This is a genomic window from Exiguobacterium sp. EA-TM-5 (assembly GCF_053878415.1).
Genome location: NZ_CM132670.1, coordinates 1,192,884 through 1,308,226 on the forward strand (window position 1 = coordinate 1,192,884; position 115,343 = coordinate 1,308,226).

Sequence of the window (115,343 nt, forward strand, 5' to 3'; positions counted from 1 at the left end):
AAGCGAACCGGTTGTTCGTCTTCAATATCCGTTACGCGATGATCAACATCGCAGCAGCGATCGGTCCGGGAATCGCCTTACTGCTGAGTGCGGGGAACACGTCAGCGACGTTTTACATCACAGCGTTCGTCTATATCGCGTACGGGGTGATGATCGGTATCTTGTTCAAACGCCATCCAATCACTGAGACGCACGGTGGCAAGAAGGTGTCGTTTGGAGCGACGATTCGTCTGTTGCGGACCGACATTGCCTTTACGCTCGCACTTGCGGGTATCATCTTCGGTGTCTTCGGTTACAGCCAGTTCAACTCGACCTTGCCACAGTTTTTGACGGAGACGTCACTGCTTGAAGGCGGGAAGACGCTCTATGCGATCTTGATTACGATCAATGCGATTACCGTTTTGATCGTGCAATATCCGATCATGAAGTTTGGTGTTAAGACGTCACCACTCGTCTCGATTACGACCGGGATTGCGACCGTTGCTGTCGGTTTGTTCATCATCGGTAATGCGAGTTCGATTTGGTTGATGGTCGTCGCGATGATCATCTTCACGTGCGGCGAAGTCATGATGTTTACGATGACTGACATCTTGACCGATCGCTTTGCGAAGCCAGAATTACGAGGCAGTTATTTCGGAGCGATGGGGTTAACATCGATTGGTCAATCGATCGGTCCAATTGCCGGTGGTCATTTATTAAGTTTATATGGAGCGGACCGTCCATTACCGATTTTCGGGATTTTAGCGGGCTTGACATTGTTCGGAATACCACTGCTCTTACTGTCACAACGGATTCATCGGGGTTCGACGATCAAGGAACTAGAGGAACCGGTCACACTTTCGAATGATTCTCAACAAAACGCATGATTTTGAGAAAAAACAACGAGCGATGACGCTTGAATAATACGCCATGTTTCTTTAAGATTAGAATGATACTAAATTAGTAACGCTCGTGTTCTGAATCGTCAGTCACGAAATGAATAGATGGAGGGATTCTAACATGAAGGCTTCACACTTGAAGATTGAAGATCTACACGTCGCGATCGACGGCAAGGAAATCTTGAAAGGCGTCAACTTGGAAATCAAAGGCGGGGAAATCCACGCGGTCATGGGACCAAACGGGACAGGTAAATCAACACTCGCATCAGCATTGATGGGTCACCCATCGTACGAAGTAACATCTGGTTCAGTCACACTCGACGGCGAAGACGTCCTCGACATGGAAGTCGATGAGCGCGCACAAGCAGGTATGTTCCTCGCAATGCAGTACCCAAGCGAAATCAGTGGTGTTACGAACTCAGACTTCCTTCGTTCAGCGATCAACTCGCGTCGTGAAGAAGGCGATGAAATCTCACTCATGAAGTTCATCCGTGAGCTTGATTCACAAATGGGTCTTCTCGAGATGCCTTCAGAAATGGCACACCGTTACCTCAACGAAGGTTTCTCTGGTGGAGAAAAGAAACGTAACGAAATTCTTCAAATGATGATGCTCAAACCAGCGATCGCAATTCTTGATGAAATCGATTCAGGTCTTGATATCGATGCATTGAAAGTCGTTGCAAAAGGTGTCAACGAAATGCGTTCACCTGAATTCGGCTGCTTGATCATCACGCACTACCAACGTCTCTTGAACTATATCGAGCCAGACTTCATCCACATCATGATGGGCGGAAAAATCGTCATGTCTGGTGGTAAAGAACTCGCACACCGTCTCGAAGCAGAAGGTTATGACTGGGTTAAAAAAGAACTCGGCATCGAAGACGTCGAAATCGAAACAAAAGCGTAAGACGAGGGAGGAAGCATGATGACTGTAGAACTGAATCTTGCAGTAAATCGCGAGGCAGTGGCAGAACGTGCGACTCGCTTAGGGGAACCATCTTGGATGGTCGCAAAGCGTCAAGACGCGCTTGATCTTGCCCCAACGCTCGCATTGCCAAAAGTAGAAAAAATCAAGATCGAAGGCTGGAACTTCACAGAAGGTACGACGGAACTTGAAACCGTCACTGGTCTTTCTTCAGATATCGAAGCATTGATCGGCGAAAACCGTGATCACATGCTCGTCACGCGTAACGGACAACTCGTCCACGCGCAAAACAGTGAAGCGGCGAACGGCGTCATCTTCATGACGCTCGAAGACGCATTAAAACAACACCCGGAACTCGTCGAGAAGTACTTCATGACGGAAGGCGTTCAAGTTAACGAAGATCGTCTTGCGGCATTAAACGCAGCACTTCGTAACGGCGGTACGTTCCTTTATGTACCAAAAGGCGTCAAGCTTTCTGTACCGATGCAAGCAATCTACACGCTTGAGCAATCAGGCGCTGCACTTTACCACCACGCAATCATCGTTGCAGACGCTGATAGCGAATTGACGTATATCGAAAACTTCGTCTCTTACGGTGACGAAGCGCACAACGTCAACGTCGTCACAGAAGTATTCGTCGAAGACAACGCAAAAGTTCTCTTCGGTGGTGTAGATACACTATCTAAGGGTGCCATCACGTATATGAACCGTCGTGGTGTCGTCAAACAAGGCGCGAAGCTCGAATGGGCACTCGGTCACATGAATGACGGTCACACGGTCACAGAAACAAAAACACACCTCGTCGGAAACGATTCGTTCTCAGATACGAAAGCCGTTACGGTCGGTCGTGGAGAGCAAAAACAAAACTTCAACGTCCGTACGGACCATTTCGGTAAAGGATCAGAAGGTTTCATCTTGATCCACGGTGTCCAAAAAGACGCAGCAACATCGATCTTCAACGGAACGTCGATGATCCATCACGGCGCTTCAAAATCAAACGGCGTTCAAACGGAACGTGTCCTCATGTTGTCTGAAAAGGCACGTGGTGATGCAAACCCAATCCTCTTGATCGATGAGGATGATGTTATGGCAGGACACGCGGCATCTGTCGGTCGTGTCGATGAATTACAACTCTACTACTTGATGAGCCGTGGCCTTTCACGGAAGGAAGCAGAACGCCTCGTCGTTCACGGTTTCCTCCAGCCAGTCGTCTCGGAACTTGCGATTGACTCGGTGAAAGAACGTCTCGTTCAAGTCATCGAAGGGAAAGTAAACTAATATGGGAATCGATGCATCCATCCGCAATCAGTTTCCGATCCTCGACCAACAGGTCAACGACCGGAAACTCGTCTATCTCGATAGTGCGGCCTCGTCGCAGAAGCCGCTCGTCGTCATCAATGCGATTGACGACTACTATAAGACGATTCATTCGAATGTGCACCGTGGCGTCCATACGCTCGGAACACGAGCGACGGATGCGTACGAAGGTGCGCGTGAGAACGTTCGTCGTTTCATCCAGGCGCAACACCATGAAGAAATTATCTTTACCCGCGGCACGACGACAGCGATTAATATCGTCGCGTCAAGCTACGGGATGGAGCATGTCGAAGAAGGCGACGAAATCGTCGTCACGTACCTCGAACACCATGCAAATCTCATTCCGTGGCAACAAGTCGCTAAACGCAAAAAAGCGAAGTTGAAATACGTTGATTTGACAACGGATGGTCGCGTGACGGTCGAAGCGGTCGAAGCACAACTGTCCGACCGGACGAAGATCGTCGCGATGGCACATGTTTCGAACGTCCTCGGTACGATCAATCCGATCAAAGAAGTCGCGCGTCTTGCGCATGCTCGAGGTGCCGTCATGGTCGTCGATGCCGCGCAAAGTGCACCGCATCAACGAATTAATGTCACGGATCTCGATTGTGATTTCCTCGCCTTCTCTGCACACAAGATGTGTGGTCCAACAGGCGTTGGTGTCCTTTACGGGAAAAAGGCATTACTCAATGCGATGGAACCGGTTGAGTTCGGTGGCGAGATGATTGATTACGTCGGTCTTGAAGAATCGACGTTCAAACCATCGCCATACCGTTTCGAAGCGGGTACACCAATCATCGCGGGTGCTGTTGGTTTATCAGCAGCAATCGATTTCTTAGAAGAGATTGGTCTTGAAAACGTCGAAGCACACGAACGTGAACTCGCGCAGTACGCGATGGCACAAATGCGTGACATCGACGGACTAACGATTTACGGTCCGGAAGAACGCGTTGGGCTCGTCACGTTCAATCTCGGTGATGTCCATGCACATGACGTCGCAACCGTCCTTGATATGCAAGGAATCGCGGTTCGTGCCGGTCACCATTGTGCACAGCCATTGATGCGTTGGCTCGGGGCGAGCTCGACGGCTCGCGCTAGCTTCTATCTGTATAACACGAAAGAAGAGGTTGACGCACTCGTGACAGGACTTCGCCAAACGAAGGAGTATTTCAGTCATGGATTTTAACAATCTCGATCACTTGTATCGTCAAGTGATCATGGATCACTATAAAACTCCCCGAAATCGCGGTGCGATCGAGGGGGGCGTCACGATCGACATGAACAATCCGACGTGCGGCGATACGATTCGTCTCCAGCTCGCGATTGAAGACGATGTCGTCCGTGATGCAAAATTTGACGGGGAGGGCTGTTCTATCAGCATGGCGTCTGCTTCAATGATGACGCAACTCGTCAAAGGGAAAACTATCGAAGAAGCCTTACGACTCGCGGATATCTTTTCGGACATGGTACAAGGAAAAGACTATGACGACGAATCGTTCGACCTCGGGGACGTCGAGGCACTCTCGGGTGTCACGAAATTCCCGGCACGGATCAAATGTGCGACACTTGCCTGGAAGGCGCTCGAACGCGGCGTAGAAGAAGGGAAGTAAACTTCGGTCACAAGCAAGTAAGAGGAGGAAATGAACATGGCAAAGAACATGCCGGAAATTGGCGATTATAAATATGGTTTCCACGATCGCGACATCTCGATCTTCCGTTCTGGACGCGGCTTGACGACTGAAGTCGTCGAAACGATTTCGAAAATGAAGGAAGAACCACAATGGATGCTTGATTTCCGTTTGAAATCACTCAAGATCTTCAACGAACAAGCGATGCCGGCGTGGGGTGGCGATCTCTCAGAATTGAACTTCGACGACATCACGTACTATGTCAAGCCGTCTGAACGTGCAGAGAAATCGTGGGATGAAGTACCAGAAGAAATCAAACGTACGTTTGATAAGCTCGGTATCCCTGAAGCAGAGCAAAAATACTTGGCAGGTGTCTCGGCTCAGTACGAGTCAGAGGTCGTCTACCACAACATGAAGGAAGACCTCGAAGATATCGGTGTCGTCTTCAAAGATACAGATACAGCGTTAAAAGAAAACGAAGATATTTTCCGTGAATATTTCGGAAAATTGATTCCGCCAACAGACAACAAGTTCGCAGCATTGAACACAGCGGTCTGGTCAGGTGGATCGTTCATCTACGTACCAAAAGGTGTTAAAGTCGACACGCCGCTTCAAGCCTACTTCCGAATCAACTCGGAAAACATGGGTCAATTCGAGCGGACATTGATCATCGTTGACGAAGAAGCATCTGTTCACTACGTCGAAGGATGTACAGCACCGGTCTACACGACGAACTCGCTTCACTCAGCGGTCGTTGAGATCTTCATCAACAAAAATGCCTACTGCCGTTACACGACGATCCAAAACTGGGCGAACAACGTCTACAACCTCGTTACGAAGCGTGCGATCTGTGAAGCTGGCGCAACGATGGAATGGGTCGATGGTAACATCGGTTCGAAACTGACGATGAAATACCCAGCCGTCATCCTCAAAGGTGAAGGTTCACGTGGTATGACATTGTCGATTGCAATCGCTGGTAAAGGTCAACACCAAGATGCAGGTGCGAAAATGATTCACTTAGCACCGAACACGTCGTCGACGATCGTCTCGAAGTCGATCTCAAAACACGGTGGTAAAGTCACGTACCGTGGTATCGTTCACTTTGGACGTAAAGCGACAGGTGCACGTTCGAACATCGAATGTGACACGCTCATCATGGATAACCAATCGACGTCGGATACGATTCCGTACAACGAAATCCTCAACGATAACATTTCGCTCGAGCACGAAGCGAAAGTCTCGAAGGTCTCGGAAGAGCAATTGTTCTACCTCATGAGCCGCGGGATTTCACAAGAGGAAGCAACGGAAATGATCGTCATGGGCTTCATCGAGCCATTCACAAAAGAACTTCCAATGGAATATGCGGTCGAAATGAACCGTCTCATCAAGTTCGAGATGGAAGGTTCAATCGGATAATTCGTCTTACTCTCTCATCTGCGGATGAGAGAGTTTTTTTCATGACTTGAGGAAAACGGGTAAAGGAGGGAAAGAGGAGGGATTATTATGCGTGACATCGTCTATTCCTTTCAAGTCTCACTTGACGGTTATATCGAGGACGCCTCAGGCAGTATCGCTTTTGCCTCGCCGGATGAAGCGTTACACCAGTATTTCAACGATTATGAGAAAACGTTCGATACCCATGTCTATGGACGGCGTTTGTATGAAATGATGCAGTACTGGGAGACGGCGGATCAAGAAGACGAGCCGATCATTGTTGAGTATGCAAAAACGTGGCAAAAACTCGATAAGATTGTCTTCTCGCGTACGCTTGAATCCGTTTCAGGAAATGCGCGTCTTGCGACTCAGTCGCTTGTAGAGGAACTCCAAGCTCTAAAAGCCTTACCTGGTAAACAGATTGCGATTGGAGGAGCGACACTTGCTGCTGAAGCAGTTAAGTTAGGACTCGTCGATCGCTATCATGTCGTGATTTATCCCGTGCTCCTCGGTAACGGTCGAAAAATGTTTCCTGTTTTTGATCAGCCTCAACAATTAAGAATAATCAAAACAGAGCGCTTCGAATCAGGATGTATCATACTTGAATATGAACGTTTAAATTGAAGCATTGAAGAAGAAATCGCAGATTCTGCTATGCTATGATGAATAGGTAGAAAAGTACACGTGAGGGGGGAAGAGAGCATGATATATATCGGTGTCACAGGCTGGGGAGATCATGATAGTCTCTACTTGACCCCGCAGGACCGAAAGGAAAAATTAGCGGCCTATGCCGGGCATTTTCCAGCAGTCGAGGTCGACTCGACGTTCTATGCGATTCAACCAGAACGAAACTACGAGAAATGGGTATCTGAGACACCGGACGGGTTCCGCTTCATCGTCAAGGTTCACCGGGCGATGAGTGGGCACGACCGAGAAAACAAAGATCCGCTCGGACCGATTTTTGAACAATATATCGCGTCAATCGAACCGATGAGAAAGAGTGGAAAAATTGCGGCAATCCTTGTCCAACTTCCACCATGGTTCGATGTCAGTAAATTGCACTTGGAATACTTGCAAACGATCCGAAAATCACTTGCCGGACTGCCGGTCGCGATCGAATTCCGAAATCCATCGTGGTACTCGGAAATATACCGTGAGCGGACGCTCCGTTTTCTGAAGGAACATCAGTTCATTCATACGATTTGTGACGAACCGCAGACCGAAGATGGTTCCGTCCCATTCGTACCAGTCGTGACGCAAGAGACGGCATTCATACGATTACATGGACGAAACAAGGCCGGTTGGTTAAAGAAACCGAGTCAAAGTAGTGACGATTGGCGAAAAGTCCGCTGTCTCTATCGTTACTCAGAAGAAGAGCTACAAGAACTTGCAAGTCACGTCCGCGACGTTGCAGCGCAAGCAAAGGATGTCTATGTCTTTTTCAATAACAACTCAGCAGGAGATGCTGCCCCGAATGCGAAACGACTAATCGAGATACTTGATCTCGACTATGAACTCGCACCGCGACAAATCTCTTTGTTTTAAATCATCAAGGGGGGCTTCTGCATGAAGTTACACATCATTCACTATAATGATTTGCACTCACACTTCGACATGTGGCCTCGCTACATGTCCTTCGTCAAGGAACACCGGACGTATGATTCGCTCGTTTTTGATCTCGGCGATCATGCGGACCGTGTGGATCCAGCGACGGAAGCGACAAAAGGAAAAATTAATACGCATCTGTTGAATGCGTTGATGCCAACTGCAGTGACGATTGGGAACAATGAAGGCATTACGTTTCCACATGATTGGTTAGCAGATCTCTATACGGAAGCAGACTTTCCGGTCCTCGTCTCGAATTTAGAGGCATCGTTTGCGAAGCAAGGTGTTATTCACGAATTACCGACCGGAAAAGTTGGTGTCTTTGGTCTGACGGCGCCTTATATCGAGCTATATGGTTTGCTTGGTTGGACGATCGAAGAACCGTTTGAGGTTGCAGCACGCGAAATCGAGCGGTTGCGTCAAGAGGTCGACGTCTTGATTTGCTTAAGTCACCTTGGTTTCTATCAAGACGAAGAACTCGCGATGCGTTTTCCAGAGCTTGATTTAATCATCGGAGCGCATACACATCATGTCCTCGATGACGGTGTCGTCAAGAACGGTGTCTTAATCACGCAAGCCGGAAAACACGGTCAATATGCGGGTGAGATTTATATGAACACAGATACGGGTGAGAAAGAAGCAGTGCTTCATTCCCTACACGATTACGTCGAGGATGAGGCAACAGCGAAATTACTCGATCGAGAACAATATCTGGCAGAACAACAGATGAAGGAACCGATTGGCGAGACAGCGGGTCTAGCCAATGATTGGTTCAGTGAGTCGCCGTTTTCGCAGTTGCTCGTCGAGACGATGCGCGACTGGTGTGAGGCAGATATCGCTTGTGTACCAGCCGGTATTCTTCTCGGGTCGCTTCCACCAGGTCCCGTCTCTGCCTTTGATTTACATCGACTCTGTCCACACCCGATCAATCCTTGTAAAGTGACGATGACGGGAGTGGAAGTACAAACATTCCTCGATGAAGTCAACACAGATCAGTTCGAGCACTTAAAGGTTCGTGGTCTTGGTTTCCGAGGAAAGTTGATGGGGCGGATGCACTATGCTGGTTTGGCAGATCATCAACCGCTTGAACCAACTCGCGATTATTCTGTCGTCTTGCCGGATATGTTTACGTTCGGTCCATTATTCCCAGCAATCAAAGAGATGCCAAAAGAATATTTCATGCCTGAATTGTTGCGTGATTTGTTATTTGAACGCTTATCGGAGAAGTCGGAATATAATGAATTGCATGTTCGCAAACCCTGATTGTTTGTTATACTAAAGCAGACATGAATTGACTTTTTGGGGATGAAGGGGGAAGCGAAACCATGGGACGCGGAGAAATCCAACGTAAACCGGAATGGTTAAAAATCAAGCTGAATACGAATGAGACCTACACAGAATTAAAGAGTATGATGCGCGAGAAAAAGCTACATACTGTCTGTGAGGAAGCAAAGTGTCCGAATATCCACGAGTGTTGGGCAGTACGCCGGACGGCGACGTTCATGATTCTTGGAAGTATCTGTACACGTGCGTGCCGTTTTTGCGCCGTGACGACAGGACGTCCGAACGAACTCGATCTCGAAGAACCAAAACGGGTTGCAGAATCCGTTCGTTTGATGAATTTGAAGCATGCGGTCATCACAGCGGTTGCTCGCGATGATCTAAATGATTTCGGAGCAGGCGTTTATGCTGAGACGGTTCGTGAAGTTCGTCGGATGAACCCGGAGACTTCAATCGAAGTCTTACCTTCAGACATGGGTGGGAACTTCGAAGCTCTGAAAACCTTGATTGACGCACAACCAGACATCATGAACCATAACATCGAGACGGTCCGCCGTCTGACACCGACCGTCCGTGCAAAAGCCACATACGACCGGACACTTGAATTCCTTCGTCGTTCGAAGGAGCTCGCACCTGAAATTCCAACGAAGTCGAGCTTGATGCTTGGTCTTGGTGAGACATGGGAAGAGATTCTCGAAACGATGGATGATCTTCGCGCAAACAACGTCGATATCATGACGATCGGTCAGTATCTCCAACCGACGAAAAAGCACCTCGACGTCATCAAGTACTATACGCCACAAGAGTTCGCTGAATTGAAACAGATCGCGCTTGGTAAAGGTTTCTCACACTGTGAAGCTGGTCCACTCGTTCGTTCATCGTATCATGCAGATGAGCAAGTCAACGCAGCGAAAAAGAATAAAACAGCACTTCCGATCGACTAACGATCAACAACCGTTTGAGCAGCTGACTCGGACGGTTTTCGTCTGTCAGGAGAAATGGAATATGCTATGATAAGAACAGCAGGAGGTGGGAATAATGATACAAGTCAATCGGGAACGTTATGAGGTCGTCGAAGAGAAACGGGAAGGCTTTAATGAGGAAGCCTTCATCGGTCGTTTCAGCGATGTCCTTGAAAAATATGATTATATCGTGGGCGACTGGGGGCACGGTCAATTACGACTACGTGGCTTCTATGAGGATCAACACGAGAAAGCGACATTCGATACGAAGATTTCGCATGTGGCCGATTATCTCTACGAATACTGTAACTTCGGATGTGCCTATTTCATCGTCAAGAAGGTCGGATTGGTAGAAGGAGAAGAAGCACCACCTCGCTTCGACGGTTCTTCATCCAATACGTTGAAGTTGAAACGGAAGTTCGCACCTGCACCAGACAAGGTGGAAGGCGAGTAATCAAACTGTCATACAGAAAAGCGTTTCTAGTGGAGAGAATTCGGCTATTACTATAAGTATCACGTACCTATAGGGGGAACTATCCATGCGAATCGTTGGAATTTACTCATCCGTACCAGAAGTCGTCAGTGCCGTGCACGATCTCCGTGTTGCCGGGGTCGTATCGACTGATTTAAAAGTATTAGCGCACGACAAATACGATCTCGAACAAATCGAGGAATTAGCGGATCTAAACAACCAACAGACATCAACGCGTCTGTCGCAGGAAGATCATCGTAATTTGTGGCAGGAAATTAAGAGCATCTTCAAAAAGGATGATGCGACCTCTCATGGAGACGTCATTCGAGGAAGTGGCTTAACGAAAGAAGACGTCGATCGCGCGAACCATGCGGTCGAAAGTGGTCAGTTCGTATTGCTCGTCGGTGATGAAGCGGATCAGCATTCAGAACGCCGTGCCCATGACGAGTCAGACAATACGAATGTCTTTAGTGGACCAAACACACTAAATGAACGGAACGATCGTCTCTTATAAGAAAAAGCCTTCGTCCCGCGACGAAGGCTTTTTTCATAGACCGATATAAGCGCGAAGATACATCTCGAGTTCCGTTGCCGCATCGTCTTCGACGTCAAACGCCGTTGCGATATAGCCGGGTTCATCGAAATCATCAGCGCCGATGATTGCATATCGATTCGATAAGAGATTCAAAACAAGAATCTTGCCATAAAAATGTTCCGAGTGCGTGATGGCGAGATCAAAACGACTTGCTTCCCCAATCCAACTGACGAAGCGTGTCTTCGTTTGTTCGACATCATCATATAAAAAATCACGTTCTTCCATCATCCAGCTTCCCTCATTTCCCTAACGTCTGTTTCAGATTAAAGGGTTTGGGGGACTTTTTGCAAGTACGGTTTGCGTGACAAGCTATGCTCGGCGATCACTTTTCGGATTGTCCGTGTTTTCGAACGCATGACGAGGGATGTCGTTTCAACGATATCATCCGTCAAGAACTTCACGCCATCGAGCATTTCGCCTGTCGTGACGCCTGTTGCTGCGAAGATGCAGTCGTCGCTTTTGATCAGGTCGTCGAGCGTTAAGAGCTGAAGTGGATCCGCTAGACCCATTCGGATGACGCGAGCTGTTTCTTCTTCGTTCATCGGGTGTAAGCGTGCTTGCATGTCGCCACCCATCGCTTTGACAGCGGCAGCCGTGATGACACCTTCAGGAGCACCGCCTGTGCCGATAAAGATATCAATTCCTGTCGCGGGAGAGAGTGGCGCGATTCCAGCTGAGACATCACCATCTTCAAACAGACGAACGCGAGCGCCCATCCGCATCGCGGCTTCGCGGAAGTGATCATGACGTGGGCGGTCTTGCATGATGACCGTGACGTCCTCAATCCGTTTATTGTTATATTGTGCTGCTTTTTCAATAATGACTTCAAGTGGATCATCGAGCGAAACATGTCCCTTCAAGTTCGGACCGACCGTCAATTTATCCATATACATATCCGGTGCGTGGAGCAGGGCGCCTTGATCGGCGACGGCGATGACGACCATCGCATTGCCAAGTCCTTTAGCGACGATATTCGTTCCTTCGAGCGGATCGACCGCGATATCAACGATTGGACCGTTCGCTGTTCCGACACGTTCGCCGATGAAGAGCATCGGTGCTTCGTCGAGCTCGCCTTCACCGATGACGACTGTTCCGTTCATGTTGACCGTGTTCAAGACTTCACGCATCGCAGTCGTTGCTGCATCATCCGCTTCATTTTTCTTACCGCGACCAATCCATTGAGCAGAAGCTAGTGCTGCTGCTTCCGTAGCGCGTACAATTTCCAGTGCGAGTTCCCGTTCCATGTATATAACCTCCACGTCACCAATGTGACATACTATTTTCAATAAAAATCTAAATTGAGGATAACACATTGGGGAATGTGATGCAAATGACCTTTCTGCTTTTCAGGATTGCCGGATAGCGATAAAATGGAGGATGTGAGGGGGAATGAAGATGTATTTCGTCAATCGTCAAAAAATCGAAGAGACGGTCGTCTGTTATGAGACGGCACTTCGACAAAGTAAAGAAGTTACGGGGGATCCGGTGACGACGGCACTGGCTATGGAACGGATTGGTTTTTTAGTCATCGAGAGTGTCATCGACATCGGAAACAGTATGATTGATGGATTCATCATGCGGGATCCGGGAAGTTATGAAGATATCATCCTCATCTTAGAAGATGAGAAGGTCATCGATGGACCGCTTGCGACGAGTCTCAAGAAGCTCGTTGCGTTACGTACGTTGATCGTCCGGTCATTCACAGAGTCAAGTATGGCGGAGATTCGGGCGGTACTAGAGACAGAGGAAGCAGAACTACGTCGTTTCCCGGAAGCGATTCGTCGGTATATCGAGACAGAACTCGGACCGGTGTCTGCATTTTTACCAAACGAGGAGTGAGTCAGAATGAAGGCAAAAGGCTATTTATTTGATTTAGATGGAACGATGTATAATGGAACGGAACCGGTGAAAGAAGCGGTCGATTTCGTCAATCGTCTGCAAGCAGAAGGGATTCCGTATTTGTTCGTGACGAACAATGCGTCAATGACGGCAGAAGCCGTGGCGGAGAAGTTACGCGGGATGGGTGTTCATTCTGATACGAAGCACGTCTTGACGAGCGCGATGGCGACAGGTCGCTATATCGCTGATTTGTCACCGAAAGCGCGCGTCTATGCGATCGGAGAAACAGGACTAATCGATGCGCTTGAACGAGAAGGGTTAGATGTCGTCGCAACCGAAGCAGCAGATTACGTCGTTATTGGACTCGATCGTCAAATCACGTATGAAAAACTCGCTGTTGGTGCTCTGGCGATTCGTGCCGGTGCGCGATTCATCTCGACGAATGGTGATATCGCGATTCCGACAGAGCGTGGTTTCTTACCAGGGAACGGTGCCTTGACAGCGGTCCTACGCGTGACGACGGAGAAGGAACCGTTCTTCATCGGTAAACCGGAACCGGTCATGGTTGATATCGCAACGGAGATGATTGGTCTGTCAAAAGAAGACGTCATCATGGTCGGCGATAACTACCATACGGACATTCTCTTCGGAATCAATGGAGGCATCCGGACGATGCACGTTAATTCTGGCGTCCATACACCAGTCTTCATTCAAGGGCAGGATCGTCAACCGACATATATGGTCGATACGTTAGCTGAATGGATTCTGTGAATCAAAAAATCCCGAACGAGAATTCGTTCGGGATTTCATGTATTAGAAGACTTGTTCGACTTCAACGACGCCAGCGACTTCTTCAAGAAGGGCACGTTCGATACCGGCCTTCAATGTGATTGTTGAACTTGGGCAGCTACCACAAGCTCCCATCAAACGGAGTTTTACGATTCCGTCTTCTACATCTACGAGTTCAACGTCTCCTCCATCACGAAGAAGGAACGGACGCAATTTTTCAAGAACTTCATTCACTTGATCAAACATTTCCATGCGTAAACACATCCTTTCGTATAGTTTCATTGTAACAGGGTTGAAAAATGTTCTCAATCTGGAAAACTTGTATACTAAAGAGGAGTGAATTGAAAAGGGGGACTTCAAGATGGAAATCACGGTTTACGGAACAGCAGTCACTTGTCCGAGTTGTGTCGGGGCACCCAGCTCGGAAGAGACGTTCAGCTGGTTACAAGCCGTACTCGGGCGGAAATATGAGCAAGCGATGACGTTACGTTATATCGATTTCGAGACAGCAGCAGCGGATCAATGGACGGAAGCGCTGAAAGAAGATGTCTATTTTTACCCGTTGATTGTTCTAGATGACGAGATGATTGACGAGGGGTACGTTAAATTAAAGACGATCACGGCGGCGATCGATGCGAAGTTAAGTCAGGCGGGGTGAACGAAAAAAGAGGTATCCCGAGTCGGATACCTCTTTTACTCATTTAATCTTTTTATGTTTCCATAAGACACCGGACTTCAAGAGACGTGGGACTTTTCCTGTCAGCGCCTGTTTACCCATGACGATTCCGAACCCGTCTGATTTTCCGAGTGATCCGAGCATTCCGCGCAGTTTGATTTCTGGCAACTTCGGTAATTTTTTACCTTGCCACTTGGCTTGCAAGACATCAACGACTTGTTCTGCCTGATGTTCTGCGAGTTGACCACTTGGTGCATACGGTAGACTTGCGCAATCACCGATGACGAATAGATTATCGTATTCCGGTACATGATGGTGGTCTGTTAATTTGATTCGACCACCACTGTCCGCAGCAAAACCGAGATCGCGAACGACTTTGACCGGTTGTGTACCCGCCGTCCAAATCGTTAAGTCGGATGGGTACGTATCGTCGCCGTTACGCACGTCGTCTGCCGTGACGAGCGTGACGTTCGAATTGTTGATGACTTCAACGTCATGCTCCTCGAACCATTCTTGAACGTAAGAAGAGACTTTGTCCGATAAGAACGACAAGACGGATGGTCCGCGGTCGAACAATCGGATCGTTAAATCTTTCCGGCTCTCGTGCAGTTCACTGGCAAGTTCGACACCGGATAGACCAGCGCCGACGATTGAGACGACAGACCCTGGTGAGAGTCCGCAAATGGCTTGCTGTGTCTTTCGTGATTCTTCAAGTGTCTGGATGCTATATGTAAATTCTTGAGCACCCGGAATGTTATGGTATTTATCCTCGCAACCGAGAGCGATGATCAAGTCATCATAAAATAATTCTGATCCGTCCTGCAGATGGACCGTGTTCGTCTCGGGTGAGATTTTGATGACATGTCCATATTTATAGGTAAGATGTTTCCCCTCCGGAAATTCAATCCGGACATCCCGATCTGATAATGTACCTGCTGCGAGTGCATAATATTCCGTTTTGAGTGCGTGGTACGGTAGACGGTCAACGAGCGTGACGGCAACTTCCTCGTCCTTGAATCGCTCACAAATCCGCATTCCACCATATCCTCCGCCAAGTACGACCAATTGCTTCATAACGTAAAATCCCCCTTAGTTCCCCTAAATCAGTCTGACCTTGTATAATACGACATGAGGCAGGTCGTTTCCTGCTTGAAGGAGGAAAAAAAGTGAATCCGATTATTGAATTTTGTATTAGTAACTTAGCGGCTGGTACACAGGTCGTCATGGAACAACTCGAACGTGACCCGAATGTTGACGTCGTCGAATACGGTTGTCTCGGCTATTGTGGTATTTGTTCGCTCGATCATTTTTGTCTCGTTGATGGTGAGACCGTCGTAGGCGAAACACCGGAAGAGTTGCTCGAGAAGATTTACCTGAAAATCGAAGAGAATGAGCTGTGAGCATAGCTAAAAAATCCCCTCGTTCGTTTGAACGAGGGGATTCGTGTCCGTCAGCGGGCGCAGCTTTTCGGATTAAGCAGATTGTTGACGGCGCATCATCCATGGTCGTAGTTTCAAGAACAATGGAATGAAGAGTGCCGAGATAAACAGTGCCTTGATGACGTTAAACGGTAAGATACCGGCTGTGATCGCTGTCCATTTGACAGCTGGATCCGCCATATAGTCCATACCTAGGAACCATGCATACGCTGGAAGGATCAAGATATAGTTGAGGATCGCAAGACCAAGTGCCATCGTGATCGTACCAGCGACGAGACCTGTTGCGAGACCTTGTGTTGATTTCTTTTTGTGGTAGAACCAGCTGACAGGTAGTACGAATGCAACGCCTGCAGCGAAGTTAGCGAATTCTCCGACCGGAACACCACTTCCGCGGAAGATATAGTACAACACGTTCTTCAATGCTTCGACGATGACACCTGCGACCGGTGAGAACATGATCGCTGCGACGAGAGCAGGAACATCACTGAAGTCGATCTTCAGATAGTTCGGTAAGAACGGTAGTGGAAAATTGATAAGCATAAGAACAAACGAGATTGAACCTAACATTGACAGAGTGACCATTTTTTGTGTGCGTTTCATACGAGTATTGTCTCCTTTTGCTCGTTCCTCTCGATGAAGTATTGGCATGACTGCGACCATAAAGAAACCCCCATTGATGAAATCAACAGGGGAGAAGTCCGCATTAAATAAACCTAATCGATTATTGCAAAATCGATCAAATTCAAACTCATGCCGCCATCTTCTCCCATCCAGACTATACTGTCGGCTCCTGAATTACACAGAATCAGCAAATAGCGCCCTATTCGCTCGCGGGCTTCAACTCATATGAGTTGTTTACCGCCGGTCGGGAATTTCACCCTGCCCTGAAGATGGAACGATTATTTTATTGTACATACCATTTATACAACGAATTCAAGATGGTTTCAAGCAACTAGGTTTCGATTCGCTCAAAAGTTGCGTATACTAAAGAAAAGGAAGGTGATGACATGATCCATTTAACGGAGGCAGCAGCGTTACAAGTCCAGGACATGATGGCGCAGGCACCAGCAGATGAACGAAATCTTCGGATGCTCGTCCAAGGTGGTGGATGTAGTGGTCTGTCGTACGGAATGGGATTCGATCAACAAAAAGAAACGGATCTCGTTTTCGAACAGCACGGCGTGACCGTCATCGTGGACGAAAAAGATTATCCGGTCGTCAAAGGACTGGAAGTCGATTATAAACAGTCAATGCTTGGCGGTGGATTCACGATCACGAATCCGAATGCCATCGCAACATGTGGTTGCGGAACTTCATTCCGTACGGCAACGAATGCCGGTACACCGGGTGGTTGTTGATTGATACAATCGTGGACATCGTCCACGATTTTTTTATTGTCTACATACAGGAGACCTGTTCCGTTGACTCGAAATATTACAGAGAGTGAATGCTACTACGAATAGGGAGGGCTTCAGGATGAGAAAAGTATTGATCTTCGGGGGAACACGTTATTTCGGACGGCGCTTAGCGATTCGCTTAGCCGATTCGGGAGATGATGTGACGATCGTCACACGCGGCGAGCATACTCCACCAGTCGCGAAGGGCTTGACATTCTTTAAAGGAGACCGGACATCAAGCAGTACGATGAAGGACTTGAGTCAACAGCACTGGGATGTCATTTATGACAACATCTGCTTCACGCCGTATCAAGCCAAGCTCGCAATCGACGCATTTGAAGGAAAAGTCGGACGGTATGTATTGACGTCAACGATGTCTGTTTATGAAGACGGTGGAGCGAATATTACGGAACGCGCCTACAATCCGTTTCCCGGAAAATATGATCTTGAGAAGGAACATGGTTATGGGGAAGGAAAGCGCCAAGCGGAGAGTTATTTCTTTCAACGGGCGACGTTCCCTGTGGTTGCCGTTCGTTTTCCTGTTGTCCTCGGACCAGATGATTATACGGAACGGCTTGTCTTCCATATCAAAAGGGCGCTTGACGGTCGTCCGATCGTTGCTGAAAACACGTATGCAAAAATGGGCTATATTTCGAGTTATGAAGCAGCAGCTTTTCTTGAGTGGTGTGGTCGTTCCGAGATGACAGGTCCGATCAATGCTGCAAGCGACGGTGTCCTATCGATTGAAGATCTGATGGATAAGATTGACCGTGTCGCAGGAACAACGAGTCAACTCGTTAGCAAAGGGGAGGATGAGTCGCCCCTAGCGCCAGAACGTGATTTCTATATGGACACGACAGCTGCGAAACAAGCAGGGTATCAGTTCCAGCATATCGATGACTGGCTCGATCGTTTGATTGAAGAGGAGGTGCGTAATCACCAATGATGCAGTTGATGAAGCCAACCCTCGCATGGGAAACAGAGTACCGCGCTTTTTTAGAAGACTGGCGAGAATCGGGCGAAACGATCGTACCGGAAGCGGTCGGGGATACGTATGAGCCGCTCTCAACCTATTTCGCGGAGGTTAAAGAAATGGAAACGACAGTCAGACCGGGTCTTGTCACGCATTCGACGTATTGGATGGTCGATGGACAACGAATCGTCGGAGCATTGAATTTTCGGCATGATTTGACGGAAAACTTGAAATTGTATGGCGGGCATATCGGATATGGTATTCGACCATCCGAGCGTAAGAAAGGCTATGCGACGACAGGTCTTCAGCTTGCGCTTGAAGAAGCGCGTAAACGGGGACTTGATCAAGTGCTATTGACCTGTGGTGTTGATAATCTCGCATCGCGTCGTGTCATCTTAGCGAACGGCGGACAGGAAATCGAACCGACTGTTCGCAACGGGCGCGAAACACGTCGCTTCATCATTGCGTTATGAAGATTCGTGAAGCACGTCTTGAAGAGGCGTCGGCCATTGCTCGCGTTCATATCAACGCTTGGCGGGAGACGTATCAAGGAATCATCCCTGATTCTTATTTAGCACAGTTATCTTACGAGAAACGGACGAAACAATGGGAGCAGACGTTAGTCGACCAACGTGTCTATATCGCTATGTCAGAAGAGGAAGTCGTTGGCTTTGCGCAAGGTGGACCGAGTCGAAGTGATGCGCGTGAAGGGGAGTTGTACGCGATTTATGTATTACGGAGATCTCAAGGACTGGGACTTGGAAAAGCGTTGTTTCAACGTATTGCTTCTGACTTAGTAGAGTATGGAACGATGCAGGTCGCTGTTTTGCAGGATAATCCAGCATGTCGATTTTACGAGCGATTCGGTGGTCAGGTCATTGAGGAATCGATGATTGAGCGCGGTGGAGTGGAGCTCGTGCAACGGGTTTACCGGATTCCAGTTCAAATGGATTGAAAGATCATACGTATGAATCGTGCTTTTTCTTCCTGTAGGAGTCGAAGATATGGGGGCACGCCCTAGCGTAATTCTATGAAAATAAGAGGTCGGGCTCCGGTATGTATTCCGGAATCCGACCTCTTATCACTTATAGTCAATTACATGTATCTTAAGAATGATTCGTTACTTTTTCGAACAAGCTAGTTGAGTGTTGCGGGTGACGAGCAGATGGGTCGACAAGAAGTTTCGCCTGATTGACAGCAATCGGAGCTTCACCGAAGCCAGTTGCAATCAGTTTGACGCGTCCTTCGTAAGTCGCGATATCACCACAAGCGAAGACGCCGGGAATCGCTGTCTCCATCTTCGAGTTGACGCGAATCGAGTTCCGTTCGAATTCGACTTCCCATTCTTTCAATGGTCCGAGTGACGAGACGAAACCGAAGTTACAGACGACATCATCAGCAGCGACGACGACGACTTCTCCACTTTCAGCATGCTTGAACGTCATCGTTTCGATGTGCGTCTCACCTGTGACCGATTCGAGCGTATATGGCGTCATGACGTTGACGGACGAATCGTGTAACAGTTCGACCGAATGTTCATGGGCACGGAACTTATCGCGACGGTGGACGAGCGTGACGGATTTTGCAATCGGTTCAAGCATCAAGGACCAGTCGACTGCGGAATCGCCGCCACCAAGTAAAACGACTTGGCGATCCTTAAAACGTTCCATGTCGTTGACGAAGTAGTGCAAGTTCGTTTCTTCGAAGCGCTCCGCGTCAGCGACGCCGAGTGGACGCGCAGCAAACGAACCGTTTCCTGCCGTCAAAATGACGGTCTTCGTATAATGCTCGCCTTTGTTCGTGACGAGGCGGATGATTCCATCATCCATACGTTCGTAAGCGATGACCGTTTCTCCGAGCACGTATGTCGGATCAAATTCATTCGCTTGTTCAAGTAGACGATCGACCAGTTCCTGCGCTTTTACTTTCGGAAAACCGGCGATATCGTATATATATTTTTCAGGATAAAGCGTAGCGAGTTGACCACCTAATTGAGGTAGACTCTCGATGACCTTCGTCTTCATCTGGCGCATTCCTGAATAAAACGCGGTGAACAGTCCGACTGGACCGCCGCCGATGATCGTGACATCATATGGTTGGTGCATCTGATTCCCTCCTAGCGTTGGATAGGTCTATTATATAGGAAATAGGGGGTTCAGGTGCAAGTGCGGGACATCTCACATTTTTTTAAGGGAATTTACATTTTTCTTTTGCAATCATTCCTAAAAAGTGTTTCAATAGGCTTATAGACATGTGAACATTATTTGAACAAAATTTTTGAGCATTCGTCTGTAATTGAATGTGAAGAAAATCACAACAAAACTACGATTCGTAAGGAGTATCAGAACATGAACACACCTAACATTGTTATTCTTGGAGCAGGCTACGGTGGATTGATCACAGCAGTCAACCTTCAAAAGAAACTCGGCGTCGATCAAGCGAACATCACGTTGATTAACAAACACGACTATCATTACCAAACAACTTGGTTGCACGAACCAGCTGCAGGTACGATGTCTGCGGAGCAAGCGCGCATCTACATTAATGATGTCATCAACCCGTCTCGCGTCAAGCTTGTCAAAGGGATCGTCGAGAAAGTCGACACGGCTGCAAAAACAGTTCTTTTACAAGATGGCGGAACAGTTCCTTACGATTACGTCGTCGTTGCTCTCGGTGGTGTTCCTGAAACATTCGGTATCAAAGGATTGAAGGAACACGCGCTGACGATCAGCTCGTTGAACAGCGTCCGTAAAATCAAGGAACATATCGATTACTCATTCGCACAGTACAAAACAACAGGATCACAAGATCGTTCACTCTTGACGATCGTCGTTGGTGGTGCTGGATTTACAGGAATCGAGTTCATGGGTGAACTCGTCAACCGTATTCCAGAACTGTGCAAACAATATGATATCCCACGCGAACTCGTTCGCGTCGTCAACATCGAGGCAGCACCAACAGTCCTTCCAGGATTCGACGCTGATCTCGTCAACTACGCACACAAATGGCTTGAGCGCCAAGGCGTCGAGTTCAAACTCGGTAACGGCATCAAGGAATGTGGACCAGGAAGTGTCACATTCGGTCCGCTTCAAGGCGACACTACTGAAACGATCGAAGCAAGCACGATCATCTGGACGGGTGGCGTCAGTGGTAACCCAGTCGTTGCAGCATCTGGATTTGAAGCGATGCGTAACCGTGTCGTCGTCGAAGAAGATCTTCGTGTTCCAGGACACGACAATGTCTTCATGATCGGTGACTGTTCAGCAGTCATGGATCCAAGTTCGAACCGTCCGTACCCTCCAACTGCACAAATCGCGACACAACAAGCACACAAAGTCGCTGAGAACATTGCAGCACTCATCACAGGACGTCAAACATCGTCGTTCACGTATGAGAACAAAGGAACAGTCGCTTCACTTGGTCACAAAGACGGCATCGGCATGGTCTTCGGTAAGAAGATCTACGGTCGCAACGCATCGTTCATGAAAAAAGTCATCGATAACAAACACTTCTTCGAACTGAAAAAGCTTGGTCTTGCGATCAAAAAAGGGAAGTTCTAAGTTCACGTTTTAGGCAAATGTACACTCGTGCATTTGCCTTTTTTGTCGGTTATACTAGAAGAGATTCAAAGGGGGAACAGTATGCATATCATTCAAGCCGTGATCGGGAGTGTTCTTTATCTCGTCATGTTCTTTAGTATCGGATTCATTTTAAACATGTTGTTGCGGAGTACATGGGTGATGCTCGTACTCTATCCGATCATCATCATCATGATGATCGACAACCAATCAACGCTCGAATACTTCACGAATGCACGTGAAGCGATTCCGAATCTCGGAGACCGGATTGCTGGTCTACAGGCAGCGGATATCACGATGTTCGCAGCTGGTTTTGCTGGAATCATCATCGCCGGTCTATCTATTCGTTTCTTGCGTAAGAGCGGTTACCAAATGTTTTAAAGTCTACTTGAGTAAGTAGGCTTTTTTCGTGTCTGAAAAACCGTTATAATAAAAACAATGTCTTTAAATAAATGTGTAAGAGCAGATTGGGTTGAGAGCGAATGGATAAACAAATGTACCACGTTATCAAGGTATTGAATAATAATGTCGTCATTTGTTCGACTGGTGCGAATCAGGAAGTCATTATCCTCGCGAAAGGGATTGGCTTCGGTCGGAAGCCAGGCGATCAACTGACAGATCTCGACAAGTTGGAAAAAGTCTACACGTTGAAGGATAAAGAAGAACAGGATCAATATAAGGCGCTCGTCGGTCATCTGGATGAGAACTTCATTGCACTGATGAACGAGATCGTTTCGATGATTGAGACCCGTTTTGGTAAACGAGTCGATGAGCATATCCATATTGGATTGACGGATCACTTGACGTTTACGTTCAAGCGACTAGAACAGGGAATGGAAGTCACGAATCCATTTCTTGCCGAAACGGAAGCTTTGTATCCGGAAGAGTATGCACTTGCTGAAGAAATCGTCGAATTCATAAGTGCTGAGATGAATTTTTACTTGCCTCCAGCCGAGACAGGGTTCATTGCACTTCATATTCATTCAGCGACGAACTTCAAAGACGTACTCGAAGTCAACCGCCATCATCAGCTCGTCGGTTTAATTGCTAGTCATATCGAACAGCGACTGGAGATTAAAATCGACCGAAAATCGCTTGATTACAAGCGTCTGATTCGGCATCTTCGTTCAGCGATTGAAAGGGTTTCCAATGGGGAGTATCTAGAGGCTCCAGAAAAAGTAGAAAAGCTATTGCGTGAAGAATATCCGCTATGCTATGATACTGCTTGGGAGCTGATGTCCATCATGGAACGTCAGTTGAAGAAAGCGGTACCGCGCGGTGAGGCGACGTATCTTACGATGCATCTGCAACGCTTAGTGCAGTACGATTCAGGTAAATGACCGCACGGACTACGTGTTACTGATACGATCAGGCATGAGTGGGATGTCGGGCAAGAAGCTTTATTTCCGTTATTCAACGGGATAAGTCTATTGTCTACAATCCGCTCGTGCCTGATTTTTTTCTGTAAAAAAACGGTCAGATGTCTGACTTTTTTCGTCTCAATCATTGGCATTATTCATCATTCTTCGCTCTTAACAGGAAAAGGAGGAAACACACATGTTCAAACAGATTTTTGCTGTTCTTCAACGTGTCGGTAAAGCGTTGATGCTTCCTGTAGCGATTTTGCCAGCTGCCGGTATCCTACTCGGATTCGGTAACGCGATGCAAAATCCGAACTTGACATCAAAACTCGAGTTCTTAAAAAATGATGCAATCATCAAGGTTGCAAAATTGATGGAAGCAGCTGGGGATATCATCTTCGGTAACTTAGCACTCTTATTCGCGGTCGGTGTCGCAATTGGTCTTGCAGGGGACGGCGCAGCCGGACTTGCAGCGATCGTCGGATTCTTGATCATGAACAAAACGATGAGCGTATGGCTCGGCGTTACACCTGAAATGGTCGCTAACGGTCAAGGATATGCAAACGTACTCGGTATCCCAACACTTCAAACTGGGGTATTCGGTGGTATCATCATCGGTCTGATCGCAGCTTGGGCGTACGGGAAGTATCATAATCTCGAATTGCCACAGTTCCTTGGATTCTTTGCTGGTAAACGTTTCGTTCCAATCGTCACAGCAGTTGTTTCATTGGTTGCAGGTCTTGTTCTCGTATTCGTCTGGCCGTTCGCGCAAGATGGCTTGAACTCGTTCTCGCACTTCATGATGGAGAAAAACCCAACACTCGCAGCATTCGTCTTTGGTCTCATCGAACGTTCGTTGATTCCATTCGGTCTTCACCATATCTTCTATGCACCATTCTGGTTCGAATTCGGTTCGTACAAGAATGCAGCAGGAACAGTCGTTCATGGTGACCAAGCGATCTTCTTCGCACAATTGAAAGACAACGCAACATTAACAGCTGGTACGTTCATGACTGGTAAATTCCCGTTCATGATGTTCGGTCTTCCAGCAGCAGCACTTGCGATGTACCACGAAGCTCGCCCTGAGCGTCGTGCGGTCGTTGGTGGTCTTCTTGGATCAGCAGCACTTACAGCTTTCTTGACAGGTATCACAGAGCCAATCGAATTCGCATTCTTGTTCGTAGCTCCAATCTTGTTCGCAGTTCACGCAGTCTTCGCAGGTCTTTCGTTCATGACAATGCAATTGTTGAACGTTAAGATCGGTATGACATTCTCTGGTGGTTTGATCGACTTCCTTCTCTTCGGTGTTCTTCCAGGACGCACGCAGTGGTGGCTCGTTATCGTCGTCGGTCTTGCACTTTCTGTCATCTACTACTTCGGATTCCGTTTCGCAATCCGTCAGTTCAACTTGAAAACACCAGGTCGTGAAGATGAAGTTCAAGAAACATCATCTGTTCAAGGTTCTGAACTTGCTGAAGGTATCCTTGATGCACTCGGTTCTGAATCGAACATCAAACACTTAGATGCTTGTATCACACGTCTTCGTGTCGAAGTTCTCGACAAATCAAAAGTTAACAAAGATGAGTTGAAAAAATTAGGTGCTGCTGGTGTCCTTGAAGTTGGTAACAACGTTCAAGCAATCTACGGACCGAAATCAGACAACATCAAGTCTGAGATCCAAGCCGTCATTGCATCACGCAAACAAGAAAAAACAGTCTAATGTTTTTAGGAATGAGTCCTTCTGTGGAAGGGCTCATTTTTTTTGGAAAAATCTTTTAGAATCGTTTTGCGCTAGAATATTTTAGGGTATGAACTAAGTAGTTTGTTTAAATAAAGGAGGGAATATACGCATGTGGAAAAACGTGTTTGGTGTCTTACAGCGGATTGGTAAGGCCCTGATGTTACCGGTAGCGATCTTACCGGCAGCGGGGTTATTGCTTGCGTTCGGGACAGCGTTTCAAAACCCGAACTTAACGCAATACTTGCCATTCCTCGAAAATGATTCGCTAGTCGTCATCTGGCGAGTCATGCAGGATGCAGGTGATATCATCTTTGCGAACCTCGGATTACTGTTTGCCGTCGGGGTCGCGATTGGTCTTGCGAACGGAGAAGGGGTCGCCGGCTTAGCAGCCATCGTCGGTTTCTTGATCATGAACAAGGTCATCAGTTCATTCTTACAGATTACACCCGAAAAAATCACGGAAGCACAAAAGGCGAGTGACTTGTCGTATGCGACGGTCCTTGGGATACCGACCTTGCAGATGGGGGTATTCGGAGGGATCATTGCCGGTTTGATAGCAGCGTACAGTTATAATAAATTCTTTAAAATCAAACTGCCTGATTTCCTCGGATTCTTTGCAGGAAAACGTTTTGTTCCAATTGCCACTGCTTTATTCAGTCTTGTCGCAGGTTTTGCGCTCTCGTATATTTGGCCACCAATCGGGACAGGCATCAATACGTTCTCAAAAACAATCATTGAAGCAAATGAACCGCTGTCTGCCTTCATCTTTGGACTCGTCGAACGTTCGTTGATTCCGTTTGGACTTCACCATATTTGGTATTCAAGTTTTTGGTTCCAGTTTGGTGAATATACGGATAAAGCCGGAACGATTATCAACGGGGATCAGCGGATCTTCTTCGCACAATTAAAGGATGGTGTACCATTCACGGCAGGAACATATATGACCGGGAAATATCCATTCATGATGTTTGGTCTGCCGGCAGCCTGTCTTGCGATGTACCATACTGTTGCGAAGGATCGTCGTAAAGCCGTCGAAGGTTTGTATTTCTCGGCTGCCTTGACTTCTTTCCTAACTGGTATCACTGAGCCAGTTGAGTTTTCATTCGTATTCGTTGCACCACTCTTGTTTGCTGTTCACGCAGTCTTTGCTGGACTTTCATTCATGATCATGGATTTATTGAACGTCAAGATAGGGATGACGTTCTCGGGTGGATTGATTGACTATACGTTATTCGGAATTTTACCGAACCGAACCTCGTGGTGGCTCGTCATTCCAGTCGGTTTAGTATTCGCCGTCATCTATTACTTCGGATTCCGCTTCGTCATCACGAAGTTTGATCTGAAGATTCCAGGACGCGAAGCAATTAAGGAGGGTGCCGCTACATCAACGGCAAAAGCAGGCGATCTTCCGTATGAGATTCTACAAGCATTCGGTGGTCCGTCGAATATCAAACACCTCGATGCCTGTATCACGCGTCTTCGGATTACGGTCAATGATAAATCAGGTGTTAACAAGGATCGCTTGAAAGAGCTTGGTGCTGCTGGTGTACTTGAAGTCGGGGATAACGTCCAAGCCATCTTTGGACCAAAATCTGACGGCATCAAGACCGAGATGGCAGATATCATGAAGGATCCAAACTATCGTCCGAAAGAGACACCGGAAGCAGATCCGATTCCGCAAGTTCCAACAGGAGATGAAGCGCGAACTTCTGAATCGGGTACAGCCGATACGGGTCCTCTCGCAGGAGATCGTGGTGGTGCTTACGTGCCACAAGATGGTTATGTCGCACCGTTGAGCGGTATCATCCGTTCGCTTGATGATGTACCGGATCAAGTCTTCTCCGGACGCATGATGGGCGACGGATATGCGATCGAACCGACAGAAGGATATGTTGTTTCTCCAGTCTCAGGTGAGATCACGACCTTCTTCCCGACGAAACATGCAATCGGAATTCTTGCGGATAATGGAGACGAAATCCTGATTCATATCGGTATCGATACCGTATCGCTCGAAGGGAAAGGATTTGAGGCGTTGGCGAAAGCTGGCGATCGTGTCGAACCGGGTACGCCACTGCTCAATGTCGACCTTGAGCAAGTGCGACCACTCGTCCCATCGTTACTGACACCAATCATCGTCACAAATAGCGGCGATCGAAAAGTCGACGTTGATGTTGGACGGACGGTCGAAGCAGGAGAAGCGATTTCGTATCGTGTAGAGTAAGAAATCAAAGTGACGGATCGTCATGAGCGATCCGTCTTTTTTTGTGTGAAAATATAGTAGAGCACATTTGATAATGAGATTTTGCACATATGATGGTACAATGAGTTAGCTATTATAAGAGTTAGCTAATTTTTTTAGAAATGAGGTGCGTCGATGTCTTCGACTACAACAAAAACGAATACGACACCTGTCGTCATTGGATTATTGATTGGGATTTTAGTTGCAGCAATGGATAATACGATTGTTGCGACGGCAATGCCGACAATCGTCAGCGAACTAAACGGGTTTGATCAGTATGCGTGGGTAACATCTGCCTACATGATCGCAACCGTCGCGGGGATGCCGATCTTCGGTAAACTGAGTGATATGTATGGAAGAAAACGATTCTTCCTCTTTGGCATGTTACTCTTCATGGTTGGTAGTATCTTATGCGGGATGGCAGACTCGATCATTGAGCTGTCTGCTTATCGCGCATTACAAGGACTCGGTGGAGGAGCGTTGATGCCAATCGCCTTTACGATTATCTTTGATATCTTCCCACCTGAAAAACGCGGTAAGGTCAGTGGTCTGTTTGGAGCAGTCTTTGGAATTTCGAGTATCTTTGGTCCATTACTTGGCGCCGTATTGACAGACTCCCTTGACTGGCGCTGGGTGTTTTACATCAATATCCCGCTTGGTTTGATTGCCCTCGGACTCGTAACGGTCTTTTATCAAGAATCACCAGTTCACCGGACACAAAAAATCGACTATGTCGGTGCGGTTACACTGGTGGCAGGATTGATTGTATTCTTGCTCGCGCTAGAAATGGGCGGGAAGGAATATGCTTGGTCTTCACCACAAATTCTCGGCTTATTTGGAGCAGCCCTCGTTTCGTTCATTGCCTTTGCGTTCGCTGAACGACGCGCAGCGGATCCAGTCATTACGTTCAGTCTGTTCCGGCGTCGTCTCTTTGCTGCAACACAAGGCGTGGCTTTCTTTTACGGGTTCGTCTTCATCTCGGCGAGTGTGTTCATTCCGATCTTCGTGCAAGGTGTCTTCGGTGGAAGCGCAACGAATTCCGGTCTGATCTTGATGCCGATGTTGATTGCCTCGGTCATCTCGGCACAACTCGGTGGACAATTGCCGAATAAGTTTGGATTCCGGAACGTCATGATCGTCTCAGCTGTCTTTTTCTTACTCGGTGTCTATCTCCTCAGTACGATGACGCTGGATACATCCCGAACTGCAGTAACAATCTATATGATTATCCTCGGATTTGGGGTTGGATTCAGCTTCTCCTTGTTGAATCTAGCGAGTATCAATGGAATCGAGATGCAACGTCGTGGCGCAGCGACCTCGATGGGATCAACATTCCGGACAATCGGGATGACGCTTGGTGTCACGGTCCTTGGTATCATTCAATCGCGAACGTTCACGTCCGCTGTCTCCGATCGTTTGCCACAAGGTGGAGCGCCGTCGGGTGGACAGTTCCCAACGGCTGATGCGTTTGCGAAGATGCCACCAGAAGTTGCGACAGCGATTAAGACGTCGCTTGCGGAATCCATCTCAACCGTCTATTTCTGGGCGTTGATTCCAGCAGTGCTTGGTGTCATCTTTATCTTCTTGATGGGGAATGAGCGTCCGATTTTATCGGAACAAACGGCTCCAGCAAAGAAAAAACAAGCTCAATAATCACGTTTAGATAACGTCTTCTTTCTTATTAGAAAGGGGCGTTGTTTTTTTGTTTAATAAGACAAAAAAAGACGAACCTGGATTTCTCCAGATTCGTCTACAGGAATTATTTTTTGATATCGAATGTCGTGCTGAGGAAGTCGACGACTTCTTCTGCTGTATCCATATCGAGAACTTGCTCAACGATTGCTTCACATTCTGACTTGTTGAGGCGTGTCATCAAGCTACGTGCGCGAAGGACAGATGATGCTGACATCGAGAACTCATCAAGACCAAGACCAAGAAGGATTGGGAGTGCCAATTCTTCTCCTGCCATCTCACCACACATGCCGACCCATTTGCCTGCTTTGTGTGCTTCTGTGATGACGTTGTTCAAGAGGTTCAAGATCGCTGGGTTGAACGGCTGGTAAAGGTATGATACTTTTTCGTTCATCCGGTCTGCTGCCATCGTATATTGAATCAAATCGTTCGTTCCGACTGAGAAGAAGTCGACTTCTTTTGCGAATTGACGAGCCATGACCGCAGTTGCTGGGATCTCGACCATCATACCGACTTCGATGTCTTCTGATACTGTAACGCCTTCAGCTTGGAGATTTGCTTTCTCTTCAAGGAGAAGAGCTTTTGCAGCACGGAACTCTTCGATTGTTGCGATCATCGGGAACATGACAGCGAGTTTACCGTATGCACTTGCACGAAGAAGTGCGCGCAATTGTGTACGGAACAAGTCTGTTTGGTCAAGGCAAAGACGGATCGCACGGTAACCGAGGAATGGGTTCATCTCGTGTGGAAGATCAAGGTACGACAATTCTTTGTCGCCACCGATATCAAGTGTCCGGATGACGACTTTTTTATCGCCCATTGACTCGAGGACTGTTTTGTATGCTGTGAACTGCTCGTCTTCCGTTGGGAACGTCTCTGCATCCATGTAGAGGAATTCCGTACGATAGAGACCGACTGCTTCCGCACCGTTCTCAAGTACACCTTTGACATCGTTTGGTGTACCGATGTTTGCAGCGAGCTCAACGTGATGACCGTCAGCTGTCATTGTTTTTTCGTTTTTGAGTTTTTTCCACTCTTCTTTTTGTGCGATGTATGCTGCACGTTTTGCTTCGTACTCAGCCACTTGCTCTTCACTTGGATTGACGATGACGTCACCTTCCGCACCATCAAGGATGAGAAGATCACCGTGTTTCACATCCGTCAAGACGACTTTTGTTCCGACGACTGCTGGGATTTCGAGTGAACGTGACATGATGGCAGAGTGCGATGTCCGGCCACCAATGTTCGTTGCGAAACCTTTTGCATATTTACGGTTCAATTGAGCTGTATCTGAAGGCGTCAAGTCTTCCGCGATGATGATGACTTCTTCGTTGATTTGAGCTGGAGTAACGAACGTGATACCAAGAAGGTGAGCCATCGTCCGTTTTGTAACGTCACGGACGTCTGCTGCGCGTTCGCGCATGTATTCGTTATCCATTGATTCGAAAATCATGACCATCATGTTCGCGACTTCATCGAGTGCTTTCGCAGCATTTGCTTGTTCGTCCTCGATTTTTGCGTTCACCTGACTAACGATTTCCGGATCTTCTAAAATAAGAAGGTGAGCTGAGAAAATCTCTGCTTTATCTGGACCTAATTCTTGTAAGGTATTTTCACGAATGACTTCGAGTTCCGTCTTCGATTTTGCAATCGCTGCTTGGAAACGTTCTTTTTCCGCAGCTGCATCCTCGATTTTGTGCGATGGAATTTCAAAGACCGGTGTTTCCATCACGAATGCCTTTGCAATCGCGATCCCTGCAGAAGCGCCAATTCCCTTGATATGTTGTGCCATGTGCATTACCCTCTTTTCAGTAAGTTTTTTTAACGCGACGACTTCGTTTCTTAGCTATCTATAGATACCCATAAACGCCTCTCTCTTAACGAGCCTTCTGCGTACTCTTCCTTGAATGAAAACGTAGACATTTCCCGGAACAGCAAACGCATCGTTTCTTGAAGTGTCTCAACATTTCACCCGTTTAATCCTATCATATTGTGAAACGAGCAACAATTGTTTGAAACCAAGCATTTCGACAAATTGTCGAACAGAAGTAGTGAAAGCGTTTACGATGAGTCGAGAGGCTATCAGTTGGAAAATGTCTGAAAACACTTCATACTAATAGATACTAGTCAAAGGGGGAGTTTTATATGCAAACGAATCAATCCGTAGACGTACTCGTTGTCGGGATTTCAGGAAATCAACCACTCGATGAACGGTTACAAGCATTATATGGTGACAAATTAGAGGAGTGGGTCCGTCAAGGCGACATCTCAACGAAACGAGGAGAACTGCGCTTGTTGCCAACATTAACGGGAGACGTCGCGCGAGTCTTGTTCGTTGGACTCGGGAAAGTCGATCAACTCGCGCAAGATGATTTACGGCGCTTACTCGGAAAAGCAGCACAACATGTCAAAACACGTCGCTTAGAACATGTTACGGTCGACGCAACGACATTCCCAGGACAACCTGTCGAACTGATTGCCGAGACATTTACCCTCGCTACATATGAGGTCAAGCATTATAAGACGTCTCCTTCCAAAGCATATACGTTACATCTGACGGTCTTACCTTCAGAGGAAGAAGCAACACGCCGTGGAACGGTCTTGGCTGAAGCGACGAACTTAGCGCGTCGTCTCGTAACGATGCCAGGGAATCTCTTAACAGCTCCGGCGCTTGCGGACGAAGCGCGTTTCATCGCGGAACGTCATGGACATGACCTCCGGATCATTGATAAGGAAGAGATGGAAGCACTTGGCATGGGCGCCTTGCTTGCCGTCAACCAGGGATCCGTCATTCCACCGAAATTGATCGTTCTTGAATATAAAGGGTCAGCAGAAGCACCGATCGCGGTCGTCGGGAAAGGTGTCACCTTCGACACAGGTGGTTATTCAATCAAACCGAAAGACGGCATCGTTGGAATGAAAGGCGACATGGGTGGAGCGGCAGCCGTTCTCGGTCTATTTGAAGCACTCGGTCAGCTCAAGCCAGATGTTCACGTCATTGGTGTCATTCCAGCGACGGACAATATGATTTCAGGAGATGCCTTCAAACCGGATGATGTCATTACATCGATGGCGGGTAAAACGATCGAAGTCTTGAACACGGACGCAGAAGGACGGCTTGTCCTCGCTGACGCAGTCACGTACGTTAAAGAGTATCAGCCAAAAGCAATCATTGATCTCGCGACTTTGACAGGTGGTGTACTTGTTGCTCTTGGTACAGAAATCACAGGTGCTTTGACGAATGATGCGTCGCTCTACGAACGTTTTGAACAGGTGACGAAAGAGACGAATGAGATGGTTTGGCAAATGCCGTATGTCGATGCGTTCATCAAACAAGTCCGTCGTTCGGATGTAGCAGACTTGAACAACTCACCAGGACGAATGGGGCATATGATCTTCGGTGGTGCGTTCGTCGGCGAATTCGTTGGGGACACACCTTGGCTACACCTCGATATCGCTGGAACATCAGAACAAAATCAAGCGTCCGAGATTGGTCCAAAAGGCGCAACTGGTGTCATGGTCCGTAGCCTGTACCGGTTCGTCGAGCAAGAAAAATGAGACGCTGGAATCTACTCGGCGTTTTGTTGACGATTCTTACCATCATCTGGTACATGGATGCGCGCGACCAGCTATCGCTTGGTCTCGCGACGTTCATCGGTATCTTCACGGTGTTGTCGCTACTACGTTCTTTCCGGGAGAAGACGAATGAACGTCATCGGGATTGACGCTGCGAAGGCGGGGTGGGTCGTCGTCATGTACAAAAATGGTCGTTATACGGGATCCGTCGAACCGACGCTTGCACAGATTCCGATCGCTGACCGGATTTGGATCGACATGCCGATTGGCTTGACCGAGGGACGACGGGAAACGGACCAACTGTTGCGACAGGAATTACGCCCCGGGCGAACGAGTAGTGTCTTTAATGCACCGTTCCTCAGTGCGTTGACTGCTTCAACTTATATGGAAGCAAATGATTTGGCAAAACAACATGCTGGCATCGGGCTTTCAAAACAAGCATGGTATCTCTTACCGAAAATTCGGGAAGTCCGTCATGCATATCGGAGCGAAATGATTGAAGCGCATCCGGAAGTTTGCTTCGCGCGACTCGCTGGTCATCCGGCACGTTTCTCAAAAAAGATGACAGAAGGCATCGCAGAACGAATCGAATTGCTCGAGCGCTTTGATTGTCCGCCGCTATGGGAACAGCGTCACTCACATGTTGCAATCGATGATTGGCTGGATGCGTGTCTACTTGCGACCGGTGCCCGTTATCCGTGCGATTTTCTACCGGCAAGTCAGCCGGTGGATCCGGAAGGATATCCTTTATATGCAGCAGCACCAAAAAATCACCCTCACCGAAATGGTGTGGGTGATCCTTTAACAAAGTCCCAGATGTAATGGAAAATCTGTGCGTTGTAGAGTGCTTTTAAGATGACAGCAATCAATGGTCCGAGAATTAGTCCGAACACACCGAAGAATTGAATACCGACAAACAGTGCAATCAGTGCAGTGATTGGTTGAATGCCAATACTGTCACCAACGATCTTCGGTTCCATGATGTTGCGTTGAAGAATGACGAGGGCGTACAAAATACCAAGGCCAATCGCAAGCGTCGTATCTCCGGTAATCAAGGAGTAGGCGATCCAAGGCAAGAAGACGGAACCGGTACCAAGGTACGGCAAGATATCGAAAAAGGCAGCGATAAAGGCGACTGCAAATGGGTGCTCTACACCAATGATGAACAAACCAATCAAGACGATGAAAAACGTGATCGTGATCAAGGTGAGCTGTGCCTTCAGATAGCCGAACAAGGCAGAGCGTAAGCTTAGGAAGACGGACTCGAAACGAGCGAACCAAGGGAGCATCTCATAGCGTTTCAATCGCATCTCGTACTGATGCCAATCTTTTGCGATGAAGAACCAAGCGAGTAAGACGATGACGAAAATCAAGGCAATCGATGGCAACGTCGCAAGGACCGTCTGTAACATCATGGCGATACTTTTTGAACCTTCGCCAATCGCACTCGCAAGTGAACTACCGAGCGATTGGATACTGTTTTGGACCGTGTTTTGTTGCGATGGTTCCAGTGAACGCAAGGCTTCAGAAGCATCGTTCCAGATGGGTGCCAGCTTTTCATTGTAGAGCTTTTGAAAATACAGGCTCAACTCTTGAATTTGCGCTGGTAATTGATTGGCGACAAATACAAGACCGCGAATCAATTGCATGATGATCAAGGCGAGGGAACCAACTAATAGACCACTGATTAAAATAATCGATAACAACGCACCCCATCCACGATTGATTCGGAACCGCTTTTGGAAGAAATCGACAAGCGGTCGGCTGAATAGGGCAAGCAGAAACGCAAAGACAAACGGATACAAGATGGACGAGAGGCGGAGGAGTAACCATCCACCAACTAAGAAGGCGAAGATCACCGTCAAGAACCGGGCCATTTGCCAAAGACGTTCAGTCGACACAAGCAACACCTCTTACTAGATTATGTAGAATTAATTGATATCATCATATCATGTTTAGGTAGGTTACGAGTCATTCAAAAGGAGGAGATCTCGATGCGTAAAAGAGAAATCGGACTATTTGCTGCGTTGATTGCTGCGTCATCCATTGGAATCCGAGAATGGAAGAAAAATCAGGCGTTTGCAAAGCGCGTCAAACAGGAGACAGAAGCGCAAGTACGCCAGGCTATGGTGGAGGGTCAGACAGATGGAACAGATGAAGACACTGCAACAAAAGGTTGATGCGACGATTCGATCACTCGGTGGTTATTTTCGACCACTATCTGGTCTTGCACGACTGACGGAGGAAATCGGTGAGGTCGGGGAAGCATTTGAACAAAATGATTTAGAAGCCCTTCGCTTTGAACTTGTCGATGTCTTGATGATCTCGACTTGTCTTGCCAATCAATACGTGACGAATCTCGCAGAACAGCATGAGACACTCGGTACGGCAAACGATGAACAGGACGGTTCGTTTTATCGACTTGTTCATGAAGCAGGTCAAATTGCACGTGTCATGAACGGGTATGAAGGCGATAAACCGCCGAAATCGAAAGATGCGATCGTGCCGATCGGTCATTCCTTAGCACGTCTACAACGTGAACTGTTTCGTTTGGCGCGACCGCTTCAACTCGATTTACTGACAGAAATCGACCGGACGAATGAAAAGAATTTGAAGCGGGATAAAACACGCTTTGCGTTGACGCGTGATCCCATTACGGAAGAGACAATCGATCATTTCCGGAGTGCGACAGGAAGTGAGGCACGCCTCTGGGGAGCACCTATTTATGAGGATGATCGAACATTAGCGGATAATATGGAGGCGGCACTTCCGTCGCTTCGACGATTCCTCCGCTGTGCGCCGATCGAGGGAATCGAGGCGTTTGTCTTTGAGGCACCGATGGAACGTTCGCGTAGTTTGGTCGAAGTGAAAGAATTAGCGGACGAGATGGGGCGCTTGATTAAAGAGCGGACACCACTTGATTTCAAGGACTCACCGTATCGATTAGAAGTCTTTGCGCCACAACTAGGTCCAGTCTCACCGTATCATGCGGAAGACGATCATCGGATGTTCCTTGTTTTGTATATCGATTGAGATGAAATAAGCCGCCTGCTCTCGTGAGCAAGCGGCTTATTTGTCGTTGACTTATCGTGAACGAGATGATGCTGCCTCATCTTGGTCTTGCCATTGTTTCATGAAGCGTTGGATGCGAGCGATCGCTTCTTGTAGCTGTTCGATCGAACTCGCGTAACTTGCCCGAACATATCCTTCACCACTTGCGCCGAAGACGGATCCTGGGACAACAGCGACACGTTCAGCAAGTAACAATTGCTCCGCGAACTCTTCACTCGTTAGTCCAGTATGACCGATGTACGGGAAGGCATAGAAGGCACCACCTGGTAAGTGTGTCGGGAGACCCACATCGTTTAACGCCTTGACAAAGTAGTTCCGGCGTTGACGATAACTCGTCACCATATCAGGAACCGTCTTATGACGAGAACGGAGTGCTTCAATTCCTGCAAACTGAACGAGCGTTGGTGCACACATCATCCCGTATTGATGCACCTTCAGCATCGATTGCGTGATCGCGGGTGGTGCGCAAGTGAAGCCAAGGCGCCAGCCTGTCATCGCGAAGGCTTTCGAGAAACCATTGATGATGATCGTGCGCTCCCGCATACCGGGGAGGGTTGCGAAACAGATCGCTTCCGTTTCGTAAGACAGTTCCGCATAGATCTCGTCACTGATGACATATAGATCATGTTTTTGAACGAGCAGTGCAAGATCGGCGAGTTGATCGCGTGTCATCGTGGAACCCGTCGGATTCGATGGGAAACAGAAAATGATCGCTTTCGTTTTGTCCGTCAGCAGTTGCTCAATCGTTTCCGGTTGAATCGCAAAACCATCTTCGGCGTGACAGGCAGCTGCGATAGGGATTCCTCCAGCGAGTTCGATCAAAGGAGCATACGAGACGAATGCCGGTTCGACGACGATGACTTCATCACCGGGGTTGATTAAACTACGGAAGGCAAGATCGAGTCCTTCCGAGGCACCCGTCGTAACGATGATCTCTTCCGTCGTTGAATAGGAGATCGCGAATTTTTCTTGCATGTAAGTGGCGATTTCTTGTCGGAGTTCGAGTAAACCGGCGTTAGCACTATATGCAGTATAGCCTTGTTCGAGCGCAGCAAAGCTTGCTTCCCGTACATTCCATGGCGTGACGAAATCGGGTTCACCGACACCGAGGGAGATGACGTCTTCCATCGATCCTGCTAAATCAAAGAAACGGCGAATGCCGGACGGAGCTAACTGTTCGACGCGTTCAGATAGAGACTTCATGGAGACACCTTCAATCGTTTATCATCATCATCCTGACTGAATAGGACGCCATCGTGCTTGTAAGTCTTCAAGCGGAAATGCGTCGTCGTCGAGATGACAGAATCGAGCGTCGATAATTTTTCAGAGACGAATTGGGAGACTTCTTGTAACGACTTGCCATCTAGGACGACTTGCAAGTCGTATGCGCCTGACATCAAATAGAGAGACGTCACTTCCGGGAAACGATGGATCCGTTCAGCGACTTCGTCAAAGCCACGACCACGTTTCGGGGTGACCTTTACATCAATGAAAGCTGTCACACCATGATGGGCATGAATCTTTTGCCAGTCGATGACAGCGGTGTAGCCGAGTAGAACACCGTCACGTTTGAATGTCTCGATCGAAGCTGCCACTTCTGACGCTTCCCAGTCGAGCATCTGAGCGAGTAAGTTTACATCCATCGGACCATTTTGTGTTAATAATGCTAATAATTCGAGTTGTTTTTCGGTGTACATGGAATCACTCACTTTCTGTCAATTGACCATTAAAGGTACGGCGTGTCTGGCGCAAGCGCGCGCGACGTTCCGCCTGGACGATATGGAAGTTCTTCATTTCACGAGTTGGTAGCTGATGCTTGTCGACAAGTCGGTCAAAATAGACACGTCGCGCTGCGTCTTGTCGTGCCGATTCATGATTGCCGGACGGGTTGAAGGCGTACAAAACGGTTGCACGTGCCGGGTGTAGTACTAAATGATCCTTGCCGACTCGTAGGATCCAGTCCCAGTCCCAATAATTGAAGACTTCTTCATCAAACGGACCGAGTTGATCGTGAAGTGATTTACGGTAGAGTGACCCGGACGGAATGTACGTCGAATCTTCTCGTATCGTTTCCGAATCATACGGATACGCGAACGGCTCGGAATCAAGTGCGATTCGGTGATCACCTTCCCAGCGATACGTAAAGAGTTCTGCATCTGTATACGTCAAATCCGCACCTGCTTCGATGTCGCCGACTGCTTCTTCGAGGTGGCTTGGCAATAGGAGATCATCGTCATCATGAAGTAAGATATATCGACCGGAAGAGAGCATGACACCATGGTTTCGAGCGCGAACATGATGGTTTTCAGGTAGATCGACATATGTCAGTTGCAGACGATCCTGATAGGCAGCGGTCACTGCTGAGACATCGTCGCCATTATTGTTTAGGATGATGACTTCGAAGTCTTGATAGTGTTGACGCGTCAACGCTTCTAGCGCTTCGGCTAGTTCACGAGGACGATTGTATGTTGGAATGATGATGGATACAGTTGGCATCAGTGATCGCTCCTTGAACAAAGACACCTGTCCAGGAACAGGTGTCTTCTTGTTTTTTTACATGTACTCTTCGATACGTGGAAGCAATTCATTCCATTCCGCTTCTGGTTCTTTCGTGACAGTTACGAAGTCACCGTAAGCGAACAGATTGTCGATGCCATCGATGGCGATCAACGATGCAAGCAACGCATCTTCAGGCGTATCTTCTTTTTTGACACTCGTACTTTTTGCACCGAAGCGCTGTTCTTCGAGCGTAATTTTGACGGAATTCGGATTTGGTGTGTAATCGACTTGCATGAGATAAGCTCCTTTCAACGTACATACGTATATGCCGTCTTTCGTGATAGATGGATTGAGTCCTTCTTCCTTATAGACGGAAGATCGATACGTTCAGTATATCAGAAAATTCAAAGAGAATATTTTTCTTCTGATAGGAGAATTGAACCATCTTTATTTTAAATGGTCATTTGACCTTATAATACATTTTGCTCGCTATCTCAATATATCTCAAAAGGCGTCATGATGCCTTTTTCAAATTGTTTGACCTGAATTTCAAAGCAAGGGGTTATTTTTTTGAATTTCAGTGATAACCTATATCTTGTACATTAACAGGTTTAAAAACGTCTAAAACGTCTATATATAGAGTGACACTTGTAGAGTTTCTTCTATATGTAGGACGTCTTTTTTTAGTTTAGCGTATTTCATTGTGTAATGCGAACCTGTTTAACGATAGAGAATGGGAGTGGTTCATAGTGGCATCTCCACTGAATACAGCACGCATCTTTAAAGGTGCAATGACAATAGAAGACGTATATGTCGTGATTCGACAGGCAACGGAAACGTATCCGGAGCTCGATATCGACCGCTATACAGAACGTGCCATCCGAGCGCTTGAAGGGAAGTCCTTACAAGCAGATCAAGTCTATGAACTGTTAACGATGCACGCACTCGATATGTTGAAGGCAGAAGAGCCGAACTGGACATTCGTAGCGACAGCGACTTACTTAAATCGGTTATACCTTGAAGCAGGTGAAAATCGCGGATATGCAGCAGAAGAACGGTATGGCTCGCTGTATACGCTGATTGAAAAACTGACAGAAATCGGCATCTTCACGAAACATTTACTAGATGCGTATTCGAAGGAAGACATCAACGAACTGTCGGCAACGATCGATCCATCCCGCGACCACTTGTTCACATACATTGGTCTTCGAACACTCGCAGACCGGTACCTCGCACGTGATCACGTCAAAAACTTGTACGAACTTCCGCAAGAACGATTCATGGTCATCGCGATGACACTGATGCAGAATGAACCGAAGGAACGCCGTTTAGAACTCGTCAAAGAAGCTTACTGGGCGTTGTCGAACCTTTACATGACAGTTGCGACACCGACGCTTTCGAACGCTGGTAAGTCTTACGGTCAGCTCTCGTCGTGTTTCATTGACACAGTAGATGATTCACTACGCGGCATCTATGATTCAAATACGGACGTGGCGACGCTTTCTAAAGGCGGCGGCGGTATCGGCGTCTACATGGGGAAAATTCGCTCACGTGGTTCAGACATCAAAGGTTTTAAAGGTGTTTCAAGCGGCGTTATCCCGTGGATGAAGCAATTGAACAACACGGCAGTCAGCGTCGATCAGCTCGGTATGCGTCAAGGTTCGATTGCTGTTTACCTCGACATCTGGCACAAGGATATCCTAGAGTTCTTGGATGCGAAGCTCAACAACGGTGATGAACGACTTCGGACACATGACTTGTTCACAGGCGTCAACTTACCGGACCGTTTCATGCGTGCTGTTGAAGCACGAGAAGACTGGCACTTATTTGACCCGCATGAAATCCGGACAGTCATGGGCTTCAGTCTTGAAGATTACTTCGATGAGACGGAACAAGGTGGTAGTTTCACAGAACGATACGAAGCGTGTGTCAACGAACCACGCCTCAGCAAAAAAACAGTTCCAGCGATCGATCTTGTCAAACGCTACATGCGTTCGCAACTCGAGACAGGGACGCCATACATGTTCTTCCGTGACGCGGTTAACCGTGCAAACCCGAATAAACATGCAGGGATGATCTACTCGTCAAACCTCTGTTCGGAAATCATGCAAAACATGAGCCCGACGACCGTCACGGAAGAATATACGGAAGACGGTAAAATCATCGTCACGAAGACACCAGGTGACTTCGTCGTCTGTAACTTATCATCGATTGCGCTTGCACGAGCAGTTCGTTCTGACGTCTTAGAGCGCTTGATTCCGATTCAAATGCGGATGCTTGATAACGTCATCGATTTGAATACGATTGATGTCCCGCAAGCGCAATTGACGAACCAAAAATACCGTGCCGTTGGTCTTGGTACGTTCGGTTGGCATCATCTGCTTGCTCTTGAAGGTATTCGTTGGGAATCGGTTGAAGCGGTGCAATACGCTGACCGCCTCTATGAAAAAATCGCTTACTTGACGATCGATGCGTCGATGCAACTTGCGAAAGAAAAAGGAGCGTACCGTCTCTTCGAAGGATCGGAATGGCAAACAGGTGAGTACATCAAACGTCGCCATTACAAAACGACGGAGGAACTCGATTGGGATCGTCTCCAAGCGGACATCACGGCGTACGGAATGCGTAACGCCTACTTGATGGCAGTCGCACCGAACTCATCGACAGCAATCATTGCTGGTAGTACGGCATCGATTGATCCAATCTACAAAAAAGTCTACTCGGAAGAGAAGAAAAACTACAAGATCCCAGTTACAGTTCCGGATTTAACACCGGAAACGAACTGGTTCTATAAATCAGCGTTTGAGATTGACCAGTTGTGGAGCATTCGTCAAAATGCTTCGCGTCAGCGTCACATCGACCAAGCAATCAGTTTCAATCTGTACGTGAAAAATAACGTCAAAGCAAAAGAGTTACTCGAGATGCACATGGAAGCATGGCAACTCGGGATGAAGACGATCTACTACACGCGTTCGACGACGGTTGAGATCGACGAATGTGAGTCGTGTTCATCATAAGATAAGGAGGACGATATCATGAAGGCAGCAATCGTATACGCGTCATTGAGTGGAAACACGGAGGAGGTGGCAGAACTCGTCGCAAAGACGTGTTCTGAAATGGGAATCGAGCCGACGATGTTGTTTGCGGACGAAGTGACGACGTATCAGTTAATGCCTTATGATATCGTCTATTTTGGTTCGTATACGTGGGGAGATGGACAGTTACCCGACGATATGCGCGATTGTCTTAGAACGGTTTTAAAAGAGAGCACGCATGCGATTCCGCAGGCAGCTGTTTTTGGAACGGGAGATAAGATGTTCGTCAAATATTGTCGCGCCGTTGATGAGATGGCGTATCATCTCTCGAAATTCGGTGTACCGCTTGCCGGAGAATTGTTGAAAATCGAACAGTCACCGCGTAATCGTCCACATCTCGTCAAGGAATGGACAAAACGAACCATTCTTCAATTACAGCAAGAGGGAGTCGAAGCACATGGAACAGCTACAAAAAATCAAACTGCTTGATGCACGTCATCCAAATCGCGCGACAGCGATCATCGGTGGCGAAACAAGTGCCATCGTCAACTGGAACGACATTGCGTATCCACAGTTTTATTCAATCTATAAACAACTATTATCAAACTTCTGGATTCCAGATGAGATTTCGATGTCAAAAGACATGCAACAATGGAATCAATTAAGCGAACGGGAACAAGACGCCTTTAAACGAATCATTGGTCTACTCTCGATCCTCGACTCGGTTCAGACACGCTACATCCTCGAATCAGCGATGTTCACATCGGATTCGTCCGTTCATGCGATTCTTGCTATCATCGCGCAACAGGAAGTCGTTCATAATCAATCGTACAGCTACGTCTTATCCAGCTTGGTTCCATTAGCTGAACAAAACCGGATTTTTGATATCGCAAAAGACGATGATATGGTCATGAAGCGTAACGCATTCATTCTTGATTTATACGAAGACTTCCAAAATGACCGAACTCCAGAAAACTTTGCGAAATCACTTGTTGCGTCAATCGTTCTTGAAGGCATCAACTTCTATTCAGGCTTTGCCTTCTTCTATAACTTAGCCCGTCACCAAAAGATGGTCGGGACGTCGACGATGATCAGCTATATTCAACGTGATGAACTCCAACACTCGTACTTCATCAGTCAATTGTTACGTGCTGTTTTGTCAGAGCATCCAGAAATCGATGCTGATGGATCGTTCACACAATTCGTCTATGACACGTTCAAACGTGCCGTTGATCTTGAAATTGAGTGGAGCGAGTATGTATTGCGTGATTTAGACGGTCTTGACGTCAGTGAAATGCGTGATTACGTCAAGTATCTCGCGAATAAACGTCTTCGCGTCATTGGCTTGTCGGATCTCTATGAAGGGCACGACGAAGACGTCATGCCGTGGATTCGTGCGTATTCGGATGATTCGATGAACGCGACGAAATCGGACTTCTTCGAACAAAAATCACGTTCGTATGCGAAAGTAACGGATGCAAATGGATTCGATGATCTGTAAGTAATAAATAGATCAATTGGTGATTGCTTCTACTCTATATTTCCTTTACGCTAGGACAGGTGAGGTCTTGCTCGACTCCTTCGGAAAAAAGTCATCATGACCTTGGAAGATACAAAGTATCTGAAGCGGCATGAGCGCTTGTCCGCGGAAAGCGAGTAGACCGAGACTGTCCGTTTTTTTGAGAGTCTTATCTGTCTTTTGTCTTTATCGTTTCAAGCATCACTTTTCTTTATCATTTAGGTCAATTCAGCAATAGAACAAAAAAAGGGCCGAACTCGGAAAGTTCGGCAGAATCAGGGGGAATACTTGAAGTCTTGCTACTAAAATGTTCCCTTGTGAAATAAAAAATAAACAAATTCCAAAAATATTTTTTACGATACAAGAAAAGTGTGTTATTATAAGTTGATGAATTTAGTTAGGGAGTGTATACATTATGGCAAACTTTGAAAAAGACCAAGTCGTTACTGGTAAAGTAACTGGTATTCAAAACTTCGGTGCTTTCGTAGCACTTGACGAGCAAACACAAGGTCTCGTCCACATCTCAGAAATCTCACACGATTACGTAAAAGATATCAACGATTACGTAAAAGTTGGCGATGAAGTAACTGTTAAAGTTCTCGACATCGACGAAGCTAACAAAAAAATGAAGCTTTCGATCAAAGCAACTCAGGAAGCTCCAAAACGTGAAGCACGCGCGAAAGGTCCACGCAAAAACGCTGGACGTCGCGATGCAGGTCCTGCTTTCAAACAAGAAGAAGCACCTGGATTCAACGTTCTTAAAGGTAAATTGGAAGAATGGATTGAAAAATCAAACTTCCAAAAATAAGCCACATGAGAGAATCGACATCGGTCGGTTCTCTTTTTTTATGCAATTTTTACATAGAATAAGCATTAAATTAGATGCGAAAGGGGAATGTGTGGATAATGTAAGGTGTTCATTACTTATTGAGGAGGCAACACAGATGGAAAACTTTGAATATCGCAATCCAACGAAACTTATTTTTGGTGACGGTCAAGTCAGCCAACTGAAACCACAACTCGAAGCACTTGGTGCAAAGAAAGTCATGCTCGTCTTTGGTGGAGGTAGTATCAAACGGAATGGCGTTTATGATGATGTTACACGTGAACTCAACGCGGCAGGAATCGAGTACGTCGAATGCGACGGTGTCGAACCGAACCCACGTATCGAAACAGCAGAGCGCGGTATCAAAATCGCACGTGAAGCAGGCGTAGACGCATTGCTTGCACTCGGTGGCGGTTCTGTAATCGACTGCACGAAATTGATTGCTGCTGGTATCCCGTATGAAGGCGAAGCATGGGATCTCGTCATCGGTAAAGCAACACCAGAAACAGTCATTCCATTTGGAACAGTCTTGACGCTTGCAGCGACAGGTTCTGAGATGAACTCAGGATCCGTTATCACGAACTGGAAGACACAAGAGAAATACGGATGGGGTAGCCCGCTTACGTTCCCAACATTCTCAATCCTTGATCCGAAATACACAGTCAGTGTACCAAAAGATCAAACGATTTACGGTATCGTCGATATGATGAGTCACTGCCTTGAGCAATACTTCCACCCTGCGCATGCACCTGTCCAAGAACGTATGACAGAAGGTGTTATGAAAGCAGTCGTTGAAGCAGCACCAAAACTCGTCAACGATCTCGAGAATGTTGAACTTCGTGGTACGATTCTCTTTGCTGGTACGATGGCACTCAACGGTGTTCTTCAAATGGGAGCACGCGGAGACTGGGCATCACACAACATCGAGCACGCTGTTTCAGCTGTTCACGATATCCCGCACGCAGGTGGACTCGCAATCCTCTTCCCGAACTGGATGCGCCACGTGCTTGACGAATCAAATGCACATCGCTTCGTGACACTCGGTGAAAACGTCTTTAACGTTGATACGGAAGGTAAATCAGAGATAGAAGCAGCACACGCGACAATTGACGCAATCAGCGCTTTCTGGACATCACTTGGTGCACCAAACCGTCTTGCTGATTACGACATCAAAGAAGATACAGTTGATTCAATCGTCAAGTCAGCGATGACACGCGGCGACTTCGGAAACTTCAAATCACTTGGAAACGAAGATGTTCGTCAAATCGTGACAGCTGCCCTATAACAATCTGTAACATTTGCTAATCATTTCACAAAAGACTTGAACGACCTTCCTTCTTGCGTTTTAATGAAAAGGAAGGTCGCATTTCGTTGCGAATGAATAAGGAGGACGATGGCATGTCAACAGTACGTTTTGATTATTCGAAAGCCCTACAATTCGTAGGTCAACATGAAGTAGATCATATGGCGGAGACGGTAAAGACGCTTCACCATGCGATTCATGCAGGAACAGGCGCAGGAAGTGATTTCTTAGGATGGGTTGATCTTCCGACGAATTACGATCAAGCGGAATTTGCACGCATCCAAGCGTCTGCAGAAAAAATCAAGTCGGATTCTGATGTGTTGTTAGTCGTCGGGATCGGCGGTTCGTATCTCGGTGCGCGTGCAGCAATCGAAATGCTCGGACACTCATTCCATAACTTGTTATCAAAAGAAGACCGGAAAGCACCACAAATCATCTATGCAGGTCACAATATCTCATCGACGTATCTGCACGATTTGTTCGAAGTCCTCGAAGGAAAAGATGTATCGGTCAACATCATCTCGAAATCGGGTACAACGACAGAACCAGCAATTTCGTTCCGTCTCTTGAAATCGTTCATGGAAGAAAAATACGGTAAAGCAGAAGCAAAACACCGGATTTATGCAACTACGGACAAAGCACGTGGTGCATTAAAAACACTCGCAGACTCTGAAGGATACGAAACATTTGTCATTCCGGATGATGTCGGTGGTCGTTTCTCTGTTTTGACACCGGTTGGTCTCTTACCAATCGCAGCAGCTGGTATTTCAATCGAAGAGTTGATGCAAGGTGCACGTGACGCGCAAGAGCGCTACGCGAGCGAAAACCTAGCTGACAACGAAGCGTATCAATACGCAGTCGTCCGAAATGCGCTCTATGCGAAAGGCAAGACAATCGAGCTTCTCATTAACTACGAACCAGCACTTCATTATGTATCGGAGTGGTGGAAACAATTGTACGGCGAGTCAGAAGGAAAAGACTTCAAAGGGATCTTCCCAGCAGCAGTGGACTTCTCGACAGACCTCCACTCGATGGGACAATACGTCCAAGAAGGTCGTCGTGACCTATTTGAGACAGTCATCAAAGTCGGTCAAGCGCGTCATGCATTGACAGTTGAAGAAGATGCTCAGGATCTCGATGGATTGAACTTCCTTGCAGGTAAGTCGATTCAGTTCGTCAACGATAAAGCAGCAGAAGGTACGTTGCTTGCACACACGGACGGACAAGTACCGAACTTGACAGTCGAACTTCCAGAGATGACACCGTATCATCTCGGATTCCTGTTCTACTTCTTCGAAAAAGCATGTGCCATGAGTGGTTACCTCCTCGGAGTGAACCCATTCGATCAGCCAGGCGTCGAAGCGTATAAGAAAAACATGTTCGCTCTTCTTGGGAAACCAGGATTCGAAGCAGAAAAAGCAGAACTCGAAGCACGTTTGAAGTAATACAAAACGACAGTCGATCGTTCCTTAGTGGAACATCGACTGTTTTTTTTGTGTTCATTTGATGATCGTAGGCTATCATTTTCCAGATTTACAGGCTTTCCTGGCGTTTTCACTTTTAGAATACTCGTGAAACAGGTAAAGTGAAGTTAGAAGAAGAAATGAGGTGCACGTACGTGATTACATTCTTGGATTATTATCAAAATCAAGTGGAGTTAAGTTTTGATGACCATCCGTTCTCGGATCGTCCCTTGCACGTATGGGTCATTGCCGTGTACGAAGGAAAATGGTTGCTGACCCATCATAAGCAGCGTGGTTATGAATTTCCTGGTGGGAAGGTTGAACCGGGTGAGACGGCGGAAGAAGCCGCACGTCGTGAAGTAATGGAAGAGACCGGTGGGAAAATTGATTCCCTATCATATGTCGGACAATATCGTGTTGCCGGAAAAGGCGATACGATCATCAAAAACATTTATTTCGCGCAAATTGGATCGCTTTCGTCTCATCTTGCCGTGGATGAAACCGATGGTGCTTTTCTGTTCGAGGAACTTCCTGACCGTCTCGATACGAATCGACAATACAGCTTCATGATGAAGGACCGTGTCCTTCCGGAGACACTCCGTGTACTTAGCGAACGCCGATTGGTTTGAACTTCCGCGTCAAGGTCCGTTTCGGACGTTTCGGATGTTCTATACGACGGCAGACGGGGAACGAGTCGGTGCCTATATCGTACTTCCACAAGTCGCAAACGGACAGGGGATTCTCTACTTGCGTGGTGGCACGCGTTCGATTGGAATGGTCCGACCGACACGATTACTCGCGTTCGCACAGGCCGGCTTTTTTGTCATGGCACCTTTCTATCGAGGGAACTTAGGAGGGACGGGCAAAGAAGACTTCGGATACCATGATGTTGAGGACGCATGTAGCGCCTTTGATTGGTTGCAGCAACGTGTCTCGCATGTGCACGCATTCGGTTTTTCTCGTGGTGGACAGATGGCATTGCTACTGGCGCATCACCGTCCGGTTGCCCGTACGGTATCGTGGGCAGGAGTAACCGAGTTGACATGGACCTATGAAGAGCAGAAGACGATGCAAAAGATGTTGCGCCGCTATACGGGAGGTACACCAGACACCGTTCCTGAGGCATACGAGGTGCGTTCACCGCTCCGTGTCCCTCCGCAAGGTGAGGTACTGTTGATTCACGGTGCATATGACGAGAACGTTCGTTTACGACACGCAACGGCTTATGCTGCGCGTCATCCCATGCAGACAACACTTCAGACCTACGCTTATGCGCATCAATTCCCGATTCATGAAAAATTACGTGTGACGCAGAATGTGTTGAGGTGGTTTGAGAGTGGTATATGGAATCCCAATAAAAGCTGATATTTCAAGCAGTACGACGGACGTCGTGCTGTTTTTTTTGTACTACGGAAAATAGAAAGGAATTAAAAAAAGAACATTGATATGTTGTAAAAAACAATAATCTCCTAAAAAGTAAACTTTGATATAATAGATACCATCTGAGAATAATAGAGGGGGCAGGAGAACGATGGATATCTTATTAGCACGTCAACCCATCGTTAATCGAGTAGGTTCGATTGATGCATTTGAACTATTATATCGATCGATTGAACAAATAAGCGTGTTCGATGGTGATCTAGCGACGATGGATGTGTTGACGAATACACTCGTTCATATGGGGGTTGATCATGTAGCAGAAGGTAAGAAGCTATTTGTCAATTTCACGGCAGACCTGTTGAAAAGTGATTTGATTCATTACCTAGATCCGGAACGATTCGTAATTGAAATTTTGGAAACTGTTGAGATCGATACGGAAATTTTATCTGTTCTCCACGATTGGAAGGAAGCAGGCTTTACGTTAGCACTCGATGATTTTGTGACGGATTTACTTCGACAACATGGAGCGGAATTGTTTGCGTTGATCGATTTAATCAAAATCGACATCGAGGCAATTTCCCCTCGCGAGCAAAGCGCTATTCTGCATATCGTCCGCCGTAATTATCCTCACATCCGAATGCTTGCCGAGCGTGTCGAAACACACGAAGATCATACACGTTGCCTCGACATGGGATATGACTGGTTTCAGGGCTATTTTTATGCGAAACCGATGCTGATGAAGGGAAAAGCCGTCCCACCACAACTACCGGTTTTGTTAAAAATGTTGAAATGGCTTGATACGGATGAAAAGTACGATGAGGTTGTTGATGAGATTGAAGCTAATCCATATATTAGTATTCAAGTGCTTCAACTAATTAACTCTCCAGGAATGGGCTTACGTAATACTGTCAGTTCCGTTCGTCAAGCTATCTCACTACTCGGCTTCTCGCAACTCAAAAGTTGGATTTCGTTGATTGTTTTACGGGAGATGAAGCTTGCCAGTCCCTATGAATGGTCAAATGAGTTATTACGATCCTCTTTACACTGTGCGAAGCTCTGTGAACTATTTGCAAGGGAAACACGAACGCTAAAGCCAGAGAGTGCTTACATGATTGGTTTGTTGTCACACATCGATGCGTTATTGTCTGTTGATATCGACGACATCATCGATCAATTGCCAATTGAAGATTCTCTGAAAATCGTTTTACAAGGGAAAGACCATCCATTTCGAGATTGTTTAGTGCTCGCGATTAGTGCGGATCGTGGTGATTTTGATCAATTCGAACTGCTTAGTCAGCGTTTACATGTATCGCTTCCACGAGCCTATGCGCTATTGACGGAAAGTCAGGAGTGGCTCATGCAAAGAGAAAAACATATTCAAGAAGAATCGGATTCAATCATATAACTAAAAAAAGAACCTGAAGGCTCTTTTCTAAACATAATACAACGTGTGATCATTCTCTTGATTGAGTAGGATTACACGTTTTTGTTCGTCTCGTAGCGTCTGATAGGAAGAATTTCTGAGGATCAAGAAATGACTAAAAAATCTGAGCCCGATATTTTCGGACTCAGATTTACTAACAAAATGATTCAGGATCTAACTTTTTGGTATAACTCAGAAATCTCGATTTTATAGACGTGGACCAGCTGACTTAATCGCATCCGTCGCACTTTCGAAACGAAGGAAGTTATGTTGGAATTTTTCAGCAAGCGAACGTGCTTGTGTGTTGTACTCGTCGGAGTTTGACCAGACGCGTACAGGGTTGAGTAATTCACTTGGAACACCTGGAACTTCAAGAGGCATATGAAGTCCGAAGATTGGGTGTTCTTCAGTCGGAATCGTTGCAAGCGTGCCATTGACAGCAGCATTGACCATCGTGCGTGTATACGATAGTTTCATTCGACTGCCTGTTCCATAAGCACCACCTGTCCAGCCAGTGTTGACGAGATAGACGGTAACACCGTGACGATCAATCAATTCCCCAAGCATCGTTGCATATTTTTCAGGCATGAGTGGAAGGAACGGTGAACCGAAGCACGTCGAGAATGTTGCTTCTGGCTCCGTGACACCACGTTCTGTCCCAGCGAGTTTTGATGTATAACCTGAGAGGAAGTGATACATCGCTTGTTCTTTCGTCAATTTACTGATCGGAGGCAAGACACCGTACGCATCAGCCGTCAAGAAGACGATTGTCTTTGGATGACCAGCGCGTGATGGAACAGCGATGTTATCGATCGCCGTGATCGGATAAGCGGCACGTGTATTTTCCGTCAACGATGTGTCATCGTAATCAGGATGACGGGCTTCATCGAGCACGACGTTTTCAAGGACTGTTCCGAAGCGGATCGCGTCAAAGATTTGTGGTTCTTTTTCACGCGACAGGTTAACCGTCTTCGCATAACACCCACCTTCGATGTTGAAGACGCCATCGTGTGACCAACCATGCTCATCGTCACCAATCAATTGGCGGCTATCATCAGCGGAAAGGGTGGTCTTACCAGTACCGGATAGACCGAAGAACAAAGCGACGTCTCCTTCGTGTCCAACGTTTGCCGAACAGTGCATCGAAAGAACGTTCTCTTGTGGTAAGAGGTAGTTCATGACGGAAAAGATTGATTTTTTGATTTCGCCGGCATACTCCGTTCCACCGATCAAGACGATCCGGTGTTCGAACGACATCGCGATGAACGTCTCAGAGTTCGTTCCATCAACGGCAGGATCTGCCTTGAAATGTGGTGCGTAGACGACCGTAAACGGTTCGAAGGCAGCCACTTCAGGATATTCGCGTAAAAAGAGTTGTTTGGCAAAGAGGTTATGCCAAGCGTATTGTGTGAGCACACGAACCGGAAGGGTGAAGTGCGTATCTGCACCAGCAGCAGCTTCTGTGTAGTAGAGCTGATCGGCTTCGTTCATGTAACGAAGAACCTTTTGTAACAATTGTTCAAATTTATCTCCATCCATTGGTTGGTTAACATGACCCCAATCAATGTGAGACTCGCAGGAAGAATCACGGACGATGAACTTATCTTTTGGTGAACGACCTGTAAATTTCCCCGTTTCTACAGATAATGCGCCGTTCTCAGCAAGGACACCTTCTTCGTTTCGAATCGCATGTTCGACAAGTTCAGCAACAGATAGTTGTTTGAACACATGCTCTTTCTTGAGTAGTTCTTCGATATTCAGGACCGTCATCGGCATCCTGACCCCACCTTTCCCCTACGTTGGTTTTGGCTCACTGCATTTAGTATGACACATTCATTATATATGACATACTAAAGAGAGAGCAATCATTTTCTGATGCTGATTTCTATTTATCTGGAAACGCTTTCAGCATTAACAGTTTAACATCTCTTACAAAAAGTTTCGACTAGAATTTGAAACCTTGCTTGACAGAGTAGGTACAACTTTATATCATGTAATTCGTAACGGATACTCTTATTCTGAGCAGGTGGAGGGAACAAGGCCCGAAGAAACCCGGCAACCGTCCTACATTAATTCATATATTAATGAGGGAAAAGGTGCTCTCCTGAAGCGAAGTAAACACTTCGAACGATAAGAGGGTAAAGGAAGAACGCACAACCTTTCCCTGACCATTTTTTGGACTTGGAAAGGTTTTTTTCATTTTACCGTCCCACTCAACTAGGGGAAATGAGTACACCGTCAAATTCTTTTTTGGGAGGGTCATACATGACAAACCTTAATCGCCGACTATTCACGTCGGAGTCAGTCACTGAAGGTCATCCAGATAAAATCTGTGACCAAATTTCGGATTCAATTCTCGATGCAATCCTCGCAGCGGATCCAAACGCACGTGTTGCAGCAGAAACTTCTGTTACAACAGGTCTCGTTCTCGTTGCAGGTGAGATCACGACATCAACTTACGTCGACATTCCAAAAGTCGTTCGTGAAACGATTCGTGAAATCGGCTACACACGCGCGAAATATGGTTTCGACGCAGATACGTGTGCTGTATTGACATCAATCGATGAGCAATCAGCAGACATCGCTCTTGGTGTCGACCAAGCGCTTGAAGCACGTGAAGGTAGCATGTCTGATGCAGAAATCGATGCAATCGGTGCAGGAGACCAAGGTCTCATGTTCGGTTATGCAACGAAAGAAACACCCGAACTCATGCCACTTCCAATCTCACTTTCGCACCGTCTCGCACGCCGTTTGGCAGAAGTGCGTAAAAACGGTCAACTCGACTACCTTCGTCCGGACGGAAAAACACAAGTCACGGTCGAATACAACGAGAACAACGAGCCGGTTCGTGTCGATACGATCGTCATCTCGACACAACACGCGGAAGAAGTCACGCTTGAGCAAATCCAAGCTGACTTGAAAGAACACGTCATCACACCAGTCATCCCGGCTGAATACATCGACGCAGCAACGAAATTCTTCATCAACCCAACTGGTCGTTTCGTCATCGGCGGACCACAAGGAGATGCTGGATTAACGGGTCGTAAGATCATCGTTGATACGTATGGTGGATACGCACGCCACGGCGGTGGAGCATTCTCTGGTAAAGATCCAACAAAAGTCGACCGTTCAGCTGCATACGCAGCACGTTACGTCGCGAAGAACCTCGTTGCTGCAGGTCTTGCAGACAAAGCAGAAGTTCAACTCGCATACGCAATCGGTGTCGCACACCCAGTATCAATCGCGGTTGATACATTCGGCACAGGAAAACTTCCTGAAGCACAACTCGTCGAATTGATTGCTGAAAACTTCGATCTTCGTCCGGCTGGAATCATCAACATGCTTGATCTCCGTCGTCCGATCTATCGTCAAACAGCTGCATACGGTCACTTCGGTCGTACAGATGTTGAGCTTCCATGGGAGCAAACAGATAAAGCGGCAGTTCTTGAAGAACAAGCAAAACGCTTCGCATAAGCAATACGTCCGGAAATCCTTAAAGGGTTTCCGGACTTTTTTGTTTCCACGGAACTTTGCAGGAGACGAATGTTTTTTCTAGAAGAGGGTAAAAGTACATGAGTCAATCCGTACGAATAAAAAGGGGGGTTCCGATTATGGAAATACGCGAAGCAATTCCAGCTGATGCAGGACGTATTCATGATATCGCCATCACATCTTGGTTGGATACGTATGAAGAAATCTATTCTGAACGCTCGAAAGCTCATTTCGTGCAGGAAGCGTATCCGCAAGAGGAGGTTGTTCGTGCGATCCGGACGGCGGAAGAAGCACGGGGAGAGTATTTTTATGTCGGAATCATCGATGAGGAAGTCGTCGGATTCATTCATGCTGTTGATGTCGAGGGAACATGGGAAATCATTCGTCTATACGTTTTGCCAAAATATCAGCAAAACGGGATCGGAAGACGTCTGATTCGTGAACTCGAACGACAAGGAGCTGTCCCACTCGAAGTTTACGTGGAGGCACGTAATTATAAAGCACGTCAGTTCTTGACCTCATTCGGTTTTGAGGAATTGAGCGAGATGACAGAAGAAGTGTTTGGTCAAGCAGAGTCTGTCATTCGACTTCGCCATATTGCGTCGTGAAATCCGTCTTGGGACGGTTTCGTGTGCGTCTGAAATAAGGTATCGTGAAAAGGAAGTATGAATTGAAGAGGTGAGTTTGTGGTTGAACAACCAACAGGAATCATCGTATTAATCTATCCATTGCAATTACGTGCTCGTCCGAGTGAAGCCTTGATTCGTGTGCTCGAACGAGAGTATGAAGTGTTACTCGTCGACGCACCACGTCGCATCTCGTTTGAAGAGCATGGTCAACTATTGAAAGAAGCATTACGCGAAGCCGGGAAACGAAAGCTACCGATTCATATCGTTGCTTGTAGCATGGGCGCACTCGTCGTCAATCGTCTTCTACAAGAATATGAATTACCGGTCGCAAGCCTTGCATTCATTTCACCGTTGTTTGATTGGCATCCGTCAAAACAACTTGGGGGTGTCAAACAAGTTTTCGCGAGTGCATTTGATCGTTTCCGTCCTGATGCGCCACTCGGTACATTGCCGTTTGGTCAAAGTACGGAAGATACCGTTCGGATTGGTGAGTTGACGTATGCACAATATCGAGAAATCGAAGAGGAAATCGTCGTACATGATGAGGAGCGAAAAAAATTACCTCGTGTCAACTTAGCATGTTTTTATGCACCGGACGATCAGTTCGCAGACGTCAAGTTGACGCTCGAAGTATGTCGGAAAATGGGTGGCGATCAGATTTACTTACAGCGCCTACATGGTTTTCCGCATTTCAGCTTCGAACGATTGAATACACGATTTGCAGAAAAATTGTTGCTGTTCTTTAAATTAGTCGAAGAGTGAAAAAAGTGATGGTTTCCATAGTGGAAGCCATCACTTTTTTCATTTCTACTGTCAGCGCATTTTTTTCTCAATCGCGATGATGAACGGTGGATGATTCTGTTGATTCAAGAAGCGGTACTGAAGGACAGCGTAATCTTGCTGATCAAGAGCCGTCACGTAATCAAGCACAGCGTCGCGCTCTCGTTTTCCTTCAAGGTGACCATGATAGACGACGAGGACGACAAGACCACCAGGAGCAAGGACCGGGAGGAGAGCATCGAGCGCTTCAAGCGTCTCTTCACCTGTCGTCGTGATCGACTTATCGCTTCCGGGAAGATATCCGAGATTGAAGACACCAGCACGAACCGGACGTTGTTCGTCTGATAAACGGGCACCGACATGGATGTGACTCTCGTGATAAAGATCGACGCGTTCTAACATTCCAGCTTCGTCGAGACGACGTGTCGATTCCTCGATGGCTTGTGCTTGAACATCGAACGCAAGGACTCGACCTTCTGGGCCGACGCATTCTGCTAAGAATTGTGTGTCATGCCCATTTCCAGCAGTCATGTCGACGACACAGTCTCCGGGTTCGATGACGGACTCAAGCAATTGTTTGGTATAAGGTAGTACACGGGCAAGTGGCATGGCATAGACTCCTGTTCCTATGGTCTGTTTTTCTCTTTAATAAATGATTATCGTGTGTATGATTCCTCTTGCATTATACCATCTTTTGAATCATTGACGAAAAGTGAAGTGGCTTGACAGAGAGGGGACGGATTGCGTAAAGTGGCAAGGTTGAGAATGAAATAGGAGGACCACAGGTATGCCAAAATTACCAAAAGCGGTCTGGATCCTCGTCCTTGCGATGGCCATCAATACGACGGGATCCTCTTTTTTATGGCCGTTTAATACATTATATATTCATGAATATTTAGGGGAGTCGATGACAAAAGCAGGGATGGCGTTGTTCGTCAACTCGGCACTCGCAATCGTCGGAAACTACTTAGGTGGAAAGGCGTTTGACCGCCTCGGTGGTAAAAAAACGCTCGTTATCAGTGTCATCGGACTTGTCTTGTCTTCCGTCGGTTTATTGCTGTTTCATCAGACGTATGTCGGATACGTCGCGATGCTTGGTCTAATCGGATTTGTCGGTGGGATGGTCTTCCCGACGATTTATGCGATGACAGGTGTCATTTGGCCAGAAGGTGGACGCCGTGCCTTTAACGCGATCTATGTCGCGCAAAACGTCGGTGTAGCCCTTGGGACGGCTGTCAGTGGTCAAATTGCTGCCTTCTCGATTCAATACATCTTCATTGCTAACCTCGTACTGTACATCGCGTTTGCAATCATTTTGTTCATCGGCTTGTCCTGGATTCAGGCACCGGCACGGATGCATACAACGCATGACGAGACCGAAACGACACGGACACCACTCGCACGCGGTGCAGCGCGAACGATGTTGCTCGTCTCGATTGGTTATGCCTTACTTTGGTTCGTGTATGTACAATGGCAAGGTACATTTGCTGTGCATACGAAATCACTCGGTGTCACGATTTCCGAGTATTCGATTCTTTGGACGATCAATGGAGCACTCATCGTCTTTGCACAGCCACTTCTCACCCCGATCTTGCGGTGGTTTGGTGACGATTTGAAACGACAACTGATGACTGGTACAGGGATTTTCCTGTTATCGTACCTGATTGTTCCGTTCGCCGGAGGATTCAAGATGTTTCTCGTCGCGATGATCATCCTGACGATTGGTGAAATGTTCATCTGGCCAGCTGTCCCAGCCATGGCTGCGCGACTTGCACCAATCGGAAAAGAAGGAGAGTTCCAAGGATACGTCAATATCGCTGCTTCAGCGGGGCGGATGATCAGTCCGACCGTTGGAGGATTAATCTACGATTTATCCGGTATGTCAGCGGTCTTCTTGACGTTGATTGGATTGATTCTCTTAGCAGGTGTGGTCTTCCTTCGTGCCATTCCTAAAATTACATCGTAAGGGTCATTTAATAGACAGCGGATCAATATCCGCTGTCTATTTTGTTACATCATTCATTCGCAAATTATAAAACAAACATTTATTAATATGGAATATTTCGGTAGGGAAACGGGTACTTTTTAATCAAGGATCTGAAAAAGAAAGGTCATGTGAACGTTGCTTCTTTTTGACTGGAGGTGCACGAATGGAAAGGTGTCAATTCATCACAGATGCCACAACTTGGACGACAAAGGTACAGCAACAGCCGCTTGATATCTTCTACAGTCACCAATACGTCACGCTCAACGCTAGACCGTCTGAACAAGCGGTGTTATTCCTTTATAAGGGTTATGCAGGAACACTGTTTTATCCCTTTTTAAAACGTCGTATTTTTGATACAGCCTATTCAGATCTCATTACGCCTTATGGCTACGGTGGACCTGAAGTCGTCGGTCACTTGACTACATCTGAGATTCAGCAAGCACGTTTATTGTTTGAAAAGTGGACGGAAAAAGAGGCAATCGTTTCGGAAATGATTCGCTTTAATCCGTTGACGGGCAATGAGAGACTGATGCAGGACTGGACAAAAGTTTCCTTCATCCGTCATACGACGAGCATTGATTTACGCCCCTCGCTAGAAGAAATCATGCAGACGTTCCATAAGAAAACGAGAAGCATGATTCGGAAGTCACTCGCTTCACCGTTAACAATTAGAACAGGAACAAAAGAAGATTTACCTACTTTTTTAGCGTTGTATCATGAAACGATGGACCGGAAGAACGCTTCAGCTCATTACTATTTTACTGCAAGTTATTTTGAACAATTGTTTGAGGTGAACCCACTCTGTGAGCCATTACTATTGATTGCAGAACTCGATGGCGAACCGATTGGTGGATATTTCGTATTGCTTGGAAACGAATATGCCCATGGTCATTTGATTGGCTGTAAGCGAGACGAAGCAAAGATATTTCCAAATCAGCGGCTTGAGTATGAAGCGATTCTTCACGCAAAAGCGCGTGGTCTTGTCGAACAACATCTCGGGGGTGGATATCAAGAACAGGATAGTCTCTTTGAGAGTAAATGTCGTTATACTGGATATCGCCTATTTGAGTATCATCAAGGAAAATCCATTCTTCAGCCAGCCATATACGATCAGTTATGTGTACGATTCGGATCAGGAGCCGATTCTGATTATTTTCCAGCTTACCGACAAACGAGTGTCCAGATGGCGACAAGTTAAAATGTAAATAAAGGAAGAAGGCAAAACGGCTACATCGTGTAGTCGTTTTTTTGATATGCTGATATCAGAAAAGTGACTAAAGGGGGATGTGTCATGAAAAAACGCGGTTTGATTTTTGATATGGACGGTGTGATTTTAGATAGTGAAATTCGTTACTTCGAGGTCCATCAGCAGATGTTTAAAACGTTATCGATTCCACTCGACCCAGTTCAGTATGCGACGTTCATGGGAAAAACAGGTGATGAGATGTGGGAAGAACTCGTCACTGAACATCAGCTAAAAGAAACAGCCAGTACGTTACTTGAAGAAGAACATCGGTTATTTCAAATTCATGCAAAACCAGAAGAGTGTGGATTAAAAGAAGGGGTCAAACGAGTCATCGAACAAGCTGTGAATCTTGGTTACGATATCGGTATCGCCTCCTCAAGTTCGCTTCAAAAAATCGAACGTGTCATCCGTCATTATGAGCTTCCGATCACACACTATGTTAGCGGGGAAGAGGTCGTCCGTTCCAAACCCGATCCTGCAATTTTTCGACTCGCAGCATCACGAATTGGACATCCGCCTGAGAATTGTCTCGTCATTGAAGATGCTGCGAACGGAATGATCGGTGCGAAGGCAGCGGGAATGGAAGTCATTGCGCTCCTCGATGACCGGATGCCGATGCAACGCCTAGAACAAGCGGATCATGTAGCGCAATCGCATGCAGAAATCGAGGAAATTTTACGGAAGCGTTGACGCTTGAGGAAGAAACAGATTACACTAGGAAAAGATAGTCAAATGCATGGAACTGAAGTAGTAGGGGAAAGGTGCCGTCAAGAGAGCTGGTGGAAGGTGCGAACCAGTCGGTAGCAACCGTGAACTCGTCAGGGAGCACGATTCGTGAAGTCGTAGTAGCGAATCCGGTCTTTCACACCGTTATCCGTGAATCAAGCGGTCTGTCATAGACAGACAACGTGGGTGGTACCGCGGAAGCCAAACCGGTCTTTCGTCCCTTTTCTTAGGGGCGGAAGACCGGTTTTTTTAGATTAGAGGAGGAAAAGACATGCCGTACAATCATCGCGAAATCGAACCAAAATGGCAGGCGCGTTGGGATCAAGACAACGCCTTCGTCACGACAGAAGATCCAGAAAAAGAAGGGTTTTATGCCCTCGATATGTTCCCGTATCCGTCAGGTGCTGGACTCCACGTTGGTCACCCAGAAGGTTACACAGCAACGGATATCCTCGCACGAATGAAACGGATGCAAGGATATAACGTCCTTCACCCGATGGGATGGGATGCGTTCGGATTACCGGCAGAGCAATATGCCCTCGATACAGGGAACGACCCACGCGAATTCACAGCTCAAAACATTGAGACATTCAAACGTCAGCTAAAAGAACTTGGATTCTCATATGACTGGGATCGCGAAATCAACACGACAGATCCGAAATATTATAAATGGACACAATGGATCTTTACGAAATTATACGAAAAAGGACTTGCATTCGTCGACGAAGTCGCAGTCAACTGGTGCCCAGCACTTGGAACGGTTCTTGCGAACGAAGAAGTCATCGACGGATTATCCGAACGCGGAAATCATCCAGTCGTTCGTGTTCCGATGCGTCAATGGGTCTTAAAAATCACGAAATATGCGGATCGTCTTCTTGATGATCTCGATGATCTCGATTGGCCGGACTCTGTTAAAGAGATGCAACGGAACTGGATCGGGAAATCAGAAGGTGCTGAAATTGATTTCACGATTGACGGACATAAAAAACAAGTCACGGTCTTTACGACGCGTCCGGATACAATCTTTGGTGCGACGTACCTCGTGCTTGCGCCAGAGCATCCATTCGTTGCTGACATCACGACAGCTGATCATCAGGAAGCAGTCGATGCGTACATCGCGCAAGTCCAAACGAAATCTGATCTTGAGCGGACAGATTTAGCGAAGGAAAAAACAGGCGTCTTCACAGGTGCTTTCGCTGTCAATCCGATTTCAGGCGATCGTCTTCCAATCTGGATTGCTGATTACGTCCTTGCATCTTACGGAACAGGTGCGATCATGGCTGTTCCAGGACATGATGAGCGTGACCACGAATTCGCGAAGCAGTTCGACTTACCAATCGTTGAAGTCGTCGCAGGTGGAAACGTTGATGAAGCGGCTTACACGGGAGAGGGCGAACACGTCAATTCACACATGCTCGATGGGCTCGGAAAACAAGAAGCAATCGAGACGATGATTGCTGAACTCGAAACGAACCAAGTCGGTCGTAAAAAAATCACGTATCGCCTCCGTGACTGGCTATTCAGTCGTCAACGGTATTGGGGTGAGCCGATTCCGGTCGTTCATATGGAAGATGGTTCAATGAAAACGCTCAGTCAAGAGGAATTACCGCTTGAACTTCCAATCATTCCGGAAATCAAACCGTCTGGTACTGGGGAATCACCACTTGCGCTTGCGGAAGATTGGTTGGATTATACGGATCCTGAAACAGGGATGAAAGGGCGTCGCGAGACGAACACGATGCCACAATGGGGCGGAAGCTGCTGGTACTACCTTCGTTTCATCGATCCACACAATGAAGAAGCGATTGCAGACCCAGAAAAATTAAAATACTGGCTCCCAGTTGACATTTATATCGGTGGGGCAGAACACGCTGTTCTCCACTTGTTGTATGCACGCTTCTGGCATAAAGTCTTGTATGATGCAGGTGTCGTGCCAACAAAAGAGCCATTCCAAAAATTATACAACCAAGGAATGATTCTTGGAGAAAATAACGAGAAAATGTCGAAATCACGCGGTAACGTCATCAATCCGGATGAAATCGTCAAGTCACATGGTGCCGATACATTGCGTCTTTACGAAATGTTCATGGGACCACTGGATGCATCGGTTTCTTGGTCTGAAAATGGTCTTGATGGGGCGCGTCGTTTCCTTGACCGCGTCTGGCGTTTGTTTGAACGGACAGCGGACATTCAAGACGTCACGGAAGTCGATGCTGACTTCGAACGGACATATCATCAGACTGTCAAGAAGGTCACGGAAGACTTCGCGAACATTCAGTTCAATACCGGAATTTCACAACTCATGGTCTTCGTCAATGAAGCTAACAAACAGCCAGTCCTTCCGCGTCACTTCCTTCGTGGATTCGTCCAATTGTTAACACCGGTCGCACCACACCTTGGTGAAGAACTGTGGGAACAGCTTGGATTTGAAGAGACATTGACGTATGCGGCATGGCCAACATTCGATGAATCGAAACTCGTCAGCGATACAATGGAATTCGTTATTCAAGTGAACGGAAAAGTTCGCTCGAAAATCGAAATCAACATCGATGCGACAAAAGAAGAAATCGAAGCACTTGCGTTTGCTGATGAAAAAACACAAGAATGGATCGGCGATAAGACAGTTCGTAAAGTCATCGTCGTACCGAAAAAATTGATCAATATCGTGGCAAACTAAGCCATAACCCCTTTCATTCGCATGACGCGTATGGAAGGGGTTTCTTCATTTCCGTCGCAAGTCCGCTTTTTTTTTGAACGTCCTTCTGCTACACTGAATCAGAAACCGAGAAAGAAAGGCGATTACCATCAATGAAACGATCTTATATAGTCTATACAACGATTTTTGCTGTCGTTTCGGGACTGATCCTCTGTGTTCTGCTCGTCTTCTCAAAACCAGAGACGTTGTCGCGTATTCAGGAAACGTTCGCGAAAATCGAGACGCAATCGCAGCATCAGGCAGCTGTCAAACAGGTGCCATCGAAAACGCCTTCAGCCATTCCGAATCCAGAAGAGCCGTTAATCAAAAATGTTCAACAGATGTTATATGATGATTCCATTGGTTCGTACCTCGTCGTAACAGACGATTATCGTTTCTTTGAAATTAGTGGGACCGGGGAACGAATTAATGCCTCTTTCCAGTTGGAAGAAGGAAAGCTCTTGCTCGCTGGTCTTGACGGAATGACTCTCGTTGACGGGGAGACAGTCGCCTTGTTGACGTCGAATCAGATTCTTATCACGATTACGCGAAAAGATGGTGTCTGGAGCGAAGAAAAACGTGAAAAAGTGCAAGGAACAACGATTCGGGACAGTTTCCATGGTCTTGGATATGACGTGAAGAAAAAAGAATTCTATACGATCAACCATATACGCTCGATTGGACGTGTCGAATTAACTTACTTTGCGATGAAACAGGATGAAATCAAGATTGATCCAGACGCTTCAGAGAAGAAAAAGCGTGCGTTAAAGAAAAAACAGAAACCGCCTTATCTATCAGTCATCAAACGGGAAAAGGTCGAAGCAGCAGATGGTATGCGAAGTGATGCCAAAAAAGCATTTGAATCTGAATTCCGTCCGATTGGTCTTGCTGAACGCCAAGGTCGAATTTATACGCTAGACTCAGAAGCACTCTATCTCTACTCGATTGATCGGAAAGATCAAACAATTACAGGGGAAACAGCTAGTCCGAAGGTATATGGTTCAAAAGGAATCTTCGTACAGGATAACGAGTTGTTTGCGTTAGTCGTCACGGATAAATTCTCGAGCCGATCGTTCACACCAATTGATTAAAGCATGATACGAAAAGACCCGATTCCTCTATTTAGTAGAGAAGTCGGGTCTTGTTCATATTAAGAGACGGCGTCATGTGCCATCTCTGCAGCGTGACTACCGGCACAATGTCCGGTCACGAATGCAGCTGTAATGTTGTAACCACCTGTATAGCCGTGGATATCAAGAATTTCGCCAGCGAAGAACAATCGCTCCGCTTTTTTCGACATCATCGTTTTTGGATCAATCTCTTTAATCGAGACACCGCCACCCGTGACGAAAGCTTTATCGAAATCAAGTGTTCCGGTTGCTTTCAGTGGGAACCGTTTTAACTTTTGTAGGAAGTCCGTCCAGTCCTGTTTCTTGACTTGTGTACAGACTTCATCCCCAAATCCGATTTGAGCAAAAAGAAGTTCAAGCAGACGTTCCGGTACAAATCCACGGAGTGCATTACGAACCGTTTTCTTCGGATTTGCTGCAAGCGCTGCTTGAAAGCGTTCCGTTAGCGCACCAAGTGATTCATCTGGGAAGAGATCGATTGATAAATGGACGATCGTTTCCTTCGACCGCTTCCGCTCCTTGATCGTATACTGGCTACACCGTAAAGCAATCGGACCGCTCAAACCGAAGTGCGTAAAGAGAAGGTCACCTGTATGCGTCTTGATCGCCTTATCTTTTTTACCATGAACCGTTAAAGCAACGTCTCTAAGAGAAAGTCCTTGTAATGTTTTTTCGTGAATGAATGTATCGCCTAATAAGATGGGTACTTCTGTCGGGAAAAGTTCTGTGATCGTATGACCTGCTTTTTCTGCCCATGGATAGCCGTCACCCGTCGAGCCGGTATGGGGAACAGATTGTCCACCAACTGCGACGATACAGCTTTTTGCTTCAAGACGCATACCGTTTTCTAAGATGACAGCCGCAAACGAACCGTCCGGATGAAAGTCGAGTGTTGCGACTTGTGCATCCGTTTGAATCTCGGCGCCATGGGCTCGGATCTGATCAATCAATACACGGACGACGTCTGCTGCCTTATCCGAGACAGGGAACATACGACCGTTATCCTCTTCTTTAAGTGCGACACCAAACCCTTCGAAAAGTTCGATGATCGATTCATTATTAAATTGCGAAAAAGCACTATAAAGGAAACGTCCGTTTCCTGGAATCGACTGGACAAGCTCATCGAGTGGTTTCCGATTTGTGACGTTACACCGTCCACCACCAGAAATTGCGAGCTTCCGCCCTAATTTATTCCCTTTATCGAGCAAGAGTGTTCGGGCTCCTGCCTGTAAAGAGGCAAGCGTCGCCATTAAGCCGCTCGGCCCGCCTCCGATTACGATTACATCGTACATGTGGTCACCTCATTCATAGAATTCTGCTTGTTTCACTTTAGCAGAAGTTGCGACTGTAAACAAACCGTCTCTTTCAATTCGAGAAGGACAGCGGTATAATGATTTGCAATTGTGTACGAGAGAACTTGTATAATGAGACAGCTCTGTGAAGGGTTGAGTTTAAAAATTAGAAAGTGTGAGGGATGTTACCATGTCCACAGTCAACAATAAACAGTCCACTACTTCTGGTAATGCAGGATTCGTTCGTGGAACGATGCTCCTGTCCGGTGCGTCACTGATTTCTCGCGCACTCGGTTTGATTTATCTTTTTCCGTTTCAATTTATGGTCGGTGCAACCGGCATTATGTTCTATACCTATGCCTATAACTACTACACGATCATGATTGGTATTGCGACAGCAGGGATTCCCGTTGCTGTCTCGAAATTTGTTGCCAAATATAATGCACTGGGTGAATACGATACGAGTGAACGATTATATCGGTCTGGTCTGAAAATCATGTCTTTGACCGGCGTCGTTTCCTTTCTCGCTTTATTCTTCCTTGCACCGTATTTAGCGCATCGGGCAATTCCTGGTGGAGACGTTGATTCAGCGGCGTACGTCGATGCCGTCACGATGACGATTCGCGGAGTCAGTTTTGCCTTACTCTTGATTCCGCCGATGAGTATGACGCGCGGATATTTCCAAGGGTATCAATCGATGGGACCGACAGCGATTTCGCAAATTTTGGAGCAAATCGTTCGAATCATCTTCCTGCTTGCGGGAGTCAGTATCGCGATTTATCTATTTGATTCAGGAGTAGCTTTTGCTGCGACGATCGCGACGTTTAGTGCATTCATTGGAGCAATTGGTAGTGTCGCAGTTCTTGTGTATTATTTCCGTAAACGTGCAAGCGGTTTGCAGGAACTTCGTGCTACGCAAACTGTCCGTTCACAGGATCGCCCGTTAACGGATCTTTATAAAGAACTGTTAGCTTATGCTATTCCAATCGTCATGGTGGGTATTTCAACACCACTTTATCAAGTCATCGACCAAAACACGATGAACGCCGCGTTACAGAGTATCGGCTATACCTTAGAAGCAGCCGGAAACGCGACTGCCTATCTGATTGCAGATAGTCACAAAATCGTGTTAATTCCAGTATCGGTCGCAACAGGGCTATCGTTATCTGCGACACCGCTATTGACAGCGTCCTTTACACAAGGAGATATGCGGAAAGTGCGTGCTCAAATTTCGCAGATTTATCAACTTGTCTTCTTCGTGACGATTCCAGCAGTCGTCGGTATGATTCTTCTGAGTGAAGAGACATTTCATGTTCTCTTCCCGAAAGATCAAGCAGCATGGGTCTATCTATTAAGTTATGCACCAAGTGCGTTGTTCCTCGCATTGTATTCCGTTACGGCAGCGGTCTTACAGGGAATCAACCGTCAATATTTCACAATCGTTGCAACGCTCGCTGGACTACTCGCGAAGTATCTCTTGAATGCTCCATTAATTCATTTGACAGGTGATGGAACAGGTGCTGGATATGCAACGATCATCGGCTATCTTGTCGCAACAGGTTTGATGTTCTTCCGGATTACACAAACGGTGAAGTTTCCGTTCAGTACGGTCTTGCGCCGGACATCGTTGATTTTGATCCTAAGCGCCTTGATGGGAGCGAGTGTCGCACTTATAAAATGGGGTCTTGTATCCATACTTCCGTCATCGACATGGGCATCCCTGTTGATTCTTATTGTGGGTGCTGCAGTCGGAATTATCATTTTTGCAGGGCTCTCAATCTGGAGTGGCTTAGCAGAAGTCGTATTAGGGCGTAAAATTTCATTGAAACGAGGACGAGGTCATGCGTCTAGATAAATTATTATCCAACATGGGAGCAGGCTCCCGAAAAGAAGTAAAATTGCTGCTAAAAGCAGGAGCGATTCAAGTCGATGGTGAGATCGTTCGTGATCCAAAACAACATGTCGATGTTAAAACACAAGATGTTTTGATGTACGGCGAACCGGTCACGTATCAAAAATATATCTACTTGATGATGAATAAACCACCGGGTGTTATTAGTGCGACTGAGGATAAACGGGATGAAACGGTCATCGATTTGTTGTTTGAAGACGTGACCTATTTCAAACCGTTCCCGGTCGGACGACTCGATAAAGATACGGAAGGCTTGTTGTTGTTGACGAACGATGGATCGTTTAACCATGCTTTGATGTCACCGAAGAAGCACGTCGAAAAAACGTATTACGCGGAAGTGACGGGTGTGCTGACGCAAGAGGACGTCGAGGCGATTGAGGAAGGTGTCACCTTAGAAGACGGTTACCAAGCTAAACCAGGTAAACTGGTCATCTTATCAACGACGGAGACGGATTCAACACTTGAATTGACGATTACAGAAGGGAAGTTCCACCAAGTTAAGCGAATGATGCTGGCGCTCGGGAAAGAGGTCACATTCTTGAAGCGACGTTCGATTGGTCGGTTAGAACTCGATCCGTCACTTGCACTCGGTGATTACCGTGAATTGACGCAAGAAGAACTATCCTTGTTTGATTGGCAACCTGAATAATCAAAATGAAAAGGCGATGGAATGAGCGTACATTCCATCGCCTTTTGTTATGGGCGTCACTTATTGATTACGCAATGCTTCTGCAATTGGGTAAGGGCCACTGAGTACTTCGAAAAGACGTGACTGTGTTGGATGATCAATCAAGTGTACGAATAGCGCTGCCACATCATCACGAGAGACTTTACGATCCTCATATGAATCGAAATGTTCTTTCGTTTCGATTGTACCTGCTGGATCATCATAGCTGAGTGGACCGGGACGTACGATCGTATAGTTAAGTCCACTTTCTTGTAAGTGCGTATCAGCTGCTGCTTTTGATTCAAGATATACTTTCAGTTCACCCTTTGGTTCTTCTGTGCCGACCGAACTGAGCATCAAGAAACGATCAATCCCGTTTGCTTTTGCAGCATCGATGACTTTAATCGCACCTTCTTTATCGACGGCACGCGTCAATTCGTCTGATGCACCACCGGCACCCGCTGCAAAGATAACAACGTCCGCGTTACTGACAACACCACTTACATCCTTCGTCAAATCCCCAAGTCTGACTTCTGATGCACCGAGTGCAATCAAATCGTTGATTTGATTTTCTTCTCGTACGACAGCGATTGCTTGGTGATCGCCTTGTTTAGCGATCAGTTCGACCATCTTTCGTCCAGTTGTTCCGTTTGCTCCAATGATTAAAATATTCATTCTCCTCAACTCCTTCTCCCAATAGCTATACCCCACGTTTTAAAAAAGATAACAAAAAAAGACGCGAAGAATCGCGTCATCGAAAGATAGATATAGTGAAACAGTGGATCAACCCGCTTGCTTTTGTTTCTTGCTCGACGTCCATGTACCGCGTCGAGGGCTCACAATGAGATTGTTGTATTCAAGCACGTTCAAATCCCGCTGGACGGTCCTTGAAGTGATGCCAAACTCTTCAACCAACTCTGCTGTCGTAGTAGCTCCGTTCTCTTGGATGTAGAGATAAATCGATTTAATCCGGGTCAACATACGGTCTGTAGAATCTTTCATTGGTATAACCACTCCCCCAATGGATAGAATAGTGTTCTAAAGCTTCGGGTGACAAAAGACAATGCAATATCCAGTTGTTTCGCCTTTAGTATAACGTTTTGATGTTAAATTGCAAGTGGTTTAACCGAACGTTTGCAGAAAAAACATAATCAAATGGTTTGTAAAGTCGATAATTACAGATTTTTTTATTTTAAATGTTCGTTATTTATAAGAAAAGATAAGAAAACAGAATTTGGATGTTCGTATCTGAACGAATATTCGCTATACTAGGAAGGTGTATAGGAAACGAATTCAAACCAGAATGAAGGAGCGAAATCAGATGGTGAATTGGAAAGAAGAAGTACTCGCACGTCGTGAGGGCTTATTAGAAGATTTAAAAGAACTATTGCGGATTCCGAGTGTACTCGATGAATCAACGATTGAAGAGGGCGCACCGTTTGGTCAAGAAGTTAAACGGGCACTCGATTGGATGCTCGCAACAGGGGAACGCGATGGATTCAAGACGAAAAATGTCGATGGATACGCAGGGCATTTGGAGTATGGTCAAGGAGAAGAGTTACTTGGTATTCTCTGTCATTTAGACGTCGTACCAGCTGGTGGTGATCACTGGACATATGGTCCATTCAATCCGACGCTTGTTGACGGGAAATTATATGCTCGTGGCGCAATCGATGATAAAGGACCGACGATGGCAGCTTATTATGCCTTGAAAATCGTCAAAGAACTTGGGTTGCCACTCTCAAAACGCATTCGTCTGATTGCCGGAGGAGATGAAGAGAGTGAATGGCGTTGTGTCAATCATTACTTCAAACATGAAGAAATGCCAACGCTCGGATTTGCACCAGATGCGGATTTTCCGATCATCAATGCGGAAAAAGGACTCTATGACGGGTTGTTGATCCAAGGAAAACCAGCTCAGGCATCTGATACAGGGTATCATCTCGTCCGTTTTGAAGGTGGCGAACGTCCGAATATGGTACCTGGACATGCCCGAGCGCTTCTTCGTGTTGTTGAAGTAGGGACGCTTGAAGCGGATTTCCATGCCTATCTCGAAGAACAAGGTTTAACGGGAACAGTCAAGCAAGAAACAGAAGGTCTCGTGCTTGATGTCAATGGTGTCGCAGCGCATGCGATGGAGCCGGATAACGGTAAAAATGCGGCTTTACATTTAGCGCGTTTCCTCAATACGTTGCACTTAGACTACAATGGTCGTCGTTATATTGAACTCGTAACGCACATGTTCCGTGATTCTCGCGGCGTGGCGATTGGTGTCGCTGCTTCAGACGAAACAGGGGATTTGACGATCAATGGTGGTGTATTCCGCTATGCAGAAGAACAAGGAACGGCTTCAATCAACATCCGTTATCCTTATACGGCAGACTTTACGGAACGTTTGCAAATCATTAAGGAAGCAGCGGCGGGATATGGCTTCGAGTTGCAGACGCGAACGCACATGACACCGCACCATGTTGATCCGAACCATGAATTGATTAAGACGTTAAGTGCCGTCTATGAGCGCCATACGAATCAATCGGCGGATTTGATTGCGATTGGCGGCGGCACATATGCGCGTTCGTTGACGGCAGGAGTTGCTTTTGGTCCAGTCTTCCCAGGTGGTCCTGAAGTTGCGCATCAAGTCGATGAGTATGTTGATTTCGATGAACTATTGCTTGCTGTCGCAATCTACGCAGAAGCGATTTATGAGCTCGCAAAATAATGATTGATGATCCCCGCATCGTGAAGATGGGGGGATTGCTTCTTGAAAGGAAGTTCCGTGTGAAAAATCGTCAAACTTATCATTTCCAAGCGTTATATTTCTTTATTTTCTTTGGGCAAGGAGCACTCATTCCATATCTCGCGCTTTATTTCTCGAATGATGCTTTCGGGCTGTCAGCTTCAGAAATCGGTACGATCGTTGCGATTGGTCCCGTTCTATCGATTTTCTTGCAACCCGTTTGGGGAATTGCGGCAGATCGACTCGGGAAGCCGAAAAGACTCCTGCTCGTCGCGATGCTCGCAGCTGGAGTCTTCACATTAAGTTACTTACTGACATCTGCTTATTTATTATTACTATTGATTTCTTGTGTCTGGGCGCTGTTCCAGTGCGCGCATATTCCGCTCGTCGATACGTTAGCGATCGAGTATACGCGAAAGCGGAAAGTGGATTATGGTGCCTTGCGTCTGTTCGGATCGGCAGGTTTCGCTTTAGCCGTTTTCGTTCTTGGGCAAATCACCGAGAGTGGCGGACTCGATCTGATTTTTTACGCAACTGGTGCAGCATGGGTTCTTGGTTTCCTTGTGCTAATCGGCATTGAAGAGACAGGTAGTGTCCACGTTTCACATCAACAACAAGTACCGTTAAAACAATTATTTTCGAATCGACGTTTCCTGTTGTTCTTAGCAGGTGGAAGTTTGATTTTCGGACCGATTTTTGCCAATAACTATTACTTTGGTAGCTACGTGACGATACGTGGAGAGACGACGGCGCTTGTTGGGACCTTGTTCTTTGTCGCCGTTCTGTGCGAAATCCCGTTCATGCGCATTGCATCGCGTCTCTTGTTACGATTCGGAGCAATTCCAGTCCTTGTATTCGTCTCCTTGTTATCAGCTGCCCGGACGGCGATGATTGCGTTAGAACTTCCGATCGTCATGCTCTGGATATTATCAGCGATGCAAGGGATGATTGTCGGTCTGCTAATCCCTGTCGCGCTAGATTATGTTCGGTCACTCGTTCCAGAAACGATGGTCGCGACAGCCGTCAGTACATATATGGCAACGACGACGGGACTCGCGACAGCGTTGTTTAATCTGATGAGTGGTTTTGTACTCGAGGAAAGTACAATCTATACCGTCTTTTGGGTATATACAAGTAGTAGTATCCTCGGTGCTATTTTATATGGGATCAGTGGTCGTATTAAGGAGTGAACACTACGTTGAGACAGGAACGACACTTTTTCGTCGCCTTGCCGATTCCTTCTGGAGAGTTAGCAAAGCTTGCTGGACAATTATCTTTAGCTGATTATTTTCGAAACGTCTATACGCAAGAAGAGTACCATTTGACGCTTCGTTTTTTTGGAGCATTGGAGGAAAAAGAACGACATTCGTGGGAACAGCAATTGCAGAAGATCGCGCGGACCGTCGAACCATTTGTACTCCGATTTGATCGCTTGGTCGCGTTCGGTCGAGACGAACGGCCGCGTGTCGTTGGATTCGGGACAGAAGCGAAAGAATTATTTCAATTAGTGGATCAAATCGATCCACATGTGACTAAACCGTTCGTTCCGCATGTCACGATCGCGAAGAAATGGCGCGCCGAAGCAGATGCATGGACGACGAGTCCAATACAACTCGTGGAATGGACCGTTCGTGAACTCGTTTTATTTGAAGTTCGACCAGACGTTTCACCGCGATATGAACCGGTTTACCGGATTCGTTTAGGTAAAGAGGAATGAGGTGATCCCCATCGCAATCTTGATGAAACTATATGACTTAGATAGTCGATTTGAAAAAAATCCGCTCGAGATGACGAAGCGAGTTAGTGAACATCAAGCGCTTGATTATGCCAATGTCTATCGAAAATGGGAAACTGGAGAATTGTTTCCGGGAGAGATGTTGATCCGACCTAAAAAATGGTGGCAGGTCATGAAGAAAAGTGAAGTCATTCAACTTCCAGGTAAACAGTTGTCACGAAGAGCATTCGATAAATGGTACAAAAAGCGTCTTGAATTACAAAAACTATTGAATGTCGCTGGTGGTGCTACTGAAGAAGATATTTGGCGAATTCCATTGAAACGTCATTTAGACTTCTATCAAATGCTACATTTACTAAATGAACAATACGCCATGTTTTATCGCGCTGTCATTCAATATCAAGTCGGGGAAGTCGAATTGAGTCCATTCATTGTCGGTCCTTCTGCGATTTACATCATGGAATGGCTCGACGGTGAAGAGAGTATCTATCATATCCGACGTGATAAGTTATGGCGCGAGCAGCCATTTAAGGCATCTGCGAAGCAAATCTTAAATCCAAATATCGGTTTAAAACGGACGGAAGATATTTTGCATACGATTCTCGGGCAAGATTACGATTTACCGATCGAACGAGTCATCTTAGCTCCTAGTGGTTATTTTGATAAGATTCCAAAAGAGACGACGACGACTTACGTTAATAAAGTTGAGTTTCCTAAATGGTTGAAGCGGATGAATATGAACGCGACACACACGAAAGCTTTTCAGATGCGAGTGTGCGAAAAAATCTTAAAAGAAACGGTATCGATTCAGTTTCAAATGGCAATTCAAAGTGAGGGGCAGTCTCGAATTCAAGAGTAGGGGAGGGAGCGACGGCATTGTCGTTGCGAAAGAGATGACGAATCAAGAAGTTGCGATACCGTTGGCGCGGGCGGAATTCCTATCTTTTCAAAGCATCCGGGTCGAGGTTGAAGGCAATTCGTCAATCCACTGGTCGCTTGAATGTGATGGACAGTCACTACCAATTCAACAGGTCGAAATACATCGTGAAGAACAATTGGTAATTTATGAATTGATGGTTCTTGAGCCGGTCGAGCTAGAATGTCGGTATGAGGTATTTGGGACGGGGAAATCCATCCGTGTTGTTCCAGATCGGTTAGTACGGACAGAAGCATTTGAACGAAAGTATCGTTACGAAGAGAAGTTAGGCGTCTGGGAAGAAGAGGGGATATTTCATTTTGCTGTTTGGTCACCGGTCGCAGAACGGATCGTGTGTGTCGTGTACGATCAAGATGAACAGGTACTCGGAAGGCACGACATGAAACGACAAGAGCAGGGAGCTTATCGTCTCGAGCTTGGGCGTGATCTTGCTGAGTGTTGGTATCGGTATGAAGTGACGACGTATCTTGGGACATACGAGGTCGTTGATCCATACGCTAGTGTCATATCAGAGAATGGGCGATACGGTGTCATCGTAGACGTCGAGCGAACGATCTCCGATTGGTTCCCGAAGCGGGTCGCGCGTCCTCTGTTCGTCAAACCGTCGGACGCTGTCATCTACGAAGCGAACATTCGTGATTTCACGATTGATCGTTCAGCCGGTTCGAGTTATCCGGGGCAATATGCAGGGATGACGGAACGAGGAACGGTCTCCCCGCGTGGTCATGCAACGGGACTCAATTATCTCCTTGATCTTGGGATTACTCATTTGCAACTTCTGCCAGTTCACTTTTTCGAGACGACCGATGAACGAACGCGGACGCCGTACAACTGGGGATATGATCCGATGCTTTGGTTCGGACTAGCCGGGAGTTACGCGAGTTCGGTCGAACCGCTCGTTCGCGTTCGAGAATATGCAGAAATGGTAGAGCGACTTCATGAAGCAGGGATTCGTGTCACATTCGATGTCGTCATGAATCACGTATTTGTTCGTGAGCGTTCTTCACTCGAACAGCTCGTTCCCGGTTATTATTTCCGCTATGAAGTAGACGGGATACTCTCGAATGGAACAGGTGTGGGAAATGATACTGCTTCCGAACGATTTATGATGCGCCGACTCATTGTCGATTGTTTGACATACTTTGCTCGTGTCTACCGGATTGATGCCTTTCGATTTGATTTGATGGGCATTCATGACATTGAGACGATGAATGATGTTCGCGCGGCACTCGATGCGATTGACCCGACGATTCTTGTGTACGGGGAAGGATGGGATCTTGCGACGGCATTGCCGGAGCGACTAAAGGCGATGAGCGCCTCGGCTGCTCAAATGCCCCGAATTTCCCATTTTAATGATGTCTTCCGAGATGCGTTAAAAGGATCGACGTTTAGTGAGTTTGACCGAGGATTCGTTGCGGGAGACGGTTGGAAGGAAGGGGAGGTTCGAAACGGGATCGCAGGAAGTGTTCATATCGACAATCAAACATACGGTCGTTTTCCGGAACCTACCTACTCCATCAATTATGTTGAGGCGCATGATAATCATACGCTGTACGATAAATTGAAGTTATCCTGTCCTGAAGCGGATGAACAACAGTTATTACGAATGAGCCGTCTTGCTCAGACGATTGCCTTGCTTGCGCAAGGGATTCCGTTTCTTCATGCAGGTCAAGAGTTCTTACGAACAAAACAAGGCGTCGAAAACAGCTATAATGCACCGGATGAAATCAATCGAATGGACTGGGAGCGCCGAGATGAGCATCGTTCCCTAGTGGCGTACATCAAGACGATTTTACAGATTCGTAGAATGCATGGCGGATTCCGCCTGCACCGAGCGAATCAGATTCGAGAGTTGCTTCATTTCATCGATTTACGTCCGGGAGTCATCGCCTACGAGCTTGGAGCGGTCCACTCGTATGATGCATGGCAACGAACGCTCATCGTCTACAATACGACACATGAAATCGTTGAAGTCTCACTTGATCATTCGCGCTGGAACGTGCATGTACAAGGTGATGATGCCTCGGTCGACCCGCTTCTAAAAGGTGTCGACAGGATTCAAGTCCTTCCGTTGTCAACGACGATTGCGACGTGTTAAGATAAGCATTGTGCCTCAGGCAAATCTACTAAAAAAGTTGAGCGGATTATAATGGAATTAGATATTTTAGATGCGCTTGGCGAAGGCTGGACCCTTACGCCAGCAGGTGGAATCACAGGAGAAGCGTACATTGCTTCAACCGGGCAATCGAAGTTGTTCTTAAAACGAAATTCATCGCCGTTTTTGGCGATTTTATCCGCAGACGGAATCGTCCCGAAATTATTGTGGACGAAACGGATTTATAGTGGGGACGTCATCAGTGCCCAACAGTTCATTGAAGGAGACGAATTGGAGCCGGAAATGATGGAGCGTCCTGAAGTGGCTCGTTTGCTTGGGAAAATCCATGATTCGAAGGAATTGTTGTTCATGCTTCAACAGCTTGATCAGCGCCCGATCGAGCCGGATGAATTATTGCGACAATGCCGTTTGTATTTTCAACCAGAAGATTTAGAGAATCCGGACCTCGTAGAACATGCGATGGTGTATCTTGAACAAAACCTGGAACATGTAAGAACAGATGAACAAGTCGTCTGTCATTCCGATTTAAATCATAATAATTGGTTGACGGGAGCGGATGGTCAGCTCTACCTAAATGATTGGGATGATGCGATCATTGCTGACCGAGCGTATGATTTAGGGATGATGTTATACAGTTACGTTGACGAAGCAGCTTGGCCAGAATGGTTTGAACATTATGGTCATCCACTGACGAGTGATCTGAAACAGCGCATGCATTGGTACGTCGTAGCGCAAGCGGTATTATCGCTTTATTGGTATGAAGATATGCGTCACCCAGATGTCGAAGACAGTTATCACTTCCTTGAACAGCTACTTGAATACTCGAACGATTAAAAAGCGTGTCATTCCGAAAGGGAACGACACGCTTTTTGCTTAACCTTCTGCGATTTTAATCTCTTTTTCGATATCGTGACTTTCAAGATCCGCTGACCGATACGCTTCTGTCGTTGGTAAACGTAAATCCAGTTGTGGCTTTTCTTCGAACGTGACGGTGACGTTCTTGACTGTGTAGTCAAAAACGTGACCTCCACCTTCGCGAGCTGCATCGATAAAATGAAGATGATATCCGGCGACGGCGATACCGTGACCAAATCGTGGCGTATAGTAACCGGCAAGCGTTCCTTTAGTCTGTTCGAACGTACGCGCGCTTTGAGAAGCGACAGCTTCCGTAATCGGAACGAACGGTTTCTCCTGACGTGCGACGGTGCGTGTTTGTACTTTCGTGAACGTTCCATCAATCCGGATAGCGTAAAAGCTATTGATCGTAGGGAGTTGTTCACTCAGCCAGTGCTCGAACGTCGCTTTCGACATCTCTTCCGTCACAGTGAAAGTTTGCTCCGCCTCGAAACGGGTTAATGTTGCGAAAGGCGTCGTCGTCTCGGGTTGAAGTGGTCGGGCGCTACCATCTGAGCGGAGTTGATAGAACTCACCATCAAATCCGATCATTTCCCCATCTAAGTGATCAAACGTTCCAATACCGAAATCGCGTTGATCAAGAACGGAAGCGTATGTGACGTCACTTTCGAATACTCCGTCAAGTAGTGCCATCATCGTTGAAATCTGGACGAGTGTTTTATCGTGTGCCATGTGAATCCTCCTTAGTTCAATTGATCGAGATGGACTTGTTCCCCTAATGCAATGTTATCGCGATAATCGATTGGAACATCAACGATGACTGGTCCCTCTGTCGCGAGTGCTTCATCCATGATTGTTGCTAATTCAGATGGATGATTGACACGTAGTCCTTTTGCTCCAAAGCTCTCAGCATATTTGACAAGATCGACATCACCGAACGACGTACCGGATTTCCGGTTGTATTTCATCTCTTGTTGGAACGCGACCATATCGAATCCACTATCACGCCATACGAAATGGACGAGCGGTGAGTTCAAACGGACAGCTGTTTCGAGTTCCATTGCAGAGAAGAGGAATCCACCGTCACCCGAAATCGAGACGGCTTTCTTACCAGGGCGTACGAGTGTTGCGGCAATCGCCCAAGGAAGTGCGACACCAAGCGTTTGCATCCCGTTACTAAAGAGGAGATGACGCGGTTCATATGAACGGAAATGACGTGCCATCCAAATGTAGTGTGAACCGACATCGACCGTTACCGTGACATCATCCGCAATTTTTTCACGTAACGTCTTCATGAAATAGAGCGGGTGCGTCAATGGAGAATCCGTGACAGGAGGAACATCACGATCGACAAGGCGTTGATGTAATCCTTCGAGGAATTGAACAGAACTTTCCGGTAACGTCAGCGGGTTCAGGCGCTCAGCAATTGCGTCGACCGTTTTCGCCATATCACCAACGAGTTCGCGGTCTGGGCGATAGAAATGATCGATTTCAGCACGCATTTGATCGATGTGAACAAGCGTCCGGTCGTGCGTCGGTTGATTCCAGAACTTTGGATCGTAACCGATTGGATCATAACCGATTGAGAGGACTAAATCAGCTTCGGCAAGCAACGCGTCACCCGGCTGATTGCGGAACAATCCGACACGTCCGTAGAAGTTCGATTCGAGCTCACGTGATAAAGTACCGGCTGCTTGGAATGTCTGAACGACAGGAATTGAGACGTTTTTGAGTAGCGAACGAATCGCGTGTACGACGTCAGGTTGACTAGCACGCATACCGAGTAACAATACAGGCAGTTTTGCATCTTGAATCAGACGAGCTGTTTCGTTGACCCAAGCTTCTGGTGCAACACCAAGCTTAGGTGCTTCGACAGCGCGGAATGCTGTGACATTCGCTTCGTTTAATCCAACGTCTTGCGGAATACTAACGAAAGCAGCACCTGATGTCGTTTCTGCCGTTCGGAATGCATTCGATAATACTTCTGGAATGTTATCGGCATCTTGTACTTCTGCACTGAAGTTCGTAATGGGTGTAAAGAGTGCTTGGTTGTCCATTGACTGATGTGTTCGTTTTAAACGATCCGCTCGTGTGACGGCTCCAGCGATTGCAACGACTGGATCACCTTCAGAGTTTGCTGTTACAAGTCCTGTAGCTAAATTTGATGCTCCTGGACCGGATGTTACAAGTACAACACCTGGTTTATCAGTTAAGCGTCCGATGGCTTGTGCCATGAATGCAGCATTTTGCTCGTGGCGTGCAACGATGAGTTCAGGTCCCCGGTCCTGTAACACATTGAAGACGGAATCAATTTTTGCACCAGGAATACCAAAAATGTAATCAACACCCTGTTCGATGAGTGAATCGACGACTAAGTCTGCACCTGTTTTTTTCTGTACTAGTTCTTTTGAATCACTGTTTTTATTCTCGTTCATTACAATTCTCCTTTTTACCAACGTTTTTTGGTGTCCGATAGCTGTAATAAATAATCTGTTTCAAAAAAAGTATACATCTGTTTCATGGTAAAACCAACCTAAAATCGTTCAGAGAATAAAAAAAGTACCTTGTGTATAATTACACAAGGTACAGAGGTGGTCCTTATTCGACATCGACTTTTCCAAAAGTCGCCCAGACGAATAAGGCACTAATGCCCATGACGAGAACGATGGGAGATGCCCAACTAATCAAGAAGTCTTCCACAGTAATAGCCCTCCTTTTCGGTTCTTACGTACCTTAAGTGTATTAGAATGCTCACTGTTTCTCAAGTGACGAACTGCTGAACATTCTTCGATCGGAATCGAAGAAGTTCTTATATAATTACCCGAATCATGATAAACTTATCTGCGGATAATTTAAGTTTGGAAAGGATGAACGACAGTGCGTTTACGACATAAACCATGGGCGCAGGATTATATGAAGGAACAATCCTCGATCTATATAGCAGAACCAACAAGCCTGAAAGGGACATGGGCTACAGAGTTTAAGAATAACAATCCAATTTACATCGAAGTGGGATCAGGAAAAGGTGCCTTCATTACGGGAATGGCGAACCAGCATCCGGATATTAACTTCATTGCGATTGAACTATTCGAGAGTGTGGCAGTGACGATTGTTCAAAAATTAGTTGAAGCTCCTCAAGCAAATGTTCGCGTCTTGACGGTCGATGCAAAAGATTTACGCGATTACTTTGAAAAAGGAGAAGTGGCACGCGTTTATTTAAACTTCTCTGATCCTTGGCCGAAGACACGTCACGCGAAGCGTCGTTTGACGTATAAAACGTTCCTCTCGACATACGAAGATATTTTGCCGGCGAAGGGACAAATTCATTTCAAGACCGACAATCGCAAATTGTTTGAATCGAGTTTGATGACGATGTCGGCATACGGGATGCGTTTTGACTGGATGTCGCTTGATTTACATGCGAATGAACCGGAAGATAACGTCCGAACAGAGTATGAAGAACGCTTTTCTTCAATGGGTCAACCAATTTATCGGATGGAAGCAACGTATCAAAATTAATTTAGACAAAAAGTTTTCTTATTTTCCTGGTATTTCTTTCACACTTTTTTCTTATTAATTGGTACAATGTTGTTGACTGAAGAACTTGTACTTATAGGTAAAGGGGGAATTTGGGGATGTGGCAGAAAAGCTTAGCCTTCGTAACGGCGCTCTTTCTCGCATTAAGTATCGGTCAATCGGTACTTGCTGCGGTTGATACCTCAGAAATGACGAAAGCATTAAACGAGGAATTACCAACGACGCATTACGATTATAAAAAAGGTTCGGTCAAAATCGAGGATCCGAAAACGTTCACGAACGAAAAAGGAGAAGAAGTCATCGGTGGAATTGCTGTCATCAAGACAGTCCGTGATGGTATCTTCGTCACGATTAAACGTGAAATCCACTTCTTCAATGCCGATAGCGGTAAATTGTTGACGAGTGCCGACGCTGCAAAAGTTGATGGCGTAAAAGAATACATCGACAGCAACTCGGATAATCTTCATCAAAAAGTCGTTTACTGGTTACCGGTACTCTTGATGTTGTTGATCATCGCTGTACCAGCAATCGTCTTGTACATTGTTGTTCCGCGTCTATACTCGACAACGGAATACATGAACCCGATCTACGAACGCAACGATAACCCACGTTAATCAAGAAAAAAGCCTCTATCCAATCGGATAGTGGCTTTTCTTATGCAAGTAGTACGAAGATGAAAGCGAGTATGGCAGGTAATCCTTGTTTTAATAAAATAGACCGATTTGCCGTCAAGGCACCATACAAAGCTGCAATGATCACACAAGCTAAAAAGAACAGTTGAACCGCAATATCCTCACGAATCAATCCGAATACAAGTCCAGCTGCTAAAAACCCATTGTATAATCCTTGGTTCGCGAAAAGTGTCTGAATCTGTTTTGATGCAACAGCTTCGTCCGTCAAACCGAACGTCCGACGAGCAGCTTTGGAAGAAAGAAAGAACATTTCAAGTGCTAAAATATAAAAGTGTTCCAAAGCGACGAGAATAACGAAAATCATAGCAAGAGTCGACATGAATCATACCTCCTTTATAGGAACGTGGAAAAAAGACCGTACTTCGTCGATCGAAGCACGGTCTTTTGATTAAGCGTATTCGAGTAATGCGCCAGTTTCGGCATCGACTGTGAATTGATACGTTTTTTCGTCATCACCTTCAAGGACCGAGATGCCACCTTTGTAGCTTTGGTAGTCACGTGACTCATATGCGTAAGCCTCTGGTGTTGCAGAGATCCATGCACCTTGGACACGTCCTTTTGCTGAAAATGTGCGTTTCGTGATTTCGAGCGCTTCCTCGGCAGAAAGTTGTTTGTTGTCAACGGCTTTCTTCACTGCGAAAGCGGCGACGACAGCTGCTGCCAATCCGATAATCCAATAGCGTTTTTTCATTAAAATTCCCCTCCTTACAGGTTCTATTCCTACTGTACCAAATAATTCGTTCAGAGAGAAACAAAAGGTTAAGTGATTGAAGCAATTTTTTGTATAATGGGAATCAGGAGGCGATACATATGAATGAAAAAACGAGAGAGTTATTTCGAACACTGACAGAATTAAATGGAGCACCAGGGTTTGAACACGATGTTCGTCAGTTCGTTCGCGAACGCATCACACCCGTCACGGATGAAATCGTCACAGATGGACTAGGATCGATTTTCGGAAAACGAACAGGAGATGCGACAGGACCGAAAGTCATGGTTGCCGGACACATGGACGAAGTAGCCTTCATGGTGACGCAAATCACGAAGAACGGGATGTTACGGATCCAACCACTTGGTGGCTGGTGGAGTCAAGTATTGCTTGCGCAACGCTTCTCGATCTGTACGGACAACGGAGTCATTCCTGGTGTTATCGCGTCGATTCCACCACACTTATTAACAGAAGAAGTGCGAAATAAGCCGATGGCAATCAAAGATATGTTCATCGATATCGGGGCTGACTCAAAAGAAGAAGCGGAATCCTTTGGTGTACGACCAGGTATTCCTGCTGTACCATTTTTCCCGTTCACACCGATGGCGAATCCGAAGAAAATCATGGCAAAAGCGTGGGATAATCGCTATGGTGTTGGAATGGCAGTCGAGCTATTGGAAGAAACAACAGCAGCGGATCATCCGAACATTTTGTTCTCTGGTGCAACCGTTCAAGAAGAAGTCGGATTGCGCGGTGCACAAACAGCAACAGCACTCATCGATCCTGATGTAGCGTTCGTCGTCGACGCTTCGCCTGCTAATGATGCGTCAGGAGACAAAACGGAGTTCGGTCAACTCGGACAAGGACCATTGCTCCGGATTAAAGACAGCGTCATGATTCTTTCGAAAGAAATGACGGATTACGTTCTCGATACCGCAGAATCGAACAAAATTCCGTACCAATACTATGTCGGTGCTGGCGGAACTGACGGTGGTGTCATTCATCGTTCGAATAACGGGATTCCGACGACAGTCGTTGGTTTACCAGCACGCTATATCCATACCCATGCGTCGATCATGCATACAGATGATTATGACGCGGCGAAGGAATTGCTGCGAAAACTCGTCACGAATCTTGATACGACGACGCTTGCAACATTGCAAGTCAAGTAAATAACGGACGGGGATGGTCTCCTCATGAAATAGACGGCGGATGCGTAATCCGTCGTCTATTTTTGCTTAGAGGGAATGTAGCGATGTCACGATCTGTCTTGTCAGTTGAAAAAACAGTCTAGTCGGATGGAAAGGAGATTTGATATAATGATACGCGATGTTGAGAAAAGGACGTGACGAGATGTTTAAGGAAAAAGGGATTTCACTAAGCCCTAAAGTATATTTCATTACCGTATTAAGTTATATGGCTCTTGGTTTGTTTAGTTCGCTGATCATGGGATTGATTGTTCGGACGATCGGCGAAGGGTTAGTTGATCGGGGTATCGAAGCAAAGTTCCTCATTCAACTAGGAGAGCAGGCGATTGCTTTGACCGGACCAGCAATCGGTGTTGCCGTAGCGTTTGCACTTGAAGCACCGCCACTCATCTTATTCGCAGCAGTTGCGGTTGGCGCATTTGGGTACGAAGCGGGAGGTCCAGCAGGTAGCTATATTGCAACGTTACTTGCAACAGAAATCGGAAAACTCGTTTCGAAGACGACGCGACTTGATATTTTGTTGACACCGTTCGTCACGTTAGTAGCTGGATTTTTTGCTGGACGTTACGCGGGTAAGTGGATTGGAAAAGGGATGACGGATCTTGGTGAGTTGATTCGCTGGGGAACGGAACGTGAACCGCTATTCATGGGGATCTTCATCGCTACCGTCATGGGTCTTGCCTTGACGGCGCCAATATCGAGTGCCGCACTTGGGATCATGCTTGGCTTAGATGGACTCGCTGCTGGTGCAGCGACGATTGGATGTGCAGCTCAAATGATTGGTTTTGGGGTCATCAGTTACCGTGATAACGGGATTGGTGGCGTAGTTGCTCAAGGGATTGGTACATCGATGTTACAGGTCGGAAATATCATTCGAAATCCTTGGATCCTTCTACCGCCGACTGTAGCCGGTGCTATATTAGCGCCATTTGCAACTGTTCTATTGATGCTTGAGAGCAATCCAGAAGGCTCTGGTATGGGAACGAGTGGATTCGTTGGTCCGTTAATGTTATTAAAAACAATGGGATTCGAAATGGAGTATTACATAGCAGTTGCTGTTCTCTGTTTCATTGCGCCTGGTATTATCAGCTATCTCATTTATCGTGTCCTGCGACGCTTTGGTCGGATTCAAGATGGTGATTTAAAAATCGAATATTGAGTACAAAAAGCTGATTCAAAAGAATGCTTGTTTGACCGAATGGTGCACAAACAAACATTTGACTTTTGAATCAGCTTTTTTCATAAAGCGAATCCGAATGAACTCGAATAAAAGCTCGTAAAAAAGACATAAAGGTAAATCAAATAAAGTGGTGTCAGATATCGCATGCGCACGACCGGTAATTTCCGAGCGAGTCGTTTCCCGAGTGCTTCAAGTAGAATGATAAGCGCAAACCCGACGACCAAATATAAAAAGATTTCCGGTAAGCTCCGTTCGGAATCAATAAAGGAATAGCCGTAACGTAAACAACTCGTCATGCCAACGAAGCCGACGAAGCGTTCGAACGGATGTTTGATTGGTTGATCTGCCATAGTGAAGTCCTTTCTCGGTGTTTTCTAGTTGCAGTATAGCAAACCAAGCACGAAAACGCACAGTCACAATTGAATATGCTATGATGAGAACAATGACTTCTAGGGAAATCAAAGGAGGAAATCATCATGAAAACACTACAATCAAAACAAGAATTCGATACGGCAAAACAAGGAAATGCCGTCTTTTTATTCTCAGCAAACTGGTGCCCGGACTGCCGCTTCTTAGATCCGTTCATGCCGGAAATCGAGCAAACGTTTAACGGATTCGAGTTTTACTATGTCGATCGCGACGATCATATTGAAATTGCCCAGGAAATGGACATCTTCGGAATCCCGAGTTTCGTCGCGTTCCGTGATGGTGGAGAGACGGGTCGTTATGTTGGTAAAGAGCGGAAGACACCAGAACAGGTGACAGCATTTTTAGAAACGGTTTAAGAAAAAAGCGAGCGCTGACTCGCTTTTTTTCATGATAGAAAGGGTGAATTCAAATGGAACTACAACAAATCCGAAGAATGATGACGCAAACATTTGAAGAAGAGGGTTACACGACGTACTTCGATCGTGAAAAGTCCGTATTACGGATTGAGCGTAAACACGATAAGTCAGGCGTTGATGTCGGATTAAATCCGCTTGTCGCTAAAGCAAAACGAAGAGGTGTCATCGCAGTTGAAGAGACGATTGAATATATCCGTGCTGTTCTCGGTCAGACGGATCAGGTCTCACTCGTTGGGCAGGAACAAAAAATCTTCCCTGTCATTCGTGCTAAATCGTTTGCCGATACGACAAAAGAGGGGAAAACGCTTGTCAGTACACCACACACGGGTGAAACGAAAATCATGTATGCACTCGATTTAGGAGCTACTTATCGTTTGATTGATGAAGAGCTACTAGCATCTGCAGAGTGGACGGCTGAACAGTTATCAGAAGCTGCCCGTTTTAATGTGAAGTCGCTTGAAGCGCCATTTAAGCAAGATGAAGTAGCGGGTAATATCTTTTATTTCTTGAGTCTCGGTGATGGATATGAGGCGAGTCGTGTGTTGAACAAGACATTGCTAGCAGATTATGCAGCTCAAATCGAGGGAGAGTTTGCGGTCGGCATTCCGCATCAGGACGTGCTGATTTTTGCTGATATTCGTAATGATGCTGGATACGATGTCTTACAACAGCTTATGTTTGATTTCTTCTCGAATGGTCGTGTTCCGGTCACGGCGCTGCCATTCCTATACGAAGATGGTAATCTGGAACCGGTCTTCGTCCTCGCAAAAAACAAGCAGCCGAAAGAGTGAAGAATCTGATACAATAGGCATTGTGAGAAAGACGGAAGGGAGTCATGGATTGAATGAATGTGTTTTATAATAAAGAGGGCGTCGGCGACGTCTTAATGATCATTTTGGAAGACGCACCGCGTGCGGAAGTGACAGCGACTCGTGAAGGAGATGTAGCGACAATCAAACATGGTGATCGTATCGTCGGTTACAACTTGTTTGATGCTTCGAATACATTTACGATTGAGACACAAGGACCGGTTGAATTGACGGAAGAATTCGCAACGCGTATTCAAGAAGAACTTGCGAAACGAGAGATCAAATTATCACTCGAACACGTTGATTATTCTCCGAAATTCGTTGTTGGATTCGTTGCTTCTTGCGAGAAGCATCCGGATGCTGATAAATTATCGGTCTGTCAGGTAGAAGTAGATAACGGAACTTTACAAATCGTTTGTGGAGCGCCAAATGTAGCAACGGGTCAAAAAGTCGTCGTTGCTAAACCAGGCGCAGTCATGCCATCCGGTTTAATCATCCGTCCTTCAGCGCTACGCGGCGTACCTTCAAGCGGTATGCTCTGTTCAGCGCGTGAACTCGGTCTTGCCGATGCACCACAAGAAAAAGGGATTCTTGTACTCGATGATACAAAAGTAGTAGGGGAAGCATTCTCAATCGGTCGATGATTCGACCGATTTTTTAACAAGATGGAGGGGTGAACGTATGAGTAATCGTTATGAACAGTCACTAAAAGAGCAGGCTGCCCGGATTCGTCGTGAGCTTGCGGGGGAACGTGAGACGAAGCCGGTGGAGCGTCCGAAAAAAGAGGAGCGTGAAGATCGCTTCGTTTTGACGGATGTTCCTTCACCGATTTATGGATTCCAACGTCCCAAACAATCTGTACCCGAAACGGTAGAAGCTGTGGAAGAAACAAAAACCATTGGACAGGTTTTAGATACAGATGAACAGGGAATTACTGATGAGGTTACTTTGACTGATCAAGAAGTGATCGCGCCAGACGTCGTCTTAGACGAAGCGGAAGCAGATGCTGGTATTGTGCCGGTGACGGACGTTGAATTACTCGTACCGGAACCTGAAGTACATCAAGAATATGTGAGCGAAGAAGAGTTGCCAAACCTATCAGAAGCAGAAGAAACGGACGTTGCAGAGACGGCATCAGAGTCCGTAATTGAAACGCTTCTTACTAGTGAAACCGTTGAAGAATCGATTGTTCCAGCGGAGACATCAAGTGAATTGTTTACCGATGATCGAGAAATTGAGGAGCAACTACCTGAAAACGTCACGTTGATTCCAGATACACCTGTTGCCGAAGCGCAAGCTCCTGTTCAGTCGGAAGTGAAAAAGCCGGTCGGTCCGCCTGTTAACGTCGTCATGACGACGAAAGACTTGATGGCGATGTATCGCGCACGTCGAGAACAAAATAATTTACATGGTAAAAAATAAATCGGTTTGCTATAATGGTACAGGTTTTGTACCCGAGCCCGATGGTACGGACCGGAACGTGAATTGGAGGGCTTTTATATGACAAAGTATCATTTTGTTGGAATCAAAGGAACAGGGATGAGCGCGCTCGCCCAAGTACTACATGAGATGAATCATGAGGTACAAGGTTCAGACATCGAAAAGCACATTTTTACTGAAGACGCGTTACGAGCTAAGGGAATTCCATTTTTCCCGTTTAATGCGGATAACATCAAAGAAGACTATGTCATCATCCAAGGGAATGCCTTTGGAGATGATCATCCAGAAATCGCACGGGCAAATGAACTTGGTTTAACCATCCATCATTATTACGATTTCTTAGGACACTTAGCAAATGAATATCGTTCAGTCGCCATTACAGGCTCACACGGAAAAACGTCGACGACAGGTTTACTTTCGCACGTCTTAAGTGGAATCACACCAACGGCTTTCTTGATCGGAGACGGTACAGGAGCAGGTGTAGAGGATGCGAAGGCATTTGTCTTCGAGGCATGTGAATACAAACGTCACTTCTTATATTACAAGCCGGACTACGCTATCATGACGAATATCGACTTCGATCATTCGGATTATTTCACAGGAATTGATGATGTCGTTTCGGCATTCCAAGAGATGGCGATGCAGGTCAAGCAAGCAATCGTTGCTTGTGGGGATGACGAGCATCTTCAAAACATTCAAGCGAATGTACCGGTTCTCTATTATGGATTTGGAGAAAACAATGATTTCCGCGCGGAAAATGCGACGTCAACACCAGACGGTACGTCATTTGATGTCTATTTGCGTGATGATTTCTACGGCACGTTCCTTATCCCAGGATTCGGTCGTCATCATGTCTTAAATGCACTCTCTGTCATTGCGATCTGTCAGTATGAAGGATTAAGCAAAGAGGACGTAGCTGAACGCTTAGCAACGTTCGGTGGTGTGAAACGCCGTTTTAGCGAGTCGGAATTCGGTACGCAAATTCTAGTTGATGACTACGCGCATCATCCAAAGGAAATCAGTGCAACGATTGAATCGGCACGGAAGAAATACCCGGACCGTGAAGTTGTCGCGATTTTCCAACCGCATACGTACACACGCTTGAAATCATTCATGGATGATTTCGCGACATCTTTACGTGAAGCAGATGTGACATATTTATGCGAAATCTTTGGTTCGGCACGTGAGCAGGAAGGGCAAGTTCGAGTCGAAGATTTGCAGGAGAAAATTCCGCAAGCTTCAATTCTGACACGCGATAATGTTTCAGTCCTACGTCAGCACGAAAATGCTGTGCTTCTGTTCATGGGAGCGGGCGATATCCAAACGTATCAGCATCAGTATCAAAGCGTTAAATAAACAACAGATCAACAAACGTCACTCGACCGGAGTGACGTTTTTTTTGTCGTATTTTTGAATTATGATAGTAATTTAAAAAAACAGATAAGGAAAATCTAAAATAAGATTGCATCTTGAAATAAAGTTTGAAATAGTGTGTATGTGTTGAAGTTATTACAGAGAGGAAAGACACCATGGGACAGATTTTACTCATCTTATTGCTCCAGTTGATTTACGTTCCTGTTTTGACATTACGGACCATCATGCTTGTAAAAGGACGGACCGTCATTGCAGGATTATTCGGAACGGTCGAAACATTGATTTACATTTTTGCACTAGGGATTGTCTTTCAAGATTTGACGACGCTTGGCATGGTCGTCTATGCGTTGGGATTTGGTCTTGGGATACTCGTCGGTGGTTATGTCGAACGAAAACTCGCCATCGGTTACAATATGATTCAAGTGCATACGCAAGAATTTCCAGCAGAACTGATTCAAGTCATTCGGGATAATGGATTCGGTGTGACACATTACCAAGGGCAAGGGCGCGATGGTGTCCGCTATCGATTAGATGTTCTTGCAGCCCGAACACGCATGAAAGTGCTTCGTAATCTCGTCGAGGAGTATGAACCAAAAGCATTCCTCGTCGCATTCGATTCTGTCGATTTCAAAGGTGGCTACATGTTGAAAGGTCTAAAACGTCCTCGATGAAGCACTCTTCCTGAAAATGATGTTTATCCTTTGTTATTTAAGGATAAAGATGAAATAGAACGTCATTTGAAATCAGGAGAGGGGAATATCAGATGATCAGTAATCACGCAAAAACAGCTTTGAATCAACAGGTGGCAAACTATGGGGTGCTGTTCGTTAAACTCCACAATTATCACTGGTATATTAAAGGACCAGACTTCTTAACGCTTCATGTGAAGCTAGAAGAACTCTATACATGGGTGTCTGAGCAATATGATGTCGTCGCAGAGCGTCTCTTAATGAACAATGGGACACCTTCAGCGACATTAAAAGAATATTTAGAGCAAACAACACTCGAAGAAGCGAAATCTGGTTTGACGGCAGATGAGATGATTGATTCTGTCATTAAAGATTTCCAACAAGTTCGTAAAGAGATGCTCGATGCAATTGAACATCTTGAGGCGCAGGATGTAACGGTTGAAGATGATCTACTTGGTCAAGCGAAGGAAATCGAAAAACAGATTTGGATGCTTCGCGCGACATTGAAAAAATAAGATAAAGAAAACGGATGACACGGTCCTTTTATTGGACCAGCCATCCGCTTTTTCTTATTTGAGATTTTCAGGATTTAATACTTCGAGTTCTGGAAGGACGAAACGTCCGTCTTTACGGATCAAGACATCATCGAACCAAATCTCACCACCGCCGTAATCAGGACGTTGAATGTTAACGAGATCCCAGTGAACTGATGAATCATTGCCGTTGTAAGCTTCTTCGTACGCTTGACCCGGTGTGAAGTGGAAACTGCCATCAATCTTCTCATCAAACAGAATATCCTTCATCGGATGTTGAATGAATGGGTTGACACCAATCGCGAATTCACCGACGAATCGAGAACCAGCATCTGTATCAAAGACTTGATTGATCCGATCTGTATCATTCGCCGTCGCTTCGACGATTTTACCGTCTTTGAACGTCAATGTGACATTTTCGAATGTGAATCCATGATATGGTGACGGCGTGTTATACGAGATGACACCATTGACGGAATCCTTAACAGGCGCAGTAAAGACTTCACCGTCCGGAATGTTGGCATTTCCGGCACACTTGATTGCTGGGATGTCCTTGATCGAGAATGAGAGATCCGTTCCAGGTCCGACGAGGCGGACGCGATCCGTCCGGTTCATCAAGTCAACGAGTGGTTCCATCGCTTGTCCCATTTTTTCGTAATCCAGCGTACAGACATCAAAGTAGAAGTCTTCAAATGCTTCTGTCGATTGGTTAGCTAGTTGCGCCATTGATGCGGTTGGGAAGCGGAGGACGACCCATTTTGTTCCTTTGACACGATCTTGTGTATGCATCTTACCAATCGTTTGACCGTACAGCTTCATTTGTTCAGCTGGAACATCTGAGAGTTCGTTGATGTTATCACCAGCGCGTAGTCCGATGTATGCATCCATCGCTTGCATCTGTTTGCGTTCAATGTCTGCTATCAATTGGAGTTGCTCTTCTGAAGCATTTCGGTATAATTTTCGTAGGATACGATTATCCTTAAGTAAGACGAACGGATGACCGCCGGCCGCGTAGGCAGCTTCAACGAGTGCTTCGACCAGTTCTCGTTCGATGCCGAAGTTTTCAATCAAGACTTTTTCACCAGGTTCAAGGGCAACAGAATAATTAATTAAATTCGTTGCCAGTTGAGTAAGACGTGGGTCACGCATGATATTTCCCCCTTGAAATGGATTATGTAGGTTTCATTTATCATTGTAACGGAAATAAACCATTTGGAGTAGCAGGAACGACTTGCTACACGTCGAACTAACAACAAAAGACTATGCAAAAAAATTGGAGGCAAGAACCATGGAAATCACATTAGGCGGAATCGCCGGATTAGTCGCTGCGATCGCATTCGTAGTGCTCGTCATTTTCCTTGCCCGTGTACTAGGTGCTGCGAGTAAGACGCTCAACAATGTAGCCAACACGACAGCAGGACTTGAACGTCAACTAGACGGTATCATGATGGAGACGACAGCGTTGTTACATAAGACGAATCGTCTTGTCGATACGATCGAAGAAAAAACAGAATTGCTTGCACCTGTCGCAAACTCGATCGAAGAACTCGGTACGTCCTTAAACAAAGTGACAGACTCTGTCCGGACGGTATCTGATACGGTTGCTGGTGCGGCGGATACGAATAAAGATCAGATTGCACAAGCAGTCCGTTGGGGTTCAGTCGCTGTAGAATTATTCAAAAAAAATAAACCGGCAGAAACGACGGTTCAAAATCATTCGACAGCAACGACGACGGTTGAGAAAAAGCCACGTCGTCGATTCCGGAAAAAGGCAGAGGCACCGGTTACACCGGAAGTCGTCTCTGTACCGGATGTCGAAAGTATTCCAGATGAGTTGAAGGGAGATCTTAAATCATGACGAAACAACACCCATATCAAGCGCAAGACTCTTCTAAAGGAGGAGGCTTTCTTGCCGGAATCATTGTAGGTGGATTGATTGGTGCTGCAGCAGCTCTCCTTTCTAGCCCAAAATCAGGTCGTGAAATGCGTGACATGATTGACGAGCGTACAGCGCCTGCTCGTCAACGATTGACGGAACAAACACAAGTCGTTCGTGAAAAAGCAGAACCAATCGTAGGTGAGTGGATCCAGCTAGCGAAAGACAAGGCAGCACCAGTCATCGAAAAAGCAAAGAACAATTCAACGGTCCAAGAAGCGGCACAATATGCTGGCTTTGAAAAAGATCAAGCAAGTATTGACGCTGCTCTCGCAGAAGCAGAGCAACTCGTACGTGACATCGAACGTGAAATCGGAGACGAGGTTGACGGTGCGTCTGTTGCAGAAGAAATCGATACGGAGACGGTCGTTGATCTTACTGAGTTACGGGAACAGTTAGCAGAAGAACAAGATGAAGATAATGATCCACAGTCAGATGTGAATCATAAAAAATAAGATTCAATGAGGAGCTCTCGTCACGAGGGCTCTTTTTTCATGTTTTCTAAAAATATAGATATAGAAAAGTTATATGAAAAAACGTAATTTATTTTCATATTTTAAGAAATCATGCAGCTTCTTTATGTACAACACGGAAAGAGTTCGCTATAATTAGTTGCTATTACGAGCTATATGCTGATTAGGGAGTGGTAGGACATGGATCAACATGCAGAATTAAAAAGATTACGTGATGAACTCGATTTAGTGAATGCAGAATTATTGGAATTGATGAACAGACGTGGTCAAATTGCCGTCGAAATCGGAAAAGTCAAACGAGCACAAGGGCTTGATCGTTACGACCCTGTACGAGAACGCCAAATGCTTGAATCAATTGCCGCTAATAACCATGGACCTTTTGAAACAGGACGCCTTCAGCATGTATTTAAAGAAATTTTCAAAGCTTCTCTCGAATTGCAAGGAGAAGACCGGACTCGGAAATTACTTGTATCACGGAAACAAAAACCGACGAATACGATTATCCGGATTGGAGACGCCGTCATCGGAGACGGTTCACAACAGTTGATCGCTGGACCGTGTGCGGTCGAGAGCGAAGAACAAGTATTCGAAGTCGCAGAACAACTCGCGAAACATGGCGTGAAATTCATGCGCGGCGGAGCGTACAAACCACGTACATCGCCTTATGACTTCCAAGGTCTTGGACTCGAAGGTCTAAAAATGTTGAAAAAAGCAGCGGACGCGCACGGTTTACATGTCATCACTGAAATCATGACACCGAGTGCCGTTGAATCTGCTTTACCATATGTCGATATCATTCAAGTCGGTGCCCGCAACATGCAAAACTTCGACTTACTCAAAGAGGTCGGGCGTACGAATAAACCGGTTCTCTTGAAGCGAGGACTTGCTGCAACACTTGAAGAGTTCATGTACGCTGCCGAGTACATCATGGCAAGCGGAAACGATCAAGTCATCTTATGTGAGCGTGGTATTCGAACGTACGAACGCGCGACGCGGAATACGCTTGATATCTCAGCTGTTCCGATTCTGAAGCAAGAAACACATCTTCCGGTAATGGTCGATGTGACGCACTCGACAGGGCGTAAGGATTTGCTCTTACCAACAGCAAAAGCAGCATACGCGATTGGTGCTGACGCTGTCATGGTCGAAGTCCATCCTTTCCCAGCACTTGCACTGTCTGATGCGAACCAACAACTCGATTTCCAAGAATTCGATACGTTCATCGAAAACTTGACGACTACCTTTCCGGCACTAAACGTTCAATGATTTTCGAAAAAGGGTAACCTAAAGCGAATGAAAACGTTTTACAATGAAGGAAGAATGGGAAAAGAAAACTATCTTTTCCTGTCTTCCTTTCGTGTTGCCTAAAAATGAAAACGAAATGAAAACACTTGAGATGGATCATACTAAAGGAGGAATTTGTTTTGAATAGTAATATTACGATTTACGATGTCGCACGAGAGGCAGCTGTTTCGATGGCGACTGTATCGCGTGTCGTCAACGGGAACCCGAATGTCAAACCATCTACACGAAAGAAGGTCCAAGATGCGATTGAACAGCTCGGTTACCGTCCGAACGCTGTTGCACGTGGACTTGCAAGTAAAAAGACGACGACTGTCGGTGTCATCGTACCTGATATCTCGAACATCTTCTTTGCTGATTTAGCTCGCGGAATTGAAGATGTCGCGACGATGTATAAATATAACATCATTTTATGTAACTCTGACCAAAACCGTGAAAAAGAGATTCACTTGCTCAATACGCTACTTGGGAAACAAGTCGATGGAATCATCTTCATGGGTGGACGCTTACACGAGGATCTCGTACGTGAGTTCAAGACATCCCCTGTGCCGATCGTTCTTGCTGCAACGTTAAACCAGGACTACGATCTTCCTGCCGTCAATATCGATTATGAAAGTGCTGCGCATGATGCTGTCAAATCATTGATCGATCGTGGACATGAACGAATCGGATTCATCACAGGACCACTTGAACAGCAAATCAATGGCGAAAAGAAATTTGCTGGTTATCGCCGGGCACTCGAAGAAGCAAATCTTCCGTTTAATGAGCAGAATGTCGTTCTTGGAAACTATACGTATGATTCAGGAATGAAAGCGATGAATCAATTGCTCGAACTAGGAGCAGACTGCCCACGTGCGATTTTCGCTGGAACGGATGAGATGGCTCTTGGTGTCATTCATGCCTTACAAGATGCTGGACATCGTGTACCAGAAGATTTCGAAGTCATCGGACACGATAATACACGTCTTGCAACGATGATTCGTCCAAAACTGACAACAGTCGTTCAACCAATGTATGATATCGGAGCAGTTTCGATGCGTCTATTGACGAAAATCTTGAACAAAGAAGAAATCGAAACAAACGATGTCACGTTACCACACCGAATCGAACAACGGGATTCCACGCGCCCTTAATCGAAAAAACGTCTCTTCTCTCAAGCAGTTGCTTGAAAAAAGAGACGTTTTTTTATTCTGTGACCGTAATGTTTTCATCTTGGTGATGGTGGAGTTGGTCATTCTCGACATGGAGACGAACTGTCGTCTGACCGGGTGCTGTCAATGTAACGTTTCCACTGTACGCATCACCTTTGTTGATTAATGGTACATAGTTATGTTTTTCAATACCGGTTTCAATGACTTCGACTTGAACGTTAGCCTTTAATGGTTTTCCATCAAGGAATACGTGAAAGGAGACGGGAAGTGTAGCACCCGCTTTCACTTTTGTTGCACCCATATAATGAACAGAAAGACCTTCAATGGCTTCATGATCATGTCCGTGCTCATGTGAAGCTTCTTCTTTTTCATGCGAATGATCCATGACGACGAATGAGATTTTATCCATGTGATGAAGTCCTTTTTTATCATTGATATGATAGAGACCTTCGTATTCGCCTTCAGCAAGTTTGGCTTCTGCTTGATAAGAACCTGTCTTTTTCAAGCTTGCCTTGAATTTTTGGTGCGCACCGTCTTGTTTGCCAGCTTCCCAGACTTCAAATGTTACGTCTTCGAGGTTGACTGGTTTCTTCTGTTCGACAGCTGACGCCTTGAAAACAACTTTATCTTCTTCCATGGTCTTTGCTGGAACGTCGACATTGACCTCGACAGTCGGTTTTCCTGACCCTTGCATGTTTTCGTGGTCCATTGCCTGTTTTTCATTGCCGCACCCTGCGAGTACGATCCCCGTCGACAGAATGAGACCGGAATAAAGCCATGCCTTTTTCATGATGATTCCCCCAACTATTCATTTACTAAGTAAAAATTCCATATTTAGTATAGCAACAAGATGTGAACTCCGAACGAAATAAATGTGAAGATAAAAAGTCAATTAATCGGCGGAATAGGGGGAAATCGTTGTCAGTTGTTTCTTGCGCTCATCGCTGACGAATGGCCAAATCAATCGTTTGACGGTCTCCCAATTTTTCTCTTCAATTTCAGGACGTCGTGGGATGGCGGGATAGAGTGGTGACTTATCATGCCAGTGTGTTGGTGGGACTGTTTCCTGTCCACTCCAGCGTTCCTGCCATGAAACAGGAATCTCACCATGAAACGGAGCTTGTTCCGTCATAGCAGCAAACACCTGACTCCACGCGCGAGGAACGACACGATACCAGTCGTAACCGCCGCCACCGAGTGCGACGATCTTTCCATTCGTATATTTATTTGCAGCAGCGACGGCGATTTGAGGTATCTGCTCATAACTTTTCATTGTTAAGGATAGATGGGTCAGTGGATCAAGCACGTGCGCATCAGCACCATTTTGCGTGATGATGAGATCGGGTTGGAACAATTCACATGCTTCAAAGAGAGCCGTTTCATAAGCGAGTAAAAACGAATCGTCTTCTGTGAAAGCATCAAGTGGTACATTCCAGCTAAATCCATAACCTTCTTCAGAACCCCGTTCCGTTACCATGCCCGTTCCTGGAAACAAATAGCGACCCGTCTCATGGAGCGACAACGTCATGACGTCCTTTCGATTATAAAAGGCCCATTGCACACCATCCCCATGATGAGCGTCCGTATCGACATAAAGAATTTTGCAGTGATACTTTTCAATCATCGCTGCCATGGCGACGGCCGTATCATTGTAGACACAAAAACCAGAGGCACGTCCACGGAATCCGTGATGTAATCCGCCACCGATATGAAAGGTCCGTTTATATTGACCAGATAAGACGAGGTCACACGCTTCAATCGTACCACCGACAAGGAGCGAGGCACCCGCGTGCATGTTTTGAAATAAAGGAGTATCTTCTGTTCCAAGACCATACATCTGTGCCTTTAGTGGTGTTAATGCTCCGGTTCCGGCTGCTTTAACGGCAGCGATGTAGTCCTGATCATGAACGAGTGCCAGTTCTTCATCGGTCGCATGACGCGGTGCGATACAAGGTATGCCATCTAATTGATGCATCGCTTCGAGCAAGGAAACGGTTAATTCGAGACGGATTGGGTTAAACGGATGGGTTTCGGAAAATCGATAAGCCGCTTCTTCTGGACTGTAGAGATAAGCGAAATCCTTCATCTGCTCACATCCGGTCCAAGTACATCAAATCCTTCTTTGCGCAACTTCTCGATGATCCGAATCGGATTCATCGTCTGGACACGAAACGCAACGATCCGGACGTACGGATCGTCTGTTGGATAGACGAGTACATTTAAGATATTGATATTCGTTTTAGCAAGCAGTGTAGCAATCTTTGCTAACGTACCTGCCGTATTCTCGACACGAATTTCAATTTGGGAACTTGGCTCGAGTGCACCGGTTAACTGTACAAATGTTCGTAATAGATCTGTTTCCGTTACGACCCCAACGAGTCGTCGACCACGGACGATTGGTAGACAAGTCAATCGATATTCATAAAACAAGACAGCTGCATCTTCGAGAAAATCAAGTGGATGAGCCGTGATAGGGCTCTCGATCATAATGCTTGAGACCGGATACTGTAGGTCTTGTTTTGCTGTATCCGGATGAAAGATACTACTTGCGCTTTGAATTTCCTTTAATCCGACAAGACCAACAAGTTCGTGCCGCGCATTGACGACAAGAACATGACGAATTTTATGACGTTGCATGAGTTCAACCGCATGAGCGATGGAATTCGTCGGTTGCATCGTGATGCACGTCGTATTCATGATTTGTTCAATTAACATGACGATTCCTCCTCGATCTCAGTCGTACATGAAACGTCTTCTTAAGCGTAACGCATCAAAGTGAGCGACAACTTCAGGGGAGACGTGTTTTCCGATACGCGCCATCAAACAATTAGCGGGATGAGAGGCGATTTCCGGATCATCCGTCGGAAAGAAGACGAGGCCACCATGGTTCATCATCTTCTCCATGATTTTTCGGTAATCCCAGACGGATAGTCCACTCCCTTTTAAGTCCCAGTGCCAGTAATATTCAGTCGTTAAAATTAAATAATGTTCCATGGCAGGGTCGAGCATGGAGATCTCAAGTAATTTTTTTCCGATTTGCTGTCCGCGGAATCGAGAGGAGACTTCGATTGCTCCGAGTTCCAGAATGTACGGATTGTTCCCTTCACTCCATGTTTCATAAGGGTCAGGATATAAGTAAGTCACATAACCGATGATTTCCGTTCCTTGACGAGCGACGATGATGCGTCCCTCCTCGAGGTCGGCGATCTCAACGAGCGCTTGGTGTTGTTCAGCGGGTGGACGAAAAGCTGTCAACCCTGAATCGAGTGTATACGTTGCTAGTGTTTGACTCGGTACGGGACCTTCGATGTCGACAGGACCGAGTGATGTTTCATGCGTCCGATGATTGAATTGTTTTTCAAACATGTAAGCGTCACCACCTTCCTATTCATTATAGACGAAAGCGCTTGAGCAAAGAGAGGGATTTTTTAACAAATTGACGGCAAATGGATTGAACTGATGGATAACTAGCTTATAATAAAGAAGAGAACATAGAAGGGGAGGAACGAGACATGAAAGTTTTGAAAGCGCTTCCGGGGAAGCATTGGTTAGCAGAGTATGATGAGACGAACGCGTACGACTGGAAAGATGCTGAGCAGTACTTTTCGTGGGCGACAACGGGGAAAGTCAACATGGCCCATGAAGCAATCGATCGTCACGCAGAAGGCGAGCGGGCGAACAAGGATGCGCTGATTTATTTCGATGGAACGACGGAACAACGCTTCACATATGCAGATATGAAACGATTGACGAATAAAGCGGCAAACGTATTAGTGGATGCAGGGGTCAAAACGGGTGACCGGATTTTCATCTTCATGCCACGCTCACCGGAATTGTATTTTGCCTTACTTGGCGCACTGAAAGTAGGGGCAATCGTCGGTCCATTGTTTGAAGCATTCATGGAACAAGCGGTTCGCGATCGTTTGCTCGATTCTGAAGCGAAGTTACTCGTGACGACGAAGGCATTGCTCCCACGTGTTCCAGTTGGGGAACTGGGCTCACTTGAAAAGGTAGTGCTTGTCGACGAAGGCGTGGAAGAATCAGAAACACTAATCGATTTCCGCAAAGCATTTGATCAAGCATCTGATGTGTTCGAACCAGTTTGGTTAGATCGCGAAGACGGATTGATTTTGCATTATACTTCGGGATCAACAGGGAAACCCAAAGGTGTTCTCCATGTTCAGAATGCGATGATTCAGCACTTGATGACGGGGCGCTGGGTACTTGATCTACAAGAAGACGATGTCTACTGGTGCACGGCTGACCCAGGCTGGGTCACAGGAACGAGTTACGGTATCTTCGCTCCGTTCTTGAATGGGGCAACGAACATCGTCGTCGGTGGACGCTTCAATCCAGACTTCTGGTACAGTGTCATCGAGAAGTATAAAGTAACGGTTTGGTATAGCGCACCGACCGCTTTCCGCATGTTAATGGGAGCTGGCGCGGATGTTGCGAATCATCATGATCTATCAAGTCTTCGTCATGTATTATCCGTCGGAGAGCCATTGAACCCAGAAGTCATTCGTTGGGGCAAAGAAGCGTTCGATCAACGCATTCATGATACGTGGTGGATGACGGAGACAGGTGCGATGATGATTTGTAATTACAAGTCGATGGATATTAAACCGGGATCAATGGGGAAACCGATTCCAGGAACACAAGCAGCAATCGTCGATGATCAAGGAAATGAGTTACCACCATTCCGAATGGGGAATCTTGCCTTAAAAACACCATGGCCGTCGATGATGCGTCAGATCTGGAACAATCCGCAGAAATACGAATCATATTTCTTCAAAGGATGGTATGTATCAGGTGACTCTGCTTATATGGACGATGAAGGTTACTTCTGGTTCCAAGGGCGCGTTGATGACGTCATCATGACAGCTGGAGAACGAGTCGGTCCGTTCGAGGTCGAAAGTCGTCTCGTTGAACATCCAGCGGTCGCAGAAGCTGGAGTCATCGGGAAACCAGATCCGGTTCGCGGTGAAATCATCAAGGCATTCATTGCCTTACGTGATGGTTACGAGCCAACGGATGAACTAAAACAAGAAATTCAGGCATTTGTCAAAGAAGGTCTCGCTGCTCATGCGGCGCCACGAGAAATTGATTTCCGGGATAAATTGCCGAAGACACGAAGTGGTAAAATTATGCGTCGTGTTCTGAAAGCATGGGAGTTAAATCTCGAAACAGGAGATCTTTCAACGATGGAAGATTGAACGCAAAAAAGGATGGATCACCGTAACAGGTGATCCATCCTTTTTGTTAGTTTTCAGAAGTAGCGTCGTTTTTCTTTTCATCTTGCTTTTTCTGTTGCTCTTGTTGTTTCTTTGCATCTGCTTCTTTTTTCTTAGCGTCAGCTTCCGCTTTCTTCTTAGCTTCTGCCTCGGCTTTCGCTTTTGCATCGGCAGCACGTTTTGCGTCTTCCTCTGCTTTTTTCTTCGCATCTGCTTCAGCTTGTTGTTCGTTTTGTTGCGCTTCTTGTTTCTGTTCTTCCGCTCTCTTAGCTTCTTCTTCTGCTCGCTTAGCTTCTTCTTCTTTCTTTTTCTCAGCTTCTGCTTTTTTCTTCGCCTCTTCGGCTTTTTTCTTTTTATCTTCTTCTTTGAAACGACCACTGTTTTTGAAATCGTCTGCGGAAACAGAAGATGGTTGTGTGAAACGAGCACCTGATTTGAAGTAGCTGTTATTAGCACTATATGCTGCGTTCGCCATTTGTGACCACAGCGTCTGTGTGCGTTGATAATACGTCGTCGGACCGATGAGTGAATTGTTCTGGTCATGTCCAGTCCAAACGGCAAGGGTGACACCAGGTGTTGAACCAACAAGGTAAGAGTCTTTTACATCGTTCGTCGTACCTGTTTTACCTGCCCAGTCTCCAGGTACATTCAATCGGTCTTTTGCAAATGTTGCTGTACCTTTCGTAAAGACACCGCGCATCATATCAAGCGTCAAGTAAGCAGTGCGTGGTTCATAAATCCGCTTTTTCTTCGGTTTTGCTTTATAGATGTCTTTCCCGTCTTTCGTGATTTTCGAGATGACATATGGTTGAACGAATTCGCCGTAGTTCGCGAGTGTCGCGTAAGCACCAGCGAGTTCGACCGGTGTGATTTCCATCGTACCGAGTGCGGCTGAAGGGGCATAACGAATCGCATCTGGTACTTCAACTCCCATATCGACGAGTTTTTGAATCGAGTTTGACATATTCATTTTCTCGTAGATTTTAACAGCAGGTACGTTTAGTGAAAGTTCAAGTGCGGTACGAACCGTCACGTTCCCACGATAACGACCGCCTTCATTCTTGATTGGGCGATCACCTGGTTGACGTGGTACGGTTTGATAATAGTATTCTTCATCATTAACGGTTGATTCTGGAGTAATCAAACCGTTCTCAATCCCGTTTGAGTAAACGAGGATTGGTTTTGCTGTTGATCCAATTTGGCGTTTGGCTTGGAATGCCCGGTTGAAGTCATCGGCTTTTCCATCCATATAACGCCCACCGACGAATCCGAGGATACGACCCGTCTCATTTTGAACCATGACAGCTGCTGTTTCTTCGGGATCTTGTTTTGAAACGGTTTTTTTTGTTTTTGGATCCACGACTTGCTTGTACTGCATGCTGCCAGGGAAGTTACCGTTATTCTTCGCAGGTTGCTGCATGGATTCATGAATTTTCTTGTCTAGTGTCAAGTGAACTTTGTACCCACCCTGACGGAGTGCAACAAGTGCTTGATCTTGATAGTTTGCTCGAACTTCCGCTAGTTCTGACGGTTTGACTTCATCTTCTTTGATTCCATCTTGTTTCATCAAGTACTTCGTCATGATTTTTGTCGCTTCACGCTCTGCTAAGTCATAGACGTACGGGTACGTATCACGTGAACGTTTCGACTGTTTCGCAAAGTCTTTCGTGATATCGTGTTTGAGTGCTTTTTCATATTGCTCTTTTGTAATATTTTTTGCGACATACATCCGTTTTAAGACGGTCTTCATCCGATTGATACTTGGCGTCAAATCTTTCTTGACGACGCCACCTTGTAGATAAGGTGTGTAATAGTATGGGTTTTTCGGAATACCAGCGAGGAAGGCTGCTTGTGGTAATGTCAGCTTTTTCGCCGATTTATTAAAGACACCTTGAGAAGCCGCTTCAATTCCGGCAATATTACGTCCGAGTGAATTTCGACCAAATGAGACGACATTCAAATAAGCTTGAAGAATTTCATCTTTTGACATCGCGTTTTCGAGGCGTAGCGCCAAGATGATTTCTTTTGCTTTCCGTTCGAACGAGACTTCATTCGTCAAAATTTGGTTTTTGATTAATTGTTGAGTCAACGTACTTCCGCCAGTCCGTGACGCGGAATTCGTCAGTTCTTGCAAGACTGCACGTAATGTTGCTTTTGGGACAACCCCATCGTGCTGATAAAAATCAGTATCTTCAGTTGATAAGACGGCATCCAATAAATAGGGAGAGATGTTTTTAATATCAACGGGTTGACGTTCTTCATCAGTAGAGACGTTCGTCAACTTCTCGCCGCTTCCCCAATAAATCTGACTCGTCACCGCATAGCTATTGACTTGTTGCTTCATTTCCGTCAATGGAGGAGCTTTTGTGCCTTTGACAAGTGAAGCGAAGTATCCACCGGCGGCTCCGACGGAGAAGCTTCCAATGAGCAACACTGCTATGATGAGGAATAAAATGATGTTCCATGAAACATCGTATGTGATATTCGACCAGTGCCGAACGGCTTTCGTCCGGGGGTGATTCCAAAACTTGGACCAGTTCTCGCGCATAAATGATCTCCTTTGCATCTTAAACTTAGGTGTAAATTAATATTAAATCACAGATAGACGTATTATACCATAAATCCATTGCTGAATTTTGGCTTGACAGTGGATTCATCTTCGACGTATCATGAAACCATCTTATTTTCATATGATACGTTAAACAGTGATCGGAATACAGTAGTAAGTCACTCCCTGTGACAGAGACCTAGTGGTGCTGCGAACTAGGACACAGTGAACTTATGAATTACGCTTCCAGGAGTTTCTTGAGAAATCAAGCGGTCGTCCCGTTATCGACGAACCAAGTGGTCCTTTTATTTAAAGGGCAATCAGGGTGGTACCACGGAATCTTCCGTCCCTTCGTTTTATACGAAGGGGCGGTTTTTTATTGTAAAAAGTGAACTTTAGGAGGAAACATAATGACGTTATTAGAAGATTTAGAATTTCGCGGTTTAATTAACCAAATGACGGATGAAGAAGGACTTAAAACATTACTCGAGACACCGACGACGCTATACACGGGTTTCGATCCAACAGCTGATTCGTTGCATATCGGACACTTGTTGCCAATCTTAGTTTTAAAACGATTCCAACAAGCAGGTCACCATGTCGTAGGTCTCGTTGGTGGGGCGACGGGAATGATTGGAGACCCAAGTGGTCGCGCAACGGAACGTTCTTTAAATACATCGGATATCGTTGAAGAGTTCGCGAACCGGATTAAAGGTCAATTATCGCGCTTCTTACCACTTGAAGGAGAAAACCCGGTCACGATCGCGAATAACCTGGACTGGACGAAAGATTTGACGATCATCGATTTCTTACGCGATATCGGAAAACACTTCCCGGTCAGCTACATGCTTGCGAAGGACTCTGTTGATTCACGACTTCAAAACGGGATCTCGTTCACAGAGTTCTCATACATGTTACTTCAATCGTTTGACTTCTTGAAACTCTATGAAGATCAAGGATGCCGTCTCCAAGTCGGAGGTAGTGATCAGTGGGGAAACATCACAGCGGGGATGGAGCTGATCCGTCGCGTTGGTCACGAAGAAAAAGCATTCGGTTTGACGGTGCCGCTCGTTACAAAAGCAGACGGTCAGAAATTTGGTAAGACAGCTGGCGGTGCAGTTTGGTTAGATGCTGACAAAACGTCACCGTACGAGTTCTACCAGTTCTGGTTCAACGTCGACGATCTCGACGTCATCAAATTCTTGAAATACTTCACGTTCTTGACGCACGAAGAGCTTGATGCACTCGCAGAGGAAGTCAAAGCGGCACCAGAGAAGCGCGTTGCACAACGTCGTCTCGCTGAAGAGATGACAGTTCTCGTCCACGGTGAAGAAGGTCTGACACAAGCACAACGTATCACGACTGCACTCTTTAGTGGAGATATCAAATCCCTGCAAGTCGAAGATATCGAAGATGCGTTCAAAGGAATGCCACGCTTTACGCTTGGTGAATCGAAGAACCTCGTCGACGTTCTCGTTGAGGCGAAAATCAGTCCGTCAAAACGTCAAGCACGTGAAGATGTGACGAACGGTGCAATTTACCTAAACGGAGAGCGCGAGCAAGACTTAACGAAAGAAATCACTGAAGCAGATGCAATCGGTCGCTTTACGATCGTACGTCGCGGAAAGAAAAAATACTTCGTCGTCGAGCATGCTTGATGATATACGAAACGCTCCCTGTTTTATGTACAGGGAGCGTTTTTTTTAAGCTGTCCGGAATAAGCGGAGTGGCAATAAACGAACGGCGATCGTCGTAGCGACGACTGCTTTGATCGTATCCCATAGGACGAAGGGGTAGTTGATCGCAAAAGCGTCTTTAAACGACAAATCGAGAACAGCCATCAGACCAAATGTTCCAAGTAGATAAACTAAACCGAGTCCAAAGACGATCATCCCGATGAATAAGGGGACGAAGCGACGCGTTTTTTCAGCGACGAGTCCGATGAAGAATCCGGCAATCGGAAAGGCAATCAAATAACCGGCAGTTGGTCCGACGAACGGAGCAAGTCCACCTTTTCCTCCAAGAACGGGTAGACCAGCTGCTGCAAGCAATAGGAAGATCAAGACAGCGAGTCCGCCACGTTTTCCACCGAGGATCGCACTGACCGTCATGATGGCGAGCATCTGGAGTGTGATCGGAACAGCACCGACGAGTTGGATTTGTGGCATAGAACTGACGGCTGCAATGATGGCAGCGCCTAAGGCGATGAACGTTAAATCTCTTGTTTTCATGAATGAAGTCCTCTTTTCTATTTGTGTTAACTATGTATAATTAAAGGTTAACACAAATGAATAAATGACGTCACTCTTTTTTTAAGACCAGGTATACATTTTTATGATAAGCACAAAAAAAGCACCCACCGAAGTGAGTGCTGGAACAATCGATTAACGTGAGTAGTACTCGACGACGAGTTGTTCTTGGATTTGATCGTTCAATTCAGAACGCTCAGGAAGACGGACGAATGTTCCTTCGAGCTTCTCAGCATCGAAAGTAACGAAGTCTTTAGTTGCTGGAGCAACTTCGAGTGCTTCTTTGATAACGACAAAGTTCTTCGATTTTTCGCGAACTGAGATCGTTTGACCTGGTTTCACGCGGAATGATGGGATATCAACGCGTTGTCCATCAACTTGGATGTGACCGTGGTTGACGAGCTGACGAGCAGCACGACGTGTACGAGCCATACCCATACGGTAAACGACGTTATCAAGACGTGCTTCGAGTAAGAACATGAAGTTCTCACCGTGGATACCAGGCATTTTGCCAGCATCGTTGAAGATACGGTTGAATTGGCGTTCGTTTACTCCATACATGTGACGAAGTGTTTGCTTCGCTTGAAGTTGAAGACCGTACTCAGATACTTTACGACGGCTGTTACCGTGTTGACCTGGTGCGTAAGGGCGTTTTGCGATTTCTTTTCCTGTTTCAGTAAGTGAGATACCGAGACGACGTGAGAGTTTCCAAGCTGGACCTGTATAGCGAGCCATAATAAGACTCCTCCTTATTGTTCGTTATTATTTGCATAAAAATAATAACGCCATCAAACCCACATTACGCCCATTTCATGATGTGGCACCCTCGCTTGATAGCAAAGTTACACGATGCCCCTCCGGTTATTCACCGAGTCATGAAATGTGATACGTAAGCGATTTGACCGCTATCGTTATCATTTCTGCACTTTTACAAGTATACGGTGTGGACAATCGACTGTCAATCAGAATTACAGATGACGAAGCAGTGTCGTACAGAAAGCTTCTAAACCAGCTTGATCGACTTCATCGAAACGGTTGAATTCTGGGCTGTCGATATCAAGTACGCCGATCGTTTGACCGTCTTTGACGAGTGGAATGACGATTTCTGAATTCGAAGCCGCGTCACACGCGATATGACCTGGGAACTGATGGACGTCTTCAATGCGTTGTATCGTTTGTTCGGCTGCTGACGTTCCACAGACACCACGACCGAATGGAATACGAACACATGCTGGAAGTCCTTGGAACGGTCCGAGGACGAGTTGGTTTTGTTCTGTATCTGTCAAATAGAAGCCGACCCAGTTGATGCGGTCGAGGAACTGATTCAGTAACGCACTCGCATTCGACAAGTTTGCGACTTGATTCTCTTCTCCCATTAATAACGCATCAAGTTGTTTTGAAAGCATGTCATATTGTTTCGTCCGGTCACCTTCATATGTCTTTGTTTCGAACATAATAAATTCCTCCCGTGAAAAGCGTATTTTTTTTAGTTTAACGAGTTTTCGTACGGCTGACAAACAATTGATTTTTGGGGAAAGGATTCAAAAGAGCGGAAGAAATCAGGAAAAGCCCTTGTAAATCTATGCAAAACGGTTGCGCTATACTATTATAAGGATAAGATTATTGCGATTTAGAGAAAATCTAAAGTCGTACGACAGAGTGGAGGTCGTGACAAATGTGGGCATGGGTGATCGGAGTCATCGTCATCGTATTACTCGTCATGCTATTTAGCATGATCAGTCGAAAAAAATACTACACGAAAATCGATGAACTTGATATGCGAAAACAAGGCATCGTCAGTGCATCGATTCCAAAGGAGTTGCAGGACTTAAAGCAACTTCCGATGGCGGGTGAGACGGAGACGAAGTTCAGCTCCTGGCATCAAGCGTGGGAAGAGTTACTAACAGTCCACGTCGCCCAAATCGATGAGACACTTTACCGTGCGGAAGAAGCGCTCGATAAATATCGGTTCATCGCCGTCAAGAATGACCTCGAAGTAACGGAACAATTAATTGCGGAACTTGAAGGATTGATTGATGAGATGCTCGTCGAGATGTCGACGTTCAAAACGAATCAATCGGTTTTAGCAGAACTGAAAGCGCAAGGTGAGGCTGATTCAGGACAAGTTCGGAAATCATTACTGATTCAAGCGAATTCGTTCGGACCGGCGCTCGCGCGTCTAGAAGAACGAAGTGAACAAATCGATGCGCATTGGAATGAGATGTGCCAGTACGAAGCCTCAGGCGAAGTGACGAAGGCGTATGAAACAAGCTTGTTGCTTGAACAAGAAGTAGCAACGACACGTCAACTTGTCGAACTCGTACCGAAACAATGGAAGATTCTCGCTCATGAATTGCGTCAACGGATTGATCAGCTTGGAGCGGGTTATAAGGAAATGTCGTTAGATGGGTATCCACTTGAACCACTCGGTCTACAATCTGAGATCAAACGGTTCGAGGAACAGCGCTTGAGTCTTTCTGAAAAAATCGAGAGACTTGAAGTCGACGGTTTAGAAGAGGCGATTCAACAGTTGTCAGCCGACGTTGATCAAATGTACGATACGTTCCGTCGTGAAGTTGATGCGCGCCACCAAGTGAAAAAAGAAAACCAATCCTTGAAACAAAAAGCATTACGGATGCGTGAACGGATTCGTCAGTTAGCACAAGAGTTCAGTATTTTACGTGAAAAGTATGAAATCTCAGCAGATCTTGGAATTCATTATGAAACAATTCAGCGTGACGAAGAGCTATTATTCGAAGCAGCAAAAGATCTCGATGAGTCGATTGCTGGAAAAATCATTCCGTTCAGTATGCTCGAAGATCAAATGCGCGATGCGATTCGACTCGAAGAACAGTTGATGATTCAATACGAACGCTTTACGGTCGAGCTTCAAGCGCTTCGAAAAGAAGAGACAGAAGTTCGCGAACGAATCGTCGCGTGGCGCCATCAGCTCTCACAAACACGTCTTCGTCTGAAACGACTTGGATTACCGAACTTACCAACGGAAGTCGAAGAAGCACTACGGAATGCGAACCGTTCGCTACAGACGCTTGAGACGCGGCTCGAAGAGTTGCCGTTTAATGTCCGATCGATCGTTGCACAAAGCCAGGACGTCCAAGAAACGTTTAAACATGTGCAAGAACGGTTAGATACATTAGTGTTCGAAGTCACGTATGCAGAACGACTCGTCCAGTATGCGAACCGATACCGTCGCCACGACAACGAGATACATATGTCGCTGACGATCGCGGAAACGAAGTTCTTAGCGGGAGACTATGAACGAACGATTGTCTTAGCGGAACGTGTCCTAAATGAATACGATCCGGACGCGATCGAGCGCATTAAACGGTCGTGTGCACCAGAGGAAACACTGCACGTTTAAATCAGGATCGACAATTCAGGGTGACCGTCATGGTCACCCTATTTTTGTAAAAAGAGGAGTGAGCAGAATGGGAACACTATACGTAAATGGGTTGATTCGGACAATGGCACATGAAGAGGATGTCCATTCAGCGATGTTTGTCGAGGAGACAAGAATCATCGCGATGGGTGAAGAAGGAAAACTACGCCGACGTTTCGGTAGACGCATTCATCAGATTCAAGACTTGAACGGAAAAGCTGTTTATCCAGCCTTCACAGACGCGCATATTCATCTGATTGGTTACGGGGAAGCGATCAACCGTGTCGATGCCTCGCGTTATACGACGCTTGAAGAGTTAGGACAAGCATTCCTCAAGGCAGAACCAATCAACGGAATCCACGTGGCGGAAGGATATGACGAAACGAAACTTGATCGCGCGCCAACAAAAGCATGGTTGAACCAGCTATTCCCGGACGCTCCTGCCTTATTAAAACGAACAGATCGACATACTGCACTTGTCAACGATGTCTTATTCCAGCAGCTCGGCTATAAAGCATCGACTGTCATCGATGGTGGAAAGGTCGGTCTAGCGGATAACGGAGAAGCTGACGGATTTCTATACGATGCGGCGCTTGAACCTTTATATGCGTTACAAGCTGGAAACTTAGAGCGAAACAAATCGTCACTCCGGTCAGCAATCAAGAGTTTGTATCAATACGGCATCATTGCTGCCCATACAGAAGATTTATCGTATCACGGCGATGTCGCGGAAATCCTCCAAGCCTATAAGGAAGTGACAGAAGAGACAGGGTTCCATACACACCTACTCGTTCATCATCTTGTCATCGATGAGTTCGTACAACAGCAGCCAACTCTGCCATCAACGATGTCAATTGGTGCGATGAAGCTATTCGTCGACGGCGCACTCGGAGGACGGACCGCTCTACTTGGTCGTGGCTATTCTGATGATCCGACGACACGTGGCATCGAAGTGCATACACCAGAACAGCTTGAGCAACTTGTCAAACGAGCACGTAGTTACGGATTCACAGTTGCGGCGCACGTCATTGGTGATTTGGCAATCGAACGATTCGTGCAAGTACTTGAGAAATATCCGGCACCAAAAGGCAAGCGGGACCGGATCATCCATGCGACGGTTGTTCGTCCGGAAACGCTTGCTCGGATTCGAAAGCTTCCTGTCCTAATTGACGTCCAACCGGTCTTTTTACTAGACGATGCAGACTTCATCGTCGATCGACTTGGGTTGAACCGCTTAGACTGGAGTTATCGTTTACGTTCGTTAGCAGAGACGGGTGCGTTATTATGCGGTGGGGCAGATGCGCCGATCTCTGACCCTGATGTCCGACGTTCCCTTTATGCGGCGACGGAAGGAACAGCAGGACGTGTCAATAAGACGAATGAGACGTTATCGATGTACGAAGCCTTATTACTCTTTACGAAAAATCCACATCTCGCGACCGAGACACATGGACGCAAAGGGTTACTCCTACCAGGCTACGATGCCGACTTCGTCATCTTTGAACAAGACTTCTATCGCTTGCGTGGTGAAGCCATCTTGAATAATCGTTTAGTGGAGACTGTTCAAGCTGGAAAAATCGTCTATCAAGCAGAAACAGCCTTAGTTTGATGTTGCTTGTGCATAGTGCGAAATAGCCTTCGAATAGAAAGAAGATAGTCCAGGTGCATACGTATCGTAATAGGCACGAAACCGTTCGTCGGACACATACATCTGACCGAGTGACTCGAAAATAGATAACTCACATGGATAATAGTACGTATCGATGAAGTCATGTTGTTCTTTGACGACTTGTTGAACGTCTGCACCCGTCACCTTGTGTCCGTCGCGGTAAAGGATCGTCAAGCGTTGATCGAGTTGTTTGTGCATGGTGCTCAGTCGTTCTTTCTCATTCGGAGTACGTTGTTTTTGTCTTTTTGCACTAATCCGATATAAGTCAGTGTCGCCGTAGTATTCCTCGACTTCATCTGCATGTTGTTTTTCGTGCATGACGATCTCTTCGTGACGTAAACCACGGAATAATTGTTCGTCTTTCATTGGGATTCCTCCTTTTAAAGTGAGTAATGTCTGTTCAGCGAGTTCAGCGAGTGCCTGATAATACGAAGCTTTTTCTTGAAGTAGTGTTATTTGTTTTTTCAGTATCGTATGATGATTGGAATCCGATTGTTTGAGTAACCCTTGGATTTCTGACAGTGGAAAATCGAGAGAGCGATAAAATAATATCTGTTGCAAGCGTAATAGATCTTCCCTGCTGTAACACCGGTGATCGGTATCAGTGCGCCGGGGTACTAAGAGTCCGACTGTTTCGTAATGATACAACGTTCGCTTCGTGACACCGGCAAGGTTAGCGATTTCCTGAGTAGAATAAGTCATCTGTGTACCTCCTTTGATTGGAGTATAAGGGGTGACGTAACGGAAGACGCAACAAAAAAATCTGCCTGAGGAGGCAGATTTTTTTGTTGTCATAAGAATGAGCGTTGAATCTTATGCCAAAATGTATTATTCGTCAATTTGACGGTTTTAAGTTCTTTTTCAGAGAGTTGGATATCGACGGAATCCGTACGTGTCAGGCTGAGTGCTTCGTTATCCATCCCGATGATCGGATAATCGTTTCCGTCTTCAATGATGCGTAACGAGAGTTTACGTCCGCGGTTCAATAGGAAAGCAGAGCCAAGCGTCCGATACCGGTTGTTGTTGACGGAAGCAATTTCGCTGACTTGAAGACAATGAATCAACGGGTCGACGATTGCACCTGAGAGTGACTTGTTATAAGCCGTTGAGCCAGTTGGTGTTGAGATGACCATTCCATCCCCACGGAATGTCTCGAATAGGAAATCATCGATATAAACTTCGATTGCAAGTGACTTGATGATGCTTGACTTAACAGAACATTCGTTTAGACAAAGCATCGGTGGTCCACCGTTGATGGATGCCTCGAGCAATGGGTAACGACGCACTTCGATTTCACCATCTGAGACACGATTACCTGTCTCTTTAAAGATGGCTTCAACAGCAGAAAGGTCATTGATATCGAAATCACAATAGAACGAGTTTGGTCCCTCGGCGAATCCAACATAGATCGCGTCATCACGGAAACCGGTGAAACGTGCGGCTTGCAGAAACGCTCCATCTCCACCAATCGAAACGATGATGTTTGCTTGTCGATGATCTTGGACGACATTCAACCCGTATCGTGTTCCGACATCGATCAACTTTCGTACCTGCGTTTCGTGTCTTTGTGTATTTCGGTAGTACAGGTAGACATTATTTCGAGCCATGGTTAATTCCCCCTTGAAAGCGTTTCATGAACTCTTTCATTATACCTGTTTTTTGGAAAGACGGATACTGAAGACCATGAATTGTAGCAGAATGCTTGCCATCTCCTCTGATCATTCCTATAGTTAAATAGAAAATAAAGTATATCCGATCAGGGGAAAAGGGGAATTCACATGGCAACATTTAAAGGAAATCCAATCACACTTCAAGGTACGTCTGTTCAAGTCGGACAAACAGCACCTGATTTTCAAGTACTTGCTAACGACTTATCACCTGTAACACGCGATACATATCAAGGTGTTCGAATCATCAGTGTCGTTCCATCAATCGATACAGGTGTATGCGATGCACAGACGCGTAAGTTCAACGAAGAAGCGGCAACAATCGAGGGTGTGACGGTCATGACGATCTCAAACGATCTCCCATTCGCTCAACGTCGTTGGTGTGCTTCAAGCGGTCTCGATCAAGTCGTGACGTTGTCTGATCACCGTGACCTTTCATTCGGAACACAGTATGGTGTAGCAATCGAAGAATTACGTTTACTTGCTCGCTCTGTCTTCGTCCTTAATTCGAACAACGAAATCACGTATGTCGAATACCTCGAAGAATCGACAGACGAAGTCAATTTCGAAGCGGCACTTGCTGCAGCGCGCGAAGCGAAGTAAGAATGGTTTACAAACGCCGCTGAAGCGTTACAATGGAACTAATGATAGAAACGGCTCCCGCTATACGGGGGGCCGTTTCGTTTTGGAGAGGATGACGTACATGGAGCCGTTAGAAAAGTTATATAAGGAATTAACACGTCAAACAAAACAAATCGAACGTGATCTCGATATGCCCTATTTAGAAGCGTTGACGACAGTGATTGATCGGTTGAACGACCGCCATACTGAAAATGTAGACAAAGAGGTCATTCGTAAAGCAGTATCGCTTGCTATTCTTGAAGGGATGAAACAAGCACAACCGAATCATTTACCAACACCAGACAGTGTCGCTTTGTTTGCTGGTTATCTAATCGGGAAATTGGTAGGTAAGGAGGACATCCGTCTACTTGAATTAGGAAGTGGAACAGGTGGTATGTTACATGCTGTCTTAAGTCAGCTTTCGACTGGTACATCTGCTGAAGCAGTTGAGGTAGATGAGACGTTGATCCGTTTATCGGCAGCGGTAACGGAACTGCTTGATTATCCAGTCACGTATACCCATCAAGATGCATTACGACCGTTGTTACTTGATCCAGTTGATCTTGCGATGGCTGATCTTCCCGTCGGCTATTATCCGGACGAGGAGGCATCTGCGTCTTACATCTTGAAACGGGACGAAGGTATGAGCTATAGTCATTTCTTATTGATCGAACAGGCGATGCAATACGTCAAACCAGGTGGATTTGGTGTCTTCGTCATTCCAAACGGACTGTTTCAACATGATACCGAAGGAAAATTGAAACAGTACTTCGAATCAAAAGCGCATGTCATCGGTATTTTGCAGCTACCACTCACGATGTTCAAACAAGAACAGGCAGCAAAAAGCTACTTGATCGTTCGCAATCATTTAGCTGGTATGAAGATGCCTAAACAAGCATTACTTGCAGAGTTACCATCCTTCACGGATGTCCGCTCGTTTGGTGGAATGGTGAAACAGATTGATGAATGGATTAACACAGAATTAAAATGAATTACGCAAAGTGATTGAAATCTATCGTTAATTTGACTATTCTAGTTGTAGAACAGAAATAGAAGAAAACCTAAACAGATGTGAATGTTCATTGGATTCAAATGGAAAAGGGGAAAAATCATGGCAAAAATTATGGCGGTAAACGCAGGTAGTTCGTCTTTGAAGTTCCAATTGCTCGAAATGCCGAACGAAACGATGATCGCAATCGGACTCGTTGAACGTGTCGGTAAAGACGATGCAATCTTTACGATTAAATATGGTGAAGGACAAAAGTATACAGATGTTCTCCCACTTGCTACACATAAAGAAGCAGTCGAGTTGTCACTCGAAAAATTGATGGAGTTCGGAATCATTTCTTCTTACGATGAGATTAAAGGTGTCGGACATCGTGTTCTTCACGGTAAAGAAAAATATGCTGACTCTGTATTGATCACAGACGAAGTCATGCAAGATATCGAATCGTATACAGAACTCGGACCACTTCACATTCCACCAAACTTGATCGGAATTCGAGCATTCCAAGCATTGCTCCCAGAAGTACCACAAGTAGCGGTCTTCGATACAGCGTTCCACCAAACAATGCCGGAAGAAAACTTCCTTTACAGCTTGCCGTATGATTACTACACAGAATACGGTATTCGTAAATATGGTTTCCACGGTACGAGCCACAAATACGTTACGGAACGTGCATCTGAATTGCTCGGTCGTCCACTAAAAGATCTCCGTTTAATCTCGTGTCACTTAGGTAGCGGAGCATCGATCGCAGCAGTTTCTGGTGGCGAATCGATCGATACGACGATGGGCTTCACACCGCTTGAAGGAATCACGATGGGAACACGTTCTGGTTCGCTTGACCCAGCCTTGATTCCATTCTTGATGGAAAAAACAGGGAAAACAGCAGAAGACGTCTTGAATGTCATGAACAAAGAATCTGGAATCTACGGTTTATCAGGTCTCTCAAGTGACTTGCGTGATGTCCAAACGGCTGCTAAAGAAGGGAACCACCGTTCAGAGATGGCGCTGCGTATCTTCGCGAACCGTATTCACGGTTACATCGGACAATATGCTGCTGAGATGAACGGTGTCGATGCAATCATCTTCACAGCTGGCGTCGGAGAGAATTCAGATTCAATCCGCGAGCGTGTTTTACGTGGTCTTGAATTCATGGGCGTTTACTGGGATCCATCACTCAACAACGGAGCTCGTGGAGAAGAACTCTTCATTAACTATCCACACTCACCGGTTAAAGTCATCATCATTCCGACAAATGAAGAATTGATGATTGCTCGCGATACAGTTCGTGTTGGTGGATTGGTTGCTCAAAACGCATAATCATCTCGTAAGGATCGAATCGTTATTATGACGATTCGATCCTTTTTTTGATGAAATCTATAAATATTGAAATGCGAACACACGATCTATTATTACGGAGTTTGTCATATAATAAAAAAAGAATCATTACTATCGTAAAAATAAACTTAAAAAAGGATGATTTCTTAAAAAAATGAGTCTTTTGTAACACAAAAGTAATAGTACAGACATATTTTTGTGGTCTATATGTAACGGCACTGTCTCGTTTTGTCATGTATATTAATCTCAGTTAACAAACACGAAACAATGATGGAGGAGAAAATACATGATGAAACGAATGCTCGCAAGTGTTTTAACGGTCGTGTTAGCACTCAGTTCGTTCGCAGGTCTTCAAGCGGAAGCTGCCACTAAGAAAAGCGTCAAGTCAACAGTCGATAGCCTAGTCATTCGTCAAAAAGCTACTACTTCGTCGAAAAAACTCGGTCTTCTATATAAGAATCAAACATTATCTTATAAAGCAAAAACAGGTAGCTGGTATAAAGTAAGCTATAAAGGAAAAACAGCCTATCTTAGTGCGAAATACTCAAAAGTTGTAAAGGCGAGTGGATCGAAAAAACAATCGACAGGCGGTTGGAAGACAGTCACGAACGTGAGTGCAACAGCTTACACGCCATATGATCCAGGCAGTGGTAATCTAACAGCAATCGGTTGGAACATCAAAAGCTCAAAAAAGAAAGTCGTAGCCGTTGATCCACGTGTGATTCCACTTCGTTCAACAGTAAAAGTGTATTACAAAGGGAAATTAAAAGGAACGTACACAGCTGCCGATACTGGTGGTGCCATCAAAGGTAAGAAGATGGACATTCTTTATTACTCTCGTTCAGAAGCATTTAACTGGGGTCGCCGTACGGTCACAGTAAAATACAAATGATTTCAAACCATCGGACATCGGTTCGATGGTTTTTTGTTTGAGTAGAACATCAAAAAGCGGATCTTCCTAAAAAATAAAGGAAGATCCGCTTTTTGTAGAAGAGTGATTCATAAACGGACGATCAAGACATCGCATTTTGCATAACGCGTAATACTTTCAGAGACGCTACCGATGAAGAAACGCTCAACAGCGTTTAAACCAGTTGCGCCACAGATGATCAAGTCAACATCGTGATTAGGAGCAAGTTTTTTTGCGATCGTCACTTTTGGTGAGCCGTATTCAATCGCTACTTCGACTTCCTGTACACCGCGATCTTGAGCGGTCTTGACATATTCGTCTAGCAATTCCTTCGCGTAAGATTCAGCACGTTCCGTGATAGTACGGTCATATGCTTCTACTGTTGCGAATGTCCGTGTATCAATGACATGTGCGATGATTAGTTTTGCATCATTTCGCAATGAAACATCGATTGCCGTCTCGAAGGCACGTTCTGCCTCTTTTGAGCCATCTACTGCTACAAGTACATTATGATAGACGATTGCCATGATGAATCCATCCCTTCGTAATCGATATGATGAGTACACCCTAATTATACCATTCTCTCATTGGGAGCGGACGAAACATTCAACGAGTTCTAAAAATTGTCCTTCCTTTCGATTACGTCGTAAGATGGAGTCAGTGAAAGGGGGCGATGCCAAGATGAGGCACGCATTAATTACGGCAGGTACAAAAGGACTGGGAGAGCGAGTGACACGCCAGTTACTGGAAGAAGGATGGAAAGTAACAGCGTTTCATCGATCTGAACCCGAGTTCGAACATCCAAATCTAGTGACGATTCAAGCAGATGTAACGAATCAAGAAGAGTTGAAGCGCGCCACTCAACAAGCGATTGACGGACAAGGTCGAATTGATGCGTTGATACTTAATGCAGGACCCTATATTTTTGAACGGAAAGCATTAGTCGATTATACCGATCAAGAATGGAATGAAGTCATTACTGGAAACCTGACCGCGAGTTTTTGGTTGTTGCGTCAAGTGTTGCCTGTCATGCGCGAGCAGACATATGGTCGGATCATCACATATGGTTTTCCGGAAAGCGCAACGGCTCCAGGGTGGGTGTGCCGGGCAGCATTCGCAGCTGCTAAAAGCGGTATGGTGAGTTTGACGAAGAGTGTGGCGCTTGAAGAAGCAGAGCATGGCATTACAGTCAATATGGTCAATCCCGGAAATATCGTCGGTGACAATAAAACAAAGCGAATTTCTGAAGCAGAGCAAGATGAAGCGACACCAGTCGGAAGAACGGGTGTCGGAGAAGACATCGCTCGGGCGATCTCCTTCTTACTTGCAGAAGAATCGAGTATGATCACGGGAGCAATTCTTGATGTGACAGGTGGCGTCAACGTCGTCCATCAATCGCGTAAGTGAATATGAAAAACACCTAAGCTATCGATTAGCTTAGGTGTTTTCGTATCGTTTTAGACTTAAGAAGACGGAATCGATTGAAGGTGTTTTGGTGTGCGAGTCAACGCAACTGGACCTTCAGCAGTGAGATGAATATCATCTTCGATGCGTACACCGCCGACTCCTGGGACGTAGATGCCTGGTTCGAGTGTATAGACGATACCAGCTTCAGCCGTCAGTAAGTTGTTTGACGCAAGAGATGGGAATTCGTGAACCTCGATGCCGAGTCCATGACCAACGCGGTGCGTGAAGTACTGACCGTATCCAGCTTCAGTGATCACATCACGTGCTGCCTTATCTAATGAACCGAGTGTCGTACCGATCTGACTCGCTTTTGTCGCAGCTTCGAGTGCTCGACGAACCGTTTCGTAGATTTTTTTCTGTTCCTCGTTTGCTTCACCATAAATGAAGGTCCGAGTAATATCCGAGCAGTAGCCTTTCCAAACGACGCCTAGATCGAATAGAACGAAGTCGCCATCTTGGATGACACGATCGCCTGGTACACCGTGCGGATCAGCACTGTTTGCACCGAAGAGGACGAGCGTATCGAACGACATCTCGCGGACACCTTTTTTCTTCATTTCATATTCGATTTCTGCAATGACTTCGATTTCTGTGATACCAGGACGAATCGCTTGTTTCCCGATCTCAATTGCTTCGTCTGCAAGTTGTGCTGCTTCTTGGAGAATCGCAATCTCTTCTGTTGTTTTTTTCAAGCGCAGTCTCTGTAACGACTCACCGATATCGAGAATCGCTGCGTTCTCGAGACGTGAACTCAACTCCTGATAGCGGCTGAATGTCATATGTTCACCTTCGATACCAATCCGGTTATTGGAGTGTTCGAATGTCTTGAATAATTCGGCTAGACGATCGAATGGATTTTCGTGATCCTCATACGTCACGACGTCTCCTTCCCAAGGACTCGCTGCAACGATACTTGCTTCGAGCGCTGGGCAGAATAATACATGCTTGCCAGTTACATCGACGAGGACCGCCATGACACGTTCGTGGGGTTCAGCGTAGACTCCTGAGAAATAAAAGACGTTCGCCTTCGAAGTAATGACAGCTAAATCAATTCCTTGTTCTTTCAAGAAATCACTAATTTGATTCGTACGTTCGCTCATATATGACTCCACCTCTCTACTCATTTTCTACATAAGTATACCATCGTCCGATTCGAAAAACATTTATCGTAAATCAGACTAGTACACGTTTTCATCTTTGGAGTAGTACAGTATAATGACAGGAGAGTAGAAAAAAGGAAAAGAAGGGATACAGTATGCCTACGAAACACGAACAGATCATTCGACATATCGAAGATCTTGATGTCGGGACGAAGATTTCGGTCCGACAAATCGCGAAGGACTTGACCGTATCCGAAGGAACGGCCTATCGCGCGATCAAAGAAGCGGAGAATCTCGGTTTCGTTTCGACAATTGAGCGAGTCGGAACGATTCGGATTAAAAAGAAACAAAAAGAAAATATCGAGAAGCTGACGTTTGCGGAAGTCGTGAACATCGTTGATGGTCA

117 protein-coding genes, 2 riboswitches and 2 other annotated features (2 of these 121 cut by a window edge) are annotated in these 115,343 nt (G+C 46.2%); of the genes, 81 read left to right on the forward strand and 36 right to left on the reverse strand.

Going from position 1 to position 115,343, the window contains the following annotated elements:
• The 12 genes from ACV3PA_RS06160 to ACV3PA_RS06215 form a co-directional block, all read left to right on the forward strand.
• Positions 1–866, forward strand: the 3' portion of a protein-coding gene (locus ACV3PA_RS06160; protein WP_456125840.1) for an MDR family MFS transporter. The gene continues 385 nt to the left of window position 1, outside the view; the window shows 866 of its 1,251 coding nt (coding positions 386–1,251); its start codon lies off the left edge, out of view; it ends in the stop codon at positions 864–866.
• Between the two features lie 133 nt (positions 867–999).
• On the forward strand, positions 1,000–1,785 hold the full coding sequence (gene sufC / locus ACV3PA_RS06165; RefSeq protein ID WP_023469158.1) for a Fe-S cluster assembly ATPase SufC: 786 nt from the start codon (positions 1,000–1,002) through the stop codon (positions 1,783–1,785).
• 18 nt (positions 1,786–1,803) lie between these two features.
• Positions 1,804–3,081: a Fe-S cluster assembly protein SufD gene (gene sufD, locus ACV3PA_RS06170; RefSeq protein WP_456125955.1), complete on the forward strand. Its 1,278-nt coding sequence runs from the start codon at positions 1,804–1,806 to the stop codon at positions 3,079–3,081.
• A gap of 1 nt (position 3,082) precedes the next feature.
• Positions 3,083–4,306, forward strand: a complete 1,224-nt coding sequence (locus ACV3PA_RS06175; protein ID WP_053454130.1) for a cysteine desulfurase — start codon at positions 3,083–3,085, stop codon at positions 4,304–4,306.
• Positions 4,296–4,730: a Fe-S cluster assembly sulfur transfer protein SufU gene (gene sufU / locus ACV3PA_RS06180; RefSeq protein ID WP_023469155.1), complete on the forward strand. Its 435-nt coding sequence runs from the start codon at positions 4,296–4,298 to the stop codon at positions 4,728–4,730. The genes ACV3PA_RS06175 and sufU overlap by 11 nt, the downstream gene beginning before the upstream one ends.
• Before the next feature lie 36 nt (positions 4,731–4,766).
• Positions 4,767–6,164, forward strand: a complete 1,398-nt coding sequence (sufB, locus tag ACV3PA_RS06185; protein WP_053454129.1) for a Fe-S cluster assembly protein SufB — start codon at positions 4,767–4,769, stop codon at positions 6,162–6,164.
• Between the two features lie 87 nt (positions 6,165–6,251).
• Positions 6,252–6,806 (forward strand): dihydrofolate reductase family protein, encoded by a 555-nt coding sequence (locus tag ACV3PA_RS06190; RefSeq protein WP_456125841.1) that lies wholly within the window; start codon positions 6,252–6,254, stop codon positions 6,804–6,806.
• A gap of 78 nt (positions 6,807–6,884) precedes the next feature.
• Positions 6,885–7,727, forward strand: coding sequence for a DUF72 domain-containing protein (locus ACV3PA_RS06195; protein WP_053454127.1), 843 nt, complete (start codon positions 6,885–6,887; stop codon positions 7,725–7,727).
• Positions 7,728–7,748: 21 nt separating this feature from the next.
• The gene (locus ACV3PA_RS06200) at positions 7,749–9,050 is read left to right on the forward strand and encodes a bifunctional metallophosphatase/5'-nucleotidase (protein WP_456125842.1); all 1,302 of its coding nucleotides are present in this window, start codon (positions 7,749–7,751) and stop codon (positions 9,048–9,050) included.
• A 62-nt stretch (positions 9,051–9,112) separates the two neighbouring features.
• Complete coding sequence (gene lipA, locus ACV3PA_RS06205; RefSeq protein ID WP_035406024.1) at positions 9,113–10,012, forward strand: lipoyl synthase; 900 nt, start codon at positions 9,113–9,115, stop codon at positions 10,010–10,012.
• Positions 10,013–10,106: 94 nt separating this feature from the next.
• On the forward strand, positions 10,107–10,484 hold the full coding sequence (locus tag ACV3PA_RS06210; RefSeq protein WP_053454125.1) for a YutD family protein: 378 nt from the start codon (positions 10,107–10,109) through the stop codon (positions 10,482–10,484).
• Between the two features lie 85 nt (positions 10,485–10,569).
• Positions 10,570–11,016 carry a general stress protein gene (locus tag ACV3PA_RS06215; RefSeq protein ID WP_053454124.1) on the forward strand — a complete coding sequence of 149 codons (447 nt, stop codon included), beginning with the start codon at positions 10,570–10,572 and terminating at the stop codon, positions 11,014–11,016.
• Positions 11,017–11,049: 33 nt separating this feature from the next.
• Here ACV3PA_RS06215 and ACV3PA_RS06220 read toward each other — a convergent pair whose 3' ends face one another.
• Both ACV3PA_RS06220 and glpX read right to left on the reverse strand, forming a co-directional pair.
• Positions 11,050–11,325 (reverse strand): DUF3055 domain-containing protein, encoded by a 276-nt coding sequence (locus ACV3PA_RS06220; protein WP_023469147.1) that lies wholly within the window; start codon positions 11,323–11,325, stop codon positions 11,050–11,052.
• A gap of 35 nt (positions 11,326–11,360) precedes the next feature.
• Entirely contained in the window at positions 11,361–12,341 is a 981-nt protein-coding gene (glpX, locus tag ACV3PA_RS06225) for a class II fructose-bisphosphatase (RefSeq protein ID WP_053454122.1), read from the reverse strand.
• 151 nt (positions 12,342–12,492) lie between these two features.
• Between glpX and ACV3PA_RS06230 the strand changes: the two genes are divergently transcribed.
• Together ACV3PA_RS06230 and ACV3PA_RS06235 are read left to right on the forward strand one after the other, a co-directional pair.
• On the forward strand, positions 12,493–12,936 hold the full coding sequence (locus tag ACV3PA_RS06230) for a DUF86 domain-containing protein (RefSeq protein WP_029342419.1): 444 nt from the start codon (positions 12,493–12,495) through the stop codon (positions 12,934–12,936).
• A gap of 6 nt (positions 12,937–12,942) precedes the next feature.
• Positions 12,943–13,707: a TIGR01457 family HAD-type hydrolase gene (locus ACV3PA_RS06235; RefSeq protein ID WP_456125843.1), complete on the forward strand. Its 765-nt coding sequence runs from the start codon at positions 12,943–12,945 to the stop codon at positions 13,705–13,707.
• 42 nt (positions 13,708–13,749) lie between these two features.
• On the opposite strand, the gene ACV3PA_RS06240 is transcribed toward ACV3PA_RS06235, so the two are convergent.
• The gene (locus tag ACV3PA_RS06240; protein ID WP_012371190.1) at positions 13,750–13,977 is read right to left on the reverse strand and encodes a NifU family protein; all 228 of its coding nucleotides are present in this window, start codon (positions 13,975–13,977) and stop codon (positions 13,750–13,752) included.
• 109 nt (positions 13,978–14,086) lie between these two features.
• Here ACV3PA_RS06240 and ACV3PA_RS06245 point away from each other — a divergent pair, with 109 nt between their 5' ends.
• Positions 14,087–14,383 carry a DUF1462 family protein gene (locus tag ACV3PA_RS06245; RefSeq protein ID WP_053454120.1) on the forward strand — a complete coding sequence of 99 codons (297 nt, stop codon included), beginning with the start codon at positions 14,087–14,089 and terminating at the stop codon, positions 14,381–14,383.
• 39 nt (positions 14,384–14,422) lie between these two features.
• On the opposite strand, the gene ACV3PA_RS06250 is transcribed toward ACV3PA_RS06245, so the two are convergent.
• Positions 14,423–15,475, reverse strand: a complete 1,053-nt coding sequence (locus ACV3PA_RS06250; RefSeq protein WP_053454119.1) for an NAD(P)/FAD-dependent oxidoreductase — start codon at positions 15,473–15,475, stop codon at positions 14,423–14,425.
• Positions 15,476–15,567: 92 nt separating this feature from the next.
• Here ACV3PA_RS06250 and ACV3PA_RS06255 point away from each other — a divergent pair, with 92 nt between their 5' ends.
• Positions 15,568–15,801, forward strand: a complete 234-nt coding sequence (locus ACV3PA_RS06255) for a YuzB family protein (protein WP_023469141.1) — start codon at positions 15,568–15,570, stop codon at positions 15,799–15,801.
• 72 nt (positions 15,802–15,873) lie between these two features.
• Here ACV3PA_RS06255 and ACV3PA_RS06260 read toward each other — a convergent pair whose 3' ends face one another.
• Positions 15,874–16,440 (reverse strand): ECF transporter S component, encoded by a 567-nt coding sequence (locus tag ACV3PA_RS06260; RefSeq protein WP_029342415.1) that lies wholly within the window; start codon positions 16,438–16,440, stop codon positions 15,874–15,876.
• Between the two features lie 154 nt (positions 16,441–16,594).
• A riboswitch (FMN riboswitch) is annotated at positions 16,595–16,736 on the reverse strand.
• 111 nt (positions 16,737–16,847) lie between these two features.
• Here ACV3PA_RS06260 and ACV3PA_RS06265 point away from each other — a divergent pair.
• From ACV3PA_RS06265 to ACV3PA_RS06280, 4 genes are all read left to right on the forward strand, one after another.
• The gene (locus ACV3PA_RS06265; RefSeq protein WP_053454118.1) at positions 16,848–17,198 is read left to right on the forward strand and encodes a HesB/IscA family protein; all 351 of its coding nucleotides are present in this window, start codon (positions 16,848–16,850) and stop codon (positions 17,196–17,198) included.
• 118 nt (positions 17,199–17,316) lie between these two features.
• Entirely contained in the window at positions 17,317–18,183 is an 867-nt protein-coding gene (locus tag ACV3PA_RS06270) for an NAD-dependent epimerase/dehydratase family protein (protein ID WP_456125844.1), read from the forward strand.
• A complete protein-coding gene (locus ACV3PA_RS06275; protein ID WP_456125845.1) occupies positions 18,180–18,683 on the forward strand; it encodes a GNAT family N-acetyltransferase in 504 nt (167 codons plus the stop codon). Before ACV3PA_RS06270 ends, ACV3PA_RS06275 begins: the two co-directional genes overlap by 4 nt.
• Positions 18,680–19,165 (forward strand): GNAT family N-acetyltransferase, encoded by a 486-nt coding sequence (locus ACV3PA_RS06280; protein ID WP_456125846.1) that lies wholly within the window; start codon positions 18,680–18,682, stop codon positions 19,163–19,165. The genes ACV3PA_RS06275 and ACV3PA_RS06280 overlap by 4 nt, the downstream gene beginning before the upstream one ends.
• Positions 19,166–19,316: 151 nt before the next feature.
• On the opposite strand, the gene ACV3PA_RS06285 is transcribed toward ACV3PA_RS06280, so the two are convergent.
• Positions 19,317–20,315 (reverse strand): NAD(P)/FAD-dependent oxidoreductase, encoded by a 999-nt coding sequence (locus ACV3PA_RS06285; protein ID WP_053454114.1) that lies wholly within the window; start codon positions 20,313–20,315, stop codon positions 19,317–19,319.
• Between the two features lie 243 nt (positions 20,316–20,558).
• Here ACV3PA_RS06285 and ACV3PA_RS06290 point away from each other — a divergent pair, with 243 nt between their 5' ends.
• The 6 genes from ACV3PA_RS06290 to ACV3PA_RS06315 all read left to right on the forward strand — a co-directional run bounded on the left by ACV3PA_RS06290 (position 20,559) and on the right by ACV3PA_RS06315 (position 28,782).
• Positions 20,559–21,770, forward strand: a complete 1,212-nt coding sequence (locus tag ACV3PA_RS06290; RefSeq protein WP_053454113.1) for an NAD(P)/FAD-dependent oxidoreductase — start codon at positions 20,559–20,561, stop codon at positions 21,768–21,770.
• Between the two features lie 81 nt (positions 21,771–21,851).
• Complete coding sequence (locus ACV3PA_RS06295) at positions 21,852–22,169, forward strand: YuiB family protein (RefSeq protein WP_053454112.1); 318 nt, start codon at positions 21,852–21,854, stop codon at positions 22,167–22,169.
• Positions 22,170–22,270: 101 nt separating this feature from the next.
• Positions 22,271–23,128 (forward strand): glucose PTS transporter transcription antiterminator GlcT, encoded by an 858-nt coding sequence (gene glcT / locus ACV3PA_RS06300; RefSeq protein ID WP_268023458.1) that lies wholly within the window; start codon positions 22,271–22,273, stop codon positions 23,126–23,128.
• A 217-nt stretch (positions 23,129–23,345) separates the two neighbouring features.
• A complete protein-coding gene (gene ptsG, locus ACV3PA_RS06305; RefSeq protein WP_023469131.1) occupies positions 23,346–24,869 on the forward strand; it encodes a glucose-specific PTS transporter subunit IIBC in 1,524 nt (507 codons plus the stop codon).
• Between the two features lie 130 nt (positions 24,870–24,999).
• Positions 25,000–27,111, forward strand: coding sequence for a glucose-specific PTS transporter subunit IIBC (ptsG, locus tag ACV3PA_RS06310; protein ID WP_456125847.1), 2,112 nt, complete (start codon positions 25,000–25,002; stop codon positions 27,109–27,111).
• A gap of 153 nt (positions 27,112–27,264) precedes the next feature.
• The gene (locus ACV3PA_RS06315; RefSeq protein ID WP_456125848.1) at positions 27,265–28,782 is read left to right on the forward strand and encodes an MDR family MFS transporter; all 1,518 of its coding nucleotides are present in this window, start codon (positions 27,265–27,267) and stop codon (positions 28,780–28,782) included.
• Between the two features lie 106 nt (positions 28,783–28,888).
• On the opposite strand, the gene ptsP is transcribed toward ACV3PA_RS06315, so the two are convergent.
• A complete protein-coding gene (gene ptsP / locus ACV3PA_RS06320; RefSeq protein WP_047393452.1) occupies positions 28,889–30,613 on the reverse strand; it encodes a phosphoenolpyruvate--protein phosphotransferase in 1,725 nt (574 codons plus the stop codon).
• A gap of 353 nt (positions 30,614–30,966) precedes the next feature.
• Here ptsP and ACV3PA_RS06325 point away from each other — a divergent pair, with 353 nt between their 5' ends.
• From ACV3PA_RS06325 to ACV3PA_RS06335, 3 genes are read left to right on the forward strand one after another with little or no spacing between them, the layout of a single operon-like run.
• Positions 30,967–32,379: a leucyl aminopeptidase gene (locus tag ACV3PA_RS06325; RefSeq protein ID WP_053454108.1), complete on the forward strand. Its 1,413-nt coding sequence runs from the start codon at positions 30,967–30,969 to the stop codon at positions 32,377–32,379.
• Entirely contained in the window at positions 32,376–32,546 is a 171-nt protein-coding gene (locus tag ACV3PA_RS06330) for a hypothetical protein (RefSeq protein ID WP_160315949.1), read from the forward strand. The genes ACV3PA_RS06325 and ACV3PA_RS06330 overlap by 4 nt, the downstream gene beginning before the upstream one ends.
• A complete protein-coding gene (locus tag ACV3PA_RS06335) occupies positions 32,527–33,219 on the forward strand; it encodes a DUF429 domain-containing protein (protein ID WP_053454107.1) in 693 nt (230 codons plus the stop codon). Before ACV3PA_RS06330 ends, ACV3PA_RS06335 begins: the two co-directional genes overlap by 20 nt.
• Here ACV3PA_RS06335 and ytvI read toward each other — a convergent pair.
• Positions 33,174–34,298 carry a sporulation integral membrane protein YtvI gene (ytvI, locus tag ACV3PA_RS06340; protein ID WP_053454106.1) on the reverse strand — a complete coding sequence of 375 codons (1,125 nt, stop codon included), beginning with the start codon at positions 34,296–34,298 and terminating at the stop codon, positions 33,174–33,176. The two genes, ACV3PA_RS06335 and ytvI, sit on opposite strands and share 46 nt — an antisense overlap.
• A 93-nt stretch (positions 34,299–34,391) precedes the next feature.
• Between ytvI and ACV3PA_RS06345 the strand changes: the two genes are divergently transcribed.
• Entirely contained in the window at positions 34,392–34,577 is a 186-nt protein-coding gene (locus tag ACV3PA_RS06345) for a hypothetical protein (RefSeq protein ID WP_456125849.1), read from the forward strand.
• The gene (locus ACV3PA_RS06350; RefSeq protein ID WP_456125850.1) at positions 34,543–35,430 is read left to right on the forward strand and encodes a MazG nucleotide pyrophosphohydrolase domain-containing protein; all 888 of its coding nucleotides are present in this window, start codon (positions 34,543–34,545) and stop codon (positions 35,428–35,430) included. The genes ACV3PA_RS06345 and ACV3PA_RS06350 overlap by 35 nt, the downstream gene beginning before the upstream one ends.
• Positions 35,431–35,481: 51 nt before the next feature.
• Here the strand turns inward: ACV3PA_RS06350 and ACV3PA_RS06355 are convergent, their stop codons facing one another.
• The 4 genes from ACV3PA_RS06355 to ACV3PA_RS06370 are packed head-to-tail and all read right to left on the reverse strand — an operon-like array spanning position 35,482 to position 38,262.
• Positions 35,482–36,672 carry an aminotransferase gene (locus ACV3PA_RS06355; RefSeq protein ID WP_456125851.1) on the reverse strand — a complete coding sequence of 397 codons (1,191 nt, stop codon included), beginning with the start codon at positions 36,670–36,672 and terminating at the stop codon, positions 35,482–35,484.
• Positions 36,669–37,166, reverse strand: coding sequence for an Lrp/AsnC family transcriptional regulator (locus ACV3PA_RS06360; RefSeq protein ID WP_035406085.1), 498 nt, complete (start codon positions 37,164–37,166; stop codon positions 36,669–36,671). Before ACV3PA_RS06360 ends, ACV3PA_RS06355 begins: the two co-directional genes overlap by 4 nt.
• Before the next feature lie 4 nt (positions 37,167–37,170).
• Complete coding sequence (locus ACV3PA_RS06365) at positions 37,171–37,965, reverse strand: glycosyltransferase family 2 protein (RefSeq protein ID WP_053454103.1); 795 nt, start codon at positions 37,963–37,965, stop codon at positions 37,171–37,173.
• A 57-nt stretch (positions 37,966–38,022) separates the two neighbouring features.
• Positions 38,023–38,262 (reverse strand): NifU N-terminal domain-containing protein, encoded by a 240-nt coding sequence (locus tag ACV3PA_RS06370; RefSeq protein WP_053454102.1) that lies wholly within the window; start codon positions 38,260–38,262, stop codon positions 38,023–38,025.
• Between the two features lie 497 nt (positions 38,263–38,759).
• Between ACV3PA_RS06370 and ACV3PA_RS06375 the strand changes: the two genes are divergently transcribed.
• The 9 genes from ACV3PA_RS06375 to ACV3PA_RS06415 all read left to right on the forward strand — a co-directional run bounded on the left by ACV3PA_RS06375 (position 38,760) and on the right by ACV3PA_RS06415 (position 48,899).
• Entirely contained in the window at positions 38,760–40,985 is a 2,226-nt protein-coding gene (locus ACV3PA_RS06375; RefSeq protein ID WP_456125956.1) for a ribonucleoside-diphosphate reductase subunit alpha, read from the forward strand.
• Between the two features lie 18 nt (positions 40,986–41,003).
• The gene (locus ACV3PA_RS06380) at positions 41,004–41,492 is read left to right on the forward strand and encodes a flavodoxin domain-containing protein (RefSeq protein ID WP_053454100.1); all 489 of its coding nucleotides are present in this window, start codon (positions 41,004–41,006) and stop codon (positions 41,490–41,492) included.
• Positions 41,461–42,504 (forward strand): ribonucleotide-diphosphate reductase subunit beta, encoded by a 1,044-nt coding sequence (locus ACV3PA_RS06385; RefSeq protein WP_035406099.1) that lies wholly within the window; start codon positions 41,461–41,463, stop codon positions 42,502–42,504. Before ACV3PA_RS06380 ends, ACV3PA_RS06385 begins: the two co-directional genes overlap by 32 nt.
• Positions 42,505–42,937: 433 nt before the next feature.
• Positions 42,938–43,330 (forward strand): S1 domain-containing post-transcriptional regulator GSP13, encoded by a 393-nt coding sequence (gene yugI / locus ACV3PA_RS06390; RefSeq protein WP_012371159.1) that lies wholly within the window; start codon positions 42,938–42,940, stop codon positions 43,328–43,330.
• A 136-nt stretch (positions 43,331–43,466) separates the two neighbouring features.
• Positions 43,467–44,633 carry an iron-containing alcohol dehydrogenase gene (locus ACV3PA_RS06395; RefSeq protein ID WP_053454099.1) on the forward strand — a complete coding sequence of 389 codons (1,167 nt, stop codon included), beginning with the start codon at positions 43,467–43,469 and terminating at the stop codon, positions 44,631–44,633.
• A 113-nt stretch (positions 44,634–44,746) separates the two neighbouring features.
• Positions 44,747–46,096: a glucose-6-phosphate isomerase gene (locus tag ACV3PA_RS06400; protein ID WP_456125852.1), complete on the forward strand. Its 1,350-nt coding sequence runs from the start codon at positions 44,747–44,749 to the stop codon at positions 46,094–46,096.
• Between the two features lie 173 nt (positions 46,097–46,269).
• Positions 46,270–46,743: an RNA deprotection pyrophosphohydrolase gene (ytkD, locus tag ACV3PA_RS06405; RefSeq protein WP_047393467.1), complete on the forward strand. Its 474-nt coding sequence runs from the start codon at positions 46,270–46,272 to the stop codon at positions 46,741–46,743.
• Positions 46,715–47,479: an alpha/beta hydrolase family protein gene (locus ACV3PA_RS06410; RefSeq protein ID WP_053454097.1), complete on the forward strand. Its 765-nt coding sequence runs from the start codon at positions 46,715–46,717 to the stop codon at positions 47,477–47,479. Before ytkD ends, ACV3PA_RS06410 begins: the two co-directional genes overlap by 29 nt.
• Before the next feature lie 166 nt (positions 47,480–47,645).
• The gene (locus ACV3PA_RS06415; protein WP_053454096.1) at positions 47,646–48,899 is read left to right on the forward strand and encodes an EAL and HDOD domain-containing protein; all 1,254 of its coding nucleotides are present in this window, start codon (positions 47,646–47,648) and stop codon (positions 48,897–48,899) included.
• A 225-nt stretch (positions 48,900–49,124) separates the two neighbouring features.
• Here the strand turns inward: ACV3PA_RS06415 and pckA are convergent, their stop codons facing one another.
• Positions 49,125–50,693: a phosphoenolpyruvate carboxykinase (ATP) gene (gene pckA / locus ACV3PA_RS06420; protein WP_200904901.1), complete on the reverse strand. Its 1,569-nt coding sequence runs from the start codon at positions 50,691–50,693 to the stop codon at positions 49,125–49,127.
• Between the two features lie 234 nt (positions 50,694–50,927).
• Positions 50,928–51,054, forward strand: a riboswitch (SAM riboswitch).
• Between the two features lie 128 nt (positions 51,055–51,182).
• On the opposite strand from pckA, the gene metK reads away from it, so the two are divergent.
• The 3 genes from metK (at position 51,183) to ACV3PA_RS06435 (ending at position 53,800) form a co-directional block, all read left to right on the forward strand.
• Positions 51,183–52,391, forward strand: coding sequence for a methionine adenosyltransferase (metK, locus tag ACV3PA_RS06425; protein WP_053454095.1), 1,209 nt, complete (start codon positions 51,183–51,185; stop codon positions 52,389–52,391).
• Between the two features lie 137 nt (positions 52,392–52,528).
• Positions 52,529–53,017, forward strand: a complete 489-nt coding sequence (locus ACV3PA_RS06430; RefSeq protein ID WP_053454094.1) for a GNAT family N-acetyltransferase — start codon at positions 52,529–52,531, stop codon at positions 53,015–53,017.
• A 78-nt stretch (positions 53,018–53,095) separates the two neighbouring features.
• Complete coding sequence (locus ACV3PA_RS06435; RefSeq protein WP_053454093.1) at positions 53,096–53,800, forward strand: serine aminopeptidase domain-containing protein; 705 nt, start codon at positions 53,096–53,098, stop codon at positions 53,798–53,800.
• A gap of 51 nt (positions 53,801–53,851) precedes the next feature.
• On the opposite strand, the gene ACV3PA_RS06440 is transcribed toward ACV3PA_RS06435, so the two are convergent.
• Positions 53,852–54,427 carry a tRNA 5-(aminomethyl)-2-thiouridylate-methyltransferase MnmM gene (locus ACV3PA_RS06440; RefSeq protein WP_053454092.1) on the reverse strand — a complete coding sequence of 192 codons (576 nt, stop codon included), beginning with the start codon at positions 54,425–54,427 and terminating at the stop codon, positions 53,852–53,854.
• A gap of 178 nt (positions 54,428–54,605) precedes the next feature.
• Between ACV3PA_RS06440 and ACV3PA_RS06445 the strand changes: the two genes are divergently transcribed.
• From ACV3PA_RS06445 to ACV3PA_RS06465, 5 genes are all read left to right on the forward strand, one after another.
• The gene (locus ACV3PA_RS06445; protein ID WP_238237643.1) at positions 54,606–55,784 is read left to right on the forward strand and encodes an MDR family MFS transporter; all 1,179 of its coding nucleotides are present in this window, start codon (positions 54,606–54,608) and stop codon (positions 55,782–55,784) included.
• A gap of 184 nt (positions 55,785–55,968) precedes the next feature.
• On the forward strand, positions 55,969–57,003 hold the full coding sequence (locus ACV3PA_RS06450) for a GNAT family N-acetyltransferase (protein ID WP_456125853.1): 1,035 nt from the start codon (positions 55,969–55,971) through the stop codon (positions 57,001–57,003).
• 93 nt (positions 57,004–57,096) lie between these two features.
• On the forward strand, positions 57,097–57,741 hold the full coding sequence (locus tag ACV3PA_RS06455; protein ID WP_053454089.1) for an HAD family hydrolase: 645 nt from the start codon (positions 57,097–57,099) through the stop codon (positions 57,739–57,741).
• 38 nt (positions 57,742–57,779) lie between these two features.
• Positions 57,780–58,002: a binding site (T-box leader), on the forward strand.
• 46 nt (positions 58,003–58,048) lie between these two features.
• The gene (leuS, locus tag ACV3PA_RS06460; protein ID WP_456125854.1) at positions 58,049–60,454 is read left to right on the forward strand and encodes a leucine--tRNA ligase; all 2,406 of its coding nucleotides are present in this window, start codon (positions 58,049–58,051) and stop codon (positions 60,452–60,454) included.
• 131 nt (positions 60,455–60,585) lie between these two features.
• Positions 60,586–61,563, forward strand: a complete 978-nt coding sequence (locus ACV3PA_RS06465) for a hypothetical protein (RefSeq protein WP_053454087.1) — start codon at positions 60,586–60,588, stop codon at positions 61,561–61,563.
• A 59-nt stretch (positions 61,564–61,622) separates the two neighbouring features.
• On the opposite strand, the gene ACV3PA_RS06470 is transcribed toward ACV3PA_RS06465, so the two are convergent.
• Complete coding sequence (locus ACV3PA_RS06470) at positions 61,623–62,894, reverse strand: BaiN/RdsA family NAD(P)/FAD-dependent oxidoreductase (protein WP_053454086.1); 1,272 nt, start codon at positions 62,892–62,894, stop codon at positions 61,623–61,625.
• Between the two features lie 190 nt (positions 62,895–63,084).
• Between ACV3PA_RS06470 and ACV3PA_RS06475 the strand changes: the two genes are divergently transcribed.
• Entirely contained in the window at positions 63,085–64,749 is a 1,665-nt protein-coding gene (locus ACV3PA_RS06475) for a putative polysaccharide biosynthesis protein (RefSeq protein WP_053454085.1), read from the forward strand.
• Positions 64,736–65,455, forward strand: a complete 720-nt coding sequence (locus ACV3PA_RS06480; protein ID WP_053454084.1) for a pseudouridine synthase — start codon at positions 64,736–64,738, stop codon at positions 65,453–65,455. The genes ACV3PA_RS06475 and ACV3PA_RS06480 overlap by 14 nt, the downstream gene beginning before the upstream one ends.
• Before the next feature lie 60 nt (positions 65,456–65,515).
• Here ACV3PA_RS06480 and ACV3PA_RS06485 read toward each other — a convergent pair whose 3' ends face one another.
• Positions 65,516–66,148 carry an SDR family oxidoreductase gene (locus tag ACV3PA_RS06485; protein WP_053454083.1) on the reverse strand — a complete coding sequence of 211 codons (633 nt, stop codon included), beginning with the start codon at positions 66,146–66,148 and terminating at the stop codon, positions 65,516–65,518.
• Positions 66,149–66,256: 108 nt separating this feature from the next.
• Positions 66,257–66,475, reverse strand: coding sequence for a DeoR family transcriptional regulator (locus ACV3PA_RS06490; protein WP_023469095.1), 219 nt, complete (start codon positions 66,473–66,475; stop codon positions 66,257–66,259).
• A 319-nt stretch (positions 66,476–66,794) separates the two neighbouring features.
• On the opposite strand from ACV3PA_RS06490, the gene pepV reads away from it, so the two are divergent.
• From pepV to ACV3PA_RS06520, 6 genes are read left to right on the forward strand one after another with little or no spacing between them, the layout of a single operon-like run.
• Positions 66,795–68,192 carry a dipeptidase PepV gene (pepV, locus tag ACV3PA_RS06495; protein WP_053454082.1) on the forward strand — a complete coding sequence of 466 codons (1,398 nt, stop codon included), beginning with the start codon at positions 66,795–66,797 and terminating at the stop codon, positions 68,190–68,192.
• 59 nt (positions 68,193–68,251) lie between these two features.
• On the forward strand, positions 68,252–69,400 hold the full coding sequence (locus ACV3PA_RS06500) for an MFS transporter (protein WP_053454081.1): 1,149 nt from the start codon (positions 68,252–68,254) through the stop codon (positions 69,398–69,400).
• Between the two features lie 8 nt (positions 69,401–69,408).
• Positions 69,409–69,927 (forward strand): RNA 2',3'-cyclic phosphodiesterase, encoded by a 519-nt coding sequence (thpR, locus tag ACV3PA_RS06505; protein ID WP_053454080.1) that lies wholly within the window; start codon positions 69,409–69,411, stop codon positions 69,925–69,927.
• Between the two features lies 1 nt (position 69,928).
• On the forward strand, positions 69,929–70,804 hold the full coding sequence (locus ACV3PA_RS06510; protein WP_456125855.1) for a hypothetical protein: 876 nt from the start codon (positions 69,929–69,931) through the stop codon (positions 70,802–70,804).
• Between the two features lie 34 nt (positions 70,805–70,838).
• A complete protein-coding gene (pulA, locus tag ACV3PA_RS06515) occupies positions 70,839–72,980 on the forward strand; it encodes a type I pullulanase (RefSeq protein WP_053454079.1) in 2,142 nt (713 codons plus the stop codon).
• A gap of 51 nt (positions 72,981–73,031) precedes the next feature.
• Positions 73,032–73,832 carry a phosphotransferase family protein gene (locus tag ACV3PA_RS06520; protein ID WP_053454078.1) on the forward strand — a complete coding sequence of 267 codons (801 nt, stop codon included), beginning with the start codon at positions 73,032–73,034 and terminating at the stop codon, positions 73,830–73,832.
• 39 nt (positions 73,833–73,871) lie between these two features.
• On the opposite strand, the gene budA is transcribed toward ACV3PA_RS06520, so the two are convergent.
• The 3 genes from budA to cydS all read right to left on the reverse strand — a co-directional run bounded on the left by budA (position 73,872) and on the right by cydS (position 76,553).
• Positions 73,872–74,585: an acetolactate decarboxylase gene (budA, locus tag ACV3PA_RS06525; RefSeq protein WP_053454077.1), complete on the reverse strand. Its 714-nt coding sequence runs from the start codon at positions 74,583–74,585 to the stop codon at positions 73,872–73,874.
• A gap of 11 nt (positions 74,586–74,596) precedes the next feature.
• Positions 74,597–76,288: an acetolactate synthase AlsS gene (alsS, locus tag ACV3PA_RS06530; protein WP_053454076.1), complete on the reverse strand. Its 1,692-nt coding sequence runs from the start codon at positions 76,286–76,288 to the stop codon at positions 74,597–74,599.
• 163 nt (positions 76,289–76,451) lie between these two features.
• The gene (gene cydS, locus ACV3PA_RS06535) at positions 76,452–76,553 is read right to left on the reverse strand and encodes a cytochrome bd oxidase small subunit CydS family protein (protein WP_442855420.1); all 102 of its coding nucleotides are present in this window, start codon (positions 76,551–76,553) and stop codon (positions 76,452–76,454) included.
• Positions 76,554–76,730: 177 nt separating this feature from the next.
• Between cydS and trmB the strand changes: the two genes are divergently transcribed.
• Together trmB and ACV3PA_RS06545 are read left to right on the forward strand one after the other, a co-directional pair.
• Positions 76,731–77,372, forward strand: a complete 642-nt coding sequence (gene trmB, locus ACV3PA_RS06540) for a tRNA (guanosine(46)-N7)-methyltransferase TrmB (RefSeq protein WP_053454075.1) — start codon at positions 76,731–76,733, stop codon at positions 77,370–77,372.
• Between the two features lie 116 nt (positions 77,373–77,488).
• Complete coding sequence (locus tag ACV3PA_RS06545) at positions 77,489–78,004, forward strand: hypothetical protein (RefSeq protein ID WP_053454074.1); 516 nt, start codon at positions 77,489–77,491, stop codon at positions 78,002–78,004.
• Between the two features lie 40 nt (positions 78,005–78,044).
• Here ACV3PA_RS06545 and ACV3PA_RS06550 read toward each other — a convergent pair whose 3' ends face one another.
• Complete coding sequence (locus ACV3PA_RS06550) at positions 78,045–78,401, reverse strand: DUF1304 domain-containing protein (protein WP_053454073.1); 357 nt, start codon at positions 78,399–78,401, stop codon at positions 78,045–78,047.
• A 69-nt stretch (positions 78,402–78,470) separates the two neighbouring features.
• A complete protein-coding gene (locus ACV3PA_RS06555) occupies positions 78,471–78,773 on the reverse strand; it encodes a PepSY domain-containing protein (RefSeq protein WP_012371126.1) in 303 nt (100 codons plus the stop codon).
• A gap of 119 nt (positions 78,774–78,892) precedes the next feature.
• Between ACV3PA_RS06555 and ACV3PA_RS06560 the strand changes: the two genes are divergently transcribed.
• Positions 78,893–79,963, forward strand: a complete 1,071-nt coding sequence (locus ACV3PA_RS06560) for a M42 family metallopeptidase (RefSeq protein WP_053454072.1) — start codon at positions 78,893–78,895, stop codon at positions 79,961–79,963.
• A 181-nt stretch (positions 79,964–80,144) separates the two neighbouring features.
• Positions 80,145–81,158 carry a PTS sugar transporter subunit IIC gene (locus ACV3PA_RS06565; protein ID WP_053454071.1) on the forward strand — a complete coding sequence of 338 codons (1,014 nt, stop codon included), beginning with the start codon at positions 80,145–80,147 and terminating at the stop codon, positions 81,156–81,158.
• Between the two features lie 80 nt (positions 81,159–81,238).
• On the opposite strand, the gene ACV3PA_RS06570 is transcribed toward ACV3PA_RS06565, so the two are convergent.
• Entirely contained in the window at positions 81,239–81,529 is a 291-nt protein-coding gene (locus ACV3PA_RS06570) for a hypothetical protein (RefSeq protein WP_053454070.1), read from the reverse strand.
• Positions 81,530–81,655: 126 nt separating this feature from the next.
• Here ACV3PA_RS06570 and ACV3PA_RS06575 point away from each other — a divergent pair, with 126 nt between their 5' ends.
• The 7 genes from ACV3PA_RS06575 (at position 81,656) to ACV3PA_RS06605 (ending at position 86,851) form a co-directional block, all read left to right on the forward strand.
• Positions 81,656–81,964, forward strand: a complete 309-nt coding sequence (locus ACV3PA_RS06575) for a thioredoxin family protein (protein WP_053454069.1) — start codon at positions 81,656–81,658, stop codon at positions 81,962–81,964.
• Between the two features lie 53 nt (positions 81,965–82,017).
• Positions 82,018–82,815, forward strand: coding sequence for a DUF1444 domain-containing protein (locus ACV3PA_RS06580; RefSeq protein WP_053454068.1), 798 nt, complete (start codon positions 82,018–82,020; stop codon positions 82,813–82,815).
• Between the two features lie 53 nt (positions 82,816–82,868).
• Positions 82,869–83,477, forward strand: coding sequence for a YtpR family tRNA-binding protein (ytpR, locus tag ACV3PA_RS06585; protein WP_053454067.1), 609 nt, complete (start codon positions 82,869–82,871; stop codon positions 83,475–83,477).
• Positions 83,478–83,514: 37 nt separating this feature from the next.
• On the forward strand, positions 83,515–84,255 hold the full coding sequence (locus ACV3PA_RS06590) for a hypothetical protein (RefSeq protein WP_456125856.1): 741 nt from the start codon (positions 83,515–83,517) through the stop codon (positions 84,253–84,255).
• Between the two features lie 78 nt (positions 84,256–84,333).
• Positions 84,334–85,629, forward strand: coding sequence for a UDP-N-acetylmuramate--L-alanine ligase (murC, locus tag ACV3PA_RS06595; RefSeq protein ID WP_053454065.1), 1,296 nt, complete (start codon positions 84,334–84,336; stop codon positions 85,627–85,629).
• Between the two features lie 173 nt (positions 85,630–85,802).
• Positions 85,803–86,318, forward strand: coding sequence for a DUF2179 domain-containing protein (locus tag ACV3PA_RS06600; protein ID WP_023469074.1), 516 nt, complete (start codon positions 85,803–85,805; stop codon positions 86,316–86,318).
• Positions 86,319–86,410: 92 nt separating this feature from the next.
• Entirely contained in the window at positions 86,411–86,851 is a 441-nt protein-coding gene (locus ACV3PA_RS06605; protein ID WP_053454063.1) for a Dps family protein, read from the forward strand.
• A 54-nt stretch (positions 86,852–86,905) separates the two neighbouring features.
• On the opposite strand, the gene ACV3PA_RS06610 is transcribed toward ACV3PA_RS06605, so the two are convergent.
• Positions 86,906–88,018 carry an aminopeptidase gene (locus tag ACV3PA_RS06610; protein ID WP_456125857.1) on the reverse strand — a complete coding sequence of 371 codons (1,113 nt, stop codon included), beginning with the start codon at positions 88,016–88,018 and terminating at the stop codon, positions 86,906–86,908.
• Positions 88,019–88,157: 139 nt separating this feature from the next.
• Between ACV3PA_RS06610 and ACV3PA_RS06615 the strand changes: the two genes are divergently transcribed.
• The 4 genes from ACV3PA_RS06615 to ccpA all read left to right on the forward strand — a co-directional run bounded on the left by ACV3PA_RS06615 (position 88,158) and on the right by ccpA (position 91,713).
• Positions 88,158–88,727, forward strand: coding sequence for a DUF948 domain-containing protein (locus ACV3PA_RS06615; RefSeq protein ID WP_053454061.1), 570 nt, complete (start codon positions 88,158–88,160; stop codon positions 88,725–88,727).
• A complete protein-coding gene (locus ACV3PA_RS06620; protein WP_053454060.1) occupies positions 88,724–89,260 on the forward strand; it encodes a YtxH domain-containing protein in 537 nt (178 codons plus the stop codon). The genes ACV3PA_RS06615 and ACV3PA_RS06620 overlap by 4 nt, the downstream gene beginning before the upstream one ends.
• Positions 89,261–89,458: 198 nt before the next feature.
• Positions 89,459–90,544, forward strand: a complete 1,086-nt coding sequence (locus ACV3PA_RS06625; RefSeq protein WP_053454059.1) for a bifunctional 3-deoxy-7-phosphoheptulonate synthase/chorismate mutase — start codon at positions 89,459–89,461, stop codon at positions 90,542–90,544.
• Between the two features lie 158 nt (positions 90,545–90,702).
• Positions 90,703–91,713: a catabolite control protein A gene (gene ccpA, locus ACV3PA_RS06630; RefSeq protein WP_082318570.1), complete on the forward strand. Its 1,011-nt coding sequence runs from the start codon at positions 90,703–90,705 to the stop codon at positions 91,711–91,713.
• A 52-nt stretch (positions 91,714–91,765) separates the two neighbouring features.
• Here the strand turns inward: ccpA and ACV3PA_RS06635 are convergent, their stop codons facing one another.
• The 4 genes from ACV3PA_RS06635 to ACV3PA_RS06650 all read right to left on the reverse strand — a co-directional run bounded on the left by ACV3PA_RS06635 (position 91,766) and on the right by ACV3PA_RS06650 (position 95,097).
• A complete protein-coding gene (locus ACV3PA_RS06635; protein WP_152910983.1) occupies positions 91,766–92,521 on the reverse strand; it encodes a FixH family protein in 756 nt (251 codons plus the stop codon).
• A 102-nt stretch (positions 92,522–92,623) separates the two neighbouring features.
• The gene (locus ACV3PA_RS06640) at positions 92,624–93,817 is read right to left on the reverse strand and encodes an acetoin utilization protein AcuC (protein ID WP_053454057.1); all 1,194 of its coding nucleotides are present in this window, start codon (positions 93,815–93,817) and stop codon (positions 92,624–92,626) included.
• On the reverse strand, positions 93,814–94,446 hold the full coding sequence (locus tag ACV3PA_RS06645; protein ID WP_053454056.1) for an acetoin utilization AcuB family protein: 633 nt from the start codon (positions 94,444–94,446) through the stop codon (positions 93,814–93,816). The genes ACV3PA_RS06640 and ACV3PA_RS06645 overlap by 4 nt, the downstream gene beginning before the upstream one ends.
• A gap of 18 nt (positions 94,447–94,464) precedes the next feature.
• Positions 94,465–95,097, reverse strand: coding sequence for a GNAT family N-acetyltransferase (locus ACV3PA_RS06650; protein WP_023469064.1), 633 nt, complete (start codon positions 95,095–95,097; stop codon positions 94,465–94,467).
• A gap of 146 nt (positions 95,098–95,243) precedes the next feature.
• On the opposite strand from ACV3PA_RS06650, the gene acsA reads away from it, so the two are divergent.
• Positions 95,244–96,947, forward strand: coding sequence for an acetate--CoA ligase (acsA, locus tag ACV3PA_RS06655; protein WP_456125858.1), 1,704 nt, complete (start codon positions 95,244–95,246; stop codon positions 96,945–96,947).
• 46 nt (positions 96,948–96,993) lie between these two features.
• Here the strand turns inward: acsA and ACV3PA_RS06660 are convergent, their stop codons facing one another.
• On the reverse strand, positions 96,994–99,513 hold the full coding sequence (locus ACV3PA_RS06660; RefSeq protein WP_456125859.1) for a transglycosylase domain-containing protein: 2,520 nt from the start codon (positions 99,511–99,513) through the stop codon (positions 96,994–96,996).
• Between the two features lie 148 nt (positions 99,514–99,661).
• Positions 99,662–99,867, forward strand: a binding site (T-box leader).
• Between the two features lie 53 nt (positions 99,868–99,920).
• Between ACV3PA_RS06660 and tyrS the strand changes: the two genes are divergently transcribed.
• A complete protein-coding gene (tyrS, locus tag ACV3PA_RS06665) occupies positions 99,921–101,171 on the forward strand; it encodes a tyrosine--tRNA ligase (RefSeq protein WP_326933888.1) in 1,251 nt (416 codons plus the stop codon).
• A 45-nt stretch (positions 101,172–101,216) separates the two neighbouring features.
• On the opposite strand, the gene ACV3PA_RS06670 is transcribed toward tyrS, so the two are convergent.
• The 3 genes from ACV3PA_RS06670 to ACV3PA_RS06680 all read right to left on the reverse strand — a co-directional run bounded on the left by ACV3PA_RS06670 (position 101,217) and on the right by ACV3PA_RS06680 (position 103,216).
• Complete coding sequence (locus tag ACV3PA_RS06670; protein WP_456125860.1) at positions 101,217–101,744, reverse strand: biotin transporter BioY; 528 nt, start codon at positions 101,742–101,744, stop codon at positions 101,217–101,219.
• A 153-nt stretch (positions 101,745–101,897) separates the two neighbouring features.
• Positions 101,898–102,497 carry a 30S ribosomal protein S4 gene (rpsD, locus tag ACV3PA_RS06675; protein ID WP_023469059.1) on the reverse strand — a complete coding sequence of 200 codons (600 nt, stop codon included), beginning with the start codon at positions 102,495–102,497 and terminating at the stop codon, positions 101,898–101,900.
• A 233-nt stretch (positions 102,498–102,730) separates the two neighbouring features.
• On the reverse strand, positions 102,731–103,216 hold the full coding sequence (locus ACV3PA_RS06680; protein ID WP_456125861.1) for a GAF domain-containing protein: 486 nt from the start codon (positions 103,214–103,216) through the stop codon (positions 102,731–102,733).
• Between the two features lie 221 nt (positions 103,217–103,437).
• On the opposite strand from ACV3PA_RS06680, the gene ezrA reads away from it, so the two are divergent.
• Positions 103,438–105,144: a septation ring formation regulator EzrA gene (gene ezrA, locus ACV3PA_RS06685; protein ID WP_053454050.1), complete on the forward strand. Its 1,707-nt coding sequence runs from the start codon at positions 103,438–103,440 to the stop codon at positions 105,142–105,144.
• Between the two features lie 67 nt (positions 105,145–105,211).
• Positions 105,212–106,771 (forward strand): amidohydrolase, encoded by a 1,560-nt coding sequence (locus ACV3PA_RS06690; RefSeq protein WP_456125862.1) that lies wholly within the window; start codon positions 105,212–105,214, stop codon positions 106,769–106,771.
• Here the strand turns inward: ACV3PA_RS06690 and ACV3PA_RS06695 are convergent.
• Both ACV3PA_RS06695 and ACV3PA_RS06700 read right to left on the reverse strand, forming a co-directional pair.
• On the reverse strand, positions 106,763–107,533 hold the full coding sequence (locus tag ACV3PA_RS06695; RefSeq protein WP_456125863.1) for a MerR family transcriptional regulator: 771 nt from the start codon (positions 107,531–107,533) through the stop codon (positions 106,763–106,765). The genes ACV3PA_RS06690 and ACV3PA_RS06695 overlap by 9 nt on opposite strands.
• 89 nt (positions 107,534–107,622) lie before the next feature.
• Positions 107,623–108,438: an NAD kinase gene (locus tag ACV3PA_RS06700; RefSeq protein ID WP_023469054.1), complete on the reverse strand. Its 816-nt coding sequence runs from the start codon at positions 108,436–108,438 to the stop codon at positions 107,623–107,625.
• A gap of 165 nt (positions 108,439–108,603) precedes the next feature.
• Here ACV3PA_RS06700 and tpx point away from each other — a divergent pair, with 165 nt between their 5' ends.
• The 4 genes from tpx to ACV3PA_RS06720 all read left to right on the forward strand — a co-directional run bounded on the left by tpx (position 108,604) and on the right by ACV3PA_RS06720 (position 112,352).
• Positions 108,604–109,101: a thiol peroxidase gene (gene tpx / locus ACV3PA_RS06705; protein WP_152910982.1), complete on the forward strand. Its 498-nt coding sequence runs from the start codon at positions 108,604–108,606 to the stop codon at positions 109,099–109,101.
• A 100-nt stretch (positions 109,102–109,201) separates the two neighbouring features.
• A complete protein-coding gene (locus tag ACV3PA_RS06710; RefSeq protein ID WP_053454046.1) occupies positions 109,202–110,110 on the forward strand; it encodes a class I SAM-dependent methyltransferase in 909 nt (302 codons plus the stop codon).
• A gap of 120 nt (positions 110,111–110,230) precedes the next feature.
• A complete protein-coding gene (locus ACV3PA_RS06715; protein WP_053454045.1) occupies positions 110,231–111,442 on the forward strand; it encodes an acetate kinase in 1,212 nt (403 codons plus the stop codon).
• A gap of 304 nt (positions 111,443–111,746) precedes the next feature.
• Positions 111,747–112,352: a 3D domain-containing protein gene (locus tag ACV3PA_RS06720; protein ID WP_456125864.1), complete on the forward strand. Its 606-nt coding sequence runs from the start codon at positions 111,747–111,749 to the stop codon at positions 112,350–112,352.
• A 107-nt stretch (positions 112,353–112,459) separates the two neighbouring features.
• Here the strand turns inward: ACV3PA_RS06720 and ACV3PA_RS06725 are convergent, their stop codons facing one another.
• Positions 112,460–112,897 (reverse strand): universal stress protein, encoded by a 438-nt coding sequence (locus ACV3PA_RS06725; RefSeq protein WP_456125865.1) that lies wholly within the window; start codon positions 112,895–112,897, stop codon positions 112,460–112,462.
• 154 nt (positions 112,898–113,051) lie between these two features.
• Between ACV3PA_RS06725 and ACV3PA_RS06730 the strand changes: the two genes are divergently transcribed.
• Positions 113,052–113,777 carry an SDR family oxidoreductase gene (locus ACV3PA_RS06730; RefSeq protein WP_456125866.1) on the forward strand — a complete coding sequence of 242 codons (726 nt, stop codon included), beginning with the start codon at positions 113,052–113,054 and terminating at the stop codon, positions 113,775–113,777.
• A 56-nt stretch (positions 113,778–113,833) separates the two neighbouring features.
• Here ACV3PA_RS06730 and ACV3PA_RS06735 read toward each other — a convergent pair whose 3' ends face one another.
• Positions 113,834–114,937 carry a M24 family metallopeptidase gene (locus ACV3PA_RS06735; protein ID WP_053454042.1) on the reverse strand — a complete coding sequence of 368 codons (1,104 nt, stop codon included), beginning with the start codon at positions 114,935–114,937 and terminating at the stop codon, positions 113,834–113,836.
• A gap of 155 nt (positions 114,938–115,092) precedes the next feature.
• Between ACV3PA_RS06735 and ACV3PA_RS06740 the strand changes: the two genes are divergently transcribed.
• Positions 115,093–115,343, forward strand: the start of a protein-coding gene (locus ACV3PA_RS06740) for a DRTGG domain-containing protein (RefSeq protein ID WP_023469046.1). 1,060 nt of this gene lie beyond the right edge of the window; only the first 251 of its 1,311 coding nucleotides appear in the window; it begins with the start codon at positions 115,093–115,095; its stop codon lies off the right edge, out of view.

Coding starts and splice junctions, on each gene's coding strand:
- ACV3PA_RS06645 (WP_053454056.1), bottom strand. CDS start 94,446: ATGTTAATTGAACAAATCATGAATACGACGTGCATCACGATGCAACCG.
- ACV3PA_RS06365 (WP_053454103.1), bottom strand. CDS start 37,965: ATGCCAACTGTATCCATCATCATTCCAACATACAATCGTCCTCGTGAA.
- ACV3PA_RS06520 (WP_053454078.1), top strand. CDS start 73,032: ATGGAATTAGATATTTTAGATGCGCTTGGCGAAGGCTGGACCCTTACG.
- ACV3PA_RS06325 (WP_053454108.1), top strand. CDS start 30,967: ATGCAAACGAATCAATCCGTAGACGTACTCGTTGTCGGGATTTCAGGA.
- ACV3PA_RS06720 (WP_456125864.1), top strand. CDS start 111,747: ATGATGAAACGAATGCTCGCAAGTGTTTTAACGGTCGTGTTAGCACTC.
- budA (WP_053454077.1), bottom strand. CDS start 74,585: ATGGCACACGATAAAACACTCGTCCAGATTTCAACGATGATGGCACTA.
- ACV3PA_RS06260 (WP_029342415.1), bottom strand. CDS start 16,440: ATGAAACGCACACAAAAAATGGTCACTCTGTCAATGTTAGGTTCAATC.
- ACV3PA_RS06285 (WP_053454114.1), bottom strand. CDS start 20,315: ATGCACCAACCATATGATGTCACGATCATCGGCGGCGGTCCAGTCGGA.
- ACV3PA_RS06545 (WP_053454074.1), top strand. CDS start 77,489: ATGTGGCAGAAAAGCTTAGCCTTCGTAACGGCGCTCTTTCTCGCATTA.
- ACV3PA_RS06335 (WP_053454107.1), top strand. CDS start 32,527: ATGAACGTCATCGGGATTGACGCTGCGAAGGCGGGGTGGGTCGTCGTC.
- ACV3PA_RS06280 (WP_456125846.1), top strand. CDS start 18,680: ATGAAGATTCGTGAAGCACGTCTTGAAGAGGCGTCGGCCATTGCTCGC.
- ACV3PA_RS06190 (WP_456125841.1), top strand. CDS start 6,252: ATGCGTGACATCGTCTATTCCTTTCAAGTCTCACTTGACGGTTATATC.
- sufU (WP_023469155.1), top strand. CDS start 4,296: ATGGATTTTAACAATCTCGATCACTTGTATCGTCAAGTGATCATGGAT.
- rpsD (WP_023469059.1), bottom strand. CDS start 102,497: ATGGCTCGCTATACAGGTCCAGCTTGGAAACTCTCACGTCGTCTCGGT.
- ACV3PA_RS06450 (WP_456125853.1), top strand. CDS start 55,969: ATGGAAAGGTGTCAATTCATCACAGATGCCACAACTTGGACGACAAAG.
- sufC (WP_023469158.1), top strand. CDS start 1,000: ATGAAGGCTTCACACTTGAAGATTGAAGATCTACACGTCGCGATCGAC.
- ACV3PA_RS06385 (WP_035406099.1), top strand. CDS start 41,461: ATGGAACAGCTACAAAAAATCAAACTGCTTGATGCACGTCATCCAAAT.
- ACV3PA_RS06445 (WP_238237643.1), top strand. CDS start 54,606: ATGCCAAAATTACCAAAAGCGGTCTGGATCCTCGTCCTTGCGATGGCC.
- ACV3PA_RS06490 (WP_023469095.1), bottom strand. CDS start 66,475: ATGAAAGATTCTACAGACCGTATGTTGACCCGGATTAAATCGATTTAT.
- ACV3PA_RS06550 (WP_053454073.1), bottom strand. CDS start 78,401: ATGTCGACTCTTGCTATGATTTTCGTTATTCTCGTCGCTTTGGAACAC.
- ACV3PA_RS06660 (WP_456125859.1), bottom strand. CDS start 99,513: ATGCGCGAGAACTGGTCCAAGTTTTGGAATCACCCCCGGACGAAAGCC.
- ACV3PA_RS06215 (WP_053454124.1), top strand. CDS start 10,570: ATGCGAATCGTTGGAATTTACTCATCCGTACCAGAAGTCGTCAGTGCC.
- ACV3PA_RS06715 (WP_053454045.1), top strand. CDS start 110,231: ATGGCAAAAATTATGGCGGTAAACGCAGGTAGTTCGTCTTTGAAGTTC.
- acsA (WP_456125858.1), top strand. CDS start 95,244: ATGAAAGTTTTGAAAGCGCTTCCGGGGAAGCATTGGTTAGCAGAGTAT.
- ACV3PA_RS06555 (WP_012371126.1), bottom strand. CDS start 78,773: ATGAAAAAACGCTATTGGATTATCGGATTGGCAGCAGCTGTCGTCGCC.
- ACV3PA_RS06265 (WP_053454118.1), top strand. CDS start 16,848: ATGATCCATTTAACGGAGGCAGCAGCGTTACAAGTCCAGGACATGATG.
- ACV3PA_RS06640 (WP_053454057.1), bottom strand. CDS start 93,817: ATGAAGGATTTCGCTTATCTCTACAGTCCAGAAGAAGCGGCTTATCGA.
- ACV3PA_RS06440 (WP_053454092.1), bottom strand. CDS start 54,427: ATGCCACTTGCCCGTGTACTACCTTATACCAAACAATTGCTTGAGTCC.
- ACV3PA_RS06560 (WP_053454072.1), top strand. CDS start 78,893: ATGAATGAAAAAACGAGAGAGTTATTTCGAACACTGACAGAATTAAAT.
- ACV3PA_RS06200 (WP_456125842.1), top strand. CDS start 7,749: ATGAAGTTACACATCATTCACTATAATGATTTGCACTCACACTTCGAC.
- ACV3PA_RS06250 (WP_053454119.1), bottom strand. CDS start 15,475: ATGAAGCAATTGGTCGTACTTGGCGGAGGATATGGTGGAATGCGGATT.
- glcT (WP_268023458.1), top strand. CDS start 22,271: ATGGATAAACAAATGTACCACGTTATCAAGGTATTGAATAATAATGTC.
- ACV3PA_RS06360 (WP_035406085.1), bottom strand. CDS start 37,166: ATGTACACCGAAAAACAACTCGAATTATTAGCATTATTAACACAAAAT.
- ACV3PA_RS06370 (WP_053454102.1), bottom strand. CDS start 38,262: ATGCAAGTCGATTACACACCAAATCCGAATTCCGTCAAAATTACGCTC.
- ACV3PA_RS06600 (WP_023469074.1), top strand. CDS start 85,803: ATGGGACAGATTTTACTCATCTTATTGCTCCAGTTGATTTACGTTCCT.
- ACV3PA_RS06315 (WP_456125848.1), top strand. CDS start 27,265: ATGTCTTCGACTACAACAAAAACGAATACGACACCTGTCGTCATTGGA.
- ptsP (WP_047393452.1), bottom strand. CDS start 30,613: ATGGCACAACATATCAAGGGAATTGGCGCTTCTGCAGGGATCGCGATT.
- ACV3PA_RS06245 (WP_053454120.1), top strand. CDS start 14,087: ATGGAAATCACGGTTTACGGAACAGCAGTCACTTGTCCGAGTTGTGTC.
- ACV3PA_RS06455 (WP_053454089.1), top strand. CDS start 57,097: ATGAAAAAACGCGGTTTGATTTTTGATATGGACGGTGTGATTTTAGAT.
- ACV3PA_RS06240 (WP_012371190.1), bottom strand. CDS start 13,977: ATGGAAATGTTTGATCAAGTGAATGAAGTTCTTGAAAAATTGCGTCCG.
- ACV3PA_RS06355 (WP_456125851.1), bottom strand. CDS start 36,672: ATGAAGTCTCTATCTGAACGCGTCGAACAGTTAGCTCCGTCCGGCATT.
- ACV3PA_RS06615 (WP_053454061.1), top strand. CDS start 88,158: ATGGAAATCACATTAGGCGGAATCGCCGGATTAGTCGCTGCGATCGCA.
- ACV3PA_RS06345 (WP_456125849.1), top strand. CDS start 34,392: ATGCGTAAAAGAGAAATCGGACTATTTGCTGCGTTGATTGCTGCGTCA.
- yugI (WP_012371159.1), top strand. CDS start 42,938: ATGGCAAACTTTGAAAAAGACCAAGTCGTTACTGGTAAAGTAACTGGT.
- ACV3PA_RS06415 (WP_053454096.1), top strand. CDS start 47,646: ATGGATATCTTATTAGCACGTCAACCCATCGTTAATCGAGTAGGTTCG.
- ACV3PA_RS06475 (WP_053454085.1), top strand. CDS start 63,085: ATGTCCACAGTCAACAATAAACAGTCCACTACTTCTGGTAATGCAGGA.
- ACV3PA_RS06700 (WP_023469054.1), bottom strand. CDS start 108,438: ATGGCTCGAAATAATGTCTACCTGTACTACCGAAATACACAAAGACAC.
- ACV3PA_RS06290 (WP_053454113.1), top strand. CDS start 20,559: ATGAACACACCTAACATTGTTATTCTTGGAGCAGGCTACGGTGGATTG.
- lipA (WP_035406024.1), top strand. CDS start 9,113: ATGGGACGCGGAGAAATCCAACGTAAACCGGAATGGTTAAAAATCAAG.
- ACV3PA_RS06470 (WP_053454086.1), bottom strand. CDS start 62,894: ATGTACGATGTAATCGTAATCGGAGGCGGGCCGAGCGGCTTAATGGCG.
- ACV3PA_RS06270 (WP_456125844.1), top strand. CDS start 17,317: ATGAGAAAAGTATTGATCTTCGGGGGAACACGTTATTTCGGACGGCGC.
- pckA (WP_200904901.1), bottom strand. CDS start 50,693: ATGCCGATGACGGTCCTGAATATCGAAGAACTACTCAAGAAAGAGCAT.
- ACV3PA_RS06275 (WP_456125845.1), top strand. CDS start 18,180: ATGATGCAGTTGATGAAGCCAACCCTCGCATGGGAAACAGAGTACCGC.
- alsS (WP_053454076.1), bottom strand. CDS start 76,288: ATGAACGAGAATAAAAACAGTGATTCAAAAGAACTAGTACAGAAAAAA.
- ACV3PA_RS06330 (WP_160315949.1), top strand. CDS start 32,376: ATGAGACGCTGGAATCTACTCGGCGTTTTGTTGACGATTCTTACCATC.
- metK (WP_053454095.1), top strand. CDS start 51,183: ATGACAAACCTTAATCGCCGACTATTCACGTCGGAGTCAGTCACTGAA.
- ACV3PA_RS06625 (WP_053454059.1), top strand. CDS start 89,459: ATGGATCAACATGCAGAATTAAAAAGATTACGTGATGAACTCGATTTA.
- ACV3PA_RS06565 (WP_053454071.1), top strand. CDS start 80,145: ATGTTTAAGGAAAAAGGGATTTCACTAAGCCCTAAAGTATATTTCATT.
- ACV3PA_RS06295 (WP_053454112.1), top strand. CDS start 21,852: ATGCATATCATTCAAGCCGTGATCGGGAGTGTTCTTTATCTCGTCATG.
- ACV3PA_RS06680 (WP_456125861.1), bottom strand. CDS start 103,216: ATGTTCGAAACAAAGACATATGAAGGTGACCGGACGAAACAATATGAC.
- ACV3PA_RS06195 (WP_053454127.1), top strand. CDS start 6,885: ATGATATATATCGGTGTCACAGGCTGGGGAGATCATGATAGTCTCTAC.
- ACV3PA_RS06175 (WP_053454130.1), top strand. CDS start 3,083: ATGGGAATCGATGCATCCATCCGCAATCAGTTTCCGATCCTCGACCAA.
- ACV3PA_RS06605 (WP_053454063.1), top strand. CDS start 86,411: ATGATCAGTAATCACGCAAAAACAGCTTTGAATCAACAGGTGGCAAAC.
- ACV3PA_RS06380 (WP_053454100.1), top strand. CDS start 41,004: ATGAAGGCAGCAATCGTATACGCGTCATTGAGTGGAAACACGGAGGAG.
- glpX (WP_053454122.1), bottom strand. CDS start 12,341: ATGGAACGGGAACTCGCACTGGAAATTGTACGCGCTACGGAAGCAGCA.
- ACV3PA_RS06375 (WP_456125956.1), top strand. CDS start 38,760: ATGACAATAGAAGACGTATATGTCGTGATTCGACAGGCAACGGAAACG.
- ACV3PA_RS06395 (WP_053454099.1), top strand. CDS start 43,467: ATGGAAAACTTTGAATATCGCAATCCAACGAAACTTATTTTTGGTGAC.
- ACV3PA_RS06590 (WP_456125856.1), top strand. CDS start 83,515: ATGAGTAATCGTTATGAACAGTCACTAAAAGAGCAGGCTGCCCGGATT.
- sufB (WP_053454129.1), top strand. CDS start 4,767: ATGGCAAAGAACATGCCGGAAATTGGCGATTATAAATATGGTTTCCAC.
- ACV3PA_RS06635 (WP_152910983.1), bottom strand. CDS start 92,521: ATGAAAAAGGCATGGCTTTATTCCGGTCTCATTCTGTCGACGGGGATC.
- ACV3PA_RS06400 (WP_456125852.1), top strand. CDS start 44,747: ATGTCAACAGTACGTTTTGATTATTCGAAAGCCCTACAATTCGTAGGT.
- leuS (WP_456125854.1), top strand. CDS start 58,049: ATGCCGTACAATCATCGCGAAATCGAACCAAAATGGCAGGCGCGTTGG.
- ACV3PA_RS06670 (WP_456125860.1), bottom strand. CDS start 101,744: ATGAAAACAAGAGATTTAACGTTCATCGCCTTAGGCGCTGCCATCATT.
- ptsG (WP_023469131.1), top strand. CDS start 23,346: ATGTTCAAACAGATTTTTGCTGTTCTTCAACGTGTCGGTAAAGCGTTG.
- ACV3PA_RS06220 (WP_023469147.1), bottom strand. CDS start 11,325: ATGATGGAAGAACGTGATTTTTTATATGATGATGTCGAACAAACGAAG.
- ACV3PA_RS06620 (WP_053454060.1), top strand. CDS start 88,724: ATGACGAAACAACACCCATATCAAGCGCAAGACTCTTCTAAAGGAGGA.
- ACV3PA_RS06690 (WP_456125862.1), top strand. CDS start 105,212: ATGGGAACACTATACGTAAATGGGTTGATTCGGACAATGGCACATGAA.
- ACV3PA_RS06210 (WP_053454125.1), top strand. CDS start 10,107: ATGATACAAGTCAATCGGGAACGTTATGAGGTCGTCGAAGAGAAACGG.
- sufD (WP_456125955.1), top strand. CDS start 1,804: ATGACTGTAGAACTGAATCTTGCAGTAAATCGCGAGGCAGTGGCAGAA.
- ACV3PA_RS06725 (WP_456125865.1), bottom strand. CDS start 112,897: ATGGCAATCGTCTATCATAATGTACTTGTAGCAGTAGATGGCTCAAAA.
- ACV3PA_RS06485 (WP_053454083.1), bottom strand. CDS start 66,148: ATGAATATTTTAATCATTGGAGCAAACGGAACAACTGGACGAAAGATG.
- ezrA (WP_053454050.1), top strand. CDS start 103,438: ATGTGGGCATGGGTGATCGGAGTCATCGTCATCGTATTACTCGTCATG.
- ACV3PA_RS06230 (WP_029342419.1), top strand. CDS start 12,493: ATGTATTTCGTCAATCGTCAAAAAATCGAAGAGACGGTCGTCTGTTAT.
- murC (WP_053454065.1), top strand. CDS start 84,334: ATGACAAAGTATCATTTTGTTGGAATCAAAGGAACAGGGATGAGCGCG.
- ACV3PA_RS06710 (WP_053454046.1), top strand. CDS start 109,202: ATGGAGCCGTTAGAAAAGTTATATAAGGAATTAACACGTCAAACAAAA.
- ytpR (WP_053454067.1), top strand. CDS start 82,869: ATGAATGTGTTTTATAATAAAGAGGGCGTCGGCGACGTCTTAATGATC.
- ACV3PA_RS06695 (WP_456125863.1), bottom strand. CDS start 107,533: ATGACTTATTCTACTCAGGAAATCGCTAACCTTGCCGGTGTCACGAAG.
- ptsG (WP_456125847.1), top strand. CDS start 25,000: ATGTGGAAAAACGTGTTTGGTGTCTTACAGCGGATTGGTAAGGCCCTG.
- ACV3PA_RS06465 (WP_053454087.1), top strand. CDS start 60,586: ATGAAACGATCTTATATAGTCTATACAACGATTTTTGCTGTCGTTTCG.
- ACV3PA_RS06430 (WP_053454094.1), top strand. CDS start 52,529: ATGGAAATACGCGAAGCAATTCCAGCTGATGCAGGACGTATTCATGAT.
- ACV3PA_RS06480 (WP_053454084.1), top strand. CDS start 64,736: ATGCGTCTAGATAAATTATTATCCAACATGGGAGCAGGCTCCCGAAAA.
- ACV3PA_RS06735 (WP_053454042.1), bottom strand. CDS start 114,937: ATGAGCGAACGTACGAATCAAATTAGTGATTTCTTGAAAGAACAAGGA.
- ACV3PA_RS06610 (WP_456125857.1), bottom strand. CDS start 88,018: ATGCGTGACCCACGTCTTACTCAACTGGCAACGAATTTAATTAATTAT.
- pulA (WP_053454079.1), top strand. CDS start 70,839: ATGACGAATCAAGAAGTTGCGATACCGTTGGCGCGGGCGGAATTCCTA.
- ACV3PA_RS06650 (WP_023469064.1), bottom strand. CDS start 95,097: ATGTTTGAAAAACAATTCAATCATCGGACGCATGAAACATCACTCGGT.
- ACV3PA_RS06580 (WP_053454068.1), top strand. CDS start 82,018: ATGGAACTACAACAAATCCGAAGAATGATGACGCAAACATTTGAAGAA.
- ACV3PA_RS06570 (WP_053454070.1), bottom strand. CDS start 81,529: ATGGCAGATCAACCAATCAAACATCCGTTCGAACGCTTCGTCGGCTTC.
- ACV3PA_RS06350 (WP_456125850.1), top strand. CDS start 34,543: ATGGAACAGATGAAGACACTGCAACAAAAGGTTGATGCGACGATTCGA.
- ACV3PA_RS06575 (WP_053454069.1), top strand. CDS start 81,656: ATGAAAACACTACAATCAAAACAAGAATTCGATACGGCAAAACAAGGA.
- pepV (WP_053454082.1), top strand. CDS start 66,795: ATGGTGAATTGGAAAGAAGAAGTACTCGCACGTCGTGAGGGCTTATTA.
- ACV3PA_RS06730 (WP_456125866.1), top strand. CDS start 113,052: ATGAGGCACGCATTAATTACGGCAGGTACAAAAGGACTGGGAGAGCGA.
- ACV3PA_RS06235 (WP_456125843.1), top strand. CDS start 12,943: ATGAAGGCAAAAGGCTATTTATTTGATTTAGATGGAACGATGTATAAT.